At 67.5% G+C, this 110691-nt stretch carries 110 protein-coding genes and 3 pseudogenes (2 of these 113 only partly in view); 54 read left to right on the top strand and 59 right to left on the bottom strand.

Annotation, left to right across the window (positions count from 1 at the left end):
- The 4 genes from disA to ACJH7A_RS06690 all read right to left on the bottom strand — a co-directional run.
- A protein-coding gene (gene disA / locus ACJH7A_RS06705) for a DNA integrity scanning diadenylate cyclase DisA (protein ID WP_406801639.1) crosses the window boundary here: on the bottom strand, positions 1 to 793 show its 5' portion. The gene continues 287 nt to the left of window position 1, outside the view; the window shows 793 of its 1080 coding nt (coding positions 1-793); its start codon is at positions 791 to 793; its stop codon lies off the left edge, out of view.
- A 75-nt stretch (positions 794 to 868) separates the two neighbouring features.
- Positions 869 to 2263, bottom strand: coding sequence for a DNA repair protein RadA (gene radA / locus ACJH7A_RS06700; protein ID WP_212807275.1), 1395 nt, complete (start codon positions 2261 to 2263; stop codon positions 869 to 871).
- Positions 2264 to 2298: 35 nt separating this feature from the next.
- Complete coding sequence (locus ACJH7A_RS06695; RefSeq protein ID WP_212807273.1) at positions 2299 to 2877, bottom strand: DUF4241 domain-containing protein; 579 nt, start codon at positions 2875 to 2877, stop codon at positions 2299 to 2301.
- Positions 2878 to 2944: 67 nt separating this feature from the next.
- Positions 2945 to 3544, bottom strand: a complete 600-nt coding sequence (locus ACJH7A_RS06690) for a hypothetical protein (protein WP_371825686.1) — start codon at positions 3542 to 3544, stop codon at positions 2945 to 2947.
- A gap of 349 nt (positions 3545 to 3893) precedes the next feature.
- Here ACJH7A_RS06690 and carD point away from each other — a divergent pair, with 349 nt between their 5' ends.
- From carD to rlmB, 4 genes are read left to right on the top strand one after another with little or no spacing between them, the layout of a single operon-like run.
- The gene (gene carD, locus ACJH7A_RS06685) at positions 3894 to 4382 is read left to right on the top strand and encodes an RNA polymerase-binding transcription factor CarD (RefSeq protein WP_020100886.1); all 489 of its coding nucleotides are present in this window, start codon (positions 3894 to 3896) and stop codon (positions 4380 to 4382) included.
- A gap of 20 nt (positions 4383 to 4402) precedes the next feature.
- Entirely contained in the window at positions 4403 to 4876 is a 474-nt protein-coding gene (gene ispF / locus ACJH7A_RS06680) for a 2-C-methyl-D-erythritol 2,4-cyclodiphosphate synthase (protein WP_020100885.1), read from the top strand.
- Between the two features lie 19 nt (positions 4877 to 4895).
- Complete coding sequence (gene cysS / locus ACJH7A_RS06675; protein ID WP_256445373.1) at positions 4896 to 6335, top strand: cysteine--tRNA ligase; 1440 nt, start codon at positions 4896 to 4898, stop codon at positions 6333 to 6335.
- Between the two features lie 3 nt (positions 6336 to 6338).
- A complete protein-coding gene (gene rlmB / locus ACJH7A_RS06670) occupies positions 6339 to 7277 on the top strand; it encodes a 23S rRNA (guanosine(2251)-2'-O)-methyltransferase RlmB (protein ID WP_064984810.1) in 939 nt (312 codons plus the stop codon).
- 1 nt (position 7278) lies between these two features.
- On the opposite strand, the gene ACJH7A_RS06665 is transcribed toward rlmB, so the two are convergent.
- From ACJH7A_RS06665 to ACJH7A_RS06645, 5 genes and pseudogenes are all read right to left on the bottom strand, one after another.
- Positions 7279 to 8835: a metallophosphoesterase family protein gene (locus ACJH7A_RS06665; protein WP_212807271.1), complete on the bottom strand. Its 1557-nt coding sequence runs from the start codon at positions 8833 to 8835 to the stop codon at positions 7279 to 7281.
- Between the two features lie 90 nt (positions 8836 to 8925).
- A complete protein-coding gene (locus tag ACJH7A_RS06660) occupies positions 8926 to 9333 on the bottom strand; it encodes a nitroreductase/quinone reductase family protein (protein WP_212807270.1) in 408 nt (135 codons plus the stop codon).
- A gap of 13 nt (positions 9334 to 9346) precedes the next feature.
- Positions 9347 to 10516 (bottom strand): annotated as a pseudogene (locus ACJH7A_RS06655) (SLC13 family permease); the annotation flags it as partial.
- Positions 10468 to 11388, bottom strand: a complete 921-nt coding sequence (locus tag ACJH7A_RS06650; protein ID WP_318985410.1) for an MBL fold metallo-hydrolase — start codon at positions 11386 to 11388, stop codon at positions 10468 to 10470. The gene ACJH7A_RS06650 and the pseudogene ACJH7A_RS06655, both read right to left, overlap by 49 nt.
- Positions 11388 to 12146, bottom strand: a complete 759-nt coding sequence (locus tag ACJH7A_RS06645; RefSeq protein WP_318985411.1) for a 5-oxoprolinase subunit PxpA — start codon at positions 12144 to 12146, stop codon at positions 11388 to 11390. The genes ACJH7A_RS06650 and ACJH7A_RS06645 overlap by 1 nt, the downstream gene beginning before the upstream one ends.
- Before the next feature lie 24 nt (positions 12147 to 12170).
- On the opposite strand from ACJH7A_RS06645, the gene ACJH7A_RS06640 reads away from it, so the two are divergent.
- Positions 12171 to 12974: a sulfurtransferase gene (locus tag ACJH7A_RS06640; RefSeq protein WP_406784036.1), complete on the top strand. Its 804-nt coding sequence runs from the start codon at positions 12171 to 12173 to the stop codon at positions 12972 to 12974.
- Between the two features lie 19 nt (positions 12975 to 12993).
- Here ACJH7A_RS06640 and ACJH7A_RS06635 read toward each other — a convergent pair whose 3' ends face one another.
- The 3 genes from ACJH7A_RS06635 to ACJH7A_RS06625 are packed head-to-tail and all read right to left on the bottom strand — an operon-like array spanning position 12994 to position 15544.
- On the bottom strand, positions 12994 to 13842 hold the full coding sequence (locus ACJH7A_RS06635) for a metal ABC transporter permease (RefSeq protein ID WP_406784037.1): 849 nt from the start codon (positions 13840 to 13842) through the stop codon (positions 12994 to 12996).
- Positions 13817 to 14614 (bottom strand): metal ABC transporter ATP-binding protein, encoded by a 798-nt coding sequence (locus tag ACJH7A_RS06630; protein ID WP_346416110.1) that lies wholly within the window; start codon positions 14612 to 14614, stop codon positions 13817 to 13819. Before ACJH7A_RS06630 ends, ACJH7A_RS06635 begins: the two co-directional genes overlap by 26 nt.
- A gap of 9 nt (positions 14615 to 14623) precedes the next feature.
- Positions 14624 to 15544: a metal ABC transporter solute-binding protein, Zn/Mn family gene (locus ACJH7A_RS06625; protein ID WP_406784038.1), complete on the bottom strand. Its 921-nt coding sequence runs from the start codon at positions 15542 to 15544 to the stop codon at positions 14624 to 14626.
- A gap of 97 nt (positions 15545 to 15641) precedes the next feature.
- Here ACJH7A_RS06625 and ACJH7A_RS06620 point away from each other — a divergent pair, with 97 nt between their 5' ends.
- Positions 15642 to 16742: a LacI family DNA-binding transcriptional regulator gene (locus ACJH7A_RS06620; RefSeq protein ID WP_064984829.1), complete on the top strand. Its 1101-nt coding sequence runs from the start codon at positions 15642 to 15644 to the stop codon at positions 16740 to 16742.
- On the opposite strand, the gene otsB is transcribed toward ACJH7A_RS06620, so the two are convergent.
- Both otsB and kstR read right to left on the bottom strand, forming a co-directional pair.
- A complete protein-coding gene (otsB, locus tag ACJH7A_RS06615) occupies positions 16739 to 17482 on the bottom strand; it encodes a trehalose-phosphatase (protein ID WP_226519844.1) in 744 nt (247 codons plus the stop codon). The genes ACJH7A_RS06620 and otsB overlap by 4 nt on opposite strands.
- A gap of 3 nt (positions 17483 to 17485) precedes the next feature.
- Positions 17486 to 18091, bottom strand: coding sequence for a cholesterol catabolism transcriptional regulator KstR (gene kstR / locus ACJH7A_RS06610; RefSeq protein ID WP_346416108.1), 606 nt, complete (start codon positions 18089 to 18091; stop codon positions 17486 to 17488).
- Positions 18092 to 18346: 255 nt separating this feature from the next.
- On the opposite strand from kstR, the gene ACJH7A_RS06605 reads away from it, so the two are divergent.
- Positions 18347 to 20455 (top strand): acyl-CoA dehydrogenase, encoded by a 2109-nt coding sequence (locus tag ACJH7A_RS06605; protein WP_318985415.1) that lies wholly within the window; start codon positions 18347 to 18349, stop codon positions 20453 to 20455.
- On the opposite strand, the gene ACJH7A_RS06600 is transcribed toward ACJH7A_RS06605, so the two are convergent.
- Positions 20452 to 21339, bottom strand: coding sequence for an AraC family transcriptional regulator (locus tag ACJH7A_RS06600; RefSeq protein ID WP_318985416.1), 888 nt, complete (start codon positions 21337 to 21339; stop codon positions 20452 to 20454). The genes ACJH7A_RS06605 and ACJH7A_RS06600 overlap by 4 nt on opposite strands.
- A gap of 188 nt (positions 21340 to 21527) precedes the next feature.
- Here ACJH7A_RS06600 and ACJH7A_RS06595 point away from each other — a divergent pair, with 188 nt between their 5' ends.
- Complete coding sequence (locus tag ACJH7A_RS06595) at positions 21528 to 22877, top strand: hypothetical protein (protein WP_406801626.1); 1350 nt, start codon at positions 21528 to 21530, stop codon at positions 22875 to 22877.
- An 89-nt stretch (positions 22878 to 22966) separates the two neighbouring features.
- Here the strand turns inward: ACJH7A_RS06595 and ACJH7A_RS06590 are convergent, their stop codons facing one another.
- The 3 genes from ACJH7A_RS06590 to ACJH7A_RS06580 form a co-directional block, all read right to left on the bottom strand.
- The gene (locus ACJH7A_RS06590; protein WP_318985418.1) at positions 22967 to 23479 is read right to left on the bottom strand and encodes a DUF6130 family protein; all 513 of its coding nucleotides are present in this window, start codon (positions 23477 to 23479) and stop codon (positions 22967 to 22969) included.
- A complete protein-coding gene (locus tag ACJH7A_RS06585; RefSeq protein ID WP_318985419.1) occupies positions 23476 to 23982 on the bottom strand; it encodes a DUF1097 domain-containing protein in 507 nt (168 codons plus the stop codon). The genes ACJH7A_RS06590 and ACJH7A_RS06585 overlap by 4 nt, the downstream gene beginning before the upstream one ends.
- 73 nt (positions 23983 to 24055) lie before the next feature.
- A complete protein-coding gene (locus tag ACJH7A_RS06580; protein WP_318985420.1) occupies positions 24056 to 24478 on the bottom strand; it encodes an organic hydroperoxide resistance protein in 423 nt (140 codons plus the stop codon).
- Positions 24479 to 24635: 157 nt separating this feature from the next.
- Between ACJH7A_RS06580 and ACJH7A_RS06575 the strand changes: the two genes are divergently transcribed.
- Positions 24636 to 25100: a MarR family winged helix-turn-helix transcriptional regulator gene (locus ACJH7A_RS06575; protein WP_406801638.1), complete on the top strand. Its 465-nt coding sequence runs from the start codon at positions 24636 to 24638 to the stop codon at positions 25098 to 25100.
- A 4-nt stretch (positions 25101 to 25104) separates the two neighbouring features.
- On the opposite strand, the gene ACJH7A_RS06570 is transcribed toward ACJH7A_RS06575, so the two are convergent.
- Entirely contained in the window at positions 25105 to 25959 is an 855-nt protein-coding gene (locus tag ACJH7A_RS06570) for a LysR family transcriptional regulator (RefSeq protein WP_406801625.1), read from the bottom strand.
- A 71-nt stretch (positions 25960 to 26030) separates the two neighbouring features.
- Here ACJH7A_RS06570 and ACJH7A_RS06565 point away from each other — a divergent pair, with 71 nt between their 5' ends.
- Complete coding sequence (locus ACJH7A_RS06565) at positions 26031 to 27035, top strand: bile acid:sodium symporter family protein (RefSeq protein WP_406801624.1); 1005 nt, start codon at positions 26031 to 26033, stop codon at positions 27033 to 27035.
- Positions 27036 to 27217: 182 nt separating this feature from the next.
- Here the strand turns inward: ACJH7A_RS06565 and ACJH7A_RS06560 are convergent, their stop codons facing one another.
- Positions 27218 to 28030: an amidohydrolase family protein gene (locus ACJH7A_RS06560; RefSeq protein ID WP_406801623.1), complete on the bottom strand. Its 813-nt coding sequence runs from the start codon at positions 28028 to 28030 to the stop codon at positions 27218 to 27220.
- Between the two features lie 37 nt (positions 28031 to 28067).
- Between ACJH7A_RS06560 and ACJH7A_RS06555 the strand changes: the two genes are divergently transcribed.
- Complete coding sequence (locus tag ACJH7A_RS06555; RefSeq protein ID WP_406801622.1) at positions 28068 to 28526, top strand: MarR family winged helix-turn-helix transcriptional regulator; 459 nt, start codon at positions 28068 to 28070, stop codon at positions 28524 to 28526.
- Here ACJH7A_RS06555 and ACJH7A_RS06550 read toward each other — a convergent pair.
- Both ACJH7A_RS06550 and ACJH7A_RS06545 read right to left on the bottom strand, forming a co-directional pair.
- Positions 28517 to 29092: a hypothetical protein gene (locus ACJH7A_RS06550; RefSeq protein WP_133426406.1), complete on the bottom strand. Its 576-nt coding sequence runs from the start codon at positions 29090 to 29092 to the stop codon at positions 28517 to 28519. The two genes, ACJH7A_RS06555 and ACJH7A_RS06550, sit on opposite strands and share 10 nt — an antisense overlap.
- Before the next feature lie 22 nt (positions 29093 to 29114).
- Entirely contained in the window at positions 29115 to 30176 is a 1062-nt protein-coding gene (locus tag ACJH7A_RS06545) for a ferredoxin--NADP reductase (protein ID WP_133426475.1), read from the bottom strand.
- A 155-nt stretch (positions 30177 to 30331) separates the two neighbouring features.
- Between ACJH7A_RS06545 and hsaA the strand changes: the two genes are divergently transcribed.
- From hsaA to ACJH7A_RS06520, 5 genes are read left to right on the top strand one after another with little or no spacing between them, the layout of a single operon-like run.
- Positions 30332 to 31522, top strand: a complete 1191-nt coding sequence (hsaA, locus tag ACJH7A_RS06540) for a 3-hydroxy-9,10-secoandrosta-1,3,5(10)-triene-9,17-dione monooxygenase oxygenase subunit (protein ID WP_406801621.1) — start codon at positions 30332 to 30334, stop codon at positions 31520 to 31522.
- A complete protein-coding gene (hsaD, locus tag ACJH7A_RS06535; RefSeq protein WP_133426407.1) occupies positions 31522 to 32388 on the top strand; it encodes a 4,5:9,10-diseco-3-hydroxy-5,9,17-trioxoandrosta-1(10),2-diene-4-oate hydrolase in 867 nt (288 codons plus the stop codon). Before hsaA ends, hsaD begins: the two co-directional genes overlap by 1 nt.
- A 12-nt stretch (positions 32389 to 32400) precedes the next feature.
- A complete protein-coding gene (gene hsaC / locus ACJH7A_RS06530) occupies positions 32401 to 33303 on the top strand; it encodes an iron-dependent extradiol dioxygenase HsaC (protein WP_064984852.1) in 903 nt (300 codons plus the stop codon).
- An 11-nt stretch (positions 33304 to 33314) separates the two neighbouring features.
- On the top strand, positions 33315 to 33884 hold the full coding sequence (gene hsaB / locus ACJH7A_RS06525; protein WP_133426408.1) for a 3-hydroxy-9,10-secoandrosta-1,3,5(10)-triene-9,17-dione monooxygenase reductase subunit: 570 nt from the start codon (positions 33315 to 33317) through the stop codon (positions 33882 to 33884).
- A gap of 7 nt (positions 33885 to 33891) precedes the next feature.
- On the top strand, positions 33892 to 35238 hold the full coding sequence (locus ACJH7A_RS06520) for an MFS transporter (protein ID WP_406801620.1): 1347 nt from the start codon (positions 33892 to 33894) through the stop codon (positions 35236 to 35238).
- Between the two features lie 280 nt (positions 35239 to 35518).
- Here the strand turns inward: ACJH7A_RS06520 and ACJH7A_RS06515 are convergent, their stop codons facing one another.
- From ACJH7A_RS06515 to ACJH7A_RS06490, 6 genes and pseudogenes are all read right to left on the bottom strand, one after another.
- On the bottom strand, positions 35519 to 36325 hold the full coding sequence (locus tag ACJH7A_RS06515) for an Abi-alpha family protein (RefSeq protein ID WP_406801619.1): 807 nt from the start codon (positions 36323 to 36325) through the stop codon (positions 35519 to 35521).
- A gap of 60 nt (positions 36326 to 36385) precedes the next feature.
- The gene (locus tag ACJH7A_RS06510; protein WP_406801618.1) at positions 36386 to 37561 is read right to left on the bottom strand and encodes a pyridoxal phosphate-dependent aminotransferase; all 1176 of its coding nucleotides are present in this window, start codon (positions 37559 to 37561) and stop codon (positions 36386 to 36388) included.
- Between the two features lie 9 nt (positions 37562 to 37570).
- A complete protein-coding gene (locus tag ACJH7A_RS06505; RefSeq protein WP_406774109.1) occupies positions 37571 to 38509 on the bottom strand; it encodes an acyl-CoA dehydrogenase family protein in 939 nt (312 codons plus the stop codon).
- Positions 38510 to 38511: 2 nt separating this feature from the next.
- Positions 38512 to 39477, bottom strand: coding sequence for an acyl-CoA dehydrogenase family protein (locus ACJH7A_RS06500; RefSeq protein WP_406774110.1), 966 nt, complete (start codon positions 39475 to 39477; stop codon positions 38512 to 38514).
- Between the two features lie 14 nt (positions 39478 to 39491).
- Positions 39492 to 40616: an acyl-CoA dehydrogenase family protein gene (locus tag ACJH7A_RS06495; protein ID WP_406774111.1), complete on the bottom strand. Its 1125-nt coding sequence runs from the start codon at positions 40614 to 40616 to the stop codon at positions 39492 to 39494.
- A pseudogene (locus tag ACJH7A_RS06490) lies at positions 40617 to 40736 on the bottom strand (hypothetical protein); the annotation flags it as partial.
- A gap of 102 nt (positions 40737 to 40838) precedes the next feature.
- Between ACJH7A_RS06490 and ipdE1 the strand changes: the two are divergent.
- Both ipdE1 and ipdF read left to right on the top strand, forming a co-directional pair.
- On the top strand, positions 40839 to 41987 hold the full coding sequence (gene ipdE1, locus ACJH7A_RS06485; protein ID WP_133426415.1) for an acyl-CoA dehydrogenase IpdE1: 1149 nt from the start codon (positions 40839 to 40841) through the stop codon (positions 41985 to 41987).
- A complete protein-coding gene (gene ipdF, locus ACJH7A_RS06480) occupies positions 41987 to 42775 on the top strand; it encodes a (5R,7aS)-5-hydroxy-7a-methyl-1-oxo-2,3,5,6,7,7a-hexahydro-1H-indene-carboxyl-CoA reductase (protein ID WP_318985431.1) in 789 nt (262 codons plus the stop codon). The genes ipdE1 and ipdF overlap by 1 nt, the downstream gene beginning before the upstream one ends.
- A gap of 135 nt (positions 42776 to 42910) precedes the next feature.
- Here ipdF and ACJH7A_RS06475 read toward each other — a convergent pair whose 3' ends face one another.
- Positions 42911 to 44152, bottom strand: coding sequence for a CaiB/BaiF CoA-transferase family protein (locus ACJH7A_RS06475; protein WP_212807243.1), 1242 nt, complete (start codon positions 44150 to 44152; stop codon positions 42911 to 42913).
- A 253-nt stretch (positions 44153 to 44405) separates the two neighbouring features.
- Between ACJH7A_RS06475 and ACJH7A_RS06470 the strand changes: the two are divergent.
- A pseudogene (locus tag ACJH7A_RS06470) lies at positions 44406 to 44575 on the top strand (helix-turn-helix domain-containing protein); the annotation flags it as partial.
- A gap of 58 nt (positions 44576 to 44633) precedes the next feature.
- Here the strand turns inward: ACJH7A_RS06470 and ACJH7A_RS06465 are convergent.
- Positions 44634 to 45248 (bottom strand): hypothetical protein, encoded by a 615-nt coding sequence (locus tag ACJH7A_RS06465; protein ID WP_406801617.1) that lies wholly within the window; start codon positions 45246 to 45248, stop codon positions 44634 to 44636.
- Between the two features lie 163 nt (positions 45249 to 45411).
- On the opposite strand from ACJH7A_RS06465, the gene ACJH7A_RS06460 reads away from it, so the two are divergent.
- Both ACJH7A_RS06460 and ACJH7A_RS06455 read left to right on the top strand, forming a co-directional pair.
- On the top strand, positions 45412 to 46014 hold the full coding sequence (locus ACJH7A_RS06460) for a TetR/AcrR family transcriptional regulator (protein ID WP_212807241.1): 603 nt from the start codon (positions 45412 to 45414) through the stop codon (positions 46012 to 46014).
- Between the two features lie 44 nt (positions 46015 to 46058).
- Complete coding sequence (locus ACJH7A_RS06455; protein ID WP_226519812.1) at positions 46059 to 47213, top strand: acetyl-CoA C-acetyltransferase; 1155 nt, start codon at positions 46059 to 46061, stop codon at positions 47211 to 47213.
- On the opposite strand, the gene ACJH7A_RS06450 is transcribed toward ACJH7A_RS06455, so the two are convergent.
- Both ACJH7A_RS06450 and ACJH7A_RS06445 read right to left on the bottom strand, forming a co-directional pair.
- Complete coding sequence (locus ACJH7A_RS06450; protein ID WP_406801616.1) at positions 47147 to 47584, bottom strand: hypothetical protein; 438 nt, start codon at positions 47582 to 47584, stop codon at positions 47147 to 47149. The genes ACJH7A_RS06455 and ACJH7A_RS06450 overlap by 67 nt on opposite strands.
- 20 nt (positions 47585 to 47604) lie before the next feature.
- The gene (locus ACJH7A_RS06445; RefSeq protein WP_406774115.1) at positions 47605 to 48180 is read right to left on the bottom strand and encodes a QsdR family transcriptional regulator; all 576 of its coding nucleotides are present in this window, start codon (positions 48178 to 48180) and stop codon (positions 47605 to 47607) included.
- 136 nt (positions 48181 to 48316) lie between these two features.
- Here ACJH7A_RS06445 and ACJH7A_RS06440 point away from each other — a divergent pair, with 136 nt between their 5' ends.
- Genes ACJH7A_RS06440 through ACJH7A_RS06430 form a run of 3 tightly spaced genes read left to right on the top strand, consistent with a single transcriptional unit; the run spans position 48317 to position 51645 of the window.
- Positions 48317 to 49099 carry an SDR family NAD(P)-dependent oxidoreductase gene (locus ACJH7A_RS06440; RefSeq protein WP_406774116.1) on the top strand — a complete coding sequence of 261 codons (783 nt, stop codon included), beginning with the start codon at positions 48317 to 48319 and terminating at the stop codon, positions 49097 to 49099.
- Between the two features lie 30 nt (positions 49100 to 49129).
- On the top strand, positions 49130 to 50662 hold the full coding sequence (locus ACJH7A_RS06435) for a wax ester/triacylglycerol synthase family O-acyltransferase (protein WP_318985436.1): 1533 nt from the start codon (positions 49130 to 49132) through the stop codon (positions 50660 to 50662).
- 20 nt (positions 50663 to 50682) lie between these two features.
- Positions 50683 to 51645 (top strand): cation diffusion facilitator family transporter, encoded by a 963-nt coding sequence (locus tag ACJH7A_RS06430; protein ID WP_406801615.1) that lies wholly within the window; start codon positions 50683 to 50685, stop codon positions 51643 to 51645.
- Here the strand turns inward: ACJH7A_RS06430 and ACJH7A_RS06425 are convergent.
- Positions 51642 to 52538 (bottom strand): LysR family transcriptional regulator, encoded by an 897-nt coding sequence (locus tag ACJH7A_RS06425; RefSeq protein WP_212807234.1) that lies wholly within the window; start codon positions 52536 to 52538, stop codon positions 51642 to 51644. The genes ACJH7A_RS06430 and ACJH7A_RS06425 overlap by 4 nt on opposite strands.
- Before the next feature lie 92 nt (positions 52539 to 52630).
- On the opposite strand from ACJH7A_RS06425, the gene ACJH7A_RS06420 reads away from it, so the two are divergent.
- Positions 52631 to 54928, top strand: a complete 2298-nt coding sequence (locus ACJH7A_RS06420; protein WP_406801614.1) for an FdhF/YdeP family oxidoreductase — start codon at positions 52631 to 52633, stop codon at positions 54926 to 54928.
- 60 nt (positions 54929 to 54988) lie between these two features.
- Here ACJH7A_RS06420 and ACJH7A_RS06415 read toward each other — a convergent pair whose 3' ends face one another.
- The 6 genes from ACJH7A_RS06415 to echA20 form a co-directional block, all read right to left on the bottom strand.
- Positions 54989 to 55981, bottom strand: coding sequence for an FUSC family protein (locus ACJH7A_RS06415; RefSeq protein WP_406801613.1), 993 nt, complete (start codon positions 55979 to 55981; stop codon positions 54989 to 54991).
- Positions 55982 to 56104: 123 nt separating this feature from the next.
- A complete protein-coding gene (locus tag ACJH7A_RS06410) occupies positions 56105 to 56932 on the bottom strand; it encodes a lysophospholipid acyltransferase family protein (protein ID WP_406801612.1) in 828 nt (275 codons plus the stop codon).
- Between the two features lie 576 nt (positions 56933 to 57508).
- The gene (ipdC, locus tag ACJH7A_RS06405; protein ID WP_064859678.1) at positions 57509 to 58579 is read right to left on the bottom strand and encodes a (3aS,4S,5R,7aS)-5-hydroxy-7a-methyl-1-oxo-octahydro-1H-indene-4-carboxyl-CoA dehydrogenase; all 1071 of its coding nucleotides are present in this window, start codon (positions 58577 to 58579) and stop codon (positions 57509 to 57511) included.
- Positions 58576 to 59325: a cholesterol ring-cleaving hydrolase subunit IpdB gene (gene ipdB / locus ACJH7A_RS06400; RefSeq protein ID WP_135356011.1), complete on the bottom strand. Its 750-nt coding sequence runs from the start codon at positions 59323 to 59325 to the stop codon at positions 58576 to 58578. Before ipdB ends, ipdC begins: the two co-directional genes overlap by 4 nt.
- A complete protein-coding gene (locus tag ACJH7A_RS06395; RefSeq protein ID WP_135356012.1) occupies positions 59322 to 60221 on the bottom strand; it encodes a CoA transferase subunit A in 900 nt (299 codons plus the stop codon). The genes ipdB and ACJH7A_RS06395 overlap by 4 nt, the downstream gene beginning before the upstream one ends.
- 1 nt (position 60222) lies before the next feature.
- Positions 60223 to 60978: a (7aS)-7a-methyl-1,5-dioxo-2,3,5,6,7,7a-hexahydro-1H-indene-carboxyl-CoA hydrolase gene (gene echA20, locus ACJH7A_RS06390; protein WP_135356013.1), complete on the bottom strand. Its 756-nt coding sequence runs from the start codon at positions 60976 to 60978 to the stop codon at positions 60223 to 60225.
- A gap of 57 nt (positions 60979 to 61035) precedes the next feature.
- On the opposite strand from echA20, the gene ACJH7A_RS06385 reads away from it, so the two are divergent.
- Positions 61036 to 61800, top strand: coding sequence for an SDR family oxidoreductase (locus ACJH7A_RS06385; protein WP_226519803.1), 765 nt, complete (start codon positions 61036 to 61038; stop codon positions 61798 to 61800).
- 13 nt (positions 61801 to 61813) lie between these two features.
- Positions 61814 to 62719, top strand: a complete 906-nt coding sequence (locus ACJH7A_RS06380) for an SDR family oxidoreductase (protein WP_212807226.1) — start codon at positions 61814 to 61816, stop codon at positions 62717 to 62719.
- 64 nt (positions 62720 to 62783) lie between these two features.
- Here ACJH7A_RS06380 and ACJH7A_RS06375 read toward each other — a convergent pair whose 3' ends face one another.
- The 4 genes from ACJH7A_RS06375 to ACJH7A_RS06360 form a co-directional block, all read right to left on the bottom strand.
- The gene (locus ACJH7A_RS06375) at positions 62784 to 63701 is read right to left on the bottom strand and encodes an LLM class F420-dependent oxidoreductase (RefSeq protein ID WP_406801611.1); all 918 of its coding nucleotides are present in this window, start codon (positions 63699 to 63701) and stop codon (positions 62784 to 62786) included.
- 97 nt (positions 63702 to 63798) lie between these two features.
- On the bottom strand, positions 63799 to 65202 hold the full coding sequence (locus tag ACJH7A_RS06370; protein WP_406801610.1) for a histidine phosphatase family protein: 1404 nt from the start codon (positions 65200 to 65202) through the stop codon (positions 63799 to 63801).
- Positions 65203 to 65390: 188 nt separating this feature from the next.
- On the bottom strand, positions 65391 to 65885 hold the full coding sequence (locus ACJH7A_RS06365; protein ID WP_305798793.1) for a nitroreductase family deazaflavin-dependent oxidoreductase: 495 nt from the start codon (positions 65883 to 65885) through the stop codon (positions 65391 to 65393).
- Positions 65886 to 65907: 22 nt separating this feature from the next.
- The gene (locus tag ACJH7A_RS06360; RefSeq protein ID WP_212807224.1) at positions 65908 to 67059 is read right to left on the bottom strand and encodes a steroid 3-ketoacyl-CoA thiolase; all 1152 of its coding nucleotides are present in this window, start codon (positions 67057 to 67059) and stop codon (positions 65908 to 65910) included.
- Positions 67060 to 67216: 157 nt separating this feature from the next.
- Between ACJH7A_RS06360 and ACJH7A_RS06355 the strand changes: the two genes are divergently transcribed.
- From ACJH7A_RS06355 to ACJH7A_RS06315, 9 genes are all read left to right on the top strand, one after another.
- A complete protein-coding gene (locus ACJH7A_RS06355; RefSeq protein WP_318985444.1) occupies positions 67217 to 68464 on the top strand; it encodes a cytochrome P450 in 1248 nt (415 codons plus the stop codon).
- Positions 68465 to 68512: 48 nt separating this feature from the next.
- Positions 68513 to 69517 carry an acyl-CoA dehydrogenase family protein gene (locus ACJH7A_RS06350; RefSeq protein ID WP_406801609.1) on the top strand — a complete coding sequence of 335 codons (1005 nt, stop codon included), beginning with the start codon at positions 68513 to 68515 and terminating at the stop codon, positions 69515 to 69517.
- Entirely contained in the window at positions 69517 to 70680 is a 1164-nt protein-coding gene (fadE29, locus tag ACJH7A_RS06345; protein ID WP_406801608.1) for an acyl-CoA dehydrogenase FadE29, read from the top strand. Before ACJH7A_RS06350 ends, fadE29 begins: the two co-directional genes overlap by 1 nt.
- 11 nt (positions 70681 to 70691) lie before the next feature.
- Complete coding sequence (locus ACJH7A_RS06340) at positions 70692 to 71657, top strand: bifunctional MaoC family dehydratase N-terminal/OB-fold nucleic acid binding domain-containing protein (RefSeq protein ID WP_064985698.1); 966 nt, start codon at positions 70692 to 70694, stop codon at positions 71655 to 71657.
- Between the two features lie 11 nt (positions 71658 to 71668).
- Positions 71669 to 72064 (top strand): MaoC family dehydratase, encoded by a 396-nt coding sequence (locus ACJH7A_RS06335; RefSeq protein WP_406784577.1) that lies wholly within the window; start codon positions 71669 to 71671, stop codon positions 72062 to 72064.
- 2 nt (positions 72065 to 72066) lie between these two features.
- On the top strand, positions 72067 to 73221 hold the full coding sequence (locus ACJH7A_RS06330; protein ID WP_406801637.1) for a lipid-transfer protein: 1155 nt from the start codon (positions 72067 to 72069) through the stop codon (positions 73219 to 73221).
- A 110-nt stretch (positions 73222 to 73331) separates the two neighbouring features.
- Positions 73332 to 75110, top strand: a complete 1779-nt coding sequence (locus tag ACJH7A_RS06325) for a DUF2339 domain-containing protein (RefSeq protein ID WP_406801607.1) — start codon at positions 73332 to 73334, stop codon at positions 75108 to 75110.
- Between the two features lie 57 nt (positions 75111 to 75167).
- Complete coding sequence (locus ACJH7A_RS06320; RefSeq protein WP_064861048.1) at positions 75168 to 76289, top strand: hypothetical protein; 1122 nt, start codon at positions 75168 to 75170, stop codon at positions 76287 to 76289.
- A 16-nt stretch (positions 76290 to 76305) separates the two neighbouring features.
- Positions 76306 to 77067, top strand: a complete 762-nt coding sequence (locus ACJH7A_RS06315; RefSeq protein WP_406801606.1) for a hypothetical protein — start codon at positions 76306 to 76308, stop codon at positions 77065 to 77067.
- A gap of 79 nt (positions 77068 to 77146) precedes the next feature.
- On the opposite strand, the gene ACJH7A_RS06310 is transcribed toward ACJH7A_RS06315, so the two are convergent.
- The 3 genes from ACJH7A_RS06310 to kstD all read right to left on the bottom strand — a co-directional run bounded on the left by ACJH7A_RS06310 (position 77147) and on the right by kstD (position 81065).
- On the bottom strand, positions 77147 to 78304 hold the full coding sequence (locus ACJH7A_RS06310; RefSeq protein WP_406801605.1) for a DUF1942 domain-containing protein: 1158 nt from the start codon (positions 78302 to 78304) through the stop codon (positions 77147 to 77149).
- 216 nt (positions 78305 to 78520) lie between these two features.
- Complete coding sequence (locus ACJH7A_RS06305) at positions 78521 to 79381, bottom strand: MaoC family dehydratase (protein WP_020100792.1); 861 nt, start codon at positions 79379 to 79381, stop codon at positions 78521 to 78523.
- Position 79382: 1 nt separating this feature from the next.
- Positions 79383 to 81065 (bottom strand): 3-oxosteroid 1-dehydrogenase, encoded by a 1683-nt coding sequence (gene kstD, locus ACJH7A_RS06300; RefSeq protein ID WP_133426438.1) that lies wholly within the window; start codon positions 81063 to 81065, stop codon positions 79383 to 79385.
- 71 nt (positions 81066 to 81136) lie between these two features.
- Here kstD and ACJH7A_RS06295 point away from each other — a divergent pair, with 71 nt between their 5' ends.
- The 3 genes from ACJH7A_RS06295 to dmpG are packed head-to-tail and all read left to right on the top strand — an operon-like array spanning position 81137 to position 83929.
- Positions 81137 to 81922 carry a 2-keto-4-pentenoate hydratase gene (locus ACJH7A_RS06295; RefSeq protein ID WP_020100790.1) on the top strand — a complete coding sequence of 262 codons (786 nt, stop codon included), beginning with the start codon at positions 81137 to 81139 and terminating at the stop codon, positions 81920 to 81922.
- A gap of 28 nt (positions 81923 to 81950) precedes the next feature.
- The gene (locus tag ACJH7A_RS06290) at positions 81951 to 82868 is read left to right on the top strand and encodes an acetaldehyde dehydrogenase (acetylating) (RefSeq protein WP_406801604.1); all 918 of its coding nucleotides are present in this window, start codon (positions 81951 to 81953) and stop codon (positions 82866 to 82868) included.
- Positions 82865 to 83929, top strand: a complete 1065-nt coding sequence (dmpG, locus tag ACJH7A_RS06285; RefSeq protein ID WP_064861053.1) for a 4-hydroxy-2-oxovalerate aldolase — start codon at positions 82865 to 82867, stop codon at positions 83927 to 83929. The genes ACJH7A_RS06290 and dmpG overlap by 4 nt, the downstream gene beginning before the upstream one ends.
- A gap of 61 nt (positions 83930 to 83990) precedes the next feature.
- On the opposite strand, the gene ACJH7A_RS06280 is transcribed toward dmpG, so the two are convergent.
- Positions 83991 to 85400: a wax ester/triacylglycerol synthase family O-acyltransferase gene (locus tag ACJH7A_RS06280; protein ID WP_406801603.1), complete on the bottom strand. Its 1410-nt coding sequence runs from the start codon at positions 85398 to 85400 to the stop codon at positions 83991 to 83993.
- Positions 85401 to 85576: 176 nt separating this feature from the next.
- Here ACJH7A_RS06280 and ACJH7A_RS06275 point away from each other — a divergent pair, with 176 nt between their 5' ends.
- From ACJH7A_RS06275 to ACJH7A_RS06255, 5 genes are read left to right on the top strand one after another with little or no spacing between them, the layout of a single operon-like run.
- Positions 85577 to 86374 carry an SDR family NAD(P)-dependent oxidoreductase gene (locus ACJH7A_RS06275; protein WP_318985455.1) on the top strand — a complete coding sequence of 266 codons (798 nt, stop codon included), beginning with the start codon at positions 85577 to 85579 and terminating at the stop codon, positions 86372 to 86374.
- Between the two features lie 2 nt (positions 86375 to 86376).
- Entirely contained in the window at positions 86377 to 87147 is a 771-nt protein-coding gene (locus ACJH7A_RS06270; RefSeq protein WP_406801602.1) for a glucose 1-dehydrogenase, read from the top strand.
- A 37-nt stretch (positions 87148 to 87184) separates the two neighbouring features.
- A complete protein-coding gene (locus ACJH7A_RS06265; RefSeq protein ID WP_406801601.1) occupies positions 87185 to 88186 on the top strand; it encodes a permease in 1002 nt (333 codons plus the stop codon).
- The gene (locus ACJH7A_RS06260) at positions 88183 to 88848 is read left to right on the top strand and encodes a TIGR03943 family putative permease subunit (RefSeq protein ID WP_406801600.1); all 666 of its coding nucleotides are present in this window, start codon (positions 88183 to 88185) and stop codon (positions 88846 to 88848) included. Before ACJH7A_RS06265 ends, ACJH7A_RS06260 begins: the two co-directional genes overlap by 4 nt.
- A complete protein-coding gene (locus tag ACJH7A_RS06255) occupies positions 88805 to 90904 on the top strand; it encodes a RecQ family ATP-dependent DNA helicase (protein ID WP_406801599.1) in 2100 nt (699 codons plus the stop codon). Before ACJH7A_RS06260 ends, ACJH7A_RS06255 begins: the two co-directional genes overlap by 44 nt.
- Here the strand turns inward: ACJH7A_RS06255 and ACJH7A_RS06250 are convergent.
- Entirely contained in the window at positions 90897 to 91298 is a 402-nt protein-coding gene (locus ACJH7A_RS06250) for a hypothetical protein (RefSeq protein WP_406801598.1), read from the bottom strand. The two genes, ACJH7A_RS06255 and ACJH7A_RS06250, sit on opposite strands and share 8 nt — an antisense overlap.
- Before the next feature lie 60 nt (positions 91299 to 91358).
- Positions 91359 to 92009: a GNAT family N-acetyltransferase gene (locus ACJH7A_RS06245; RefSeq protein ID WP_406801597.1), complete on the bottom strand. Its 651-nt coding sequence runs from the start codon at positions 92007 to 92009 to the stop codon at positions 91359 to 91361.
- Positions 92010 to 92174: 165 nt separating this feature from the next.
- Here ACJH7A_RS06245 and ACJH7A_RS06240 point away from each other — a divergent pair, with 165 nt between their 5' ends.
- Positions 92175 to 92705, top strand: coding sequence for a hemophore-related protein (locus ACJH7A_RS06240; RefSeq protein ID WP_141772274.1), 531 nt, complete (start codon positions 92175 to 92177; stop codon positions 92703 to 92705).
- A 16-nt stretch (positions 92706 to 92721) separates the two neighbouring features.
- Here the strand turns inward: ACJH7A_RS06240 and ACJH7A_RS06235 are convergent, their stop codons facing one another.
- A complete protein-coding gene (locus ACJH7A_RS06235) occupies positions 92722 to 93630 on the bottom strand; it encodes an IclR family transcriptional regulator (RefSeq protein ID WP_138250801.1) in 909 nt (302 codons plus the stop codon).
- A 197-nt stretch (positions 93631 to 93827) separates the two neighbouring features.
- Between ACJH7A_RS06235 and ACJH7A_RS06230 the strand changes: the two genes are divergently transcribed.
- From ACJH7A_RS06230 to ACJH7A_RS06220, 3 genes are read left to right on the top strand one after another with little or no spacing between them, the layout of a single operon-like run.
- Entirely contained in the window at positions 93828 to 94955 is a 1128-nt protein-coding gene (locus ACJH7A_RS06230; protein ID WP_318985463.1) for a hypothetical protein, read from the top strand.
- A gap of 2 nt (positions 94956 to 94957) precedes the next feature.
- Complete coding sequence (locus ACJH7A_RS06225; RefSeq protein ID WP_318985464.1) at positions 94958 to 95740, top strand: SDR family oxidoreductase; 783 nt, start codon at positions 94958 to 94960, stop codon at positions 95738 to 95740.
- Positions 95737 to 96885: a sulfotransferase family protein gene (locus ACJH7A_RS06220; RefSeq protein WP_406801596.1), complete on the top strand. Its 1149-nt coding sequence runs from the start codon at positions 95737 to 95739 to the stop codon at positions 96883 to 96885. The genes ACJH7A_RS06225 and ACJH7A_RS06220 overlap by 4 nt, the downstream gene beginning before the upstream one ends.
- A 72-nt stretch (positions 96886 to 96957) precedes the next feature.
- On the opposite strand, the gene ACJH7A_RS06215 is transcribed toward ACJH7A_RS06220, so the two are convergent.
- Together ACJH7A_RS06215 and ACJH7A_RS06210 are read right to left on the bottom strand one after the other, a co-directional pair.
- Positions 96958 to 97458 carry a hypothetical protein gene (locus ACJH7A_RS06215; RefSeq protein WP_318985466.1) on the bottom strand — a complete coding sequence of 167 codons (501 nt, stop codon included), beginning with the start codon at positions 97456 to 97458 and terminating at the stop codon, positions 96958 to 96960.
- Positions 97458 to 98612 (bottom strand): Rieske 2Fe-2S domain-containing protein, encoded by a 1155-nt coding sequence (locus ACJH7A_RS06210; protein WP_318985467.1) that lies wholly within the window; start codon positions 98610 to 98612, stop codon positions 97458 to 97460. Before ACJH7A_RS06210 ends, ACJH7A_RS06215 begins: the two co-directional genes overlap by 1 nt.
- Before the next feature lie 127 nt (positions 98613 to 98739).
- Here ACJH7A_RS06210 and ACJH7A_RS06205 point away from each other — a divergent pair, with 127 nt between their 5' ends.
- Together ACJH7A_RS06205 and ACJH7A_RS06200 are read left to right on the top strand one after the other, a co-directional pair.
- Positions 98740 to 99264, top strand: a complete 525-nt coding sequence (locus ACJH7A_RS06205) for a gamma carbonic anhydrase family protein (RefSeq protein ID WP_318985468.1) — start codon at positions 98740 to 98742, stop codon at positions 99262 to 99264.
- A 57-nt stretch (positions 99265 to 99321) separates the two neighbouring features.
- A complete protein-coding gene (locus ACJH7A_RS06200; protein ID WP_318985469.1) occupies positions 99322 to 99846 on the top strand; it encodes a hypothetical protein in 525 nt (174 codons plus the stop codon).
- Positions 99847 to 99898: 52 nt separating this feature from the next.
- Here ACJH7A_RS06200 and ACJH7A_RS06195 read toward each other — a convergent pair whose 3' ends face one another.
- The 4 genes from ACJH7A_RS06195 to ACJH7A_RS06180 are packed head-to-tail and all read right to left on the bottom strand — an operon-like array spanning position 99899 to position 103561.
- Positions 99899 to 100300 (bottom strand): nuclear transport factor 2 family protein, encoded by a 402-nt coding sequence (locus tag ACJH7A_RS06195; protein WP_020100770.1) that lies wholly within the window; start codon positions 100298 to 100300, stop codon positions 99899 to 99901.
- Position 100301: 1 nt separating this feature from the next.
- Entirely contained in the window at positions 100302 to 101477 is a 1176-nt protein-coding gene (locus ACJH7A_RS06190) for a thiolase domain-containing protein (protein ID WP_406784561.1), read from the bottom strand.
- Positions 101477 to 102541, bottom strand: a complete 1065-nt coding sequence (locus tag ACJH7A_RS06185; RefSeq protein WP_406784562.1) for a thiolase domain-containing protein — start codon at positions 102539 to 102541, stop codon at positions 101477 to 101479. Before ACJH7A_RS06185 ends, ACJH7A_RS06190 begins: the two co-directional genes overlap by 1 nt.
- Before the next feature lie 9 nt (positions 102542 to 102550).
- On the bottom strand, positions 102551 to 103561 hold the full coding sequence (locus ACJH7A_RS06180) for a Zn-ribbon domain-containing OB-fold protein (RefSeq protein ID WP_406801595.1): 1011 nt from the start codon (positions 103559 to 103561) through the stop codon (positions 102551 to 102553).
- A gap of 58 nt (positions 103562 to 103619) precedes the next feature.
- On the opposite strand from ACJH7A_RS06180, the gene ACJH7A_RS06175 reads away from it, so the two are divergent.
- From ACJH7A_RS06175 to ACJH7A_RS06165, 3 genes are all read left to right on the top strand, one after another.
- A complete protein-coding gene (locus ACJH7A_RS06175) occupies positions 103620 to 104651 on the top strand; it encodes an LLM class F420-dependent oxidoreductase (RefSeq protein WP_406801594.1) in 1032 nt (343 codons plus the stop codon).
- Positions 104652 to 104835: 184 nt separating this feature from the next.
- Positions 104836 to 105510: an acetoacetate decarboxylase family protein gene (locus tag ACJH7A_RS06170; RefSeq protein WP_406801636.1), complete on the top strand. Its 675-nt coding sequence runs from the start codon at positions 104836 to 104838 to the stop codon at positions 105508 to 105510.
- Positions 105507 to 106712, top strand: coding sequence for a cytochrome P450 (locus ACJH7A_RS06165; RefSeq protein WP_406801593.1), 1206 nt, complete (start codon positions 105507 to 105509; stop codon positions 106710 to 106712). Before ACJH7A_RS06170 ends, ACJH7A_RS06165 begins: the two co-directional genes overlap by 4 nt.
- A 1-nt stretch (position 106713) precedes the next feature.
- On the opposite strand, the gene ACJH7A_RS06160 is transcribed toward ACJH7A_RS06165, so the two are convergent.
- The 3 genes from ACJH7A_RS06160 to ACJH7A_RS06150 all read right to left on the bottom strand — a co-directional run bounded on the left by ACJH7A_RS06160 (position 106714) and on the right by ACJH7A_RS06150 (position 109762).
- A complete protein-coding gene (locus tag ACJH7A_RS06160) occupies positions 106714 to 107925 on the bottom strand; it encodes a sensor histidine kinase (protein ID WP_406801592.1) in 1212 nt (403 codons plus the stop codon).
- A gap of 68 nt (positions 107926 to 107993) precedes the next feature.
- Positions 107994 to 108962, bottom strand: coding sequence for an NAD-dependent epimerase/dehydratase family protein (locus ACJH7A_RS06155; protein ID WP_406801591.1), 969 nt, complete (start codon positions 108960 to 108962; stop codon positions 107994 to 107996).
- Positions 108962 to 109762, bottom strand: a complete 801-nt coding sequence (locus ACJH7A_RS06150; RefSeq protein WP_406801590.1) for a crotonase/enoyl-CoA hydratase family protein — start codon at positions 109760 to 109762, stop codon at positions 108962 to 108964. Before ACJH7A_RS06150 ends, ACJH7A_RS06155 begins: the two co-directional genes overlap by 1 nt.
- Positions 109763 to 109832: 70 nt before the next feature.
- On the opposite strand from ACJH7A_RS06150, the gene ACJH7A_RS06145 reads away from it, so the two are divergent.
- Positions 109833 to 110691 carry the 5' portion of an acyl-CoA synthetase gene (locus tag ACJH7A_RS06145; RefSeq protein ID WP_406801589.1) on the top strand. The gene runs 794 nt beyond the window's last position, so 859 of the gene's 1653 nt are visible here — the first part of the coding sequence; its start codon is at positions 109833 to 109835; its stop codon lies off the right edge, out of view.

The following is a 110691-nucleotide window of genomic DNA, read 5'->3' as shown; positions in this document are numbered from 1 at the left end:
GTTCGTTGTCGCTGAGCGCGTCGAGCTCCTCGAGTGTCGCGGTCACCTGGTCGGCGGTCGGCGGGTCGGGGTTGGCGTGGTAGTCGCGCACGATCAGTTCGCGGGCCGCGTCGTTGTCGCCGACCAGTTCGTCGAGCTGCAGCTTGAGCTGACGCCCATCGGTACCGAGCTCTACGACGTCGGCGTCGATCTCCAGGCTGATCCGGCGGACCATCTCCATGCGTTGCACGACGGTCATGACATCGCGCAGCGTCACGAAGTCCTCGATCTCGGCCATCGACAGCTGCTTGCTGACCTCGTCGAGCCGGAATTTGTAGCGCTCCAGCGTGGCGACGGTCTGGTTGGCGCGCGACAAGATGGTCGGAGTTTCCGGTACGACGTGCCGCTCGCCGGCCACGTACACCGTCACGATGCTCATCGAGTGGCTGACGGACACCACCGGGAAACCGGTCTGGATGGCGGCGCGCTCGGCCGAGCGGTGCCGGGTGCCGGATTCGTCGGTCGGGATCGACGGGTCGGGGACCAGCTGCACGTTGGCCCGCAAGATGCGGGTGAGGTCGCTGGAGAGCACCACGGCGCCGTCCATCTTCGACAGCTCCCGCAGCCGGGTGGGTGCGAACCGGACGTCCAGCGGGAAGCCACCGTCGCAGATGGCCTCGACGCTGTCGTCGTAGCCCAGCACGATCAGCCCGCCGGTACGGCCGCGCAGGATGCGCTCGAGACCGTCCCGCAGCGGGGTACCGGGCGCCAGCTTGCCCAACGTCTCGCGCAGTGTCGGTCGGGCCAGATGCACGACGTTGCCGCGCCCGGCCCGGGTTCCCGCTTTCACCGACATCGGTGCACTCCTCGGTGGTTTTCCGGCCGGGCTCTACCCGGTCCGGTCCACATTCTCTGTGATCTTGCGTAACACCCGCAACGCCGCGGTGATGTTCTCGGCCGGCAGCACCCGAAGGCCGCGTGGTGGCGACTCGATTCCGGTGGGCACGACGGCCGTGGTGAAGCCGAGCCGGGCGGCCTCGGCGAGCCTGCGATCCATGCCGGTGACCCGGCGCAGATCACCCGCCAGGCCCACCTCGCCGATGGCGATCGCGGTGGCCGGCAGCGGCAGATCGGTGTACGCCGATGCGATGGCCAGCGCGACTGCCAGGTCCGAGGACGGATCGGTCAGTCGCATGCCGCCCACCGTGGACAGATAGATGTCGTTGGTGCCGACGGGCAGGCGCGCCCGCTTCTCGAGCACGGCGGTGATCATGGCCGCGCGCGCCGAGTCGATACCGCTGACGGCGCGGCGCGGCGATCCTGCCGAGGGCGAGCCGATCAGGGCCTGTACCTCGCCGATGAGCGGCCGTTTGCCGTCGAGGCTGACGGTCACCGCGGTGCCCGAAACCGGCGCCGGCCGCTGATCGAGGAAGAGCCCCGAAGGGTCGGCAACGCACTCGATCCCGTTGTCGTGCAACATGAAACAGCCGACTTCATCGGCCGCGCCGAAGCGGTTCTTCACGCCGCGGACCATGCGTAGCGCCGACGCGCGGTCGCCCTCGAAGTGCAGCACCACGTCCACCAGGTGCTCCAGTGAGCGCGGCCCGGCGATGGCGCCGTCCTTGGTGACGTGGCCGACCAGGACCATCGCGATGCCGGTCGTCTTGGCCGCCATGGTGAGGGCGGTGGTGACGGCCCGGACCTGCGTCACGCCGCCCGTGACGCCGTCGGCTTCGGCGGTCGACATGGTCTGCACCGAGTCCACCACGACCAGCGTGGGCTGAACTGCCTCGATATGGCCGAGCGCCGTCTGCAGGTCGGACTCGGCGGCCAGGTAGACGTCGTCGTGCGTGCAGCCGGTGCGCTCGGCGCGCAGCCGGATCTGCCCGGCGGACTCCTCGCCCGACAGATAGAGCGCACGCCGCCCGGACATGGCCCAGCGGTGCGCGACCTCGAGCAGCAGTGTCGACTTGCCGACGCCGGGATCACCGGCCAGCAGCGTCACCGAACCCGGTACGACACCACCGCCCAGCACGCGGTCCAGTTCGCTGATCCCGGTGTGGAAATGCCTGGTCGTGCCCGGATCGATCGAGCTGATCGGTACTGCGGGCGACGCCGGCGCGACGGCGCGATGCGTCGCGGGCGTCAGCGTGCTCAGTACGGCGACTTCGTTGACCGTGCCCCAGGTGCCGCAGTCCGGGCAGCGGCCCACCCATTTCGCCGTGGTGTGCTGGCACTCCGAGCAGCGGAACTGCGAACGTACTTTCGAACCGGTTCTGGCCATGCCGCGAACTTAGTCGCTGGTACCGACAGATTGCGTCAGGCTCGGCGTCCGAATCCGAGTCGCCTGGCCAGTTTTCGCATCAAGCCGGGTTGATCATCCGGGTGGTCCCCGATGACACCGAAATCCACGTGTACGGCGACGGGCCTGTCGTCGCGGTCGTACGTCGCAAGGACCGGGAAACCGCCGTCGCCCCAACCGGATCCGCTGACGACGACATTGGCACCGGAGGCCGGGTCGAGTGACACATTGGCGTAGCCCGGGCCGATATCCGGTGCCCACAGGCCGCGGTCGATGGCCTCGGCGCGATCTGCCAGCACTGAATCCTCGACCGCCGCATCGTGAACCGCGAGCAGCCCGTGGTCGGTGCCGGTGAACGCGCCGAAGCTGGGGACGGGCGGCACGAGTAATTCGTCGGCGGAACCGAGCAGGGCCGGTTGGCCGTCGCCGATCGCCACGCTCAAATATGCCTGGCGGGGCTCAGGAGTGCCGTCGTCGCTCACATCGACCACCGTTGCCCAAACCCGGTACGAGCCATTCGGGACGGCGAGTATGCAACCGCCGCTTCTCGGGCCGAACGGATCCCGCGCGATCAATGCGCCGGTACTGACCTGCACCGTTCCGAGTTCGACGACGGTGCATCCCGCAGCGCGACCGGTGGTGGCTGCGAGGAACGAAGCGAGGCTAGTGATGTCCCTCGCCGCCGCCGGCAGGTGCCGGAGCGGCGTCGCCGGCCTCGCGGCGCGGGGCCTCGCCGGCGGAGATCGGGACCGCGATGGTCTTCTCGCCGGCGTTCTGGAACTTGAACGTGAAGTTGTAGTTCAGGCCGTTGCTGATGGGCTTGGTCAGCGCCACCATCGCGATGGAGGTCGTGGCGTCCTCGGACCGCGGCAGGGTCTGCTTCTGGCCGTCCGGGGTGCCGACCAGCAGCACGCCGCCCGCGGGCACCGTGGTGCCGCCGTTGACCAGCACCTCGCCGGTGTCGGAGGTGATGCCGATCAGCTTGTCGGGGTTGTCGGGCGACTTGTTGGTCGCGACGAACAGCAGCTCGACCATGGTGCCGGGCTTGACGAAGTCGCGGGTCTGCGGGGCGCGCAGGTAGACGTTGCGCAGATCCACACCGGCCTTCTCGTTGCCGATGGTGGTGGCGGTGCCGTTGACCGCAGGCAGCTGGTTCGCGCTCTGTGAGACCTGGCCGCTGCTGCAGCCGGTGAGCGTCACCGCGGTGGCCAGCCCGAAGGCGGCCAGCGTGACGGCAGAAGTGCGCGATTTCATGCGGTTCACTCAAGCCTCCTGCTTGGGCGCCAGCGGCGATGCGCGTGACGGCCTTGGGTATGTCCTGCTGTGTCCCCGGACTGGTCCGGCGTTCGACTATGCAGAGTAGTAGGTGGCGGTTGGCGGCGGTAGCGGAGGCCCGCCATCTGCCTGGTTCGGGCGTCTTTCCGGCCGGGAATGACCGGTGAATGGGACGTGAATCCGGGGGAATTCGGCCGGATTGTGGCCCCCGCCACTGCACGTAAACGCCGCGCTGTCAACCCCTTTCACGCATCTGTATGGCCCCTGACCTGCATTGTTGATCCGCGGGTGTCTGACGCCCGTGCTAACATTGCTATGTGAAAGGGGCCCGAATCTGATGATTTTCAAGGTCGGAGACACCGTCGTTTACCCACACCACGGTGCAGCATTGATCGAGGCGATTGAAACCCGGACCATCAAAGGCGAGCAGAAGGAATATCTCGTCCTCAAGGTTGCGCAGGGCGATCTGACCGTTCGAGTACCCGCAGAAAACGCTGAATACGTCGGTGTTCGCGACGTGGTGGGTCAGGAAGGCCTCGACAAGGTGTTCCAGGTGCTGCGCGCCCCGCACACCGAGGAGCCGACCAACTGGTCCCGTCGTTACAAGGCGAACCTGGAGAAGCTGGCTTCCGGTGATGTGAACAAGGTCGCCGAGGTCGTTCGTGACCTGTGGCGTCGTGACCAGGAGCGCGGGCTGTCCGCCGGCGAGAAGCGCATGCTGGCCAAGGCTCGTCAGATCCTTGTCGGTGAGCTGGCCCTGGCCGAGAACACCGATGACGCGAAGGCCGCCACCATCCTGGACGAGGTTCTCGCCGCGGCGTCCTGAACGCCATCTCCAACGGAGCAGTGAACTTCCGTATCGGTCTCGGTACCGACGTACATCCCATCGAGGCAGGGCGGCCGTGTTGGCTGCTCTGCCTGTCCTTTGACGATGCTGACGGCTGTGCCGGGCATTCCGACGGCGACGTCGCCGCGCATGCACTCTGTGATGCCTTGCTGAGTGCTGCCGGCCTCGGTGACCTGGGCAGTGTCTTCGGTACCGATCGTCCCGAGTGGCGCGGCGTCACCGGCACCGACATGCTCAAACATGTCGCCACGCTGCTGACGGCTGCCGGTTTTCGGGTCGGCAATGCGGCGGTCCAGGTGATCGGCAACCGCCCGAAAATCGCGCCCCGCAGGGAAGAGGCCCAGCAGGTGCTGTCGGCGCTTCTGGATGCTCCTGTCTCCGTCTCGGCGACCACCACCGATGGTCTCGGGCTCACCGGTCGGGGCGAGGGTCTGGCGGCGATTGCGACGGCGCTGGTGGTCTCGCTCGATTAGGCCGGTAAGCTGGCCCGTCGTGACCGAAAACCGTCTCGAGGGCCTGAGGCTCTACGACACCATGACCGGTGCCGTGCGGGACTTCACCCCGGTGCGGCCCGGACACGCATCCATCTACCTGTGTGGCGCAACCGTGCAGGGCCTGCCCCACATCGGCCATGTCCGCAGCGGCGTCGCTTTCGACGTGCTGCGACGCTGGCTGACGGCCAAGGGCTACGACGTTGCGTTCATCCGGAACGTCACCGACATCGACGACAAGATTCTCAACAAGGCCGCCGAAGCCGGCCGGCCCTGGTGGGAGTGGGCCGCCACCTTCGAGCGGGCCTTCACTGCCGCCTACGACGCGCTGGGCGTGCTGCCGCCGTCGGCCGAGCCCCGGGCCACCGGGCACATCACCCAGATGGTCGAGGTCATCGAGAAGCTGATCGAGCGCGGGCACGCCTACGCGGCCGACGGCGACGTGTATTTCGACGTGCTGAGCCTGCCCGACTACGGCAAGCTCTCGGGTCACCGCATCGACGATGTGCACCAGGGCGAGGGCGTGGCGACCGGCAAGCGTGATCCGCGGGACTTCACCCTGTGGAAGGGCGCCAAGCCCGGTGAGCCGTCCTGGCCGACGCCGTGGGGCCGGGGCCGCCCCGGCTGGCACACCGAGTGCGTCGCGATGTGCCAGGAGTACCTGGGCTCGGTGTTCGACATCCACGCCGGCGGTATGGACCTGATCTTCCCGCACCACGAGAACGAGACGGCGCAGGCCAACGCCTGCGGCGACGAGTTCGCGCGGTTCTGGCTGCACAACGGCTGGGTCACCATGGGTGGCGAGAAGATGAGCAAGTCGTTGGGCAACGTGCTGGCGATTCCGGCTGTGCTGCAACGGGTTCGGGCCGCCGAGCTGCGTTACTACCTGGGCAGTGCGCACTACCGGTCCATGCTCGAGTTCTCCGAGAACTCGCTGCAGGACGCGGCCAAGGCCTACACCGGCATCGAGGAGTTCCTGCACCGGGTCCGCACCCGGGTGGGTGCCGTCGAGGTCGGTACCTGGACCGAGAAGTTCGCGGCCGCACTCGATGACGACCTGGCGGTGCCGGCGGCCCTGGCCGAGGTGCACGCCGCCCGCGCCGACGGCAACCGCGCGCTGGATGCCGGTGACCACGCCGGCGCGATGGCCGCGGCGACGTCGATCCGGGCCATGATGGGCATCCTCGGTTGCGACCCGCTCGACGAGCGCTGGGAAACCCGCGACGAGACGTCGGCAGCGCTGAACGCCGTCGACGCTCTGGTGCAGTGGGCGCTCAAGAGCCGCGCCGAGGCCCGGGAGAACCGGGACTGGGCTGCCGCCGACGCGATCCGCGACCAGCTGAAGCTGGCCGGCATCGAGGTCACCGATACCGCTGACGGCCCGCAGTGGGCCCTGACTGATGGGGTTCCTGGGGCGAGCGAAGCGACGGGGAAGAGGTAGGACATGGCCGGAAACTCCCAGCGCCGCGGCGCGATTCGTAAAGCGGGCACCAAGAAGGGCCCGACCGTCGGCTCCGGTGGCCAGCGCCGGCGTGGGCTGGAGGGCAAGGGCGCGACGCCGCGCGCCGAACAGCGCCCCAACCACAAGGCGTACAAGATCGCGCAGAAGGCCGCCCGGTCGAATCAGGGACGGCACAAGAAGACCGATGACGTCGAGGTCGTGGTCGGCCGCAACCCGGTCGTGGAATGCCTCCGCGCCGGCGTCCCGGCCACCGCGCTCTATGTCGTGCTGGGCACCGAGGCCGACGAGCGGCTGACCGAGTCGGTCACGCGCGCGGCCGATGCCGGTATCGCCATCATGGAGGTGCAGCGCCACGATCTGGACCGCATCACCAGCAACGGCATGCACCAGGGCATCGCGCTGCAGGTGCCGCCGTACCAGTACGCGCACCCGGACGATCTGCTGAAGTCGGCGACCTCCGACTCGAGCCCGGCCCTGCTCGTCGCGCTCGACAACATCTCCGACCCGCGCAACCTGGGCGCCATCGTGCGGTCCGTGGCGGCGTTCGGCGGGCATGGCGTGGTGATCCCGCAGCGGCGTTCGGCGTCGGTCAGCGCGGTGGCCTGGCGCACCAGCGCCGGAGCGGCCGCCCGGCTGCCGGTGTCTCGGGCGACGAATCTCAACCGAACGCTCAAGGATTGGGCCGACGCCGGCCTGACCATCGTCGGACTGGACGCCGGCGGCGACACCACCCTGGACGAGCTGGACGCCTCGGGGCCGATGGTCGTCGTGGTGGGCTCGGAGGGCAAGGGTCTGTCGCGACTGGTGCGGGAGAACTGCGACCACATCGTCTCGATCCCGATGGCGGGCCCCACCGAGTCGCTCAACGCGTCGGTGGCCGCCGGCGTGGTGCTGGCCGAGATCGCCCGGCAGCGCCGCTGATTCAGCGGTCGGTGCGGGGCCGCGTCAACTTGAAGCTGTCGACCGCCCGCACCTCGCCGAACGGACCGCTCACCGCGTAGTAGGTGGCGTCCATCGAGGTATTGCCACCCGGTTGGCCTGGGTCGACATCGAAAGCCACGAATCCGCACGGGTTTTCCCGATCGCGGAAGACGGACCAGGGCGCGGCTTCCTCGATGTAGTTCGGTGTCTTCCTTCCGGTGCCGGGATTCACCTCGCCGACGGACATGAGGACGCGGCAGCGCGGTTCGGGGAACAGCATCGTGTTCGACGGGATCGACGTGCCGCCCCCGCCGATGACCAGGTGCACGGTGCCCTTGCTGGTGTCGATCGAGTCCGATTGTGCGGCAACCGGATTCGGTGTCAGGGTGTCGGTCGGCAGGGTGCCGCGGAGCGCATGGCTGCGTTCGTAGTGGTGCTCGTGCCCGCACACCACGAGGTCGACGTTGAACCGGTCGAACAGGGGCAGCCAGTTCTCGCGGATGCCGAGGTCGGCGCCGTTGGTCTTGTTGCCCGTGGAGACCGCCGTCTGGTGCATGCACACCACCACCCAGTCGATGTCCTTGTTGCTGCGGGTTCGTTCGAGTTCTTTTTCCAGCCAACGTTTTTGGGCGCCACCGGAGTAGCCGCGCACGTATGAGTTGCCGCCGTCCTGGTAGCAGACGTCGTCGTTGGCGAGGATGATCACGCGGACCGAGCCGGCGGTGAAGGCGTACCAGAGGCCACGCAGTTCGGGGTCGGAACCGGAGTCCGGCAGCCCGAAGTAGGCCTGGTAGGCGCCGTAGCCGATGGGGCCGTTGCCCAGTTCGTTCTCGTGATTGCCCGGCGCCGGCATCCACGGCCGGTGCCGCGCGGAACGGGTGTTGTTCTCGAACCATTCCGACCAGGTGCGGACCCGGTCGTGCGCGAGGTTGGCGTAGCAGAGGTCGCCGTTGACGAGGTGAAACAGCGGGGCCAGCCGTTCGACCGCGGTGGTGATGTCGCCGGCGGCCGGCGATCCGACGTGATCGCTGCCGAACGATGCCGCGACCTTGGCGTCGAGCATGGGCGTCGACTGGTCGCCGAAGCTGGTGAACCGGATGGGTGCGCGGCCCCGGGGTGCGGTACGCACCGAGCCCAGTTCGGGACTCGCGCCGTCATGCACGGCGGCGTAGATGTAGTCGGTGTCGGGCGCGAGGCCGGTCAACCGGGCATGGTGGACGCGAATCTCACTGCGTGACGCCGCGTCGCGGTAGGTGACGGTCTCGGCCGCGACGGCGGTGCCGACACCGTCGTCCGGGGTGCCCAGCATGACGTGGGGATTCTGCACTGCGGACGCGGTGTGCCAGGACACCACGACCTCGGTGGCCGCGTCGGAGCCGAACTGGGTGTGCAGCCCGGTGACCGGTGGGGCGCCGCCGCGGTCGGCCCGCTGCCACAGCATCGGACCGCTGCGCGTGGTCGTGACGTATCCGGTGGCGCCGGCTCCGAGGCCCGCGCCGACGAGAGCCGACGTGCCTCCCACGATCAGCGATCTGCGGCTCACGTCCACGACAGCCATCTTGCCTGCGATGCGGACCGCCGGCCCGGCGGCAGCGCCGCCCGACAACGAATCGACGTGTGCTGTTCTCGCCGCGGTAACCGCGCTGGCTCAGCGGCGCTGCAGCTCGACGACCGGGATGACGCGGTCGGTCTTCTTCTCGTAGTCGGCGAAACCGGGTGCGCGCTCGACGATGCGGGCGTAGGCGGCGTCCCGTTCGGCACGGGGCAGTTCGCGCGCCACGACGTCGTATTCCTCGGTGCCGATTTCGATGTGGGCGTTGGGATTTGCCCGCAGGTTGTGTACCCAGGCCGGGTCGGCGTCGGCGCCGCCGGCGGATCCGACGATCAGTCGCTTGCCGTCGATGACGAACGTGGCCGCCGGGTTCACCCGCGGCTCACCGCTCTTGGCGCCGGTGGTGTGCAGCAGGAGCAGCGTCAGGTTCTCGAACGGTCCGCCGACCTTGCCGCCGTTGGCCCGGAATTCGGCCATGATCTGTTCGTTCCAGCTGTCGGCCATTCGTCTTCCCCGCTCATCGCAGTCCCAACATCGAACAGGTCAACCATAATCCGGTCACGGCCAGAATCAGGGTGACCGGCGCCGTCACCAGCCCGACGGTCGTGAACTCCCGGGCCCGCGCGGGCATCTCGCCGCGGACCACGTTGCGCCACAAGAGGTTCGACAGCGACCCGGGGTAGGTCAGGTTGGGGCCGATGTTCACCCCGATGAGGACCGCCAGCACCGCGACCGGCCCACCGGCCGCGACCAGCGGCAGCAGCACCAGCACGGCGGGCAGGTTGTTGATCAGATTCGAGAGCAGCGCCGCGATGGCCGCGATGCCGAGCAGTGCCGGCAGCGTGGCGCCGTGTGGCAGCAGCTGAGAAAGGACCCGGCCCAAACCGAGATCCAGTACCGCGCTCACCAATACACCCAGCGCCAGCACGGCGACGAGGAACGGCACGTTGGCCGCCCGCACGATGCCCATGGGCGTCTCGTGACCGCGCACGACGGCCCGCACCGCCAGCACCGCGGCGCCGGCGAACGCGGCCCACGCCGGCTCCAGCCCGAGCAGTGAAGTGGCGCCGAAGCCGATGAGCGTCAGGATCAGCACGGTCAGGACGAAATACGGGATCTCGGGTGGGGGTGGGGCCGGTCGGTCCACGGCGCCGGCCTGCAGTTCGCGCCGGAAGTACCACCGCAGCAACACATATTCGGCAGCGACGGCGAACAGCCAGGGCAGGGACATCGCCGCGGTGAATCTGGTGAAGCTCAGGCCTGCGGTCGTGAAGGCCAGCAGATTCGTCAGGTTCGATACCGGCAGCAGCAGCGACGCGGTGTTGGCCAGGTGCGCCGCGGCATAGCCGTGCGGCCGCGCCGGCACGCCGAGCGTGCGTGCGGTCGACAGCACGACGGGCGTCAGCAGCACGACGGTGGCATCGAGGCTCAGCACGGCGGTCGTCCCGGCCGCGATGATGAAGACGATGACCAAGAGGCGGCGCGCCGCGGACTGTCCGGCGCCCCAACTGTGCCGGGCCATGTAGACGCCGGCGGCGTGGAAGAGCCCTTCGTCGTCGCAGAGTTTGGCCAGCACCAGGACCGCGGCGAGAAACCCGACGACCGGCAGCAATCGGCCGATCTCGTGGAGTGCGGTGTTCACAGCCAGGGATCGGCGGGTTGCCAGAGCGTCGGCAGATGCAGCGGCAGGCCGTCGTCGGCGGCCAGCCGGCTCAGGACGCGCATCGAGACGTCGAGGTCGTCACCGGCGTACGGCAGGGCGCGCAGCGGCTCGTGCAGGGGCCGGAAGAAGTCGTCCCAGTGCGTCAGCACCACCCGGCGCGCCCCGACGGTCCGAACCGTCTCGTTCCAGTAGTCGACGAGGTACTGCTCGGGCTGCAGACCGAGCTGCCCGATCCCGAGATACACGACCTCGGCGCGTTGCCCGGCGAGGGCGCCCGGCACGAATCCGGCGCTGCCGACGGCGAGCAGACGACGGCCGCTGCTGCGGTGGTGGATGTGCGTCGACCACGCCTCGCCGCACTTGTATGCCGATGCTCGTACCGGCGGCACCACGGGTGCGGTGATGGTGCCGGGAAAACGGTCGGGTGGGCAGTGGTGTCCGGTGAACAGCGTTACGTCGAAGGCGCCCAACGTGATCGGCTCGCCGGGAGTGGCCACCGTCAACTGCGCGTCGGGAAGCCCGCCGCCGCGGCCGATGTTCGCGGCCGACGTCCCGCCCACCAGCTGTGCGCCGGTGCGCGCGGCGACGACAGCGGAGTCCATGGCGTGGTCGAAGTGCGTGTGGACCGGCAGCACCGCATCGAGCCGGTCGATGCCGAGCCGGTGCAGGCAGCCATCAATGCGCGGTAGTGCGGGGTTCAGCCGGCCCAGCCCGACGGCCAAGAGACTCGGCCGGGAGAAGAAGCCGTCGGTCAACAGCGCCGACGAACCGTCGGACACCAGCATGGTGGTGACGCCGGCCCAGGTGACGGTCAGCGGCGAGTCGGAACCGGCCGCGGGCTGGTCGAAGTAGCGGGTGTATGCGGCCAGGTCGGGCCGGCCCAGTTTCGGTCGCATCAGCAGAAGGCCTCGATCTGTACGTTCTCGGTGGTGAGCCGGTCGAGGACGGCCCGCGCGATGTCGACGGCGCCGGGCGAATCACCGTGCACACAAATTGATTTCACGGTGATCTTGATGGTTGAGCCGTCGACGGCACCGACGCGGCCGGCGGTCACCATGGAGGCCACCCGATCGGCGATGGTGGAAACGTTGTGCAGCACCGCATTGCGCTGCGTGCGCGGCACCAGTTGTCCGTCGGGGCGGTAGGAGCGGTCGGCGAAAGCCTCGGGCACGGTGCGAAGTCCGATTTCTTCGGCGGCGGCGAAGAACGCCGAACCGGCCAGTCCCAGCACCGGGAGCGATGGGTCGACGGCGTGCACCGCCGCGGCCACGGCCCGCGCCTGCACATGATCGGTGACGATCGTGTTGTACAGGGCGCCATGGGGTTTGACGTAGCTGACAGTTGATCCGGCGACCTGCGCCAGCGCCTGCAGCGCGCCGATCTGGTAGATCACGTCGGCGGTCAGGTCCTCGGAGCTGACGTCGATGTAGCGGCGCCCGAAGCCCGCCAGATCGCGGTAGCCCACCTGTGCGCCGATCCGCACGCCGCGTTCGGCGGCCGCCCGGCAGACCCGCAGCAGCCCGGCCGGATCACCGGCATGGAAGCCGCAGGCGATGTTGGCGCTGGTGACCAGATCGAGCATCGCGTCGTCGTCACCGAGGCGCCACACCCCGAAGCCCTCGCCGAGATCGGCATTGAGATCCACCACCGCCATGGCAGCCAGCCTAGGCTCGACGCCATGTCCACTCGTGACGACATTCTGATCACCGCCTTCGGTCTCGCCCAGCTGATCGCCGCGGGCGACGTGACGCTGCTCGATGTGCGCTGGCAGCTGGCCAAGCCCGACGGCCGCGACGACTACCTGGACGGGCACATCCCCGACGCGGTCTACGTCTCGCTGGAGGACGAGCTGTCCGATCACACCGTCACGGGCCGTGGCCGTCATCCACTGCCGTCGGGCGCCGCGGTGCAGGAGGCGGCGCGCCGGTGGGGCGTGCGGGATGGCGTGCCGACCGTCATCTATGACGACTGGAACCGCGCGGGCTCGGCGCGCGCCTGGTGGGTGCTGCGCGCCGCGGGCGTCGAGAACGTCCGCATCCTGGACGGCGGGCTGGCCGCCTGGACCACCTCGGGTGGTCCGCTGGACCGCGGTGACGTCGAACCGGCACCGGGCGACGTCACCGTCACGCACCAGGACCTGTATGCCGGCGCCATGCCGACGCTGACCGCCGACGAGGCCGCCGCGCTGGGCCCGCGCCTGGGTGACGTCCGCGCGCCGGAACGGTTCCGTGGCGACGTCGAACCCATCGACCCCATCGCCGGGCACATTCCGGGGGCGATCAACCTGCCGAGCGTGCTGGCGGCCGACGGCACCCTGCGCACCGATGGAGGCGCAGACGTGGACGGTGTCTACTGCGGTTCGGGCGTCACCGCGGCGGTGGCGGTGGCCGCGCTGGCGGCCGCGGGTCGGGACGTCGCGCTGTTCCCCGGTTCGTGGTCGCAGTGGAGCAACGAGCCGGGGCGAGCGGTCGGGCGAGCGTAGCGACGGGTGGTCGATCCCGCTACCGGCGACTGACCCGTCCGACGCCCCAGCACAGCAGGAAGATGCCGAACGAGATCGACGTGACGAACACCGAGACCGGCACACCCGGCGCCAGCGACAGCACGATGCCGCCGACCGCGGCGATCTCGGCGAACACCACCGACGCCACGATGGTGGTGACGGGGGAACTGAAGACCCGGCCCGCCGCGGCGGCCGGGGTGATCAACAGCGACATCACCAGCAGGGCCCCGACGATCTGCACGCCCTGGGCGGCCGCGACACCGACCAGCGCGGCGAACACGATGCCCAGCGCTCGCACCGGAACCCCGCGGGCGGCAGCCACTTCCGGGTCGGCGGTGGCGAACAGCAGCGGCCGGTAGCAGGCTGCCAGGATCGCGACCACCAGCACGGTGACGACTGCCAGCAGCGTCAGTCCCGAATAGCCGACGCCGACGATCTGCCCGGTGAGCAACGCGAAACTGGTGCCGGTGCGACCGGGGTACAGGTGGATGAACAGCACGGCCAGACCCAGCCCGAAGGCCAGTACGACGCCGATGGCCGAGTCGCGCTCGCGTGAGCGTTGCCCCAGGATGCCGAAAAGGATTGCTGCCAGGGCACTTCCGACGAGGGCGCCGAGGCCGACGTTGAGCCCGGTCAGCAGTGCGAAGGCCGCACCGGTGAGGGAGAGCTCGCTGGAGCCGTGCACTGCGAACGACATCTGCCGCATCACGATGAACGGTCCGATCAGGCCACCGAGCAGCGCCAGTAGCGCCGCGGCGAGCACGGCCTGCTGGACGAAGTCGCGGCCGAGCAGGTCCGCGGTCAGCGCCGTGTTGAAGAAGTTATTCACAGCAGTGTCCGCTCGCATGCTCGGAGTTGTCCACGCCGGCACCGTCCTGGCCGACGACGACGTACTGGCCACCGATCCGGGCGACCTGGATGTCGGCGCGGTACAGCGCGGACAGCGTTTCGGACGTCATGACCTCCTCGACGGTGCCGATCCGGAAGCGGCCGTCGACCAGGTACAGCACGCGGTCGACGTACGGCAGTACGGGATTGACCTCGTGGGTGACGAACAGGACCGCGGTACCGGCGTCCTTGCGGCGCTGGTCGATGAGGGCCGACACCAGTTTCGCGTTGGCCGGGTCGAGGTTGAGCAGCGGTTCGTCGCACAGCAGCAGCGCGGGGTCGGACGCCAGGGCCTGCGCGATGCGGACCCGCTGCAGTTCGCCGCCGGACATCACCGAGACGGGGACGTCGGCCAGCCGCGCGCCGTCGACCTGGCCGAGTGCCTGGGTCACCACGGCGCGGCGCTGCGCGCGCTTTCGCGGACCGGCGAAACCCCACTTGTGCCCGTCGCAGCCGAGGCCGACGAGGTCGCGGCCGCGCAGCGTCAGCCCGGTGTCCAGTGAGCGGTGCTGCGGCACGTAGCCGATGGCGCCGGTGGTGGTCATCCGCCCGGCCGTCAGCAGCTGTTGGCGCAGCAGCACTTTGAGCAGCGAGGTCTTGCCGGTGCCGTTCGGGCCGAGCACCGCGATGAACTCGCCGCGGCGCACCGTCAGGTCCAGCCGGTCCCACAGGACGCGGTCGCCGAACGACAGTCGTGCGCCGGTGAGTTCGGCGACCGCTTCAGAAGGCACGGTTACTGATTATCGACCCGGCGCCGCGGCGATATCGAGCTGGTGGGCCAATGCCTCCGCGGTCTGCCGCTGCCAGGTCAGGAAGTCCTGTCCGGCGGGCAGCGTCTCGGTGACCTCGACGATGGGCAGCGCGGACTTACGGGCGGCGTCCTGGAGCTGCTTGGTGACGGCGGTCTCGGTCTGCTTGTTCACCACCAGGGCGTCGACCTTGTGGCCGTTGATGAGGTCGAGCACCGCGGCCACGTCGGCCGGGGCGGGGTCGTGGCCTTCTTCGGCGGCGGCGGCGAAGCCGTGCGGGGTGCTGTCGACGACGCCCGCGGCGGCGAGCAGGTAGTGCGCGACGGGTTCGGTGGAGACCACCGCGGCGCCCGGGTGCTTCTGTCCGATGGCGTGCTCGGTGGCGGCGATCGCGTCGGTCTTCTTGCCGAACTCCGCGGCGTTGGCGCGGTAGGCGTCGGCGTTCGCGGAATCGGACTTGGCCAGGTCGTCGGCGATCTTGGCGGCGACGGCCTTGGCGACGGCCATGTTGTAGAAGACGTGCTCGTTGGCCTCGCCGGGCGCGCTGTGCGGCAGCAGCGAGTAGGCGTCCACGGTGGTGACGTTCTTGTGGTTCTTCAGCACATCGTCGGCCCAGTGGTCGTAGCCGCCGCCGTTGATGACGACGAGGGAGGCGTCGGCGATGGCGGCCGCGTCGGCCGGGGTGGCCTCGTAGGAGTGCGGGTCGTCGACGTCGCTGGTGAGGAGGGACTTGACGTCGGCGTGTCCGCCGGCGACGGCGGTGGCGACGCTGCCCCAGACGTTGGTGGTGGTGACGACCTTGGCGGCGCCGTTGGCGTGGCCGGAGTCGTCCTGCGACCCGCAGGCGGCCAACCCGGTGACCGAGGCCAGCGCGGTGAGGGCGGACAGTGCGATGAGCCTGGTCCGGGTCATGTGTGCTCCTGTGGGCTAGTGTTAATGAAAACCGTTTGCAATAAATCTAGTGCACCGTTGCCGTGCAGCGCGAATCGGATGCGCTAGCGTCACAAATATGCCGAGGAGCCCCAACCCGAGGCGTCGGGCCACGCTGGCCTCGCTCGCTGCCGAGTTGAAGGTCTCGCGCACCACGATCTCGAATGCCTACAACCGGCCGGACCAGCTCTCGCCGGAGTTGCGTGAGCGGGTGCTCGCCGCCGCCAAGGAGATGGGCTACCCGGGGCCGGACCCGGTGGCGCGTTCGCTGCGCACCCGGAAGGCCGGTGCCGTCGGACTGATCATCACCGAGCCGCTCAACTACTCGTTCCGTGATCCGGCGGCGCTGGATTTCGTTGCCGGACTTGCCGAATCATGCGAGGAGGCCGGGCAGGGCCTGCTGCTGGTGGCGGCCGGGCCCAATCGGTCGGTCGAGGACGGCACCGCCGCGGTGCTGTCCGCCGGGGTCGACGGGTTCGCGGTGTACGCCGCCTCCGACGACGATCCGTACCTACCGGTCGTGCAGCAGCGCGGCGTCCCGATCGTCGTCGTCGACCAGCCGAAGGACCTGCAGGGCGCATCCCGGGTCTGCATCGACGATCGTGCGGCCATGCGCGGGATCGCGGAATATGTTGTCGGCCTTGGACATCGGGAGATCGGCCTGCTGACCATGCGGCTCGGCCGGGACTGGCCGCACGGTGACGCGCAGTCGGCCGTGGTGGACCCGGAACGGCTCACCTCGCAGCATTTCCACGTGCAGTGCGAACGCATCCTCGGGGTCCGCGACGCGATGTCCGATGCGGGCCTGAACCCCGACGGCCTGACTGTGGTGGAGACCTTCGAGCACCTACCGAGCTCCGGTGGCACGGCGGCTGCCGTTGCGCTGCAAGCCAATCCGCGCATCACGGCGCTGATGTGCACCGCCGACGTGCTGGCGCTCTCGGCGATGGACCATCTGCGGTCACGCGGCATCTACGTGCCCGGCCAGATGACCGTCACCGGATTCGACGGCGTCCCCGAGGCGCTGGCGCGCGGGCTCACGACCGTCGCCCAGCCGAGCCTCGAGAAGGGCCGGCGGGCCGGATATCTGTTGAACAATCCGCCGCGGTCCGGCATCCCGGTGATCGAGGTGCTCGACACCGAACTCGTCCGCGGCCGCACGTCGGGCCCGCCTGCCTAACCGGCCCGGCGCGCCGCCAGGTACGCCAGCGCCGCCGCGACGTCCTCGGGGGAGTCGACGCGGTACTGCGCGGCCGACGGCCCCGGGCCGACCTTCACGCCGACGTCACCGTCGCGCAGCCGGGCGAAGGCCTTCTCGTCGGTGACGTCGTCGCCCAGAAAGACCACGGCGGTCGCGTCGTCGCGCTCCCGCAGGGCGTCGATGGCCGAGCCCTTGTTGGTGGTGACCACCGCGAACTCCAGCACCGCCTTGCCCTCGGTGGGCTCGGCGGCCCACTGCGTTCCCGCCTCGCGCGCGGCGGCCAGCGCGGCCTCGCCGTCGGCCGCCGAGGCGTTGCGCACGTGCAGGGCGGCGCTGGCCGGTTTGGTCTCGACCGCTGCACCCGGGTAGCGGTTTGCGATCTCGGTGAGTGAATCCACGATCTCGGCCAGCAGTGCGGTGTCGACGGTCTGCGTGAATCCGGTGTTGAACTCCGCGCCGTGACTGCCCACGAGGTGCACCGAGTCCGGCATGCCGGACAGCTCGCGCAGGACGTCGAGGGCGCGTCCCGACACCAGTGCGACGAAGGTGTCCGGCAGGGCAGCCAGGTCCAGCAGGGCGGCCGACCCGGCGGGCAGGGCCCGCGCGTCGGCAGGGTTGTTCACGATCGGCGACAGCGTGCCGTCGAAATCCGAGGTGACGAGCAGTCGGGGGGTGGCGGCGACGGTGTCGAGCGCCGCGATCAGATCAGCCGGGAGCACCGGTCAGACTTTAGGGTGCTCCCCGTCACCGATCAGCAGCCGGACCGCCAGATCGAGCCGCTTGCTCACGTCGGTGGCCGAGGCACGACGCGTCAGCCAGGCCAGCAGGTTCGACAGCCACACATCGGAGATGACGCGGGCGATGTGGTACTGGTCCTCGGTGGGCTCACCGTCGCTCATGGCACGGGCGAACATCGAGTCCATGAGCTTGCCGACGTGATCAACCTCACCGGCTGCGGACGCGTCGGCGAACACGAAAGCACGCGTCATGGCCTCGGTCAGCAGCGGATTGCGCTGCATCGACCGGTTCAGCTTGCTGACCATCACGTTGAGACGCTGGTACGGCGTACCGCCCGTCAGTGAGGCGCGATCGGTCTTGGCGTCGATGCGCTCGAACTCCCGGCCCAGCGCGGACACCAGCAGGTGCACCTTGGACGGGAAGTAGCGGTACAGGGTGCCGACGGCGACGTCGGCGCGTTCGGCCACCGCACGCATCTGAACTGCCTCGTAGCCGCCCTTGGAGGCGATGGCCAGGGTGGCGTCCAGGATGCGCTTGCGGCGCTCGCGCTGTGCTTCGGAACCGAGCTCGGATTCGGTTAGTACGGCCATGTTCGTCACCTCCCGCGGGCGGACGGCGGAATCGGACTCGGGTGTTGCTGGCGTCGGCATTCGGCGGTCAGTTCCTTCAGGTAGCGCATTGGGTGAAAACGATACGCAAAGTGATCGGTAATTTCCCACCTCCAGGCGCCCCGGGACACCCGAGTGTCCTGCTGTAATGGCGATCGACTTGACGTCTGATTGCTGTCACCATTAGAACACGTTCTAGTGAGAAGCGTGTTCTTCTCGCCCAAACGCTAGGAGCGCATGGTGTCCATCACTTCCACAACTATCGACTCGGAACGGGCCGAGGTCCGCGAAATGGTCCGTAGCTGGGCTGTCGCGTCGGGTTCCATCTCCGCGGTCCGGGCTGCCGAAGGGAATGGCGCCGATGCGTGGCGGGGCCCGTATGAGGGTCTGGTCGAACTAGGGACCTTCGGCGTCGCGGTGCCCGAGGACCTCGGTGGCGCCGGCGGCTCCATCGCCGATCTGTGCGTGATGGTCGACGAAGCCGCCGCCGCGCTGGTGCCCGGCCCCGTCGCCACCACCGCTCTGGCAACTCTCGTGATCACGGACCCCGCTCTGCTGGAGGCATTGGCCTCGGGGCAGCGCACGGCCGGTCTCGCGCTGAAGTCCGACATCGCCTTCGACGGGCAGACCGCGACCGGCACCGCCAAGTTCGTGCTGGGCGCCCTGCCTGACGGCCTGCTGATCCTGCCCGCGGGTGATACGTGGCTCCTGGTCGACGCCACTGCGGCCGGCGTCACCGTCACGCCGCTCGAGGCCACCGACTTCTCGCGGCCGCTGGCCCGGGTCGAGCTCAGTGGCGCCGCGGCGACCGTCCTCGATGCGCCGGTGGCCGACCTGGCCGTGACCGTGCTGGCCGCCGAGGCCGCGGGCCTGGCCCGCTGGCAGCTCGAGACGGCCGCCGAATACGCCAAGGTGCGTGAGCAGTTCGGCAAGCCGATCGGCAGCTTCCAGGCCGTCAAGCACATGTGTGCCGAGATGCTGCTGCGTTCGCAGCAGGTCGCCGTCGCCGCGAGCGACGTCGCCGAGGCCGCCGTCGAGGGCGACGCCACACAACTCTCCATCGCGGCTGCGGTGGCCGCCGCGGCCGCCATCGACGCCGCGAAACACAATGGGCGCGACTGCATTCAGGTCCTGGGTGGCATCGGCTTCACCTGGGAGCACGACGCCCATCTGTACCTGCGGCGCGCGTACGCCACCGCGCAGATCCTGGGTGGCCACGGCACGTGGCTGCGCCGCGTGGCCGCGCTGACCCGCGCGGGGCTGCGCCGTCAGCTGCACGTCGACACCGGTGCGGCCGAGACGATCCGTCCCGAGATCGCCGCCACCGTCGCCCAGATCGCCGCGCTGCCCGTCGAGAAGCATCAGGCCGCGCTGGCCGAGGCCGGGTTGATGGCGCCGCACTGGCCCGCGCCCTACGGCCGCGCCGCGTCGCCGGGCGAGCAGCTCGTGATCGACGACGAGCTCAGCGCCGCAGGCGTTGTGCGCCCGGACATTTCGATCGGCTGGTGGGCCGCGCCGACCATCCTCGGGCACGGCACCCCCGAGCAGATCGACCGCTTCATCCCCGGCACGCTCACCGGGGACGTGTACTGGTGCCAGCTGTTCAGCGAGCCGGGCGCCGGCTCGGACCTGGCGGCACTGCGCACCAAGGCCGTCAAGGTCGACGGTGGCTGGAAGCTGACGGGCCAGAAGGTGTGGACCTCCAACGCGCACCGCGCCAACTGGGGAATCTGCTTGGCGCGCACCAACCCTGACGCACCGAAGCACAAGGGCATCACCTACTTCGTCGTCGACATGAGCTCGCCCGGCATCGACATCCGGCCGCTGCGCGAGATCACCGGCGAGGCGCTGTTCAACGAGGTCTTCCTGGACGACCTGTTCGTGCCGGACGACTGCGTCATCGGCCCCGTCGACGGCGGCTGGGCCCTGGCCCGCACGACGCTCGCCAACGAGCGCGTCGCCATGGCCGCCGGCGGCGCGCTGGACAAGGGCATGGAGCACCTGCTGGACGTGCTCGGTGACCGCGAACTGGACGCCGCCGAAGCGGAACGCCTTGGCGCACTGATCGTTGCGGCCCAGGTGGGTTCGCTGCTGGATCAGCTGACGGCCCAGATGGCCGTCGGTGGCCACGATCCGGGTGCGCCGTCGAGTGTGCGCAAGCTGATCGGCGTGCGCTACCGCCAGACGCTGGCCGAGACCATCATGGACGCCCACGACGGTTCCGGTATCGAGGATTCGCCGGACGTCCGGTACTTCCTCAACACCCGCTGCCTGTCGATCGCCGGTGGTACGGAACAGATTCTGCTCACCGTGGCCGGCGAGCGCCTGTTGGGCCTACCTCGCTAGCGGCCCCTGCGGAAGTCCCGCGGGGTCAGGCCGACGCGCTGCCGGAATGTCGTGGCGAAGTGGTTGGGCGTCGAAAACCCAACTGCCGCGCTGATTTCGGTGATCGACAACCGGGTCGAGGACAGCAGTGTCTTGGCGCGGTCGATACGGCGGTCGAGCAGGAACTGGTACGGCGTGGTGTGGAACGCGCCCCGGAATGCCTTGATGAACGTCGCCACGGACATCTGGGCAAGGTGCGCAAGCGATTCCAGGTTGATGTCGGATTCGAGGCTGGTTTCCAGGAACTCGATGATCGACGCGCGTGCCGACGGCGGCAGGGTGTCACGCTCGGATTCCGTGGCCGGTGGCCTCGTGGTGTAGGTGTCCCGGATCAGTAATCGCAGTGTCTCGCCTGCGGAATCGAGCAGCAGCCGGGCGAGCGCGTCTTCGCGGCTTGCGACGCTGCGAATCTTGGTCACCAGCTGGAGGATCAGCGGATCGTGGTGCTTGCGCCGTGGGATGTGCACGACCTCGCCCAGCGCATTCTCGGGTATCGAGATCTCGCAGAAGCCCGAGATGTCGCCCGTGACGACCGAGGTGCAGCGCACGCCCGCCGGCACCACCCAGGTATCACCGATGCGTGGCAGTGTGCGATCGGTCGGCCCCCAGTCCAGGTTGGTCTCCATGGACCGCAGCGCGCCCATGCGGTGCACATAGATCAGGTGGCGGCTCGAGTCATGGCAGCACCAATCGGTGGTGCGCTCGATCCGCTCGGTGGCGAAGCGCAGCGACATACCGCGACTGTCGACGGACCTCTCGCCGACGACGATGCGGGGCGTCATGGGGCGGTCGTCATTCCATGGCTTGAGTGCCATGCCGAACCTCCGAATGTCCAGCTTGGCCATGATCATGCGCCCTGGTCCAGGGGCTCAGGGGAGATTTCTCCGAAAATCCTGTGAGCAATCAGCGAGAGCGTCAATACCGGACGCCTAGAAATTGGAACTCGTTACAGATTTCGAATGTTTGTTTTCGGCTTGGTCATTACCGTCTGCGCGGCCACAAGTGCTGACACCTCAGAGTCCAAGGAGAACGTATGGCATTCGAGCTGCGCCGATATTCGACTGCGGGAATCGCGATGGCATCCGCCGGCGTCATCGCCCTCAGCCCGCTGACGATTCCGTCGCCAGACCTCCATCTACCGGCGCCGACCACTGCGGTCGCCACCCGCACCGTGGACCTCACGGCATTCGTGAACCCGATCGCAGCCTGGGGAGATGTATTCACGACGACGGTCGCCGACCTCGGAGCACTGGGGCAGAAGTTTGCCGCCGACCCCTTCCCGATCGTGCGTCAAATCATTGCCAACCAGGTCGGTTACGCCCAGGAAGTTATTTCAATCGGCGAGCAGATGGCCAATGGCCTGGCCTACTGGGTGAATCGGGCACCAGGGGAACTGCGAACGGCGCTTCAGCAGTTGGCCTCGGGCCAGTTTGCCGCCGGGGTGGATGGTCTCTACAGCTTGGGACTCAGCGGGGTTTTCGGCGTCTTGTTCCCCCTCCTGCAGTTCGATGTCCCGAAGAAGATCGCGCAGAACGTCACCAACGTCATCGGCAGCATCAGCACAGTCGGCATTCAACTGGCTCTCGGCGGGCTGACAGTCGCGTTCGGGGCAGAGCAGGCGTTTGCGAACACTGGCCAGCAATTCCTCGATGCGGTCAAGGCCGGCGATGCCGCAACAGCCGTCAGCGCGGTGATCAACTTTCCCGCAACGTTGGTCAACGCTGTGCTGAACGGTTACGGCGACAGCAAGGGTTGGGGCGGACTCCTGGGGAGCAACGGGTTCGTCGCGCAGGTTTTCAACGCCCTCAAGACCATCGCAAACGCCATCAAGCCGCCGGCTCCCGAAACTCCGATCGCGGCGAAGGTGGACAGCGCAGCCGTGGCGTCGGCCGCAACTGTTACGGCTACCAAGGCTCTGGCACCGGCCGCCAAGCCGTCGGTTACCGCGGCGGTCAAGGCCGGTGACGCCGAAAAGGTGTCGACCACCGCGGCGAAGTCGAAAGATTCTGTGGCCAAGGAGGATTCGAATGCGGAGGCGCCGTCCGCGACCGAGGCCGAGGCGCCGGCGACGCAGCCGGTGAAGGTCACCGAGCCGACGAAGGCCGACACGTCCACACCCGCGACCGACCCCGTATCGGCCGAACCGGCCAAGGTCGAGACCACGAAGCCGGTTCAGAAAGACACCACCAAGTCCGAGCCGGGGACCAAGGCGACGGGGACAACTTCGTCTGACGCCGATTCCGCCGGCAAGCCGGACAAGTCGGACAAGCCGGCCGAGAAAGCACCGAAGGCCGAGAAGGCGCAGAAGACCCCGAAAGCGCCGAAGGTCGCCAAGCAGCCGAAGAAGGCGTCGGCGACGCAGCAGTCAGCCAACGCGGGTTGATGGGGGACGAGATCGGCGAAATGGTTGCGAAAGCCGTTCGCCAGGCAACCATTTCGCCGATCTCGGCTCGCGTCCGAAGTAGCCCGGGCTCAGGGGACCACGAAGTCGGTGGTGACGCGGTCGAGCGGATGGTGATTGGCATCCGCGAGGATGATCTCGACCTTGTGCGGTCCGTGCGGCAGTCCGACCAGGATCACCGGTTCACCGCTGGCGTCCGCCCAGTGCCACGGGGCGCCGTCGACGACGACGTGGATATGGCCGATGCGCGGAGTCACCTTGAGTGCCTCGGGGCCGAATACCGGTTCGATGCGCAGGTTTTCGGCGCGGTATTGGATGAACACCTGTCCCTTGGCGAGGGCCTCGGGAACTGGTGGATCGACGATCAGTTTGGCCGGCGGCTGCGGCGCGGTCAGCGGCACCACGCCCGGAGGGCCGAGCACGTCCGCGGCGCTGGGTGCTCCGGCGGCGCGCGAAGTCGTAGCGGGAGCAGAACTCTCGTGACTCGAGTGGTCCGAGGTCTCGACGGTCGTGCCACATGATGCGATGAGCCCCGCAGTGGCCGCGATGACCGCACACCCCATGAGGCGCGGCAGCTTCTTCATTCGTTTCCCTTCTGAAAGCGGCTCTGACAGTAGTCGGCAAGCGCTGCGCCGGTAGCTCCGACGGCTCCCGCCGTCCCGAGCGCAATCACCGTTGCGACCGTGGGCGCGTGCCCTGCGTAGAAGAAACTGGTGATGCCGAGAAAATATGCCGGCGGATAGTTGAACACGGGCAGCGCTCGCAGACACATGACGATGGCGACGAGGGCAAATATCGCAATGCCGGTGGCGGCCAGACCGAGTGATGGCTGCAGTCGATTGATCACCAGCGTCGTCACGGCGCCGAAGGCCAGGCCGGCCACGTACGACGCCAGGTTGGCATAGCGGTGACGCACGGTGTCGCCGGTGACGCCGTAGGCGACCCAGCCGAGAAACATCGCAGGCGCAGAGAGCATCGCCCAACCCGTACCGAACGTGACGACGGCCGCGACGCCGGCGACGATCAGCGTGATGGTGTGAAACGGGATCGCGGGCGTTCTGGCCGCGCCGGTTGAGGTGATGCTCACGTGCGTCTCCTGGTGGTTGGTCGGTGCGGCTTCCGTTGGCGGAGTCGACATTTCGCTGTAGTGCCGAGTCCGCTCAGGCCACGCTGAGCACGACGTCGATGTTGCCCCGGGTGGCCTTGGAATACGGGCAGGTCTGATGTGCGGCGTCCACGATGGACAGGGCGGTATCCCGCTCGATGCCCGGCAGGCTGACGTTCAGGCGCGCCTGTAGGAAGTAGGCGCCGTCGATGCTGCAGAGGTCGACCTCGGCGTCGACGGCGGTATCGGCCGGCAGTTTGACGTTCGCCTTACCGGCCGCGATCTGCATGGCTCCGATGAAGCATGCGGACCAGCCTGCAGCGAAGAGCTGCTCGGGATTGGTGCCGGGCCGGTTGCTGCCGGGGGGATCGAGGCGGATGTCGAGCCGGCCGTCGGAGCTTTGCGCGTGTCCGTCACGGCCGCCGGTGGTGCGGGTCTTGCCGGTGTAGAGGACGGCGTCCTGGGTGCTGGTGCTCATGTGTGACTCCTGGGGAAGGGCGGTGCGGATAATCAATCGCATCCGATTGACTCGGATGCGATGAGACTAGCGCACTACTTCGAGATGTCAACCCATCCGATTGAATCGCATCCGATAGAATCGCTTGGGGATGTCACTGAAGCGTCAGGAGTTGTCGATGGCTGTCGAGCGTCCAACCGAGGCTGCCGGTCCCCGGCTTGCCGACTTCATGTGTTTCGCGATCTACTCGGCGAATCTCGCCTACGGCAAGGCGTACAAGCCGATCCTCGACGAGCTCGGTGTCACATATACCCAGTACATCGCGATCGTCGCGCTCTGGGAGAACGATCATCAAACCGTCCGCAGCCTGGGCGAAAACCTCTTCCTGGAGTCGAACACGCTGACCCCGATCCTCAAGAAGCTCGAAGCACAGGGATACGTGCGCCGCCGGCGCGATCCGTCCGACGAGCGTCAGGTCATCGTCAGCCTCACGGATGCGGGCCGGGCGCTGCGTGAGAAGGCCCTGCCGATGAACCTGGTGGCAGCGACCGGCTTGCCGTCTGATGAGTTCGACAAGCTGCAAAAGGCGGTGGTCACCTTGCGCGACAACCTTCGCGAGCACGCGCAGACGCACGCCCGGTGAACTGTCAGTGCCGCATGCGGTGTGCACCGGCGACGATGGCGTCGTGCAGCGCGACCTCGGCTTCCGATGGGGTGCTCCGGCGGTGCAACAGCACGAACTCCAGATGACCCAGGTTCGGTAGCCGGCTGCCGGCGATTGGTTGAAGTCCTTGCGGCAGAACGGATTCGGAATGCGCGATGATCCCGAGCCCGGCGAGTGCCGCAGCCTGCAGACCGAGCAGACTGTCGCTGACGCACGCGATGCGCCAACTGCGGCGCTCACGTTCCAGTTCGCGTAGCGCGATATGGCGGGTCAGGCTCGGTGGTGGGTACGTCACGATCGGCACCGGGTCGGTGATGTCGGTCAGCCCGGGGCGGCCGGCCCACACGAGGCGATCGCGCCACAGCAGCTCGCCGTGTTGTTCGCCGGGTAGTCGTTTGGCCACCATGAGGTCCAATTCGCCTGCGGCCATGCGCGTTTTCAGGTTCTCGCTCAGGCCCACAACCAGTTCCAGGTCGACACCGGGGTAGGACCGCCGAAACTCGACCAGCACGTCCGAGAGCATGCGGCCGACCAGATCGTCGGAGGCGCCCAGCCGGATGAGGCCCGTGGGTTGGGATTCGGAGAAGTAGCGGTCGGCCTTGGCCTGCGCGTCCAGGATGTCGTGCGCAAAGCCCACCATCGCGGCGCCGTCAGCGGTGAGGGCCAGGTTGCGGGTGTCGCGCCGGAACAACTCGCGGCCGACGGCCTGCTCCAGTCGGGCGATGTGGCCGCTCACCGTCGACTGGCGCAGGCCCAGCAGACGTCCGGCCGCAGTGAATCCGCCGGCGCGCTCCACGGCCAGAAAGGTGTGCAGCAAGTCGGGATCGAGCACATTCATCACAATATTCGGTTAGAGATATCGGATCTATCGCCTGGAAACGTGAGTTGAGGCAGCAGTACGTTTGTTCGGTGAATCTGCTCGCCAAGCTCCGCATCGACGGCTTTCTGCTCGGGCTGTTCGCCGCGATGGTCATCGGTGTGCTGCTTCCGGCCCGCGGCGACGCGGGTCAGGCCGTCGAAACCGCCACCAAAGTCGCGATCGCCGTGTTGTTCCTGCTGTACGGCACGCGCCTGGAGCCGCGCGAGGCGCTCGAGGGGCTGAAGCACTGGCGGCTGCACACCACGGTGCTGGCCGCGACCTTTGTGCTGTTCCCACTGCTCGGGCTGGCGATGAAGGTGCTGGTGCCGTCGGTCCTGACCGACGAGCTCTACGTCGGCATGCTGTACCTGTGCCTGCTGCCGTCGACGGTGCAGTCGTCCATCGCGTTCACTTCGATCGCCCGCGGCAACGTCGCGGCGGCCGTCGTCAGCGCCTCGGCGTCGAACCTGTTGGGCATCTTCCTCACCCCGTTGTTGGTGACCCTGCTGATGCAGACCACCGGCGCGGCCACGGTGTCGGCGAATTCGGTCCTGGAGATCGTCGTGCAGCTCTTGCTGCCGTTCCTCGCCGGCCAGTTGTTGCGGTCCAAGCTGCACCGCGTGCTGGCGCACACCACGCTCACCAAGGTTGTCGACCGCGGTTCGGTCTACCTCGTCGTCTATGCGGCGTTCAGTGCCGGCATGGCCGAACACATCTGGGTGGGCATGAAGGTCACCAACGTGCTCGCGGTGATCGCCGTCAGCGTGGTGCTGCTCGCCGTGGTGCTCGGCATCACCGCCGGGGCGGCGCGGCTGCTGAAGTTCGATCGCGCCGACCGCATCGTGATCATCTTCTGCGGATCGAAGAAGAGCCTCGCCACCGGTCTGCCGATGGCCACCGTGCTGTTCGCCGGACATCCGGTCGGCCTGATCGTGTTGCCGCTCATGATCTTCCATCAGATTCAGCTCATCACCTGCGCGGTCCTGGCCGGCCGCTGGGGACGGCAGGCTGACGCCGAGGCGGAGCGGCAAGAACTCGCGGTCGCGCCGAGCTGATACCTGGACCTGCGCGCGGGTGCACCCGCGCCCGTTGGCATCGAACAATCTCGGCATCTTGGCCGCAGACGCGTTGGTGGGCGCCGTCAGGTCACTCGACGCGAAGCCCTGACACGCGCCAATTGATCTGCGGCAGCGGGTGATTCGTTGCCGCAGATCAACTCGCCGTGCAGTACCGGCTGTCAGACCCGGAAAACCCGAGCCGCGTTCCCGCCGAGGTAGAGGTCGCGCGCCTCGGCATCGAGGTCCAGGCTGTCAAGCCGTTCCAGACACCGCTCGGCGGACAGCATGGGCCAGTTGGTGCCGAAAAGCACTCGGGCGCGGCCGGATCCGCGCATGTAGTCCACGAGCGCCGCGGGTAGGCGGTGCACGGCGTAGGCCGAGGTGTCGATGTAGAAGTTCGGAAACTTCTTGGCCAGGAACAGGACCTCGTCGATCCACGGTGCGCCGACATGGCCACCGATGACCACGAGTTCCGGGAACTCGAGCAGAACCGTCTCGAGGTAGGGGATCGGCCGGCCGGGTTCGGACGGGCACAGCGGGCCGGTGTGCCCGATCTGCGTGCAGAACGGGATGCCGAGTTCGACGCAGGCCTGCAGCAGCGGATAGTAGCGGCGGTCATCGGGTGGCAGGTTCCACAGCCATGGGACGACCCGCAGTGCCACCATGCCCAGTTCGGTTACCGCCCTGCGTAATTCGCGGACGGCGTCGACCGGACGGGTGAGGTCCACGGCGGCGACGCCGGCGAACCGATCGGGATGTGCGCGCACGTGCGCCGCCGTCTCGTCGTTGTCGATCAGTGCGCCGTGCGGCCCGACCCAGGCGCACAACAACGACTTCTCGACGCCGGCGTCATCCATCGCCTTCAGGGTGACGTCGATGGGCAGGGCCGGCAGGTCTTCCTGGCGGGTCCAGCGCAGCAGCGGCCGAAGCCAGGGCTGCCGCATGAACAACTCGTTCGGCTGCTGGGACCACGCGTCGATCACTCGTGTCATACTCCAATTACTTCACTAGTGAAGTAATAATGCAAGAGTGGATCCGAAACACAGGTCACCGGCAGGCAGGCGGCGCGCGTACTTCCAGCTGCAGACCGTCGCGCAGCGGCTGCGCACCACCGCCGACCGGCTGTTCACCGAGGAGGCCGGCATCACGACGGCGCAGGCTGCCGCACTGATGCTCATCGCGAACCACGCCGGATGTCGCCAGTCGCTCATCGCGGCACAGCTCGGCCAGCGGGAATCGGCGGTCACGGCGATGGTTGGCCGGCTGGAGACCGCGGGGTTCGTCGAGCGCAGGGCCAGCCAGAGCGACGGCCGCGCCTGGGAGCTGTGGCCGACCGAATCCGGCGCGGACGCGCTCCGGCGACTGGACGCCGCGCTGGCCACCGTCAACGATTACATCGACGAGGCCTTCGGGGTCGACGAGGTCGACGGCGTCGTCGACGCACTGCTGCGGTTGAGCGATCTCCTCGACGGCGCTACTCAGTTGTAGTGCGTCGTCGCGCAGGCGGTCGGCGTCGTGAGGTTCACGCCGGGGTAGGTGACCTGAATGTCGGCGCAGGCAATGAAATTAGCCTCGGTGTTGGGCCTGCCGGTCCGCACATCGAGCGTCAGCGACGTGCCGTCGACCGCGAACTCCTCGAACGTGCCGCCACCGTTGAACGTGACCGAGACCAGAGCGCTGTTCTGCGACTTGAGCTGCCGCGAGTTCACCGGGCCGTTCCACGAGCCGCGGTTGATCGGCGGGGCTCCGGTCGGTGCGCTGTACGAGACGTCTTGGTACACATTGCGGTTGGAGCTGCGCAGCGTGATGTTCTCGCGCGCCCAGGTGTTCGGCGGCAGCGGAACCGGATTGCCCCCGACGACCAGGTTGGCGGCGGTGTTGAAGGTGCACGCACCTCCCGAGCACTGTGCCGTCACGTGAATCTGAATCTTCGTGGCGTCGTCGACGGGCACGAAGGCGTCGGCCGAATTGACTGCGGCAGCAGCCGTCGCGGGGGACATCAGAGCCGTCGCGGTCAGCACAGCGGCCGCGGTTGCTGCGGTAAGCCGGTTCACAGTCAAGAAAGTAATCCGTTCGCTACTCGTCGTAGGTGACTTCGACGGAATCCGTCTTGGGCACCGCCTGGCAACCGAGGATGAGGCCCTCTTCGAGGTCGGACGGCTCCAACACGTCGTTGATCGCCATGTCGACGTCGCCCTTCTTCATCAGCACCGCACATGCCCCGCAGTGCCCCTCGCGGCAGGAGAACGGTGCGTCCAGTCCCTTGTCGAGCAGCACGTCGAGCAGCACGGCCTTGCGCGGCCACTGCAACTCGTGCGTCTCACCGTCGAGCGTGACGATTGCGGTGGCCGGGCCCTCATCGCTGTCATCCTCGGCGAGCACGACGGCGGCGAACGGGTCGGAGTCCAGTGACTGGAACACCTCGAGGTGGACATTGCTCTTGTCGGCGCCCGACTTGAGGAGCGCCTCCTCGGCGGCGGCCATGAACGGGGCCGGGCCGCAGATGAACGTCTCGCGTGTGGTGTAGGGCGCCAGCTGCGTGGCCAGGATGGTCGGGTTGGGCAGGCCCTGCACCGACTCGAGCCAGTGCACGACGGACAGCCGGTCGGGGTACAGCGACGTCAGTTCGCGCAGCGCCTTGCCGAAGATCACCGACTTCTCGTCGCGGTTGGCGTAGAACAGCGTCACCTTGCCGGTGCCCTCGGACAGCGCGGACTTGAGGATCGACAGCATCGGCGTGATGCCGCTACCGCCGGCCAGCAGCAGGAAGTCGGTGTCGAGGTTCTTGGGGACGAACGTGCCGGACGGCGCCAGCACGTGCATCCGCATGCCGACATGTGCGTTGTCGCACAGCCAGTTCGACGCGTAGCCGTCCGCGGTGCGCTTGACCGCGACGGTCAGCGCCTCGTCGGCATGCGGCGAGCTGCACAGGGAGTAGCAGCGGGCGACCGATCCGGTGCGGGTGCTCGGGACGCGCAGGGTCAGGAACTGACCGGGGGAGTACTTCAGTCGCTCTGGCGGGATGTCGCTGCCTTCGGGCGTCTTGAACACCAAGACGCGCGCGTCGTTCGTCTCGGCGACGACATCGGCCACCACAAGTTCCAGCACGTGGCTGCCCAGCGGCTCGTCCACAACGATCACCCTTCGTTCGAACCGGCCTGACGGCCAGTAACTAGAACAGGTTACAAAAGTGCAGTTATGCGGGTCTACCTGCTGCAGTACCGCCATGCTCGACACAAATCGTAACGTGTTCTAATCTTCTGTCTAGACGACCACTCCCCGGGAGGCAATCCGTGACGTCAATTGAACAACTCGACGTGCAGGCCGTGCTGGCTGGCATCGACGACCTGCTGCCGGTGCTGCGCGAACGCGCACAGCTGACCGAGGACCTGCGCCAGGTGCCGCAGGAGTCTATCGACAGTCTGAACGAGATCGGCTTCTTCAAACTGCTGCAGCCCGCCCAGTGGGACGGCCTCGAGGCCGACCCCACCGTGTTCTACGAGGCGGTCCGCCGCATCGCCAGCGCCTGCGGTTCCACCGGCTGGGTCGCGTCGATCATCGGCGTGCACAACTGGCACCTGGCGCTGTTCGATCAGCAGGCCCAGGAAGACGTCTGGGGCGAGGACTCGACCGTCCGCATCTCCTCGTCCTACGCCCCGATGGGCGCCGGCGTGGTGACCGAGACCGGCGACGGCTACATCGTCAACGGCGCGTGGAACTGGTCCTCCGGTTCGGAGCACGCCACCTGGGCGTTCCTCGGCGGCCCGGTCATCAAGGACGGCCGCCCGGTCGACTTCGGCAGCTTCCTGATCCCGCGCACCGAATACACCATCGACGACGTGTGGAACGTGGTCGGCCTGCGTGGCACCGGCAGCAACACCATCGTCGTCAAGGACGTCTTCGTGCCGCGGCACCGCTTCCTGTCCTACAAGTCGATGAACGACGGCACCGCCGGCGGCTACCAGACCAACACCGCCCCGGTCTACAAGATGCCGTGGGGCACCGTGCACCCCACCACCATCTCCGCCCCGATCGTCGGCATGGCCTACGGTGCCTACGCCGCGCACGTCGAGCACCAGGGCAAGCGCGTCCGTGCCGCGTTCGCCGGTGAGAAGTCCAAGGACGACCCGTTCGCCAAGGTCCGCATCGCCGAGGCCGCCAGCGACATCGACGCCGCCTGGCGCCAGCTGATCGGCAACGTCGCCGACGAGTACGCCCTGCTGGTCGCCGGCAAGGAGATTCCGTTCGAGCTGCGGGCCCGTGCCCGTCGTGACCAGGTGCGCGCCACCGGCCGCGCCATCGCGTCCGTCGACCGCCTCTTCGAGGCCGCCGGCGCCACCGCCCTGGCCAACGGCACCCCGCTGCAGCGCTTCTGGCGCGACGCCCACGCCGGCCGCGTGCACGCCGCCAACGAGCCCGAGCGCGCCTACCTGATCTTCGGTAACAACGAGTTCGGTCTGCCCCCGGCCGACACCATGGTCTGATGACCGCCGCGGTATCCGAGGTCACTTTCGAGTCCACTTCGCGGTATGCGCAGGTGAGCGATGATTTGCGCCTGCACTACCACGAGGCCGGCGACCCGGCCGCCGAGACGATCGTGCTGCTGCACGGCGGCGGCCCGGGTGCGTCGAGCTGGTCGAACTTCTCGAAGAACATCGCGGTGTTGGCCGAGCGGTTCCACGTGCTGGCCGTCGACCAGCCGGGCTACGGATATTCGGACAAGCCCACCGACCACGTGCAGTACCACCGCCACAGCGCGACGGCGCTGCTGGCGCTGTTCGACCACCTCGGTATCGAACGGGCGGCGCTGGTGGGCAATTCGCTCGGCGGTGGCACGGCGGTCCGGTTCGCGCTGGATCATCCGGAGCGGGCCGGCCGGCTGGTGCTGATGGGCCCCGGCGGGCTGAGCGTCAACCTGTTCGCGCCCGATCCCACCGAGGGCGTGAAGCTGCTCGGCAAGTTCGCCTACGCACCGACGCGCGAGACCCTCGAGGCGTTCGTGCGGATCATGGTCTTCGACCAGAGCCTGGTCACGCCGGAGCTGATCGACGAGCGGTTCGCCATCGCCAGCACGCCCGAGTCGCTCGCCGCACTGCGCGCGATGGTCAAGTCCTTCGCGGGGCCGGACTACGAGCTCGGCATGATGTGGCGCGAAGTGCACAAGCTGCGGCAGCGGGTACTGCTGATCTGGGGCCGTGAGGATCGGGTCAACCCGCTCGACGGCGCGTTGGTGGCGCTCAAGCAGATTCCTCGGGTCCAGCTGCACGTGTTCGGTCAGTGCGGCCACTGGGCACAACTAGAGAAGTTCGACGAGTTCAACAAGCTGACCCTCGATTTTCTGGGCGGCTAGAGGAGACATGGCATGACGACGATCAAGGCCCTCGGCTACATGCGCATCGAGGCCACCGATGTGGCGGCCTGGCGCGAGTTCGGGCTCAAGGTGCTCGGCATGATGGAGGGCGAGGGCACCAATCCCGATGCCCTCTACCTGCGGATGGACGACGTCGCGGCGCGTCTGGTGATCGTGCCCGGCGAGAAGGATCGCCTGTTGGCCTCGGGCTGGGAGGTCGCCGACGCGCCTGCCCTCGAGCAGCTGAAGGAAACCCTCAGCGCCCACGGCGTCCCGTTCAAGGAAGGGACTAAGGAAGAACTGCTCGACCGCAAGGTCGAGGGCATGATCAGCTTCCAGGACCCGGCCGACAACACCCTCGAGGTCTACTACGGCATCCAGTACCTGGGTCGTCGCTTCGTCAGCCCCTACGGCCACAAGTTCGTCACCGCCGAGCAGGGCCTCGGCCACGTCGTGCTCACCTGCAATGACGACGCCGCGGCGCAGGCGTTCTACCAGGACGTGCTGGGCTTCCGGCTGCGCGACTCGATGCGGCTGCCCCCGCAGATCGCGGGCCGCCCGGCCGACGGCGACCCGGTGTGGCTGCGCTTCTACGGCTGCAACCCGCGCCACCACGCGCTGGCGTTCATGCCCATGCCCAACCCGACGGGCATCGTGCACCTGATGGTCGAGGTGGAGAACTCCGACGACGTCGGCCTGTGCCTGGACCGCGCCAACCGTAAGAAGGTCAAGATGTCGGCCACGCTGGGCCGGCACATCAACGACAAGATGCTGTCCTTCTACATGAAGACGCCGGGTGGCTTCGACATGGAATTCGGTTGCGAGGGCCTCGAAGTCGAGGACGAGAGCTGGATCGCGCGCGAGAGCGTCGGCATCAGCCTCTGGGGTCACGACTTCAGCGTCGGGTTCAAGTAGGCTCGCGCGGCATGACTTCGACCCCGCAGATCGACCCCCGCACATTCCGTAATGTGCTCGGGCAGTTCTGTACCGGCATCACCGTCATCACCACCGTGAATGACGGTGTGCCGGTCGGTTTCGCCTGCCAGTCGTTCGCTGCCCTGTCACTGGACCCGCCGCTGGTCCTGTTCTGCCCGACAAAGCAGTCCCGGGCCTGGAAGGCCATCGAGGCCAGTGGCAAGTTCTGCGTCAACATGCTGCACGAGAACCAGCAGCACGTCTCGGCGCAGTTCGGCTCCAGGGCCGAGGACAAGTTCGCCGGGATCGATTGGAGCCCTTCGGGATTGGGCTCCCCGGTGCTCGACGGCACGCTCGCCCACATCGACTGCACGGTGCACTCGGTCCACGACGGCGGCGACCACTTCGTGGTGTTCGGCGCGGTGCAGTCCATGTCCGAGCCGCAGGCCATCAAGCCGCGTCCGCTGCTGTTCTACCGCGGCGAGTACACCGGCATCGAGCCGGACAAGAACACCCCGGCGCAATGGCGCGACGATCTGGATGCGTTTCTCACCACGACGACCGAGGACACCTGGCTATAGTCGCGCAATGAGCGCGCCGATCCGGTCCGGATTGCGTCGGGTCGTCCTGGCTTCCATGGCCGGCACCGTCGTGGAGTGGTACGAGTTCTTCCTGTACGGCACCGCAGCCACCCTGGTGTTCAGCAAGGTGTTCTTCGGGCAGAGCGGCAGCGATCTCGATGCCATCTTCGCGGCCTTCGTCACCTACGCGGTTGGCTTCGTCGCCCGGCCGCTGGGTGGCGTGGTGTTCGGTCACTTCGGCGACAAGTTCGGCCGCAAGACTCTGCTGCAGTTCTCGTTGCTGCTGGTCGGTTCGGCCACGTTCCTCATGGGCTGCCTGCCGACCTATGGACAGATCGGCTACTGGGCGCCGGCGCTCCTGGTGGTGCTGCGGTTCATCCAGGGCTTCGCGGTCGGCGGCGAGTGGGGCGGCGCGGTGCTCCTGGTCGCCGAGCACAGTCCCGCCCAGAGCCGCGGATTCTGGTCCAGTTGGCCACAGGCCGGGGTGCCGGTCGGCAACATCCTGGCGACCGTCGTGCTACTGACGCTGACGAAGACGTTGTCCGAGCCGGAGTTCCTGTCGTGGGGCTGGCGGGTCGCGTTCTGGCTGTCGGCGGTCGTGGTGCTGGTTGGTTACTACATCCGTACCAAGGTCACCGATGCGCCGATTTTCGTTGCGGCACAAGAAGAAGCCGAGCGCGTCAAGGCATCGTCGATGAGCGTCGTCGAGGTGCTCCGGTACTACCCGGGCAAGGTGCTGACCGCCATGGGGCTGCGGTTCGCCGAGAACATCATGTACTACCTGGTGGTCACGTTCTCGATCACGTATCTGAAAGTGCATGCGGGCGTGAGCACTTCGCTGATCCTGTGGTACCTGCTGGTGGCCCACGCGGTGCACCTGGTGGCAATCCCGTTGGTGGGCAGGCTCTCCGACCGCATCGGCCGTCGCCCCGTCTACCTCATCGGGACGCTGCTGACCGCCGCCTGGGGCTTCGTCGCGTTCCCGATGATGGACAGCAAGCACTACTTCGTCATCATGACGGCGATCACCGCGGGCCTGGTCGCGCATGCGTTCATGTACGCGCCGCAACCGGCGCTGATGTCGGAGATGTTCCCGACCCGGATGCGCTATTCCGGTGTTTCCCTTGGCTATCAGGTGACGGCGATCTTCGCCGGGTCACTCGCACCGATCATCGCGGTGCGGTTGCTGAAGGACTACCACTCGTCGGTGCCGATCGCGATCTACCTGGCCGGGGCCTGCGTGGTGACGCTCGTGGCGCTGGCGTTCGCGCACGAGACCAAGGGCATCGACCTGGCGGATGTGGATCGGGCCGACAATGAGCGCGTTGTTGCCGCCGGCGTGCCCCGTCCGTGACGGTTCGCGCGCCGAGTGTGCGTACAGATCGTCATATCCGTGGCTGAGACGCGCTGTACGCACACTCGCGCTGAACCCTGATTCAGCGACTTCGCGAGTGTGCGTACAGATCGTCGGATCCGCGGTTGCGCCGCTCTGACTGCACATTCGTGTGCGTGAATGTGCTGGGCACTTGACAAGCAAATGCCTTGTGGGCGTTGACCGTGCGCGGGCGCATGCAAAGTGCGAGAAGCGAAGACCCAGGGCGCACGATCAACATGTGGCCGACGGGAAAGGTCGACTACGACTCGTCCTGCATCGCGGCTTCCCACAGCCCGCGGCCCAGCTCCGACAGCCGCAGCGCAAGCTTCTCGACGCGCGCGGGGAAGGGGCCCCGCGAGGCGTCCTTGATGGCCTTCAACACCATCGACTCCGCGCTGAGAATCTCGTAGTCGGCCTTCAGCTCGGGGTCCTCGGGAACGGTCTCGACCAGCCCGAGCGCCAGCAGGTGGCTGACGTACTGCGGCACCATCTGCGGCAGCGCGACGTTGGCGGTGCGGCCGATCAGGCACGCGTTCTCCAGCGTCGCGACGCTGCGGTTCCGCGGGTAGATGTTCACCAGCGGCGACGACTCGTTGTCGGACAGCGCGCCGATGATGCGGGCCTCGTCGGCAACCAGCTGATCGAGCAGCCGGTGATAGAGCTCGGTCTTCCCGTCGGCAGTGCTCTGGTCGATGGCGCGGTCCAGCAGGCCGCCGAGCTTGCCGTGCAGGGACTCCTTGGCGGGCTGTTTCTGCGGGGCGGGTGCCGGCGTGCGTTCGGGGGCCATCTCGATGGCCTCGACGGTGGTCTTGGTCGCGATCGCAATCTGCTCGCCACCCCAGGCGGCAAGCTTGAAACCGAACTTCGCGACGCCGAGGGCGCGGTTGGCCAGGCCGAGCGGATCGAATCGCTTCGGGATCGCCAAACCACCGCGCGGCGTCGAGATCGCGATGGCGATCTCACCGATGGGCGTGGACAGCTTGATGCCGTGCCGTTCGAGGCCCTCGCGGTTCACCGGTAAGTCGTCGGTAACTTCCGGTTCTGGGTTGTCGGTTTCCTGGGACATTGCGGACCGATGGTACCGGCCTGCCGATTGTTCTCGCCCCTTGTGTGGCAAACGCGACAGCTACCCCTGCCGGTATGCGGCAAGCCAGGGACCCAGCCGGCGCAGCGCTTCTTCGATGTCGGACTTCGGCCCGGCGAACGACAACCGAACGAACGATCCGCCGTGCTGAGTGTCGAAATCCACGCCCGGCGCGATCGCCAGGCCGGTGTCGGCCAGCAGCTTCTCGCAGAAGGTCAGGGAGTCCGTCGAGTACGCCGAAATATCGGCGTAGACGTAGAACGCGCCGTCGGCGGGTGCCAACTTGTCGAGCCCCACGTCGGCCAGCCCGGCGAGTAGCAGCGCGCGGTTCTCGGCGTAGTGGTGGACGAGGGAGTCGGCTTCGGCGATCGCCTCCGGCGTGAACGCCGCGACGGCCGCGTACTGGGGGAGTGTGGGAGGGCAGATGGAGAAGTTGCCGGTCAGGCAGTCGACGGCCCGGCGCAGCGGCTCAGGCACCAGCAGCCAGCCCAACCGCCAGCCGGTCATGGCGAAGTACTTCGAAAAGCTGTTCACCACAATGGCGTTGCGCGAGGTCTCCCAGGCGCAGCTGGTCGCGGGCGCGTCGTCGTAGATGAGCCCGTGGTACAGCTCGTCGCTGATGAGCTGCACGGAGTTGTCGTCGCACCAGGTGGCGATGGCGGCCAGATCCTCGGCAGGTAGCACCGTCCCCGTCGGGTTGTTGGGACTGGCGATGATCAGCCCCTTCACCGGCGGGTCGAGCTGCTCCAACATGGAAATGGTTGGGTGGAAACGGGTTTCGGGGCCGCATGGCACCTCGACGACCTCACAGCCCAGGGCCGACAGGATGTTGCGATAGCAGGGATAACCCGGGCTGGCGACCGCGACGCGGTCGCCGATGTCGAAGCACGACAGGAACGCGAGTAGGAATCCACCGGTGGACCCAGTGGTGATGACGACGGCGTCCGGCTCCACCTCGACGCCGTACCGGTCGAGATACGACTTGGCGATGGCCTCCCGCAGCTCGGGAATGCCCAGCGCGACGGTGTATCCGAGGTTGTCATTGGCCAGCGCCTCGGCGGCGGCGGCCCGGATGGGCGCCGGTGCCTGTGCGGCGGGTTGTCCCGCCGACAGGTTCACCAGGTCGCCGTGGCTGCGCTGGCGCTCGGCCGCGGCCAGCCACACGTCCATCACATAGAACGGTGGGATGCCTGCGCGCAGCGCTACCGGATTGGTCATACCTCGACGTTAGGCCAGAACTTCGGCTTCGAGGCGACGCAGGTGCTCCCGCGACGACCCGAGCAGCTGCGCACTGCCGTGCGCGCGCTTGAAGTAGAACTGGATGTCGCTCTCCCAGGTGATCGCGATGCCGCCGTGCATCTGGATCGCTTCGCCGGCAACGGCATTGAACGCCTCGGTGGCCATGTAGCGGGCCAGCGACGCATTCGTGGGGGTCGGGTCGGCGAGGGCGTCGTTGACGATCGAGCGGGCGGCCGAAACCTTGACGTACAGGTCCGACATGCGGTGCTTGAGCGCCTGGAAGCTGCCGATGGGCCGGCCGAACTGCACGCGGTCCTTCGAGTAGGCGACGGTCAGGTCCAGGCAGCGGCTGGCTGCGGCGACCTGCTCGACGGCCATCAGGATGGCCGCGGTGTCCGCCAGGCCGGGGTCGGCACCGAGGGTGGTGGTGCTGCCCGGGCTGACGGCCGCGAGGCGACGCGTCGGGTCCATGGTGGTGGCCGGGGCGACGGTGTTGTCGGTCCAGCGGGTCAGCTGACCGTCCTGCGCGGCGATCACCACATCGGCGACGTCGCCGTTGATGACATAGCCGGCATCGAAAACGACGGTGCCGATGGACGTGCCCTCGGCCAGGCCCTCCAGCGGCTCTTCCGCACCGACGGCGAGCAGCGCCAGTTCGGCCAGCGTGGTGCCGAGCAGCGGCGTCGGGACCAGCCCCTTGGCCAGTTCCTCGAGAACGACTGCGGCGTCACCCAATTCGCCGCCGGCGCCGCCAAGCTCCTCGGGCACGACCAGCGCCGCGGCGCCGACCTGCTCGCACAGCATCTGCCAGAGCTTCTCGTCGTAGCCCTTTTCGGACTCGATGGCGGCGCGCACGGCCTCAGGGCCTGCGTGCTTCTCGACCAGCGCTGCGACGGTGGCGCGCAGCATCTCCCGTTCTTCGCTCATGCTCACAGCCCTTCCAGTACGCGGGTCCGGTGCCACGTCGAGTCGCCCCACGCCGAGCGCAGTGCTTGCGTTCGCAGCAGCAACAGGGACAGGTCGTGTTCCTGCGTGAAACCGATGGCGCCGTGCGTCTGCAGCGACGACCGGGCGGCCAGCAGCGCGGCTTCGTTGGCGGCCACCTTGGCGGCGCTGACGTCGCGGGCCAGCGTGGGCGACCCGTCGGCCAGGGCCAGGGCCGCGCCGTAGACCAGCGGACGGGCCAGCTCGACGGCGATGTGCACGTCGGCCAGCTTGTGCTTGATGGCCTGGTACGAGCCGATCACGGTGCCGAACTGCGTGCGCTGCTTGGCGTACGCGACAGCCATGTCGAGCATCGCCTGGCCGGCGCCGACCAGCTGCGCTGCGGTGGCCAGCGCACCGAACTCGAAAGCCTTTGCCGTATCGGCCGATTGGGCCTCGCCGGTGGCGGTCACGTCGAACAGGTGACGGGCCGGGTCGACGGACTGGTGGTCGGCGCCGATGGTGGCGTCCTGCACCTGACCATCCCCGGCCAGCAGGATCAGACCGGCGGTGTCGGCGTCGACGGCCCGCGGGGCCAGCGGCGGCAGGGCGACGGTGGCGATGAGCTCGCCGGAGGCCAGGCCTTCCGATCGCTTATCTGATGCCAGCAGCACCGGAGCCACGGCAATGGATTCGGTGACCGGACCCGGCACGGCCCAGTAGCCCAGACGCTCGAGGGCGACAACCAGATCCACCGGATGCGCGCCGATGCCGTCGAGCTCTTCCGGCACGTTCAGTGCGGTGACACCCAGGTCGGCCAGGGTTGACCACACCTTGCGGCCGGGTGCGGCGTCGGCCGCCTTCTCGACCCCGCCCCACGCCCGAACGGCGGCGGGCACGTCTGCCGCACCCAGCGCGGCGTCGATGCTCGCAGCGAAATCGCGCTGCGATTCGTCCAATTCAAAGAACACGTGAACAATTCCTCTTATTTGCGGGGCAGGCCCAGCAGGCGCTCGGCGATGATGTTGCGCTGAATTTCGTTGGTACCGGCGTAGATCGGGCCGCCCAGGGCGAACAGCAATCCTTCGGTCCAGTGGTCGTACAGCTCGGCGTCGGGGCCGCGCAGGTCGAGTGCGGTCTGGTGCAGGGCGACGTCGAGGTCGGACCAGAACACCTTGGTCACCGAGGACTCGGCGCCCAGCTCGCCGCCGTTGGCCAACCGGGTGACGGTGCCGAAGGTGTGGAGGCGGTAGGCCTGGGCCTTGATCCAGGCGTCGGCGACGCGCTCGGCGTAGGCCGGGTTCTTGTCGGTCTTCCATTGCGCGACAAGGTGTTCGGCCGGGGCGACGAAGCGGGCCGGGCTGCGCAGCGACATGCCGCGCTCGTTGCTCGACGTGCTCATGGCGGCGGTCCAGCCGCCATGCACCTGACCGATGACGTCCTCGTCGGGCACGAACACGTCGTCGAGGAAGATCTCGCCGAAGCCGGTCTCACCACCCAGCTGGGCGATGGGCCGGACGGTGATGCCCTCGGCCTTGAGGTCGAACATGAAGTACGTCAGACCCTTGTGGCGCTGCGCTTCCGGGTCGGAGCGGAACAGGCCGAAACCGCGCTCGCCGAACGGGGCGCGCGAGCTCCAGATCTTCTGGCCGTTGAGCTTCCAGCCGCCGTCGACCTTGGTCGCGGTCGAGCGCAGGGACGCCAGGTCGCTACCCGACTCGGGCTCGGACCAGGCCTGGGCCCAGATCTCTTCGCCGGAAGCCATTTTCGGCAGTACGCGCTGCAGCTGCTCCTTGGTGCCGTGCGCGAACAGCGTCGGCGCCAGCATCGCGGTGCCGTTGGCCGAAGCCCGGCCGGGGGCGCCGGACTTGAAGTACTCCTCCTCGTACACCACCCACTGCAGCATGGTGGCGTCGCGGCCGCCGTACTCCTTGGGCCACGCGATGACCGACAGGCCGGCGTCGAAAAGCACCTTGTCCCAGGCACGGTGCTGCTCGAAGCCCTCGAGGGTGTCGTAGGACTTGGTGGGGAACTTGTCCCTGTTGGCCGCCAGGAAGTCGCGGACCTCGGCCCGGAACTCCTCGGTTTCGTCGTCGAATGTCAGATCCATTTACCGATTCATCTCTCGCAGTTGTGGTTTGACCACTTTGCCCCCAGGGTTGCGTGGCAGCGTCTCGAGGAACGCCACCGAACGCGGCGTCTTGAAGTTAGCCAAATGTTCTTTGGTGTAGGTCTGCGGTGGGGTCTGCCGACCGGGCTGCTGGGTGCCGTCGGACCCACTCATTGGAACTCCCTCTAACAAAGCAAGTGCTTGGTAGGTTAGCCTATAAGGGTGATAGAGGTCCAGACGTTCCGGGCGGAGGTCCGGCAATGGCTCGCAGACAATCTCGTCGGTGAATTCGCAGCTCTCAAAGGTCTTGGTGGCCCCGGCCGTGAGCACGAGGCATACGAAGAACGACGCGCGTGGAACCAGCACCTTGCCGCGGCAGGCCTGACCTGCCTGGGCTGGCCTGAGGAGCACGGTGGCCGCGGGTTGTCGGTCGCGCACCGCGTCGCCTTCTACGAGGAGTACGCCAAGGCGGACGCCCCGGACAAGGTCAACCACCTCGGTGAGGAACTGCTCGGCCCGACGCTCATCGCGTACGGCACCGAAGAGCAGAAGAAGCGTTTCCTGCCGAACATCCTCAACGTCACCGAGCTGTGGGCCCAGGGTTACTCCGAGCCCGGCGCCGGCAGCGACCTGGCCAACGTCTCGACGTCGGCCGAACTCGTCGGCGACGAGTGGGTCATCAACGGTCAGAAGGTCTGGACCTCGCTGGCGCACTGGGCGCAGTGGTGCTTCGTGGTGGCCCGCACCGAGAAGGGCTCGAAGCGTCACCATGGCCTCTCCTACCTGTTGGTGCCGCTGGACCAGCCGGGCGTCGAGATCCGCCCGATCGTCCAGCTGACCGGCGACTCCGAATTCAACGAGGTGTTTTTCGACGACGCCCGCACCGAGGCGTCGCTCGTCGTCGGTGAGCCAGGGCAGGGCTGGGGCGTCGCGATGGCGACGCTCACGTTCGAGCGCGGCGTTTCCACACTGGGCCAGCAGATCCGTTACAAGCGCGAGCTCGAAGGCCTGATCGGTGTCGCCAAGACCACCGGCGCCATCGACGATCCGCTGATCCGGCACAAGCTGACCGAGTCGTGGACCGGCCTGCAAGCCATGCGGTCCTACGCCATGGCGACCATGGACGTCGAGCAGCCCGGTCAGGACAACGTGTCAAAGCTGTTGTGGGCCAACTGGCATCGCGAGCTCGGTGAGATCGCCATGGACGTGCAGGGCATGGCCGGGCTGACGCTGCCCGGCGGCGAGTTCGACGAGTGGCAGCGCCTCTACCTGTTCTCGCGTTCGGACACCATCTACGGCGGGTCCAACGAAATTCAGCGCAACATCATCGCCGAGCGCGTGCTCGGCCTACCCCGAGAGGCCAAGGGCTGATGGATCTTTCAGTTGCTCCTACCGAGGTTGAGGGCCACGGCCTGCTGAAGGGCAAGGTCGTCCTCGTCACGGCCGCCGCCGGCACGGGCATCGGCTCGTCCACCGCCCGTCGCGCACTGCTGGAGGGCGCCGACGTCGTGGTGTCCGACTACCACGAGCGTCGCCTGGGCGAAACGCGTGACCAGCTGGCCGCTCTCGGCCTGGGCAAGGTCGAGGCCGTCGTCTGCGACGTCACCTCGACCGAGGCTGTCGACGCCTTGATCACCGCGGCCGTCGAGAAGATGGGCCGGCTGGACGTCCTGGTCAACAACGCCGGCCTCGGCGGGGAGACCCCGCTGGTCGACATGACCGACGACGAGTGGGACCGCGTCCTCAACGTCACTCTGAACTCGGTGATGCGCGCGACCCGCGCCGCGCTGCGGTACTTCCGCGGCGTCGAGCACGGCGGTGTGATCGTCAATAACGCCAGCGTGCTGGGCTGGCGCGCGCAGCACTCGCAGTCGCACTACGCCGCAGCCAAGGCCGGCGTCATGGCCCTGACTCGTTGCAGCGCAATCGAAGCCGTCGAGTACGGCGTCCGCATCAACGCGGTGTCGCCGAGCATCGCGCGGCACAAGTTCTTGGAGAAGTCGGCGTCCGCGGATCTGCTGGACCGGCTGTCCTCGGACGAGGCCTTCGGCCGCGCCGCCGAGCCGTGGGAGATCGCGTCGACCATCGCCTTCCTGGCCAGCGACTACTCCAGCTACCTGACCGGCGAGATCATTTCGGTGTCGAGCCAGCGGGCGTAGTTTTCATCCGGCCGCGAGGTTCGGATATGTGCACTGCCCGCCTGATTGCGACAACGTTGTCGCAATCAGGCGGGCATTTTCATGTGTGGCTGGCTCGCGATCTCGCAAGCCTGACCTGGTGGCGGACCCTCTCGATCAGATGATCGCCTGCTCCTGCAATTCCGCGATCTGCGCCGCGTCGTAGCCCAGTTCTTCGAGTATCTCCGCGTTGTGCTCGCCGATCACTGGCGGGGCGAGGCGGATCGTCGCTGGCGTGGCACCCATACCCGCCAGCGGGCTGCCGATCAGATCGACCGATCCGGCGGCGGCCCATGCATGCGGCGTCGTCGCGCGCAGGCCCCGGTGCTGCACCTGCGGATCTTCCCAGACCTCCGCCAGATCGTTATAGCGCGCGGCCGGGATGCCCACGCTGTCGAACTTTGCCTGGAGCTCCTCCGTCGTGAACTGCCGGCTCCACTCGTTGATGATGTCGATCAACTCCGCGCGATTGATCTTGGCCCGCTTGGCGTTGGTGTCGAAGCGCGGGTCGTCGTAGAGCTCGGGCTGGCCCATCAACTCCGACATGCGCCGCCAGTGAGCGTCGCTGCCGGCCGTGATGTACGTCATGCCGTCGCGCGCATGGATGAGGTCTGCGGGGCCGCCGCCGTTGCCACCATTGCCCAGACGCTCCGCCTGGACGCCGCTGATCAGATAGTCCTGCATGATGTGGCAGACCATCGCCACGGAACTGTCGAGCAGCGCCATGTCGATGTATTGGCCCTCGCCGGTGTTGTTGCGATGGTTCAGCGCGGCGAGGATCGCGATGGCGCTGTTGTGGCCGGTCACGAAATCGACCAGGCTGGGACCGGCTTTCACTGGCCCCGCGCCGGGCTGGCCTTCGGGGATGCCGGTCACGGCCATCATGCCGCCGCTCGCCTGGAACAACCCGTCGTAGCCCGCGCGCGCCGCCATTGGCCCGGTCTGGCCAAAGCCGGTGATCGAGCAGTAGATGAGGCGGGGATTGATCGCCTTCAGGCTCTCGTAGTCCAGCCCGAACCGCTTGAGGTCGCCGACCTTGTAATTCTCGACCAGGATGTCCGCGGTCTTGACCAGGGCACGCAGGATGTCTTGCCCCTCCGGCTTGGAGTGGTTGACCGTGATCGACCGCTTGTTGCGGTTCGACGCGGTGAAGAAGCCGGACTGGCGAAGGTCCTTGCCGTCCTTGCCCTCGACCGAGGCAAGACCGTAACCGCGCCCTTCGTCACCGCTGCCCGGTCGCTCCACCTTGATGACGTCAGCGCCGAGGTCGCCCAGTATCTGCGCGCTGATCGGGCCGGCGAAGACGCGGGTCATGTCGATGACCCGGATACCCTCCAGGGCACGCTGTGTCGTGCTCATGATCTCCTGCTACTCATCCATTTCAAGTCGTGCTGCGCGCAAGCATAGGGCTCGAAATCGAAGCGCCCGACGCTTTACGCACCCCATCTATCGGTCGCGGTCGAGGACCGCGCTTGTGACCTCGCCCGCTCTCAGAGCCGCGATCGCCTCAACGCGCGCGACCCCTGTGAGCACTCGTTCTTTGTGTACGTAGTGGCCAAGTCAACACCGGCCCGACCTACCCTAGCAAGCGCTTGGTTTCCAAGCTGTTGCGATGGCGTCTGAATCGCCCAGTCAACCCGCGAACAGGCGCGACGAGCTTCTTGACTCGCCGCGGCGATGTTCGCTGAGCGTGGGCTGAAGGCAACCACTGTCCGGGACATCGCAGACTCGGCCGGCATCCTGCCAGGCAGTCGCTACCAGCACTTCAAATCGAAGGAACAGTTTCCCGCGCCGAACGTGAGCTTGTGTGCGAAAAATTTGCGATTCTTCGCACACAAGCTCACGTTCGACGACGCGCTTGTCGTTCGTACGCGGCAGTTTTCGTGATCCAATGCCGTCCGCCGTAGTACATCGCCAGGTACCCCAGTGGGAAGAGCGCGATCGTCAGAATCGAGACGAGCCCGAACTGGATGTATTGGCCGGCCGTAATCGGGTGGCCGAGGAGTCGGTCGAGGTAGCCGAACCGCATGCCGACGAGGACCGTGCCTGCGACATAGGCGACCAATTTCCAATCGCGCACACCGTCGTCGACGAAGGCGAGCACCGGGTACATGAAAACTATCGCCACGACCACGAGCAGCCACCACGTCTTCGGCGTGCTGAGGTTCATGCCGTAGGGCTCGGGCTCGGCGCTGAATAGCGTTCGGGTCTTCCCTCCGACCTTGAGATACGGCGTCCGGACGTACGTGCACAACAGGATCAAGCACACGGAGAGGAGAAGCCCCTCGAGCGCTCCTGACCAGCCGCGCGGGATGCCGATGAGGGTTGCCGCCGCCGTGGTGATGGCCGCACCGGTCCAATAGATGCGGGCGGCCGTGGCCGGATCGTCTCGGAACGCGGCGACGGCCATGACGACAAGCCCGACCACGAACGCCCCGACAGCGATGTCCCCCACCTCCACAGACTATTGCGCCGCCACCTCGTCGAACGTGAGGAAGATGGCGATATTCAGGCGATTTCTCGCCATCAAGCTCAGTTTCGGCGGGGAAATGGCTAGTGGCGACAGTCACCAGCCTCCACAATCGACCTAACAAGCGCTTGGTTGCTATGCTGTGTCGATGGCGTCTCCATCGCCCAGTCAACCGGCGACCAGGCGCGACGAGCTTCTTCAGCTCGCCGCGGCGATGTTCGCTGAGCGTGGGCTGAAGGCAACCACTGTCCGGGACATCGCAGACTCGGCAGGAATCCTGTCAGGCAGTCTCTACCATCACTTCAAATCGAAGGAACAGATGGTCGAAGAGGTCATGCGTGACTTCCTCGATTGGCTGTTCACCCGGTACGAGCACATCATCGCCACCGAGCCCGATCCGCTGGCGCGTTTCAAGGGTTTGTTCATGGCGTCGTTCGATGCCATCGAGCACCGGCACGCGCAGGTCGTCATCTATCAGGACGAGGCCAAGCGGCTCGGGGTCCTGCCGCAGTTCGCCTTCGTCGACGAACGCAACCGCCAGCAGCGCAAGATGTGGGTCGACGTTCTGAAGCAGGGCATGGCCGAAGGCGTCTTCCGGTCCGACCTCAACGTCGATCTGGTCTACCGCTTCATCCGTGACACCACCTGGGTCTCGGTGCGCTGGTACCAGCCGGGCGGCAAGTTGACCGCGGAAGACGTCGGGCAGCACTACCTGACCATCGTGCTCGGCGGCGTCGCGGTAGCCCCGTAACGCCTTGCCGCCAAATGAGTTTCACCCAAAGAAGGAGATGAGAAATGGCCGCATCTGAGGCGTACGTCATCGACGCTGTGCGCACCGCCGTCGGCAAGAAGGGTGGTGGCCTCTCCGGTTACCACCCGATCGATCTCGGTGTGGAGGTGTACCGCGGGATCTTCGCGCGCAACGACGTCGACCCCGCCGCGTTCGACGACGTCATCGTCGGCTGCGTCGACGCCATCGGTGGGCAGGCCGGCAACATCGGCCGCCTGACCTGGCTCGCCGCCGGCTACGACGAGGGCGTGCCCGGCACCACCGTCGACCGGCAGTGTGGTTCCTCGCAGCAGGCCATTTCCTTTGGCGCGCAGGCCATCATGTCCGGCACCGCCGACCTGATCCTGGCCGCCGGCATCCAGAACATGAGCCAGATTCCGATCAGCTCGGCGATGATCGTCGGTGAGCAGTTCGGCTTCACCTCGCCGACCAACGAGTCGAAGCGCTGGGTGGAACGCTATGGCGACCAGGAGATTTCGCAGTTCCGTGGCGCCGAGATGATCGCCGAGCAGTGGGACATCTCCCGCGAAGACATGGAAGAGTTCGCATTCAACAGCCACCAGCGGGCGTTCACCGCGATCCGTGAGGGCCGCTTCGACAACGAGATCATCCCGGTCGACGGCTTCAAGGTCGACGAGGGCCCGCGCGAGAGCACCCGCGAGAAGCTGGCCTCGCTGAAGGTCCTGGTCGAGGGCGGCCGGCTGACCGCCGCGCTGGCCAGCCAGATTTCGGATGGCGCGTCGGCAACGCTGCTGGCCTCCGAGGCAGCGGTCAAGGCGCACGGCCTCAAGCCGCGGGCCCGCATCCACCACATCAGCTGCCGCGGCGACGACCCGGTGAAGATGCTGACCGGCCCGATCCCCGCGACCAAGTACGCGCTGGAGAAGACCGGCCTGACCATGGACGACATCGACGTCGTCGAGATCAACGAGGCGTTCGCATCCGTCGTACTGGCGTGGGCCAAGGAGCTCGACGTCGACCTGGCGAAGGTGAACCCCAACGGCGGCGGCATCGCGCTGGGCCACCCGCTCGGCGCCACCGGCGCCAAGCTGTTCGCCACCATGCTCAACGAACTGGAGCGCACGGGCGGCCGCTACGGCCTGCAGACGATGTGCGAGGGCGGCGGCACCGCCAACGTCACCATCATCGAGCGCCTCTGATATCTCGCACGACGAAACTGCCCCTTTCCTCCGGGAGAGGGGCAGTTTTGTGTCTGTCCGGGTTTACCGGTTCGAATGAACGGGCATTCGGCAATCATGTTGAGGTCCATCGTCTTCGTGTCCGTGGCAGCAGCAGCTGCTCTCGGTGCAAGCGCCTGTTCGGACGAGTCGCCACCGCCGTCGAATCCCACCTCCAGCACGAGCACGACGGTGACTTCGACGGAGATCATCCCGGGAGTTCCGGTCGGTCCGTCGACGCCGCCGACGACCCCGTCGACGAGGGCCAGCACCAGCACCGTCACCGTCACGGTGCCGCCGCCCAGCGTGACGATTCCCAATCCACCGCCGGTGCCGGCTGTGCCCGGACCCATGGGCCCCGGGCGGTAGGGAATTACGTGGGTCGGTGGCCCAGCAGCGCGCCGATGGCCTGCTCGGCCTTGCCGACCTCCAGCGGTTCGCCGGTGATGATGTCGGCGTAGAGGAACGACTCCACGATGCGGACGATGAGGAACGCGAGGTCGCGCGGGGGCAGCGGCGGGTCTAGTTGACCCGCGGCGATCTCGTCGTTGAGTAGCTCTTCGATCGCGCCGACGAGGCGGCCCTGCAACGTCCCGGCACGGGTGGCCAGAATCCGTAGGGCGCGTTCGGGTTCGCGCCGCAGGAACGCCTGGAAGAAGCCGGCTTCATCGATCACGGTGGCGAAGTGGCCGACGGCCCGCGCGATGTGCGCGGCGCCGTGCCCGGGTGCCGCGTCGATAGAGGCCTGGAGTGTCGGCTCGGCCAGCGACCACAGGATTTCCGCGATCAGTTCGTCACGCCCGCCGACCCAGCGGAACAGCGTGGCCCGGTTGATGCCGAGTTCGGTTGCCAGTTCCTGCATTTCGATGCGGCGACCCTCGATGAACCAGCGGCGCGCGATGCGGAACGCCTCGAGTGGATCGGGGCGCCGGTCTGTCGACGCGAGCATGCGACCCAACGGTGTCTCGCTGATGGCGCACCTCCTGTTCATCTCGCAGTCTCCGCATCATGGTAGCGGCTGATGTCTGAGTGAGATATATCTCGATCAGTCTCGTCTGTGCAACGTATCTGGATATGATGCACGAGTGACCCAGAGCGACGCAGCTTCGATCCTTGATCTCTTCCGTCTCGATGGCCGCGTCGCGGTAGTCGCCGGCGCCTCGAGCGGCCTCGGCGTCGGATTCGCGCAGGCATTGGCGCAGGCCGGCGCCGACGTCGTGCTCGGTGCGCGTCGAGAAGACCGGCTGGCCGAGACCAAGGCGTTGGTGGAAGCCGCCGGTCGCCGGGCCGTCGCCGTGCGCACCGACGTCACCAATCCGGACGACTGCAAGGCCCTCGTACAAGCTGCGGTCGATTCCTTCGGACGGGTCGACATTCTGGTGAACAATGCGGGAGTGGGCACGGCCGTCCCGGCGACGCGCGAAACGCCCGAGCAGTTCCGGTCCGTCATCGACCTGAACCTGAACGGGTGTTACTGGATGGCGCAAGCGTGTGCCACCCACATGCAGCCCGGCAGCTCGATCATCAACGTCAGCAGCATTCTCGGCCTGACCACCGCGGGCCTCCCGCAGGCGGCCTACGCGTCATCGAAGGCGGGCCTGATCGGCCTGACGCGCGACCTCGCCCAGCAGTGGACGGGACGCAAGGGCATCCGCGTCAATGCCCTGGCGCCGGGATTCTTCGCCTCCGAGATGACCGATCAGTATGCGGACGGCTACTTCGAAACCACCGTCCTGCCCCGGACCCTGGCCGGAAGGCTCGGGCGCACAGAGGAACTCAGCGCCGCACTGATCTTCCTGGCCAGCGACGCCAGCAGCTACGTCACCGGAATCACCCTGCCCGTCGAGGGTGGCTTGCTCACCAGCTGAGCTGGAAACCCAACAAGGAGAAGAACACTCGTGAAGCAGCTCAGCGGCATGGACGCCACCTTCCTCTACCTGGAGACGCCGACGACGTTCGGTCACGTCACCGGGCTGATGATCTTCGAGCGGCCCAGCGAGGAGTTCGACCCCTACGCGGCCGTGCACGCCAAGTACGCGTCGCTCATCGGTGAGCTCGAACCACTGCGGCGGCGACTGGTCGAGGTGCCGCTGGGTCTCGACCATCCCTACTGGGTGGACGACCCGAACTTCGATCTGGACTTCCACATCCGCGAAATCCATTTGGCCCGACCGGGAATGGTCGATCAGCTGGCAGACCAGGTGTCGCGCATCGTCGGCCGCCCGATGGACCGGAGCCGGCCGCTGTGGGAGGTCTACGTCATCGATGGCCTGGACGACGGGAACTGGGCGATGCTGACGAAGTATCACCACGCCACCATCGACGGCGCCGCCGGGCAGTTGATGCTCAACATCCTGACCGACACCGATCCGAACGCCACGCCGCCCGCTCCCGGCCGGGCGTGGGAAGCCGAGCCGCTACCCAGCGATATCGATCTGCTCCGCCGCGCCGTCATCAACCTGGCGGGCCATCCGGTCAAGGCATTGCGGTTCCAGACCCGGCTGGTCGGCCAGCTCGCCGACGCGGCCGGCATCGACAGCATCGGCAGCGCCGCCAGCAAGGCCGGTTCGGCCATCAAAGCCATTGCGCGCCTTGGCAAAGAAGACGGCCCGAAGATTCCGCTGCCCACCTCGGCGGCGCCGCCGACGCCGTGGAACAAGCCCATCACCGGGCATCGCCGGTTCGCCATGCGCACCGCGTCGCTGGAAAACGTCAAGCAACTCAAGACCGCAACCGGCGGCACGGTCAACGACATCGTCATGGCGATCTGCGCCGGCGGCCTGCGCAGCTACCTGCTCGCCCACGACGCGCTGCCCGACGGTCCGCTGCGCGCCATGGTGCCGGTGTCGATCCGTACCGGCGACGAGGAGGACCCGTGGACCAACCGGGTGTCCGCGATCTTCCCCGAACTGCCGACCGACTGCGCGGACCCGCTCGAGCGCGTGGCCCGCTGCCGCGAGGCCATGCTCGACGCCAAGCGTCTGCTGGACCTGGTGCCCGCCAGCCAACTCGGCGACATGGCGCAGGTCTCGGCACCGGTGCTGTCGACGTCCGCCATGCGGCTGGCGTCCCGCTTCGGGCTGGCGCACCGGATCGCGGCCACGCCGTTCAACCTGGTGATCTCGAACGTGCCCGGTCCGCGCAAGCCGCTGTACTTCGCAGGCGCGCAGCTGGTCCATCAGTTCCCGGTGTCGATCGTCACCGAAGGACAGGGACTGAACATCACCGTGGTGAGCTATCTGGACCGGCTGGACTTCGGCTTCATCGTCGACCGCGAGCTGGTGCCCGACGTGTGGGACCTGGCCGACATGCACATCGATGAGATCGGCCGGCTGATGGCGGCCAGTGGCGCCGAATGGGTGCAGGAGCCGCAACCCCCGGCGCCGCGGCGTGGACCGGTCCGCATCGTGCAACCCGGCGACGCCTACTGACGGGCTCTAGTGTTCAGGGCATGAGTGGATCGGACGACAACAGCTTCCTCACGGTGGTCGTCGCACTCGGTGCCAACGCCCTGATCGCGGTGGCCAAGACCGTCGCCGCCGTCGTCACGGGCAGCGCGTCGATGCTCGCCGAGTCCGCGCATTCCTGGGCGGACACCGGTAATGAGGTGTTCCTGCTCATCGGCACCCGCCAGTCGGACAAGCCGGCCGATGCCCAACATCGGCTGGGTTACGGCCGCGCGGGCTACATCTGGTCGATGTTCGCGGCTTTCGGCCTGTTCACCGTCGGCGCCGTGGTGTCGATCTGGCACGGCATCCAGTCCCTCAAAGGCGAAGCCGAGGCGACGTCCTACGGCTGGGCCTATGCGGTGCTCGCGGTTTCGTTCGTGTTGGAGGGATCGTCTTTCCTGCAAGCGTTTTCGCAGACGAAGTCCGGCGCTCTCGAACGGCGGATCCATCCGTTGCGCTATATCCGCGTCACGTCGAACCCCATGCTGCGGGCCGTCTTCGCCGAGGACCTCTCGGCCCTCATCGGCATCGTGCTCGCGACGTGCGGCATCTTGGCGCACCAGCTCACCGGCAACGCGGTCTGGGACGCCATCGGCTCGATCCTGGTCGGTCTGCTGCTCGGGGGCGTGGCGCTGTTCCTCATCGAGCGCAACATGGATTTCCTGACGGGGGAGACGGTCACGCCGCTTGCGCGCAACAACGCGCTGCTGGCCCTGCTGGACCATCACGACATCGAGCGGGTCAGCTATCTGCACATGGAATGGGTTGGGGCGAACCGGATCTACCTCGTCGCCGCCGTCGACCTCGTCGGTGACGCGGCCGAATCGAACGTCGCCGCACGGCTCAACGCCATCGCCGACGCGTTGGCCGCGCGCCCCGAGATCGTGCGGGCCGTGCTGACCCTGACCCGGCCGGGGGACACCACCGATCTGCGTCCCACCGAGTTGCCCGGTTGGTACCGCTAGTCGGGCTTCATCGGCGCGCGGTGCGCCGTCGCGACCAATGCGCGCGCCAGCACCGAACCGGGTTCGGCAGCGCTGGTGACCAGCGCGACCGTCGCCGTCACCTGAGGTTCCTCCAGCGGCACCACCCGCACGCCGTCCGGCGGGCGCAACGTGTGCAGCCAGGTCTGGGGGACGATGCTCGCCCAGCGGCCACCGCTGACGTGCGCAAGCAGGGACACCACCGAGTCGGCTTCGAGCCGCGGTGTGGCCGTCAGGCTGTGCGCCGCCAGGACATCGTCGAGCAGCTGCCGGCCCCGCATCCCCGTGTTCAGCAGGCACAGCGGGAGTTCCAGGGCGTCGGACCAGGTCAGCGGATTCGGCTGGCTGGCAAGCAGTTCGGCGCCCGCGATCAGCACCTGCCGTTCTTCGTAGAGCGGTGTGACCGTCAGGCCTGTGGTGTCGACGCCGTCGGGGTAGATGATGCCCGCGTCGAGTTCGAAGCGGCGGATGCGCTCGACGATGCCCGCCGAGCGCAGGCTGCTCTCCAATTGCACTCGTACCAAGGGGTGTTCGAGGCAGAACGGATCGGTCAGCAGGGCCACCGTGCCCGACGCGGCCGGGATGACGCCGAGCCGCAGCTCGCCCGTCAGACCCGTCTGTAACGCGGTGACCTCGTGGATGAGGGCATCGTGATCGGCCAGAATCCGGCGCGCCCACAACACCAGCCGTTCACCTTCGGGCGTGAGGCCCTCGAAGCTCTGCCCGCGCCGCACCAGTGGGACCTTGAGTTCGTTCTCGAGCTTGCGGATGGCCTCGGACAACGCCGGCTGCGAGACGTAGCAGGCGGCAGCGGCGCGCGCGAAGTGCTTCTCGCGGGCGAGCGCCACGAAGTATTCGAGCTGGCGAAACAGCATGGACTATTCGACCACGGTCGATAGGCGATGCCTATCAGGCTCACGGAAATTGCCCTTGGACTCAGGCGTCGGTTTCCGAGCAGACTTATCGCATGACCGACCGGAGCATTGAGCAGCGAGTCGATACCGAGGGACACGGCGAGCCCGAGTTCCATCCCTACCACCATCCCGCGGCCGGCTGGGGCGCGGCGATCAGCGTCACGAAGTTCCTGGCGCGCGAGCGCGAACCCATCAGCGGACCGCACGCGATCATGAAGATGAACCACGAGGACGGTGGCTTCGACTGCCCGGGCTGCGCCTGGCCCGACGACATGAAGGGCCTCAAGCTCGACATCTGCGAGAACGGCATCAAGCACGTCACGTGGGAGATGACGCACAAGCGCTGCGGGCCGGAGTTCTTTGCCCAGCACACGGTTTCGGAACTCGCGGAGTGGAGTGACTTCGCGCTCGAAGACACCGGCCGGCTCACCGAACCGATGGTGTACGACGCCGAGACCGACCGCTACAAGCCCATCAGCTGGCGCGACGCCTTCGACCTCGTCGGCCGGGCGCTGGCGGAACTCGACGACCCGAACCAGGCGTCGTACTACACGTCGGGCCGGCTCGGTAACGAGGCGACGTTCCTCTATCAACTGATGGCCCGCGAGCTGGGCACCAACAATCTGCCCGACTGCTCCAACATGTGCCACGAGGCCAGTGGCCGTGCCATGCAGGCGGCCCTCGGCACCGGCAAGGGCACCGTCGACCTCGAGGATTGGGAGACCGCCGACGCGCTGTTCGTCATCGGCGTCAACGCCGCCTCGAATGCGCCCCGTATGCTCACCGCGCTGTCGGAGGCCTATCGCCGCGGCGCGCAGATCGTGCACATCAACCCACTGGTCGAGGCCGGCGCCACCAAGACCATCATCCCGCATGACTTCCTGCGGATGGCGACCTTCAAGTCCACCAAAACCAGCACGCTGAACCTGCAGCCCCGGATCGGCGGTGACATGGCCCTGATCCGTGGTATCGCCAAAGCTGTTCTGGAACAAGCAGAAACGGATCCGAAGGCGCTCGACATCGAGTTCATCGAGCGGTACACCACCGGGTTCGAGGCCTATCGGGCCGCGGTCGAGGCGACGTCGTGGGACGAGATCGTCTACAAGTCCGGGGTGTCGCAGCGCGATATCCGCAGGGCCGCCAAGATTTACCGCGACGCGGACCGCAGCATCATCAGCTGGTGCCTCGGTGTCACCCAGCACGAACACGGTGTCGACAGCGTCCGGGAAATCGTGAATCTGCTTCTGCTGCGCGGCAATTTGGGCCGTGAGGGCGCCGGACCGTCGCCCGTGCGCGGGCACAGCAACGTGCAGGGCAACCGCACGTGCGGTATCGACCACCGGCCGACCGAGGAGTTCCTGGACCGGCTGGCCGAGGTCTGCGGCATCGACCCGCCCCGCGCGCACGGGCTCGACACCGTCCACACCATCGAGGGCATGCACAGCGGTGACGTCAAGGTGTTCATCGGGATGGGCGGCAATTTCGCCAGTGCCGCACCGGATACCGCGTACACCTTCGAGGGCCTGCAGAAGTGCGACCTCACCGTCCAGGTCAGCACCAAACTCAACCGCAGCCACGTGATTCACGGCCGGCAGGCCCTGATCCTGCCGTGCCTGGGCCGCACCGAGAAGGACCATCAGAAGGAGGGCATCCAGTCCACGTCGGTCGAGGACTCGATGAGCATGGTGCACCTGTCGGTCGGCATGAAGAAGCCGGCCTCGCCGCACCTGCTGTCCGAGCCGGCGATCATCGCCGGTATCGCCGCGGCCGCGCTGCCGAACAGCCAGACGCCGTGGCACTGGTACGTCGAGGACTACGACCGCATCCGCGACACGATGGCCAAGGTGCTCAACGGTTTCGAGGACTTCAACCGCCGGGTCCGGTTGCCGCTCGGCTTCCGGATCAAGCAGCCCGCACGGGAACTGATCTTCCTGACCCCGTCGGGCCGCGCGGAGTTCTCGGCCGTCGAGCTGCCCGACGACACTGTCAGCGAAGGCACGCTCATCCTGGCGACGCTGCGCTCGCACGACCAGTGGAACACCACCGTGTACTCCGACAACGACCGGTACCGTGGCATCAAGAACCTGCGCACGCTCATCTTCATGAACGAGCGCGACATGGCCGACCGCGGCATCAAGGAGTTCGACGACGTCGACATCGTCGCCACCGCGCGCGACGGCAGCGTCCGCTCACTGCGCCGCTACAAGGCCGTGCCCTACGGCATCCCGCGCGGCAACGCGGCCGGCTACATGCCGGAGATGAATGTGCTCTGTGCCATCGGCGATTTCAGCTCGCAGAGCGACCAGCCCATCATGAAGAACGTCAAGGTGACCTTGACGAAGTCTGCCTAGTCGAACCTGAGCTTGTGTGCCAGATTCCTCGCGCGACTGGCGCACAAGCTCAGGTTCGCGCTACTCGCGGGCACCCGGTAACAGCATCGCCACCGCGATCGCCGCGGTGACGCCGATGATCGTGTCGACACCACGGGCGGTCAGCAGCACCAGCGGTTCGGTGGGCGCGGCGAGGTCGGTCATCAGCATGATCAACGGGGTGAAGAAGCCCAGCGCGACCGCGTGGTGGTGGGCCATGAACAGTTCGGTTGGGAACAACAGGACCATGACGCAGATCGCCAGCACATACTCGCTGGGCCCCGGCACGAGCAGTGCGGCTGCCACGGCCAGGCCGATGAAAGTGCCACCCAGGCGGTGGATTCCGCGCCTGATGCGACCACTGGCGTCGGCGGCCGCCAACGGTCCGGCCGCGGCCGCGATGGCCCAGTTGGCGTGGTCGACGCCCAGCGCCAGGCCGGCGGTGCCGGCGGCGGTGATGGCCAGCGCGTAGCGGCCTGCGTGGATCAGCACATCGCGCCGGTTCGGCAGGGAAAGCCGGGCGGGTGGCGTCACGGCTCGCGGCGCGTCGAGCACACCCAGCAGGACGCACAACAAAGCTGTTGCGGCGCAGAGCAATATCGCCGATGAAGGCGTGACGCGGCCGGCGGGCACCGTGGCAATGGCACCCAGCGCGAAGACACCGTAGAACGGTCCCTCTGGCTTGAGCGCGAGGTAGTCGGTCACCACCGAGCCGATGGATGCGAATGCCACGGCGGCGATGACCAGGACCGCCGGTGGCACATGGGAATTGGCGAGTGCCACGCCGATGGCCACGCCGAGGACCAGGATCACGCCGCCCTGGGTCTGATGCGCGAACCGCCGGCCGCGCGTTTCCGTGCGGCCGTACATGCCGGTGATCGCACCGAACACCGCGTAGATGATCAGGTCGGGGCGTCCCGCGGCCAGCAGCGCGACACCCGGGATGGCCAACCCGAGCGCGACCCGTAACGCGGGCCGGTGGTCTTCCGTCGGTGGGGTCATGGCCCGGCGCACGCGCAGGTAGACGGTGCGCATGGGCCCACTCCGATCGATGACGATGTCAGCCCCACCAAGGTTTCCGCAGCGGGGAACGGCCGTCAAAGTGGAAGTTCCGAGCACGTGATCGGCGGCGCCTATCGAGGACGCCGCCGCACTGCGTCAGCCCAGCACAGGGAAGCTGCGGCGCTTGGCCAGCCGGTCCATGCCGGACTGGATGGCGAACTGCACCTCGTCGTACACCTTGTCGACGTAGGCGGCATCGTTCGCGCGCTCCGGGTCGGTATCGACGTAGATGGGGTCGAGCAGCTCGGTGCGGATTTTCGCGGGCAGCGGCAGGTGCATCGGCAGTACCTCGACGGCCAGCGGGAACGGGAAGCCGGCGATGATCGGCATGTTGGCGCCGCGCAACCGCTTTCCGAGGCCGCTCCACTTGGCCAGGAACTTGCCCTCGTTGAGCACGAAGACGGTGTCGTGCCCACCGACCGTCGCCACCGGGACGATCGGCACACCGGACCGGATCGCCTGCTTCACAAAGCCTTTGCGGCCGGCGAGGATCGCCTTGTCACGGTCGCGCCAGGTGCGCATGGCGTCGAGCTCACCGCCCGGCCACACCACGACGTCGCGGCCGGCGGCAAGCGCATTCGTCACCCCGTCGCGTGACGCGGGGATGACGCCGACGGCGCGGAAGTAGTCACCGAGACCGGGGGCACTCATCAGCACGTCGTGTGCGGTGCCGTGCAGAATGCGCTGCCCGTCGAAATGCCGGTACCAGGAGTGCACCAGGGTCCAGGCGTCCATCGTCAGGGAGCCGCCGGAGTGGATGCCGATCAGCAGCGACGGTTCGTCGGGCACCTTGTGCCAGCCGTCGATCTCGAGCCGGAAGTAGTGATCGCACAGGAAGTTCCAGATCGGGTTCTGGACGTACCGCATGAAGGTCGGGTTTGGGATGCCCGGAGCAGGGGCCGGGGCGGCGGTCAGCGTGGTCATGAGTCCTCGTTTGCGGGGTCTGGCCGTCCGCGGCGCCTACCGATCGCGCGAACTATGGCGTTGATCGCGGCAAGGGTCAGAACGGGGAGCAAGGTGACGACGATGTAGGCCACACCACCGATGACAGTCATTCGACCGGTTACCTCTCTGGTGCGGTTTGTCGAGCCTGTTGTAGCAGGTAGGAACCTTGCCGCTGGGGTCGATGACCACGCTACGGAGAGCGCGGGCGTGCCGCGACATCCTCGGGGGCCGAAGATCCGGCGTGATTTCGCGGATATGTTGTCGCGAGAAGCCAACGTCATCTGCTGGAGTTGACAGTCCGGGTGAATGTTGCTGGGGAATCTCGGCTCCCCGTTGATCCTGCGTCTAGGGTCTCCGCTACTCGGGCTTTTGCGCCGTGGTCGCGGAATCAATACCGGTCTCACGTTGATCGTGCGCCCAGGATCCTCGCTACTCGACCTTTGTCTGCGTCAGCGCACAGTCAACGCCCACAAGGCATTTGCTTGTCGAGTGCCCAGCACGCGAAAGCCCCCAAATCCAGAAGATTTGGGGGCTTTGCGCCGGCTGGGGCGGGAACTAGACGATGTAGCTCGTCGCCGCCTGCAGATGTGCGATGGCCTCGTCGGCGATCCGCGGCACCAGTTCGGCGCACGACGGCAGGCTGTCGATAATGCCGGCCACCTGGCCCGACGCCAGCACGCCCGCCTCGGTGTTGCCTTCCACCAGACCGGCTTTCAGCAGCATCGGGGTGTTGGCGGCCATGACGACCTGCGACCAGGTCAGGTCCTTGCCGTGGCGCATGGCCAGGCCGTCCTTGACCATCGACCGCCACGTCATGCCCGACATCTTCTTGAACTTCTGGGCATTGCCGACCGCGGCGACGAAACCGCGTACCGGCGAACCGCTTTCGAGCTTCTCCACCAACCCGGTCCGCAGCACGCGGTGCGGCATGCCGTCGACGCGGGTCGACACCACAGTGCCGTCGAGGGCGGCTTCCAGGTAACGCTGCTTGACGGCATCGGGGACGGTCGAGTCCGACGTCAGCAGGAACCGCGTGCCCATCGCGACGCCGGCGGCGCCGTAGGACAGCGCGGCCGCCAGGCCACGGCCGTCGAAGAAACCACCCGCGGCGATCACCGGCATGCCGGTGTCCTTCACGGCGTCCAGCACCGACGGCAGCAGCAGCGTGGTGGCGATCGGGCCGGTGTGGCCACCGCCCTCGCCGCCCTGCACGATCACTGCGTCGGCGCCCCAGCTCGCCACCTTCTTGGCGTGCTTGGCCAGGCCGACCGACGGGATCACCACGACCCCGGCAGCTTTCAGCTTGGCGATCAGCTCGGGCTTGGGAGCCAGGGCGAAGGAGGCGACTTTGACTCCTTCGCGGATCAGGAGGTCGCAGCGGGCGTCCGCGTCACCGGCGTCGGCACGCATGTTGATGCCGAACGGCTTGTCGGTGGCCGCCTTGACCTTGGTGACGGCGGTCTGTAGCTCGTCCAGCGTCATCGTCGCCGACGCCAGGATGCCGAGACCACCGGCGTTGGAGGTGGCCGCGACCAGTCGCGCGCCGGCCACCCAGCCCATGCCGGTCTGCACGACCGGATACTCGATGCCGACCAGTTCGGTCAGCGGCGTCTTGAGCTTGCTCACGCCTTGACTTCCTTGTCGCGGAACGACTTCGGGTCGATCACCTCGCGCAGCAGCTGCAGTTCGTCGGCGGTCGGCAGGCGGGTCTCACCGACGGCGTCCAGGCCGTGCACCTCGAACGAGGTGTTGTCGGCGACCTCGTCGGCCGTCACACCCGGGTGCAGCGACACCGCGCGCATCTGGTGCTCGGGGCCGTTGAAGTCGAACACACCCAGGTTGGAGACCACCTGGTAGACGTTCAGGAAGCGGTACGCGGGGTTGGCCGGATCGACCTTGTCCCAACCGATTCCGGAGACGATGTCGACCGACTCGGCGAACACGCGCTTGGTGTGGTTGCCCACGAAGTAGCTCGTCGCGTGGTTGATGCTGTTGCCGGGCGCGCCGCGGACACCGAACATCTGGCGGGTCGGCTGCTGGATGGGGCCGAAGGCCGACAGGTTCTGGTTGCCGTAGCGGTCGATCTGGTTGGCACCCATCACCACATGGCGACGGCCCCAGGCCAGCGTCTCGAAGACGCGGTTGAACGGCATCCAGCCTTCGACGGCGAACGGGGCGCCGATCGCCGGGGTGTCGGCCAGCATGCGGGCCTCACCGTCGGTGATGACGATGTCGGGGGAGAAGGTCAGCCGGGCGAGGCGGGCCCCGATCTGCACGACGGTCGTCATGGGGCTGGCCATGATTTCCCCTGCGTCACGGAACAATTCGGCGCAGGCGACGGCGCAGACCTCGGCGCGAGTTGCGTCACTCATTTGGCGGCCTCCTTCTGGGCTGCTTGGGCCTCGGCGAACTTACGGACGGCGGCCTGGTAGTCGGCCTCGGTTCCGGACAGGTAGGTCTTGACGAACTCGGCCCACGTTTCGTCCGAGCCGGCGGCTTCGGCGTAGTGGCGCTGGAACTTCTCGTCGCGCCGGTAGTCGGGCTCGTTGGTGGTGAAGTGGGCGCCGTTCGGGGCCTCGACCACGGTGTCGACCATCATGCGGTTGATGATCTGCTGCTGCGGCACAACCGACTTCACCAGTTCCTCGGTGGAGACGATCTTCTCGACCGACAGGTGGCGGCGCTTGGCCGACATCAGGAACAGGTCGTCGAAGTAGGGGTCGATGCCGGTGTAGGCGGCGTTGCCCTTCACGTCACCGAGGTTCATGTGCACGAACGCGGCGTCGAGGTTCAGCGCCGGCATCGCGACGAGTTCCTCATGCGCACCGTCGGTCTCGTACGGCGAGATGACGGTCTTGAGCTCGTCGCCCCAGAAGGCGCGGACGTCACTGCCGAGGCCGGCGCGGATCGGCAGGAACGGAAGGCGTTGCGCGGCAGCCTGCAGACCGCAGCGCAGCATGCCTTCGTCCATCTCGCGGGCCTCGATGGCGCCTTCGGTGCGACGGCGTGCGAACCACGGGTCGTAGAACGGCGGCGAGTCCAGCGACACGAAGCCGTAGTAGACGCGCTTGACCTTGCCTGCGGCACAGAGCAATCCGAGGTCCGGTCCGCCGTAGGTGACGACGGTCAGGTCGGTGACGTCGGTGCGCAGCAGCGCGCGGATGAACGCCATCGGCTTGCGGCGCGAACCCCAGCCACCGATGCCGATGGTCATGCCGCTCTCGATCTCGGCGACCGCGGCTTCGAGAGTTGTTGTCTTGTCTGCCATATTATTTCGACCCCTTGTTGGTCCCCGCGAACTCGTCGCGGTGCTCGTCGGACACGCCGGACAGATTCAGTTCGAAGGTGAAGCCCTGCTCCATGCGGTAGCGCGCGTTGACGGGCTGCACGTCGATGAAGTTCAGCGCCTCCTTGGCGGCGCGGATCACGCGGGTGTCCTTCGACGCGATGTCGCGGGCGACGCGCAGCGCGGCCTCGTCGAGCTCCTCGCGCGGCACGACCTCGTGCACGGAACCGAAGTGCTGCAACGTCGTCGCGGGCACGGTCGCCGCGGTGAAGAACATCCGGCGCATCATGTGCTGCGGCACGAGGCGCGACAGGTGGGTGGCGGCACCCAGGGCGCCGCGCTCGACCTCGGGCAGGCCGAACTTCGCGTCGTCGGAGGCGACGATGACGTCGGCGTTGCCGACCAGGCCGATGCCACCACCGACGCAGAAGCCGTTGACCGCCGCGATGACCGGGACCTGGCATTCGTACACCGCACGGAACGCCTCGTAGCAGCCGCGGTTGGCGTCGATCAGCGCGCCGAAGCCCTCGGTGTTCTGCATTTCCTTGATGTCGACGCCGGCGTTGAAGCCGCGTCCCTCGGCCCGCAGGATCACGACGTGAGTGCTCTTGTCGCGGCCGGCGGCGGTGATCTGGTCAGCCAGTTCGAACCAACCTGCCGACGGGATGGCGTTGACCGGCGGGTAGTTCACGGTGACCGAGACGATGCCCGGTTCGACTGTCTTGGTGGTGATGGTCATCAGTCACTTCCTGGGGGACGGGTACCTAAGCAAGCACTTGCTTGGTACGCTAGCACAGTGACTGCTGGAATCAATCTGCAATTGGCCGGTCGCGTGGTGCTGGTCACCGGCGGTGTACGCGGCGTCGGCGCCGGCATCAGCGCGGTGTTCGCCGAGCAGGGCGCCACTGTGATCACCTGCGCGCGGCGCGAGGTCGAGGGGTTGCCCTACGAGTTCCACGCCTGCGACGTACGTGACGACGCCGCCGTCAAGGCCATGATCGACGCCATCGTCGCCAAGCACGGCCGGCTGGACGTCGTCGTCAACAACGCCGGTGGCTCGCCGTTCGCGCTGGCCGCCGACGCGTCGGCCAAGTTCAGCACCAAGATCATCGAGCTCAACCTGATTGCGCCGCTGCTGGTTTCGACGCACGCCAACGCGGTGATGCAGCAGCAGGACGCCGGCGGCGTGATCGTCAACATCTCCAGCGTCAGCGCCCACCGACCAACTCCGGGCACCGGTGCGTACGGTGCCGCCAAGGCCGGCATCGACAGCCTGACCACGACGCTCGCCGTCGAATGGTCGCCCAAGGTCCGGGTGAATTCCGTCATCGTCGGCATGGTCGAGACCGAGCAGTCCGAGCTGTTCTACGGCGACGCCGAGTCGGTCGCCGCCGTGGCCGCGACGGTGCCGCTGAAGCGGCTGGCCAAGCCCACCGACATCGGCTGGGCCGCAGCATTTTTGGCCTCCGAGGCCGCGTCGTACGTCAGCGGCGCGTCCCTGCAGGTCCACGGCGGCGGCGAGCCGCCGCACTACCTCGAAGCGTCAAGCGCCAACAAGTAAAGGGAGAGATCAAATGGGATTGCTCGACGGCCGCGTGGTCATCGTGACGGGTGCCGGTGGCGGAATCGGGCGTGAGCACGCGCTCGCGTTCGCCGCGGAAGGTGCCCGCGTCGTGGTCAACGACATCGGTGTCGGCCTGGACGGTTCGCCCGCCGGTGGCGGCAGCGCCGCGCAGAACGTGGTCGACGAGATCGTCGCCGCCGGCGGCGAGGCCGTCGCCAACGGCTCGAACGTCGCGAACTGGGCGGAGGCCGAGGCCCTGATCCAGCAGGCCGTCGACACGTACGGCACCCTCGATGTGTTGGTGAACAACGCCGGCATCGTCCGCGACCGCATGTTCGCCAACGCCACCGAAGACGAATTCGACGCCGTCACCGCGGTGCACCTCAAGGGGCATTTCGCCACCATGAAGCACGCCGCCGCGTACTGGCGGGCCAAGTCCAAGGCCGGCGAGACCGTCGATGCCCGGATCATCAACACCAGCTCGGGCGCCGGCCTGCAGGGCAGCGTCGGCCAGGCCACCTACAGCGCCTCCAAGGCCGGCATCGCGGCACTCACGCTGGTCGCCGCGACCGAGATGGGTCGCTACGGCGTCACCGCCAACGCCATCGCGCCGTCGGCCCGGACCCGCATGACCGAGACGGTCTTCGCCGACATGATGGCCACTCAGGACCAGGCCTTCGATGCCATGGCGCCCGAAAACATCTCGCCCCTGGTGGTGTGGCTGGGCAGTGTCGAGTCGCGTGACGTCACGGGCAAGGTGTTCGAGCTCGAAGGCGGCAAGATTCGCATCGCCGAGGGCTGGGCGCACGGCCCCGAGATCGACAAGGGTGCCAAGTGGGACCCGGCCGAGCTGGGCCCCGTCGTCGCGGATCTGCTGGCCAAGGCACGTCCCGCGGTGCCGGTCTACGGCTCGTAACCGCCACGATTGCTGAAGCGTCCCCGCAACCAATCATGTTGCGGGGACGCTTTTTTGGTCTGCTTCACAGCGCGGCGGCGACATCCCAGATCGGTTCGAGCGCTGCGATGCCCGTGCGGACGAGGGGACTGAGCACGACATCGGTCGCCCCTGCCGCGAAGTAGCGGCGGAGTTGAGTCGACACCTGCGCGGCAGTACCGACGGCCGCGAGATCGATGACCGAGTCGACGCCTTCGCGTTCGATCACCTTCGCGTACGACGGGATGGTCGCGTAGAACTCGAGGGCCTCCGCGGCGGTGGTCCGGCCTTCGTCGACGTCGTCGGTCACCAGGACGGGTACCGCGGCAATCACTTTGGGCGCGGGCCTGCCGGCTGCGCTGGCTGCCGCGGTGATGGTCGGCACGATGAAATCCTCGACGGTGCGCGGCCCGGCCAGATAGGGCAGCGTGCCGTCCGCCAATTCTCCTGTCACGCGTAATGCCTTGGGTCCCATGGCCGCGACGTAGACCTGTAGGGGAGTCCCGCCGGCGATCGTCACCGGGAACTGCGGGGCCGCGGTGAACTCGTCGCCGTGGAAGTCGACGGTGCCGGTGTCCAGGATCGACCGGAGCACCTGCAGGTGTTCGCGCAGTCGGCCGATGGTGTTGGGCCATGCGGTGCCGAAAGCCACCTGTTCGGGACCATGCGCCCCCAGACCGAGGCCGAGGCTGAAGTTGCCGCCGGTGGCCGCTTGGGCGGTCAGTGCCTGGGAGGCGAGCGTCAGCGGATGGCGCGGGTTGACCGGTACGACGAACGTGCCGACGCCGAGCCCCGGCACGGCGGCACCGACGTAACCGGCCAGCGAGATGGCGTCGTGGTCGAACTGCTGGGCTATCCACACTTGTTCCACGCCGGCGTTGTAGGCGCGGCGGGCCTGGTCGATCGCGGCAGCGACATGATTGGGGGAACTACGGTCGGGGTCCAGCACAACTCCGGTTGGCATATCAACGACAACGACCGCGGCCGAGGCACTCATTCCGTCTCGGAAAGAAAAACTCCCCCAGAACGAAACTCGTTCTGGGGGAGCCTCTTTGCTGTTGTTACTTGGCGGCCTCGGCCTTGGCGGCCTTGTCCTTCTTCTGCTTCTTCGGCTTTTCGACCTTCGGCTTTTCAGCCTTCGGCTTGTCGGCCTTGTCGGACTTGTCCTTCTTCGACTTGTCCTTCTTGACCTTGGTGCCCTGACCTTCGGTGCCCTTGTCGTCGGCTTTGGTGCCGCCCGCGGTCGCGTCGTCGGCCTTGGTGTCGCCGGCCTTGACGTCGTCAGCCTTGGTGGTGTCGGCCGGGGTGTCGTCGACCTTGGTGGTCTTGACGGTCTTGTCCTTGGCGCCAGTGGTGGCCGGCTTCAGGGCGGAGACCTGCTTGGCGAGCGTCGGCGTCACCGCAGGCTTGTCGGTGCTGTCGGATTCCTTGGCCGCGGCCGCATTCGGGGTGACGGCCTGCACCGACGAAGGCGGCGGTGCCGCCTTGAAGACGGTGCCGGTCTGGACGGACTTCACGACGCTCTTGACCATGTTGACGGGGAGGTTCACGACGGCCTTGACGGTATCGAACACGCCGTCGCGAATGGCGTTGGCGATGTTGGAGATGTTGCCGGTCCGCAGCGCCTTCGCCACGTTGTAGAGCGCCATCTGCGGCACCTTGACGGCGTCGCGGACGTTGACGAACAGCTTGGTGGGCAGCGCCGGGTTCTGCGTGACGGCGATACCGCCCCAGTTCTCCAGGGTCCAGCCGTCTTCGGGGTTGCCGGTCACGGTGACGATCTCGGTGTTGCCCAGCGGGTGCTTCAGCATCAGCGTGAGGTCGGGGTTCTCGACGTTCATCAGCGTCCACGCCATGATCGACATGCCGTGCGCGAAGGCCACCGGGTTCTGTGCGCCGCTGTTGTAGATGTCGTCGACCGCGCCGTTGAATCGGTCCTGGAAGACCATGCCGTTGGCGTCGGGCGAACCGGGCATCGGCATCAGGAGGTTGCCGGTGGCCCACGACAGCGGGATCAGCGCGTAGAGGATGCGGGCGAAGCCGGAGTCCTGCGACTGGCCTTCGAAGATGCCGGCCTGCACTTCATGGAGACCGCTGAGCACCGTCACCGGCATGCCGGTCGCGGTGGCGTACGGCGCGGCGGTCTGCTGGGTGCGCACCATGTCCGAGGCGAAGATGGCGTCGTGCGCCAGGCCGTCGTTGGCGAGGACGCCGGCGACGGTCTGGGCCTGTGTCTGGCCCGTCGCCGTCAGGTCGGGGCCCGGAATCTTGGTGTCGATGAGGCCCGAGGCGTTGCCCGCCGATTCGCCGTGCCGGACGAACGTGATGGTGATGTTGGTTGCGGCCCAGGCCGAGAAGGCCGAGGTGAGGAACATGAACACGGCCGCGACCAGGACGGCCGCGCCTCGTGCTCCGCGTTTGAATGTCCGGCTGTGCGACAGCCCCCGACGGAACATTGATGACATAGACGGCTCCATAGTGTTGCCCTGGATGTGTGCAGGGCCACACTATGTACACATCTATGAATCTGTCTAGTCCGTTCCGTCAATTAACTGAAGAACTTTGCTGGCGCGATCGCCGGGCCTGATCGGTTCACCGCCCACGAAAAACTCCCCTGGACAACGGGCGTCCAGGGGAGTTCTTCGGTCGGTGCTCAGGCCGGATCGAGCAGGATGATCGGAATCTTCCGGTCGGTGTGCGAGCGGTAGTCGACGAAGTCCGGGTACATGGCGTCGAGCTTGGGCCAGTACTCGTCGCGTTCGGCATCGGTGGCCTCACGGGCGATCCGCTGCAGCTTCTCGCCGCGCACCTGGAACGTCACCTTCGGGTTGGCGACCAGGTTCAGGTACCACATCGGATGGGTGTCGCGACCGCCCTGCGAGGCGACGACGACGATCCGGTCGCCTTCACGCAGGTACAGCAGCGGGCTGTCGCGCGGCTCGCCGGATTTGCGGCCGATCGTGGTCAGGATCCCGACGGGCGGGGGCGTGGCGACGGGCTTGGAGCCCAGCCGCCACTTGGCGCCGATCCGGCCGTCGGTGGCCCGGAATGCCCAGGTGTTGATCCGCGACATCCACTTGAAGCCGACCTGCATTCCCTTGGAATTCAGGATCTTCAGCTGCCTGTCGCTCATTTCCCCGTCGGCCATGGCGGCGACCCTGCTCCTCGCTCTAGATGCGCTCGATGATCGTGCCGGTGGACAGCGCACCGCCGGCGCACATCGTGATCAGCGCCGTCGACTTGCCGGTCCGTTCCAGCTCGTGCAGCGCGGTCGTGATGAGCCGCGAGCCGGTGGAACCGACCGGGTGGCCCAGCGCGATGGCGCCGCCGTTGACGTTGACCCTATCCATGTCGGCTTTGTGCACCTGAGCCCAGGACAGCACGACGGATGCGAACGCCTCGTTGATCTCGACCAGGTCGATGTCGGCCATCGACATGCGCGCCTTCTCGAGCACCTTGGCGGTGGACTGCACCGGGCCGTCCAGGTGGTAGTAGGTCTCGGCGCCGACGTTGGCCTGCGCGATGATCCGGGCGCGGGGCTTGAAGCCGAGGGCCTTGGCCTTGTCCTCGTCCATCCAGAGCACCGCGGCGGCACCGTCGGAAATCTGCGACGAGGTGCCGGCGGTGTGGATGCCGCCTTCGATGACCGGCTTCAGCGCGGCCAGGCCCTCCAGGGTGGTGTCGCGCAGGCCCTGGTCCCGGCTGACCAGGTTCAGCTCGGCGGTCGGCTGCTTGTTCTCGTCGATGACCGGCGCCTCGATGGGCGAAATCTCGCGGTCGAAGCGGCCCTCGGCCCAGGCCTGCTTGGCCTTGGCCTGCGAGGCGAAGCCCAGCGCGTCGATGTCGTCGCGCGTGATGCCCCGGCGCTTGGCGATGCGCTCGGCGGCCTCGAACTGGTTGGGCAGGTCGATGTCCCACGACGCGGCGCGTGCGCCACCGCCGTTGGCGCCCAGGGGCACCCGGCTCATGGCCTCGATGCCGCAGGCGATGCCGATGTCGATGGCGCCGGTGGCGATCAGACCCGCGATGAGGTGGTTGGCCTGCTGGGCACTGCCGCACTGGCAGTCGATGGTGGTGGCGCCGACGTGCTCGGGCAATCCGGCGACCAGCCAGGACTGGCGGGTGATGTTGTTGCCCTGCTCGCCGTACTGCGTGACGCAGCCGCCGATGAGCTGCTCGACGTCGCCGGCATCCAGCCCGGCCTTCTCGACGAGAGCCTTCTGCGTGGCGCCCAGAAGTTCGGTCGCATGCAGGCCGGACAGCCAGCCTCCCCGCTTACCGATGGGGCTGCGAGTGGCTTCAACGATGACAGGATTACCCATGAGCTCAGGCTAGAACACGTTTCATTACTCTGACAAGCAATCATCGGGACGTGCCTTTTATCTGCGGTGAAGGCGTGTTTCAATGGTCGCAACGCCGAACTAGAAGGATTTGTCTCGGAACCCTGTTCTGAGGCGTTGGATTCCCCAAGGAGACACCATGCCCTGCCCCATCCCGTCCGATCTGGACCTGTTGGACGCGAACCTCAACCTGGAGCGGCTGCCTGTCGAGGAACTCGCCGCGCTGCGCAAGTCGGAGCCCATCCACTGGGTGGACGTGCCCGGCGGCACCGGCGGCTTCGGTGACAAGGGCTACTGGATCGTCACCCGCTACGACGACGTCAAAGAGGTGTCGAAGCGCAACGATATCTTCGGCAGCGCACCCGATGGCGCGATTCCGGTGTGGCCGCAGGCCATGACGCGTGAGGCCGTCGACGTGCAGCGCGCGGTGCTGCTGAACATGGACGCCCCGCAGCACACCCGCCTGCGCAAGATCATCTCCCGTGGTTTCACCCCGCGTGCCATCGGCCGGCTGCAGGCCGAGCTGAACGAGCGGGCGCAGAAGATCGCCGAGACCGCCGCCGCGTCGGGCACCGGTGACTTCGTCGAGCAGGTGTCCTGCGAGCTGCCGCTGCAGGCCATCGCCGGACTGCTCGGCGTGCCGCAGGAAGACCGCGACAAGCTCTTCAACTGGTCCAATGAGATGACCGCCGGCGAGGACCCGGAGTACGCCCACATCGACCCGGCCGCATCGTCGTTCGAGCTGATCACCTACGCCATGAACATGGCCGCCGAGCGGGCCAAGAACCCGACCGACGACATCGTCACGCAGCTGATCGAAGCCGACATCGACGGCGAGAAGCTGTCCGACGACGAGTTCGGCTTCTTCGTGGTGATGCTGGCCGTCGCCGGTAACGAGACCACCCGCAACTCGATCACGCACGGCATGATCGCCTTCTCCCAGAACCCCGATCAGTGGGAGCTCTACAAGAAGGAGCGCCCGGAGTCGGCCGCCGACGAGATCGTCCGTTGGGCCACGCCGGTCACCGCGTTCCAGCGCACCGCGCTGGAGGACACCGAGCTCGGTGGCGTGAAGATCAAGAAGGGCGAGCGGGTCGTCATGTCCTACCGTTCGGCCAACTTCGACGAAGAGGTGTTCGAGGACCCGCACACCTTCAACATCATGCGGTCGCCGAACCAGCACGTCGGCTTCGGCGGCACCGGCGCGCACTACTGCATCGGCGCGAACCTGGCGCGCATGACCATCAACCTGATGTTCAACGCCATCGCCGACCACATGCCGGACCTGACCTCGATCGGCGAGCCCGAGCGGCTCATGTCGGGCTGGCTCAACGGCATCAAGCACTGGCAGGTTGACTACACGGGTAAGTGCCCCGTCCAGCACTGACGGCGACTGACTGCAGTAGTCCGGTAACACGAATCAAGGAGGATTCGGGTGGATTTCACACCGAGCCCCGAGCAGCAGGCTGTCGCCGATGTGGTGACATCTGTGCTCGAGCGGGAAAACACTTGGGACGCACTGGTTTCCGGTGGCGTCGTGGCACTTGCGGTGCCGGACCGCTTGGGCGGTGACGGGCTGGGGCTGCCGGAGGCGGCCACCGCGCTGACCGAGATCGGTCGGCGCGGCACCACCGGTCCGGCGCTGGCCACGATCGGGCTCGCCCTGGTTCCGCTGGTCGACCTGGCCACCGAAGCGCAGCAGGACCGGTATCTCGCGGGTGTCGCCTCGGGTGCGGTGCTGTCCGCCGCGCTGAACGAGGCCGGCAACCAGCTGCCGGAGAAGCCGTCGACGAGCTATGCGGGCGGCAAGCTCAACGGCACCAAAATCGGTGTGCCCTATGCCGAGACGGCGCAGTGGCTGCTGGTCACCACCGACAGTGGGGTTGTCGTGGTGTCGCCCACGGCCGCCGGTGTGACGGTCGAGAAGACCCCGACCGCCAACGGGTCCGATGAATACGTCGTCACCTTCACCGACGTGGCAGTGGCCGACGACGAAGTGCTGGCCGGTGCCACGGTCGCGCGGGTGAACGAGCTGGCGCTGGCCATGATCGGCGCATTCGGTGCCGGGCTGGTGGCCGGTGCGCTGCGGCTGACCGCCGACTACACCGCGACGCGCGAACAGTTCGGCCGGCCGCTGTCGACCTTCCAGACCGTGGCAGCGCAGCTGTCCGAGGTCTACATCGCTTCGCGGACAATCGATCTGGTCTCCACCTCGGTGGTGTGGCGGTTGTCGGAGGGACTCGACGCGTCCGAGGACCTGGCCATCCTGGGCTACTGGCTGACCTCGCAGGCCCCGCCGGCCATGCGGCTGTGCCATCACCTGCACGGCGGCATGGGCATGGACATCACCTACCCGATGGACCGCTACTACTCCTCGATCAAGGACCTCAACCGCCTGCTCGGGGGTCCGTCGCACCGTCTCGATCTGGTGGGAGCCTGATGTTTATCGACCTGACCGCGGAACAGCGCAAGCTGCAATCCGAACTGCGCGAGTACTTTTCGACGCTGATCACGCCCGAAGAGGCGGCGGCGATGGAGACCGACCGGCACAACGAGGCCTACCGCGCCGTCATCAAGCGCATGGGCAGCGACGGCAAGCTCGGTGTGGGCTGGCCCAAGGAGTACGGTGGCCTGGGCTTCGGGCCCATCGAGCAGCAGATCTTCATCAACGAGGCCAACCGCGCCGACATCCCGCTGCCGATGGTCACGCTGCAGACCGTGGGACCCACCCTGCAGCTGCTCGGCACCGAGGAACAGAAGAAGAAGTTCCTGCCCGGAATCCTTTCCGGTGAAGTGCATTTCGCGATCGGTTACTCCGAGCCCGAAGCCGGCACCGACCTGGCGTCGCTGCGGACCACCGCAGTCCGGCACGGTGACGAGTACATCGTCAACGGTCAGAAGATGTGGACCACCGGTGCCCACGACGCCGACTACGTGTGGCTGGCCTGTCGCACCGACCCGACCGCGGCGAAGCACAAGGGCATCTCGATCCTGATCGTCGACACCAAAGACCCGGGCTACTCCTGGACCCCGATCATCCTGTCCGACGGTGCGCACCACACCAACACGACGTACTACAACGATGTGCGGGTGCCCGCCGACATGCTGGTCGGCGAGGAGAACGGCGGCTGGAAGCTGATCACCACGCAGCTCAACCATGAGCGCGTCGGCCTCGGCCCGGCCGGTCGCGTGGCCGGCATCTACGAGCAGGTGCACGCGTGGGCTTCCGAAGCGGGCTCCGATGGCGTTGTCCCGCTGGACAATCCGGAGGCCAAGCGGCTGCTGGGCCAGATCAAGTCGATCATGCGGCTCAACGAACTGCTCAACTGGCAGGTCGCGTCGTCCGGCGAGAACATCGCCGTCGCCGACGCGGCCGCGACGAAAGTCTTTTCCACCGAGCGCATCCAGGAAGTGAGCCGGCTGGCCGAAGAGGTCGTCGGGCGCTTCGGCAACCCGGCCGACACGCATACCGCCCAGTTGCTGCAGTGGCTGGACACCATGGCCAAGCGCAACCTGGTCATCACCTTCGGTGGCGGGGTCAACGAGGTCATGCGCGAGATGATCGCCGCATCGGGCCTCAAGGTTCCGCGGGTTTCGCGGTAGGAGGGCGATCGATGACTGATCTTCAGGCCGGTATCGACGAGATCGTCGCATCCGGACGCAGCAAGCCGACCCTGAGCCGGGATCCGGTGAACCAGCCCATGATTCACCACTGGACCGACGCGATCGGCGACAAGAACCCGATCTACGTCGACGAGGAGGCCGCCAAGGCCGCCGGGCACCCCGGCATCGTGGCGCCGCCCGCCATGATCCAGGTGTGGACCATGATGGGCCTGGGCCGCACCCGATCCGACGACGATCCGCTGGCCCGCATCATGAAGCTGTTCGACGAGGCCGGGTACGTCGGCGTCGTCGCCACCAACTGCGACCAGACCTACCACCGCTACCTGCAGCCGGGTGAGCGAGTCAGCATCAGCGCCGAGGTCACCGACGTGGTCGGTCCGAAGCAGACGGCGCTGGGTGAGGGCTACTTCGTCAACCAGAAGATCCGCTGGCATGTCGGTGACGAGGAAGTCGCCGACATGGACTGGCGCATCATGAAGTTCCTGCCGGCCAACAAGCAAGGTAAAGAAGCAGCCGAAACTGGTTCCATCCCAGCCGATCTGGACCCCGACAAGCTGATGCGCCCGTCGTCGTCGCGCGACACCCAGTTCTTCTGGGACGGCGTCAATGCGCACGAACTGCGGATTCAGAAGCGGCCCGACGGCTCGCTGCAGCACCCGCCGGTGCCCGCGATCTGGCAGGACAAGGATGCCCCGATCGACTATGTCGTCTCGTCGGGCCGGGGCACGGTGTTCAGCTACGTCGTGCACCACGCGCCGAAGGTGCCCGGCCGCAGCCTGCCGTTCATCATCGCGCTCGTCGAACTCGAAGAGGGTGTGCGCATGCTCGGTGAGCTGCGCGGCGTCGAGCATGACGACGTGAAGATCGGAATGCCGGTCAGCGCAACGTTCCTCGACTTCCCGGACAGCGATGTCAGTCCGGCCTGGAGTCTGTACGCCTGGGAGGCCGCCAAGTGACCGCCGCCGCTGTGAACACCGCCGTGGGCACCAAGCTGCCCGAACTCTCGATCTACGGTGACCCGACGTTCATCGTCTCGACGGCGATCGCCACGCGGGACTACCAGGACGTGCACCACGACCGGGACAAGGCCCAGGCCAAGGGCTCCAAGGACATCTTCGTCAACATCCTGACCGACACCGGTCTGGTGGGGCGTTACGTCACCGACTGGGCGGGCCCGAACGCCATCATCAAGTCGATCAAGCTGCGCCTCGGGGTGCCGTGGTACGCCTACGACACCATCACCTTCCGTGGTGAGGTGACCGCTGTCGAAGGCGACCTGGTGACGCTGAAAGTGGTGGGCAGCAACAGCCTTGGTGATCACGTCATCGCCACCTCCACGCTGACGATGGGAGCCGCGCAGTGAGCATCTCCGGCAAGGCCGTCATCGCCGGTATCGGCGCGACGGACTTCTCCAAGAACTCCGGCCGCAGTGAACTGCGGCTGGCCGCCGAGGCGGTCACCGACGCACTGAACGATGCGGGCCTGTCGCCCGAGGACGTCGATGGTCTGGTGACCTTCACCATGGACTCCAACCTGGAGACCGCGGTGGCCCGCTCCACCGGCATCGGGGAGCTGAAGTTCTTCAGCCAGATCGGCTACGGCGGCGGCGCCGCGGCCGCGACCGTGCAGCAGGCCGTGCTGGCGGTGGCGTCCGGTATCGCCGAAGTCGTTGTGGCATACCGCGCTTTCAACGAGCGTTCGGAGTTCCGCTTCGGCCAGGTGATGACGGGCCTGACCATCAACGCCGACTCCCGCGGTGTCGAGTACAGCTGGTCCTACCCGCACGGGCTGAGCACGCCGGCCGCCTCGGTGGCCATGGTCGCGCAGCGGTACATGCACGAATACGGCGCCACGAGTGCCGATTTCGGCGCCGTGTCGGTGGCCGACCGCAAGCACGCGGCGACCAATCCCAAGGCGCACTTCTACGGCAAGCCGATCACCATCGAGGACCACCAGAACTCGCGGTGGATCGCCGAGCCGCTGCGCCTGCTGGACTGCTGCCAGGAGACCGACGGTGGTGTCGCGATCGTCGTCACCACGCCCGAGCGCGCCAAGGACCTCAAGCAGCGCCCGGTCGTCGTCGAGGCGGCGGCGCAGGCTGCTGGTGAGGATCAGTTCACCATGTACTCGTACTACCGCGACGAGCTCGGTCTGCCCGAGATGGGCCTGGTCGGCAAGCAATTGTGGGGTCAGAGTGGCTTGACGCCCAATGACATTCAGACCGCGGTGATCTACGACCACTTCACCCCGTACACGCTGATCCAGCTCGAGGAGCTCGGTTTCTGCGGCAAGGGTGAGGCGAAGGACTTCATCGCGAACGGTGCGATCGAGCTCGGTGGCAAGCTGCCGATCAACACGCACGGCGGTCAGCTCGGTGAGGCCTACATCCACGGCATGAACGGCATCGCCGAGGGCGTCCGCCAGCTGCGCGGCACGTCGGTCAACCAGGTGCCCGATGTCGAGCACGTGCTCGTCACCGCCGGCACCGGTGTTCCGACGTCAGGCCTGATCCTGGGCTGAATCACCCCGCTCGCGAACTGCCCCTTTTCGAAAGAAAAGGGGCAGTTCTGCGTCAAAAGGGGTAGTCCTACTCATCCGAACTCGCGTGGCTCGGCGCCATGATGACCTGCATGACCGAACCGCAGCGGGCGATGGTTGCCCGGCTCTCGCAGGATGTCGCAGCGATCTCCCATCACCTGGCATGGGTCTCGGCCTGCCTCACCGAGCTCGATCGGTCGATGGCGTACCAGCAGCCGGCCGCGCAGCCCGTCGGATACGCCGCGCCGCAACAGTATTGGCAGCCGGCACAGGCCGCGCCGCCGCAGCCCCAACAGCAGCCGCCGCGGCCCGAGCGCTCGGACGGCTGGATCGGCAAGGCGCTGGCCGCCGCCGGCGTCGCGGTGACGTTGATCGGCGTCGCCCTGCTGCTGGTGCTCGCCGCGCAGGCCGGGCTGTTGCGGCCCGAGTTCCGGGTCGGCGCAGGGGCGGTCCTGGCGGCCGGTCTGGTGGTCGGGGCGACTCGCCTGAAGACGCGGCCCGGCGGCACGGTGGGCGCGGTCGCCCTGGCCGCCACCGGTATCGCCGCGGCGTACATCGACGTCGTCGCGGTCACCACGATTTACGAATGGCTTTCTGCGCCGGTCGGTTTGGTGCTCGCGGCGGTGATCGGCGGCGGCGGGCTGACCCTGGCGCGGCGCTGGGATTCGCAGCAACTCGCGCTGCTGGTGCTGGTGCCCCTGGCCGTGCTGGCGCCCGTGGTGGCCGACGGCGTCTCGCTGCTGCTGATCGGGTTCATGCTGGCGCTGTCCGCGGCGTCGCTGCCGGTGCAGATCGGCAAGGATTGGGTTGCGATGTTCGTGGCCCGGACCGCCGTCTGCACCTTCCCGTTGTTGGTGGCACTGGCCTCGGCGTCATTCGGCACCCACCGGAATCCGGGTCTCGCCGGTGCCTGCGCGGCGGCAGCCGTGCTGGCCGTCGCGGGCGCGTTGATCCTGTTGCCCAAGACCGCCAACCGCTCGCTGCTGGCCCTGGCCACGGCAGGCGGTGCGGTGCCGGTGCTGTTCGTTTCGGCAGTGGTCCGTCCGCTGATCGCCGCGTCGATCATCGCCGCGGTGGCGGCCCTGTTCCTGGCCGTCGTGCTGGCCGGCAACCGACTGCCCGGCGTCGCTGATGTGGTGCGGCGGATCTGGGCGGCGACATCGGCCGTCTGCGCGCTGGTCGCGGTATTGGTGGCCTTCGACGGTAGGACCGGCGGCGCGGTGCTGCTCGCGATGTCCGTCGTGGTGGCCGTCGCCGGGCGTCGCGACGCGATTGCCCGCTGGGTCGCTGCCGGATTCGGCGCCGTCGGTGGGGCCGTCTACCTCAGCTACTCTCCGCCGGACCTGCTGTTCCGCGCGGTGGAACTGAACACCCACAGTGCGGTGTCCACCGTCATCTCCAGCATCCTTGCGGTGGCCAGCGCGGTGGCCGTCGTGTGGTCGTGGACCGGCAGGCGTGACGACGACGAGGTGCGGCTGATGTGGGCAGGCGCGGTCGTGGTCGCCGCCTACGCGTCCACCATGGCGACCGTCACCGCCGGCGTGCTGATCGGCGGCGTCAAGGGCGGGTTCTTCGCGGGTCACATGGTCGCGACCATCGGCTGGATCGCGGTCGCGGCGGCGTTGTTCGGGTACGCGGCCCGCCGGCCGAAGGCGCAGCGATCACTGCCCATCGGCGGCGGGCTGGCGCTGGTGGCCGCGGCGATGGCCAAGCTGTTCCTGTTCGATCTCGGGACCCTGAACGGCATGTTCCGGGTGGCGGTGTTCATCGTCGTGGGCCTCGTGCTGCTGGCCATGGGGACCGGCTATGCCCGGTTGCTCGCCCGGCAGGATCAGCCGAATCCGGACCGTCAGTTCGCGTCGGGTGGGTAGCCGTCGGGGCGGTAGGCTCGAACCGACGCGGTATGTCTGGGGAAGGGGGCCGTGTCTATGGGGATTCAGCCGGACAGCAGTCCGTTCGGATCGCAGACGGTCACGGGGCCGGGATGGCCCAACGTCAATGAGGAACAGCTCGAAGAAGCGGCCGCCCATTACACGAAGCTGGCCACCAAGATCAGCGGATCGGTGGTGCCGCAGCAGACCAGCCAGCTGATGAATCTGACCGATCAGTGGCAGGGCGCGGCGTCGCTGGCGGCCGCGGGTGAGGCCGGCACCATCATCGGCGGTCATGAGGCCAACGGCGCGCAGGCGGCGGCCATCGCCGCCAAGCTGCAGTCCATGGTGGCCGCGGTCATCAAGACCAAGAACCTGGTCAACGCCACCGCCGAGGAAGTACAGGCGGAGTGCATGGCCCTGTCGGCGGCGCCGTTCCCCAACGTGCAGGAGCTGATCCAGAGCCGCATCAAGATGGGCCTGTCGCAGAACATCGCCGCGGTGACGGCCAGTGCCACCGAGGTGGCCAACTTCGTCGGCGCACCGCCGAGCATCCCGACGGCCGGCGTGCCGCCGCAGGTGGCGCAGACCGCGCAGAAGACCGCGGAGTCGGCGGGCAAGGGCGGCGACCAGATGGGCCAGATGATGGGCCAGATGATGCAGATGGCCGGTCAGCTCCCGCAGATGCTCGGGCAGCTGCCCCAGCAGGCAATGCAACCGCTGCAACAACTTTCGCAGCCACTGCAGCAGTTGACGTCCCTGTTCCAGGGCGGCGGGCAGGGCAAGGCCGGCCTCGGCGCCTCGCCGTTCGGCGCGTTCTCGAACCATCCGCTGGCCGGCGGTTCCGGGGCGGCTCATGGCGCCGGCCTGATGAAGGGCGGCATGCCCGGCGGTGGCGGCGGTGGTGTGGGCGCGGCTTCCGTGCAGACGCCGCTGCTGGCCAAGATGGTCGGCCCCGGCCCGGCTGGGCCCGGCGTGATGCCGGCCAGTGCCGCGGGCGGCATGGGCGCCGGTGGCTTGGCACCGGTCGCCGCCGCCGCAGGTGCCGGTGGCGCGATGGGCGCCATGGGCGGCATGGGGCACCGTGAAGGTGGCGGCGGGGGACGCATCACCCAGCTCGCGGTACCCGAGGCACTGGACCACGGTTCCTATGACGAAGACATCGACGACGACTGGTGAGTAGGGGGGATATCTGATGTCGATGATGCAGACACCGGACAACATCAGCTGGAACACGGCTTCCGTCGAGCTGCCTGACATGCCGATGATCCAGCCCGGTGAGGACGCCATGAGCGCGACCATCGCCGCGATCCTGCCGGCCATGGCAGCCGACATGACCGCCAATGTGGCCTCGTTGCAGGCCAAGGAGGGCATGTTCTCCGGCAAGGTCGGCATGGCCCAGTCGGCTTACGACAACGCCGACAGCAAGGGCGGGGAGGGCGTCGGCCAGATGGGTCAGATGCTCGGCCAGCTCGGTCAGATGGGTCAGCAGGCAGGCCAGATGGCCGGCCAGGGTGGCGGTCTGGGCCAGATGGGCCAGCAGGCGGGTCAGTTCGGTCAGATGATCCAGCAGGCCATGGGCAAGGGCGGCGGCAAGGAAGGCGGCATGCCCGGCGGGGAACCCCCGGAGGGTCAGCCCGGCGGGCCGGCCGGCGGCGGTGCCCCCATGTCGCCCGAGCAGCGTCAGGCGCAGCAGGACGCCCGGGAGAACCAGCAGAACGACCGGCAATCCCAGCAGGACGCGCGCCAGCAACAGCAGGACAACCGGCAGTCCCAGCAGGATCGCCGGGAGGCCCAGCAGGACGCCCGCGACTCCCGTCGGCACACGTCCGCTCCGGCTCCGGCGGCGCCGCCGGTGGCCGGTCCCAGCGCGGGTTCGCACACCGCGGGGCCGGCGCCCGTCGCTCCCGTGGCCCCGCCGCCGCAGCGTGGCGGCGACGTCGGCCGTCAGATGTAGTTGCTGAAATAACAAGCCGGACAACGAAATTGGGGCCAGTCGCGATGATCGCGACTGGCCCCAATTCAATGGTTGACCGTCAGGAGGCCGGTGCCGGTGCCGGGGTCGGGGTGACCGGCGCAGCAGGAGCAGCCGGAGCGGCCTGCTGGTTACCGGCCGGGGTGGCGGTGCCCTGACCCGCGCTGGAGGCGGGCTGGCCGGCGATGGCCTGGCTCGGTGCCGGAGCCGGCGCCGGGGTCAGCGGAGCCTGCGAGACGGCGCCGCCGGCGGTGGCAGCGGTGCCCGGACCGCTTTCGGCGGCGGTGGGAACCGGAGCCGCCTCGGGAGCCGGGCCGGCGGCCGGAGCCGTCGCCGGGGTGCCCGCGGGGGTACCGGCCGGGGTGCCCGCCGGAACCTGGGCACCGGCCGGAGCCGGAGCGTCGGCGCCCGGGGTGCCGGCCGGAGCCGGAGCAACCGCCGGAGTACCAGCCGGAGCCGGGGTGCCGGCCGGGGTGGCGGCAGGCGTCTCACCGTTCGGCGTCGCCGCCGGGACCGCACCGGTGGTGGTGCCGGCCGGGGGCTGCGTGCCGGTGGCGGCCGGAACAGCACCGGCCGGGGTGGCGCCGGGCACGGCGCTGCCGAGACCGGCGGGAGCAGCCGCCGGGGCAGCAGCAGGAGCGGCGGCGGGGGCGGCAGCCGGGGCCGGCGTGGTCACCGGCGCAGTGCCACGAGCGGGGGCGGCGGCCGGCGCGGTACCGGTGGCGGGTTCAGTGCCCTGCCACTTGATCACTTCGCGGTCCCCGTCGGTGTACACGACGCTGGTCGGGGCGGCGCCCGTCACGTCGAAGTAGATCTTGCCCTTGGACTCTTGCCCTTCGGCGAGGCCGGCGGGGTTGAGGCCCTGCGGCGTGGCCGCGCCCCACAGCACGCGGTAGTTCTCACCGTCGGCGGTGCGGGCGTTCAGGTTCGGCACGAACGGCTGGGAGCTACCGCGCTCAGCGGAGTACTCGGCCGTCGCTTCCCAGAGCGTGCCGTTGAGGTGCTGCGACAGCACGTCGGTGCTGGGCTTGAGGTTGCTGATCTGCCATTCCGCGACGGTGTTCCCGTCGACGAGCTTGCCGTCCTTGCCGAACGCAATGGTGGTCGGAGCGGGCGACACACTTGCGGGCTGAGTCGAGTCGGCCACGGCGAACGGCGTCGCGATCAGGCCGAATGCGGCGGCTGCGCCGATGGCGATGGTGATCTTGCGGGTACTCATGGTGATGTGGCTCCTTTGTCTCCAAGTCGTCCGACGGGCGGCTTCCCCCACGGAAGTTGCGTCACGAGTAATTGGACAATTACTGACTACTACGAAAACTAGCAGGTTAAGCGTCAGCTGTGGATACAGGTGGACGCGACAGCGGTGACCCGGCCGCTGCCCCTGGTTTGCCGGAATCGGCCGCCGAACAGGCGCCCGATTCCGTATACGTCCTGGTCAGGACGCCGTGAGCTCGATTCCAGCAAGCACGACGACGTTGTCCCGGCTCGGCGCCGTCAGCACGCCGGTGATTCGTTCACCGTCACGCCAAAGGTTGGCCTGCAAGGTTTCACCCGGGATAACGGTGCCCGCGAAGCGCGCGCCGTAGGACCGGACCCGGCCGGCGTCGCCGTCGAGCACGTTGTCGACGATGGCCTTGCAGCCGATGCCGTAGGTGCACAGACCGTGCAGGATCGGGCGGTCGAAGCCGGCGGCCTTGGCGAACGCCGGATCCGAGTGCAGCGGGTTGCGGTCACCGCAGAGCCGGTACAGCAGGGCCTGCTGCGGCAGCGTGGGCAGCGCGATCTGCAGGTCCGGTGCGCGGTCGGGCTCGGCCGCCGAGGTCGACGGACCCCGGTCGCCGCCGAATCCGCCCTCGCCGCGGGCGAAGATGGACCGCTTCTGCTTCCACAGCGGAGCGCCGTCGAGGGTGGTCACGGTCGTCTCCGACCAGATGACGGCGGCCTTGCCCTTGTCCCAAATCTCGGTGAACTTGGTGACGGCACGGCCCGTGCCCGACGGCGGGATCGGCGCATCGGTGTAGATGGCCTCGCTGGCGTGCAGCACCCGGCTGAGCTCGATGTCGATGCCCGGGAACTTGACCGTCGGCGCCTTGGTCTCGTGGAAGCTCTGCGCCACGTTGCCGAACGTCGGCAGCACCTGCGGCTTGTCGTCGATCAGGTAGCGCAGCTCGCGCTCGCTCATGGGGTCCGCGCCGGCACCCAGGCCCAGGTGGTACAGCTGCACATCGCTGCTGCTCCACGAGAATTCGACGGGTGCGAGTTCGGCTCCGATGGCCTCATCGAGATTGATCGGCATGTCAGCCCTTTCCTGCCACGTGCAGTGCCGCGAGGTATCCGAAGGTCATGGCGGGGCCGATGGTCCCGCCGGGGCCCGGGTAGGTGTGACCCATGACCGGTCCACTGACGTTGCCAGATGCGTACAGGCCCTCGATCACCGAGCCGTCCTCGCGGAGAGCGCGGCCGTGGATGTCGGTGACGATGCCGCCCTTGGTGCCGAGGTCGCCGGGCACCATCTTGGCCGCGTAGAACGGGCCGTGCTTGATCTCGCCCAGGTTCGGGTTCGGCTTGTTGGTCGGGTCGCCGTAGTACCGGTCGTAGGCGCTGTTGCCACGGCCGAAGTCCTCGTCGACACCGCTGCGGGCGAAGCCGTTGAAGCGCTCGATGGTGGCCTTGAGCTCATCGACGGGCAGGTTGGTGAGCTCCGCCAGTTCCTCGATGGTGTCGGCCTTGACGACGACGCCGGCCTCGGTCCACTTCTTCGGGATGCGTTGTCCCGGCTGCAGACCCGCGAAGATGTAGCGGTTGCGGTACTGCTGGTCGAAGAGCAACCACGCCGGCACGTTCTCGCCCGGGCCCTCGCCCTGGCCGTACTGGCCGCCGTACATGTGGTGGCAGGCCTCCACGTACGGCATGGACTCGTTCATGAACCGCTTGCCGTTCATGTTCACGATGATGGAGCCGGGGGAGTTGCGCTCGGACAGGGCGAACCACGGGTTGTCGGGCAGCGGCACCGTCGGCCCCCACCAGGCGTCTTCCATGATTTCCAGTGCGGCGCCGAGCTTTTCGGCGGCCAGGATGCCGTCGCCGGTGTTGGCCTTGGCGCCCACGGTCCAGTCGGTGGTGATCGGCTGGCGCTGGTACTTGGTGCGCATCTCCTGGTTCTTCTCGAAGCCACCGCTGCCCAGGATCACCGCACGACGAGCCCGGATCAGTTGCGGCTCAGCGCTTTCCGGAGCGTTGGTGTCACGGACGTAGATGCCGGCAACCCGGCCGTCCTCGTAGTACAGGTCGGTCAGCGCGGTGTTCAGTTGCACTGGGACGCCGGCCTTCTGCAGGCCGATGCGCAGCGGCGCGATCAGGGCGCGGCCCATACCGACCAGGTTCTTGCCGGTGGCGCCGGCCCAGGTGGCGCGGATGCCGACCTTGAGGCTGCGCAGCACGCCCCGCGGGTGGCGCTTGAGCTGGTTGAGCCGGACGTAATCCTGTTGCATCACAACCATGTTCAGCGGGACCTTGCCGTACGCCGGCTCCAGGCCCTTTTCGTCGACGCCGAGCTTCTTGGCGTTGAACGGCTTGGGCTCGACGGACCGTCCGCCGGCGCGGCCGCCCTCGACCTCCGGGTAGTAGTCGGAGTAGTTCGGCACCCAGCACAGCTTCAGCGGCGAGTTCTTCAGAACGAAGGACAGCATCTCGGGGCCGCGCTGCAGGTAGGTGTCGATCTTCTCTGCGGGCACCACGTCGCCGACGATCTTGTGCAGGTAGGTGCGGGCTGCTTCCGGGGTGTCTTTTACCCCCGCACGCTGCAAAATCTCATTGTTCGGGATCCAGACGCCGCCACCTGACCGCGCAGTGGAACCTCCATAGTGTGGGGCCTTTTCTACGACTACTGTCGAAAGGCCCTGATGGGCTGCGGTGAGGGCGGCGACCATACCGGCTGCACCGCTGCCGACGACGACAACGTCGTACTCCTGTCCAGTCATGTAGAACACGTTATAGAATTGCCCGGCCTGTGGACAACTGCGCCGGTCCATGAAGTTAGGGGAATTCACGAATGCTGTCCGACAACGTGCGTGCCGAGCTCGCCGCCGCGCTGGCCCAAGCTGAGCGCAGCCGGGTCGCGATGTCGCCGATGACCGACACCTACGCCGACATCGACGTCGTCGACGCGTACGAGATCCAGCTGCTCAACATTCGTCAGCGGGTCGCGGAAGGTGCCCGCGTGGTGGGACACAAGGTTGGCCTGTCCAGCGAGGCCATGCAGAAAATGATGAATGTGGATGAACCCGACTACGGGCACCTCCTCGACGACATGCAGGTATTCGAGGACAAGCCCGTGCTGACCTCGAAGTACCTGTTGCCGCGGGTCGAGGTCGAGGTCGGGTTCGTGCTTGCCGATGATCTGCCCGGCGCCGGCTGCACCGAGGACGACGTGCTGGCCGCCACCGCTGCGTTCGCGCCGGCCATCGAGCTGATCGACACCCGCATCACCAACTGGCAGGTCAAGTTGTGCGACACCATCGCCGACAACGCATCCTCGGCCGGCTGGGTGCTGGGCAAGGAGCGGGTGTCCCCGAAGGACATCGACATTCGGAACATCGACGCCGTGCTCAAGTGCAACGGCGAGGTACTGGGCGAGGGCCGCAGTGACGCGGTGCTCGGCAATCCGGTGACGGCGGTGGCCTGGCTGGCGCGCAAGGTCGATCAGTTCGGCGTGCGTCTCAAGGCCGGTGACGTGGTGCTGCCGGGTGCCTGCATGCGGGCGTTCGATGCCAAGCCGGGGGACGACTTCGTCGCCGAATTCGCCGGATTGGGTTCTGTCCACCTGTCTTTCGCGTAATACCCAAAGTTTCTGTAGAGGAGTGAGCATGCCGTCCAAAGCGAGCGTCGCGATCGTCGGCTCGGGAAACATCAGTACTGACCTGCTGTACAAGCTGCTGCGGTCGGACTGGCTCGAGCCGCGCTGGATGATCGGTATCGACCCGGAGAGCGAGGGCCTGGCCCGCGCCCGCAAACTCGGGCTGGAGACCAGCGCCGAAGGAGCGGACTGGCTGCTGGCGCAGAGCGAGAAGCCGGACTTCATCTTCGAGGCCACCAGCGCCTACGTGCACAAGGCGTACGCGCCGCGGTACGAGGAAGCCGGCATCCGGGCCATCGACCTGACGCCGGCCGCCGTCGGCCCGGGCGTGATCCCGCCGGCGAACCTGCGGGCGCACCTGGACTCGATGAACGTCAACATGGTCACCTGCGGTGGCCAGGCCACCATCCCGATGGTCTACGCGGTGAGCCGTGCCGTCGAGGCACAGGGGGGCGTGCCCTACGCCGAGATCGTCGCGTCGGTGTCGTCGGCCTCGGCCGGCCCCGGCACCCGGGCCAACATCGACGAGTTCACCAAGACCACCAGCGCCGGCGTGCGCGACATCGGTGGGGCGCGCGACGGCAAGGCCATCATCATCCTGAACCCGGCCGAACCGCCGATGATCATGCGCGACACCATCTTCTGCGCCATCCCCGAAGATGCCGACCACGCCGCCATCACGCAGTCGGTCAAGGACGTCGTCGCCGATGTACAGACCTACGTGCCCGGCTACCGGCTGCTGAACGATCCGCAGTTCGACGAGCCGTCGGTGGTCAACGGCGGTCAGCACGTCGTCAGCATCTTCGTCGAGGTGGAAGGTGCCGGCGACTACCTGCCGACCTACGCTGGAAACCTGGACATCATGACCGCTGCGGCCACCAAGGTGGGCGAAGAGATCGCCAAGGAAATCGTGGGAGCGAACGCATGAGCACTGCACTTCAGCCCGGAGACATCTTCTTCGACGCCGCCTGGGACGTCCGGATGACGGACACCTCGTTGCGCGACGGTTCGCACCACAAGCGCCACCAGTTCACCGCTGACGAGGTGCGCGCCATCGTCGGCGCCCTCGACAACGCCGGCGTCCCGGTCATCGAGGTGACCCACGGCGACGGACTCGGTGGTTCGAGCTTCAACTACGGGTTCTCCAAGACCCCGGAGCAGGAGCTGATCACCATCGCGGCCGAGACCGCGAAGAACGCCAAGATCGCCTTCCTGATGTTGCCGGGTGTCGGCACCAAGGAAGACATCCGGATCGCGCAGGGCAACGGCGGCTCGATTTGCCGCATCGCCACGCACTGCACCGAGGCCGACGTCTCGATCCAGCACTTCGGCTTCGCCCGCGAACTGGGCCTGGAGACCGTGGGCTTCCTGATGATGAGCCACACCATCTCTCCCGAGAAGCTGGCCGCGCAGGCCCGCATCATGGCCGACGCCGGCTGCCAGTGCATCTACGTGGTGGACTCCGCGGGTGCGTTGGTGCTCGAGGGTGTCGCCGACCGCGTCGGCGCGCTGGTCGCCGAACTCGGCAACGACGCGCAGGTCGGTTTCCACGGTCACGAGAATCTTGGTCTGGGCGTTGCCAATTCGGTCGAGGCCGTGCGCGCGGGTGCCAAGCAGATCGACGGTTCGTGCCGCCGGTTCGGTGCCGGTGCCGGTAATGCGCCGGTCGAGGCGCTGGTCGGCGTGTTCGACAAGATCGGCGTCAAGACCGGCATCGACTTCTTCGACATCGCCGATGCCGCGGAAGAGGTTGTCGCCCCGGCGATGCCGGCCGAGTGCCTGCTGGACCGCAACGCACTGGTGATGGGCTACGCGGGCGTGTACTCGAGCTTCCTCAAGCACGCGGTGCGCCAGGGTGAACGCTACGGCGTGCCCGCCCACGAGCTGCTGCTCCGCGTCGGCCAGCGCAAGCTGATCGGTGGCCAGGAGGACCAGCTGATCGACATCGCTCTCGAGATCCAGCGCGAGCGTGCCGAGGGTAAGGCCTAACTGCCGCAAGCGAAAACGCCGGCCGCCCCGAAAGGGACGGCCGGCGTTTTGCGTAGCCGGGTCAGCTGGTGACGGAATCCGTCGCGGTCTCGCAGCGGGCCACGAGCTCGGCCAGTGCCGCCGGCAGCCGGTCGGCGATGGCCTGCGGATCCTTGACCTGGTCAGTACAGGTGAGCACGCAGATCTGCATGCCGCCTTCGTAGCTCCAGCCGGTGATGTTCATGCCCATCGGGAAGACCAGCGGGCCGGTCGAGATCAGCTTCTCGACCGGGGCGCCGCCGAAGTACAGCGTCTGCTGCGGGCCGCGCATGTTCGAGGCGATCATGCTGAACATCGGGCGCTTCTTGACCTTCGCCCCGATGGTCGGCAGCACCCGCGAGTAGACCTTGAACAGCGGCCAGTACTCCATCCAGTCGTGCTGCAGCCAGGCGTCGCGCTCGCTCTGCACTTCGCGGGCCGTGGCGGTGTTCGCCGAGATGGCTTTCAGCCGCGCCACCGGATCGGCGATGTTGGTCGCGAGTTCGACGTTCCAGCGGGCGACCTTGTTACCCCACCGGTCGCCGTCCTGCGGGCGCATCGACACCGGCACCACGGCGGTCATGGTGTCGTCGCCGACGGGGCCGCGGGACGCCTGGTACTCGCGAAGGACGGTGCTGCACATGGCGAGAAAGACGTCGTTGACGCTCACGCCGAACGTCTTCGACACCCGCTTGATCTGATCCATCTCGACATTGACGAACGCAAAGCCGCGCCGGGCGGTCAGCGGCTCGTTGAACGGCAGGGCCGGCGGGATGAAGGCCTCGGCGTAGCCGGGCTTGCCCGCCTTCTGCCGGTTCTGGATGGTGCGCGTGACCTTCGCCGTGCGCGCCAGGACCTTCGGGAATTTGGCCAGCGACCTGACCTGCTGGCGCGCCACCATCGGCAGCCACTCGGCGGTCGGTGGCCGGTGCTCGTCAGGCGCCGGGCGGGCCGACGGCTCGGGCAGCCGGTCCGTGGGGTCCTGGCTGTAGAACTGCTCGAGCAGGTTCAGCGACGCCATGCCGTCGGCCACCGCGTGGTGGATCTTCAGCACGAGCGCGACGCGGCCGTCCGCCAGACCGTCGATGTACCACATCTGCCAGGCCGGGCGGTCCCGGTCGAGCGGCTCTTCGAAGAGTTTGGCGATCTCCGCGCCGAGCTCGCGATCGGTTCCCGGTGCGGCGGCGGTGGCGCGCTTCATGTGGTAGTTCAAGTCGCCGCGGGCGCGGGTGATCCACCACGGCCGGCCGGCACCGAACCGCGGCGACATCAGCTGCCACTGCAGGGGTTCGACGCGGTCGACGAGACCGGGCAGTGCGGCGCGCACGGCTTCGAAGGTGATGGGCTCGTGGCCCTGGGCCGGATCGAGTACGACGGCCTTGATGGTGTGCTGCGGCTGGACGGCACTCTCCCACGCCAGGAAGCTGTTGTCCTCGCCCGATAAACGTCGCATACATCACTATGAAGCCAAAAATGTGAGCCAGCGGACATGTTGTCTCGTTGATCGGGAACTACCTCTGAATTTCGGCTCACACCCCGTTTAGCGTGCTCACCATGAGCTGACTCGGCGTCGCGACGCGGAGCCCGAGGGCTCCGCCGGGTCGGTATCTGACTGAATGGAGTAGGGATATGCAACTGAGGAACAGCCGGGTTCTGGTGACCGGTGCCAGCCGTGGTCTGGGCAGGAACATCGCGCAGGCGATGGCGCGCCGCGGTGCCGATGTCGCACTCGTCGCGCGCAACGCCGAGCAGCTCGAAGAGCTCGCAAAGGAGTTGGGCGGCAAGGCATATCCCGCTGACCTGATGGATCCGGCGGCGGTCGAGCAGCTGATCGGCCGTGTCGAGGCCGACGGTCCCGTCGACGTCATCATCAACAACGCCGGTGTGGACCGCGTCGGCCGCTTCTATGAGGCGTCGTCGGCGGATGTGCGAGACCTGTTGCAGGTCAACCTGATTGCCCCCATGGAGCTGTGCCGCCAGGCGATGCCGCTGATGATCAAGCGCGGCCGCGGCCACATCGTGAACGTGTCCTCGATGGGCGCCATCTCGACCGGGCCCGGCGTCACCCTGTACGGCGCCTCCAAGGCCGGGCTCAGCCACTTCACCGCCGGTATCCGCTCCGAGCTCCGCAACAAGCCGGTCAACACCACGCTGGTTCAGATCGGTGAGGTCAAGACCGACATGATCGACCACATCCGGTCGTTCGGGCCGGCGCGCCGCACCATCGAACGGTCGCTCAAGTTCCGGATGATCCCGCAGGAGCCGCTGGACGCCGACATGGTCGCCGAGGCCATCGCCGATGCCGTCGAGAAGGAGAAGAAGCACGTCATCCTGCCCAAGCGCATCGCGGCCATGGCGTACCTCACCGAGACCCCGCGCCGGGTCTCCGAACTCATGCTGACCGGCATCGACCAGGACAGCGACTAGTCATGAATCTGGCCGGCAAGGTCGCGATCATCACCGGCGCAGCGCGTGGTCAGGGTGAGGCCGAGGCGCGGCTGTTCGCCGCGCTCGGCGCGCAGGTGGTGCTCACCGACGTCCTGGTCGACGAGGGCGAGGCGGTCGCCGCGTCGATCGGCGCCGCCGCCCGCTTCCAGCGGCACGACGTCGGCAGCGAAAGCGATTGGCGGACAACGGTGGAGCTCGCACTGTCTGAGTTCGGCCGCATCGACGCGCTCGTGAACAACGCGGCGATCTGCACCGTCGAACCGCTCCTGGACCACACCGCCGAATCGTGGGAGCGGCAGCTGCGCGTCAACCTGATCGGTCCGTTCCTGGGCACCAAGGCCGTCGTCGAACCCATGCGGGCCGGCGGCGGCGGCTCGATCATCAATGTGTCCTCACAGGCCGGCCTGCAGGGGCTGGCCGGCTACAGCGCCTACGGCGCGTCCAAGTGGGGTCTGCGCGGATTCTCCAAGGTCGCCGCAATCGAATTGGGCCCCATGGGGATTCGGGTCAACACCGTCTACCCCGGCATGATCGACACCCCGATGGTGGCGCACCTGCCGATCGAACGCGGGCTCGGCGGGCACCCGGGTGCGCCGCTGACCCGCGTCGGTGCGCCGGAGGAAGTCGCCGAAGTGGTGGCGTTCCTGGCGTCGGACGCGTCGTCGTACATGACGGGTGCGGATCTGGCGGTCGACGGCGGCGCGAGCGCGGGCCGGATCCCGGTCGTCCCGACCCAGCCACAAGCGACGTAGCGAGCGACTTGTCAGACTTGCCCGGCAAGATGGGCGCATGGCCGGGGACGAATCCACACTGGCGCCGGAGCGCCGGCGGCGGGCCGGGTCGATGGAACTGTTGCTCATCGCCCTCACCGCACTGGCGCTGTCGGGTTCCTGGGTCAGCGGTGTCCTGACCGACCATGCCCGCCTGGCCGCCGCGGCCACGGTGTTCTGCGGCGTCTTCGTGCAGGCTCTGCCGTTCCTGGTGCTGGGCGTCATCGTCAGTGGCCTCGTGGCCGCATATCTCACCCCGGAGCGGCTGGCCCGCCTGCTGCCGCGCCGGCCGGCGCTCGCGGTGGCGGTGGCGGGCGTCGGCGGTGCCGCGCTGCCCGGTTGCGAATGCGGCTCGGTGCCCGTGGCGCGCCGGTTGTTCAGCGGGGAGACGGCCGGGGCCGCCCTGACCTTCATGCTGTCCGCCCCGGCGATCAACCCGGTGGTGCTGGTGGCGACGGCCGTCGCCTTCCCCGGCCAGCCGCAGATGGTGGTGGCGCGGTGTGTGGCATCACTGCTGACCGCGGTGGTGATGGGGCTGCTGTGGCAGCGCTGGGGCCGCGCCGAATGGGTGACCCGCACGCTGCCCGCCCACCACGACGAGGGCGCATCGCGCTTCACCGTCTTCGCCGAGGCGGCCCGGCACGACTTCCTGCAGTCCGCGGCCTATCTGGTGGTCGGCGCCGGTGCGGCGGCGGTGCTGCGCGCGGCCGTGCCGTCGTGGGTGTTCGAGCAGGTGGCCGGCAACCTGGTGGTCGGCGTGGTGACCATGGCGCTGCTGGCCGTCGTGCTGGCGCTGTGTTCGGAGGCCGACGCGTTCGTCGCGGCCAGCCTGACCATGGTCCCGCTGGTGCCGCGCCTGGTGTTCCTGGTGGTCGGCCCCGCGGTGGACGTCAAGCTGTTCGCCATGCAGGCCGGCGTGTTCGGCCGGCCGTTCGCCGTGCGATTCGCGCCGGTGACGCTGGTGGTCGCCACTGTCTGTGCGACGGCCGTCGGGCTGCTGCTGCTCGGGGGTGCGTCGTGAGCCGGGAAACCCAGAACATCCTGGTGCTGTTGATCGGGCTGAGCACGGGCCTGATCGCGGTGAAGGGCACCTACCTGAATTTCGTGAAACCGGCGCTGTTCCCGTGGCTGGTCGTGGCGGCCGTCCTGTTGGTGGCGCTCGCTGTGGTGTGCCTGGTGCGGGACCTGCGCCACGGGCCGCCGGGTGGTCATCACCATCGCGGACTGCTGGCATGGCTGCTCCTCATCCCGGTGGCGCTGACCGCGTTCGTCAGCGTGCCGCCGATGAGCGCCGTCGGCGCCGAGACCGTCACCGCCGCGGTGGCCCCGCCGAAGCGGGCCTTCCCACCGCTGCCGGCCGACGGCGCGGTGTCGCTGCCGGAGGTCGTGCTGCGGGCGGCCGCGGACTCCACGAAAAGCCTTGAAGGACGGACCATCACCGTCACCGGGTTCACCATGGGCGACGACCTGGCCCGCGTCGTGATCGTGTGTTGCGCCGCCGACGCGCAACTGGCCCGCATCCACCTGACCGGCGACCTCGGATCGCACCCGAAAGACACCTGGCTGAAGGTGCAGGGCAAGGTGGTACCCGGGACATCCAATCCGTCCACGAATTTCGTCCCGACCATGGAAGTGACCAGTGCCGAGCCAATCCCCAAGCCCCGCAACACCTACGCGTACTGACGCGCAGGCCCTGCTCGAACAGCTCGCCGGCCCCGGCGCGGTGCTGCGCGACGACCAGTGGGTGGCCATCGAGGCCCTGGTGGTCCAGGGCCGCCGAGCGCTGGTGGTGCAGCGCACCGGGTGGGGCAAGTCCGCTGTGTACTTCATCGCCGCCAAGCTGCTGCGGGCCGCCGGCCGCGGCCCGACCGTCATCGTCTCGCCGCTGCTCGCTCTGATGCGCAACCAGGTGGCGTCAGCCGAACGTGCGGGCGTCCGCGCCGCCACCATCAACTCCAGCAATGTCACCGAATGGGACGAGGTGCACCAGCGGGTCGCCTCCGGCGACCTCGACGTGCTGCTGGTCAGCCCGGAGCGGTTGAACAACCCCGATTTTCGCGACGCCGTCCTGCCTGCGTTGGCCGCCGATGCCGGCCTGGTCGTCGTCGACGAGGCGCACTGCGTCTCCGACTGGGGCCACGACTTCCGGCCCGACTACCGGCGCATCCGCACCCTGATCGGTGAATTGGGTTCGGGCATACCGGTTCTCGCCACGACCGCGACCGCCAACGACCGCGTGGTGCAGGACGTCGCCGCGCAGCTGGGCGTCGGGGGCGGCGATACCCTGGTGCTGCGCGGTGGCCTGGACCGGGAATCACTGCGCCTGTCCGTGGTGCACGCCGGCGGACCGGCGCAACGGGCGGCCTGGCTTGCGGCGCATCTGGATTCGCTGCCCGGCTCGGGCGTCGTCTACACCCTGACGGTGTCGCAGGCCCACGACATCGCCGCGCTCCTGCGCGAGCAGGGCCACACCGTCGCCTCATACACCGGCTCCACCGAGGCCGCCGAACGCGAACAGCTGGAAGCCGACCTGCTGAACAACCGGGTCAAGGCGCTCATCGCCACCTCGGCGCTGGGCATGGGCTTCGACAAACCCGACCTGGGCTTCGTCGTGCACCTGGGCGCTCCGTCGTCGCCCATCGCGTACTACCAGCAGGTCGGCCGTGCCGGCCGCGCCACGTCCAGCGCCGAGGTGATCCTGTTGCCGGGCAAAGAGGATGCCGACATCTGGCGATACTTCGCGTCGGTCGCCTTCCCGTCGGAAGCCCTGGTCCGCAAGGTGATCGGTGAACTCGAGCCGGACCGCGCACTGTCCACCGCGGCCCTGGAACCGTTGGTCGACCTCAACCGGTCGCGGCTCGAGATGGTGCTCAAGGTGCTGGACGTCGACGGTGCGGTGCGCCGCGTCAAGGGCGGCTGGATCAGCACCGGCGAGCCGTGGTCGTACGACGAGGAGCGCTACCGCAACCTGGACGCCGCGCGGCAGCGCGAGCAGCAGGCCATGCTGGACTACCAATCGACCACCGAGTGCCGAATGGTGTTCCTGCGCAGCCAACTCGACGATCCCGAGCTCGACGGTCGCAGCTGCGGCCGGTGCGACAATTGTGCGGGTGCGCGCTACACCGCCGACGTCGATGCCGAGGCGGCGTCGACGGTGCGCGATCAGCTCATGCGGCCCGGCGTGGAGATCGCCCCGCGCAAACAGTGGCCGACGGGCCTCGGCTCCCTGGGAATCGGGTTGTCCGGCCGCATATCCGGCGGTGCCGAGCCGGGGCGGGTCATCGGGCGGCTGACCGACCTGGGCTGGGGTGCCCGGCTGCGCCAGTTGCTCGACGGGCCCGACGCCGAGGTGCCCGACGCCGTCGTGCAGGCGGCCGTGGCGGTCCTCAAGGCCTGGAACTGGAAGGAACGTCCGGTGGCGGTGATGGGTCTGGACTCCGAACGGCATCCGCAGCTGATCGGCTCGCTGGTCACCCGGCTGGCGGAGCTGGGCCGGCTGCAGAACCTGGGCACGCTGTACTACCGGCCGCAGCGGCGTCCGGTGACGGCGGCGAACTCGGCGTATCGGGTTGCGGCGCTGGTGGATTCGTGGGAGGCGCCCGCGTTGGACGTGAGCGGTCCGGTGCTGCTGGTCGACGATCTCGTCGACACCGGCTGGACCATGACCATGGCGACGCAGGTGTTGCGCACCGCCGGGGCACCCGCAGTGCTGCCGTTCGCCCTGGCGTCTGTCAGCTGACGGCAGACCGCCACTCGGCGTACAGCTCATCGACCATCTGGGCGACGTCGTCGTAGGTTTCCCACGTGTCCGGTTCGCCGTACCTCTCGCCATGACGAGCGACGGCCGGCACATTGCGGTACTGCGAGAGGTAGGTCCGGTAACCCGCCTCGGCGAAAGCGTTTCCGGTGTCGGTCAGCATCGACGGGTCGATCTGATTCACGCAGTACCGGCGCAGGTACTCGCCGGGCGTGATGGTCCGGTTGTGCAATTCGGTTGGATTGCAATCGGACCGGGTGAGGCCGTGCAACGCCAACCACGCCATGAACATCCCGATGTGGGTGCTTGCCGCGCTCACATCGAGGTCGAGTTCCCCCACGCTGTCGTAGTGCCACTCGGCGTCGTCGTATGTCACTCCTCGAGCCTATGAGCCTGGCGCACCGGTTCCGGACGCCAATTTCTGGTGTCCGTCGGTTCAGTTCCGGCGCAGCCCGAGCTGGTCGACCACAGGGTCGACGCCGACCAACTCGATATCGTTGCGGCGCAAGGACTCCCATTGGTCGCGCGTCATGGTGAACTCCAGCATGGTGTCGAAGACCCCGCGCCGTGATTGCCGTGACGAGCCGGTCTGTACGTAGGGCAGCGACCGCGTGACGCCGAGCGACGCCGCGTTGTCGTGCCAGGCCCGGGTGGTCGCGACGTCGGCGTCGAATCCGGCGAAGATCAGCTGCAGTGCGGCCGTGCGCATCTCCCGGCCCAGGCCGCGGCCCTGATAGCGGCGGCCCAGCCACGAGCCGGTGGACACGGTCCGGCGGGCGGGAAAGCCGTCGGCGGTCACCGTGCAGACGCCCACGGCGTCGTCGCCGACGATGACGGCCATCGGCACGTCCCAGTGCTCCGTCGACACCTCGGCGCGGGTCTGCCGGAAGTACTGGACGGTGTTGCGTTCAAGTTCCGGGGAGACCGCGTCGGTCCACGGGACCGAGAACGGCATGGTGGCCGGATCGTGGATGCCCTGGGCGGCCAGCCGGGCGAGTTCGTCGGCCAGTTCGTCGGTCACATGGCAGAGCCGCAGAACCGGAGTGATCACCTCCAGTTCCGCCAGTGGCCAGGGCGAAGCGCGCATGCCCCAATACCAGCACAGCCGAGCTAATTCACGAAAGCGAATATTTGCCGCTTCAAGCCACGCTGACCTGCAACTTTCGTCGCTTGTGTAACAGCTGCACCGGGCCGAGCGAAACACCCCCAGAGGCCGGGGAAGACGGATGCGGCCAGAACAAAGGAGGATTCCATGACTCGTGCCGTGACGTTCGGCCGTTCCACCCTCGGCTTCATCGCCCTGGGCGCCGCCTGTGCCGCCCTTGTCGTGCCGCGGGCATCGGCCGATCCCGTGAGCCCGACCTCGCCGACGACGTCGGCCACCGCGTCGCCGACCACGACCGCGACCACCGCCGCGACGCCGACCACCTCGGCGACGCCCACCACGTCCGCCACGGCGCCGTCGACCACGACGACGACCACCGTCGCCCCGGCCGCCACCGTCGCCGACTGCAGCACCGCGACGCTCGCCAAGACCATCAGCTCGGTCACGCTGCAGCTGTCGGACTACTTCGCCGCGCACCCGGATGCCGACGCCGCGCTGCTCGACGCCACCCGGCAGTCGGCGTTCGCCGCCATGAGCCAGTTCGACAACTACTTCAAGGCCCACCCCGACGAGGCCGACGCGCTGCGCGGCATCCAGGCTCCGCTGGCCGCCTTCAAGGACCGCTGCGGCCTGCAGGTCGCGCCGACCGACGCGCTGGCCGTCCTCAACGGCGTCTAGCCGTCACTGGCCGAACTCACGTCCGGCCGGGCTGGGAGCCGCCGAGTTGCGCCGTCAGCGTCGCGGCGGCGGCCACCAGCCCGCGTGCTCGCTTACTGATCTCCGCGTCGGTCAGGGCATGGCCGATCTGCAGTGACAGCACCATCACCTGACGTTGGTGGTGGTCGAACACGGGCGCTGCGATGACGCTGATGTCGTGCTTGGCGCGCCCGCCCGCCGCCGCGCTCGATTCGCTCGGCAGGTACACGCGCTCGCCGATGTCGGAGACGAGTTCGCCCAGCAGAACCCGTAATTCGTCGGGCAGGTTGCTCGACATGCCGGCCATCATGGCGTACAGCCGCCTGCCGCCCGGTGTCAGCCGCTCCACGAGATAGCCCGATTCGCGGCACTCGGCGATCACCCGTTCCAGTCGCGCGCTGTCGGTGCGCAGCGGGATCGTCGGCTCCTTGGCGAGCCAGTCGCGCACCGCGCGCTCATCCCACAGCACGAACATCAGGCCGACCGGCGGCGCGAACGGGTAGCTCTGCCCGACCTGTACCGGCTCCGGACTGCCGTGCGGGGCAACGAGTTCCAGTAGCGTGATGCGGTCGTCGACGACAGCCGACAGGGCCGCCGTCGCGTTGAAGGCCTCCGACAGCCTGCGCAGTTCCGCCCGCGCGGCCGGACTGATGCGCATGGACTCCTGCGCGGTGTGGCCCAGTGTGATCAACCGCGGGCCCAGCCGGTAGGTCTTCTCGGCCGCGTCACGTACCAGGTAACCGGCGTCGGCGAGCGTGGTGACGATGCCCAGGCAGGTGGGCTTGCTGAGGTCGAGCCGGCGCGCCAACTCGGACAGCCCGAATTGTTCCTGGGGGTGACTGGCCAGGAAATCCAGCACCGCGACGACGCGGGCGGTGGGTGGCGACGCGCGGCCGGTGTCGGTCATGGCTAGGAATGTACGACATCGGTCCAAATATGGACCGTTGTGCCGAGGTGGGAGGTCAGAGGAGGATCGAGGCGAAGCCGCAGGTCGAGCGGCACGACGGTAATGCGCGGCATTGACGACAACTGGAACACGTTCTACCCTTCAGTCGGAATATCTACCGATGCGTTCCAATATTGGAACGGAAGGGTGTTGACCGTATGTTCACGCAGTCGTTCGTCGACGCCGTCGCCGAGGCGGAGCGCCTCGTCGCCGCGGCGCCGTTCATCGAATCCGAGGCCGATCTGCTCGAAGGCCTGCAATACCTCGCCGGTTGTATCGCGTCGTGCACCCACGTTGCGTTCGACTACGACAAGGACCACCCGTTCCTGCACAGCGGCACCGGTCCGTTCGAGAAGATGGGCCTCGACAACCCCGACACCATGTACTTCGGCACCCGCGTGCAGCCGGGTCACGAGTACGTCGTCACCGGCCGTCGCGGCACCACGACCGACGTGAGCTTCCAGCTGCTCGGCGGTGAATACACCGACGCCAACGTGCCGGACAGCGAGACGGCGTTCGACGACCGCAAGCTCGACATCGCCGCCGACGGCACGTTCGAGTGGCGGTTCACCCCGGCCACCCCGGCGCAGCTGGTGATCCGCGAGGTCTACAACGACTGGTCGGCGCAGCGCGGTTCGTTCGCGATCTCCCGCACCGACACTGCGGGCACCGCACCCGAGCCGTTGACCCGTGAACTGATCGAGAAGCGGTACGCCGTCGCCGGCAAGCAGCTGGTGCAGCGCGTCAAGACCTGGCTGCAGTTCCCGAAGTGGTTCTACGACAACCTGCCGGTCAACACCCTCACCGCGCCGCGGCTGACCCCGGGCGGGCTGGCCACGCAGTATTCGTCCGTCGGGCACTACGACATGACGCCCGACCAGGCCATGGTCATCACGCTGCCGGTGACGGACGCGCCCTACCTGGGCTTCCAGCTCGGCAGTCTCTGGTACATCTCGCTGGACTACATCAATCACCAGACGTCGCTGAACGGCACTCAGGCGCAGGCGGATCCGGACGGCAAGATCCGGATCGTGGTGTCGGAGAACAACCCCGGCGTGACCAACTGGTGCGAGACGCTCGGTCACGCCAGGGGCTACCTGCAGTTCCGCTGGCAGCGGGTGTCGCGCGAGCTGACGGCCGAGGACGGCCCGACGTGCGAGGTCGTGGGTCTCGACGAGGTGGCCTCGAAGCTGCCGTTCTACGAGACCAACAAGATTTCCGAAGAAGATTGGCGCGCGCGGATTGCACTGCGCCAGAGGCTTATTGGCGAGAGGATGGTGGGCTGACCGTGAGTGGACTGCTCGATGGAAAGGTCGTGGTGATCAGCGGCGTCGGGCCTGGGCTCGGAACGACGCTGGCGCGCCGATGTGCGGAGAACGGTGCCGACCTGGTGCTGGTGGCCCGCACGGTGGAACGGCTCGAGGTCGTCGCCAAGGAGGTGACGGAGCTGGGCCGGCGCGCGCTGGTGGTGGGCGCCGACATCACCGACGAGGAGCAGGTCGCCAATGTGGTGGCCCGTACCACGGAGGAGTTCGGTAAGGCGGACGTGTTGATCAACAACGCGTTCCGGGTGCCGTCGATGAAGCCCTTCGCGAACACGACCTTCGAGCACATGCGCGATGCGATCGAGCTGACCGTGTTCGGTGCGCTGCGCATGACGCAGGGCTTCACCCCGGCGCTCGAGACGGCCAAAGGCTCTGTGGTGAACGTGAATTCGATGGTCGTGCGGCATTCGCAGGCCAAGTACGGCGCCTACAAGATGGCGAAGTCGGCGCTGCTGGCCATGTCGCAGACCCTCTCGACCGAGCTGGGCGAGAAGGGCATCCGCGTGAACTCCGTGATGCCGGGCTACATCTGGGGCGAAACCCTGGAGGGTTACTTCAGCCATCAGGCGCAGAAGTACGGCACCACCGTCGAGCAGATCTACGCGGCGTCGGCCGCCGGCTCCGACCTGAAGCGCCTGCCGACCGAGGACGAGGTGGCTTCTGCCATCCTGTTCCTGGCCAGCGACCTGGCCAGTGGCATCACCGGTCAGTCGCTCGACGTCAACTGCGGGGAGTACAAGGCATGAGCGCACTTCGGACGAACGTCGGCACTGTCGAGGACCTGCACGCCTCGGCCGTCAAGGCCTGCGGCCTGGACGACTTCGGTGGTGACGACGACAACTATCTGGAAGCCCTTGGCGTGCTGCTGGATTCGTACCAGCGCGAGGCCGACCTGACCGAGCTCGGCAGCAAGATGCAGCGGTTCTTCACCCGCAACGCGCTGGTGGCGCGTCTGGTGTCCAACGCGGCGTTCAAGCAGTACCCGCAGCACGCCGATGTGCCGATCGAGCGGCCGATCTTCGTCACCGGCCTGCCGCGCACCGGCACCACGGTGATCCACCGGCTGCTGACGGCCGACCCGCGACACCAGGGCCTGGAGATGTGGCTGGCCGAGTTCCCGCAGCCGCGGCCGCCGCGCGAAACCTGGCCGGACAACCCGGTATTCAGTGCGCTCGATGCGCGGTTCAAGCAGGCTCACGAGGAGAACCCGGACTACACGGGCCTGCACTTCATGACGGCCGACGAGGTCGAGGAGTGCTGGCAGCTGCTGCGTCAGTCGCTGCACTCGGTGTCCTACGAGACGCTGGCGCACGTCCCGTCGTACGCGCAGTGGCTGGCCCGGCAGGACTGGACGAAGTCCTACCAGCGGCACCGCAAGAACCTGCAGTTGATCGGGCTGAACGAGCCCGAAAAGCGTTGGGTGCTCAAGAATCCCAGCCACCTGTTCGCGCTGGATGCGCTGTTCAAGGTGTACCCGGACGCGCTGGTGGTGCAATGCCACCGACCGGCCGAGACCATCATGGCGTCGATGTGCTCGCTCGCGCAGCACACCACGGAGGGTTGGTCGAACACCTTCACCGGCAAGGTGATCGGTGACGACTCGATGGAGACGTGGTCGCGCGGCCTGGAGCTGTTCAATGCCGAACGGGCCAAGCATGATCCCAAGCAGTTCTGCGATGTCGACTACTTCGAGTTCATCAAGGACCCGGTCGGCGCCGTCGAGGGCATCTACCGCACGTTCGGCATCGAGTTCACCGATGCCGCACGCCAGGCCATCACCGAGAGCCACGCGCAGAGCCAGCAGGGTCCGCGCGCGCCGAAGCACACCTACTCGCTGTCCGACTACGGGCTGACCGAGGAGCAGGTCAAGGAGCGCTTCGCCAACCTGTAGCGGCCGGACGATCGCGAAAACCCCCTGAATCAACTGATTCAGGGGGTTTTCGCGTTTCTGCGCGAGAGAAACTCAGCCGTCGCCGGGGGAGGGAGCGGTGGAGAACTCCTCCAGGCATCCCTCGGCGACCGCGTGCTTGATGCTGTCGGACATCTTGGGGCACGAGCGGCTGCGACTGGGATCGCCGCCTTCGGCGCGGATCTCGCTGAAATATGCGCACCGCTGCGTCGCCTCCGAATTCCACTGCACCGCAGTGTGTTCCGGACCCAACTTCTTCACCGAGACCGTCGAGTGGCAGAACCGGCAGTCGACCGGAACCAGACCCGAGGTCAGGTACCGCTGCCGGTCGGCCGCGGTGGCTTCACGAACCGCGGCCAGGCGCACCGGGTCGCCGGCGAAATCCGGTGCCTTGGACCAGGATCCGTTCGCCGGCGCATCGGATGCGGGATGGGCGTGGTCGTCGTCTTCGCCGTGACCCATCAGCTGCAGCATCGAACGGGCCAGGCTCTCGGCTTCGTCGGCGGTGCCGACGAATGGGCTCCGAGCCTGATCCCGCTCGCTGTGCTGGGGCATCAGCTGGACTGCTCTGCTGATTCCTTGGCCTCGGCCTGCAGGCGCAGGTTCTCGGCCACTTCGCCCTGCCACTTCTCGTTGGCGACCGTGGTGTCGATCTCCAGCTCGAAGCGGTCGGTCATGTCCGGGGTGATGTCGGCGACGTCGACGTAGAACTGCTGGTACCAGCGGCGCATCTGGTAGACGGCGCCGTCTTCTTCGACCAGCAGCGGGTTGTCGATGCGGGTCTTGTGCTTCCAGATTTCGACGTCCTGCAGGAAGCCCTTGCTGACCCCGTCGGTCATGGCGTCGGCGAGCTTCTGGGTGGTCTTTTCGTCCATGCCCTTGGGCTTTTCGACGATGACGCCCCACTGCAGCACGAACGCGTCCTGGCTGACCGGGTAGTGGCAGTTGATCAGGATCGACTCGGCCTTGTAGCCGCTGTAGTTGTTGTGCAGCCAGTTGATCATGAACGACGGCCCGAAGTACGAGGCCTCCGAATCCAGGTGCGCCTCGCCGTACTGGGTGCCCATGCCACCGATGTCCGGCCGGCCCACGTTGTGCAGGTACTGGCTGGCGATGTGACCTTCGAAGACGTTCTTGAAGTACGTCGGCAGGCCGTAGTGAATGTAGAAGAAGTGCGCCATGTCAGTGACGTTGTCGATGATCTCGCGGCAGTTGCTGCCCTCGATCAGCAGCGAGTTCCACTGCCAGTCGGTCCAGTTGTCACTGTGGAATTCGGGGATCTCGGGGATCCGCACCTCTTCCTGAGGCGGGTTGCCCTCGTGGTCGTGCCACACGAAGAGCAGACCGCCACGGACGTCGGTGTGCCAGGCGCGGGTACGGGCCAGGCGCGGCGTGCGCTTGGCGTAGGGCACCAGCTGGCACCTGCCGTCGCCGCCCCAGCGCCAGTCGTGGAACGGGCATGCGACCGCATCCCCCTTGATGGTGCCCTGCGACAGGTCACCGCCCATGTGGCGGCAGTAGCCGTCCAGGATTTTCAGGTCACCCTTCGAGTCCGCGAACACCACCAACTTGGTGCCGAACGCCTCGAACGAATGCGGCTTGCCGTCCAGGAAGTTCTTCACAGGACCCACGCAGTGCCATCCACGGGCAAAGCGGTCCGGCAGCACGCCGGTATCGATCTCGCGAACCCCCGCGGTTTCGGTGCTCACCTTGGCCTCCCAATCTGTGCCTAGTAACTAGAACACGTTACAGTTTTTCCTCGGTGCAGCGCAATGCAAGCGTCCCCACCTGCGGTGTATTGCGAGGGCGAGCGAAGCGACGGGGTAGGTTCTGTCCATGCCGCTTTACTCCTTCGAGGGCCGGAGCCCGGTCGTCGACCCCACGGCGTTCATCGCCCCCACCGCCGTGCTGATCGGCGATGTTCGTGTCGAAGCCGGGGCCTCGGTGTGGTTCAACGCGGTTCTGCGCGCCGATTACGCGCCCGTCGTCATCCGCAACGGTGCAAACGTGCAGGACGGGTCGGTGCTGCACGCCCCTCCCGGCATTCCGGTCGACATCGGGCCCGGCGCGACCATCGCGCACCTGTGCGTCGTGCACGGCGCCCATGTCGGTGCCGAAGCACTCATCGCCAACAACAGCACCATCCTCGACGGCGCGGTGATCGGCCGCCGCAGCCTGGTCGCCGCCCATTCGCTGGTGGTCGCCGGAACCAAGATCCCCGACGAAGTGCTGGTCGTGGGTTCGCCGGCCAAGATTCGCGGCCCGATCTCCGGAACCGGTGCCGAGACGTGGATCAACACCAATCCGCAGGCCTACCGCGAACTGGCAGAGCGCTACCTGACGGGTCTCGAAGAGCTGTAGCGCCCGGATTTCGTGGAAATCTGACATTCGGGCCGACGTTCGGCCAAGACTGGGCGCATGAAGCTGCCGCTCGTCGTCCTGGCCGGTGCCTCCATTGCGCTGACGGCTCCGTCCGCGCACGCCGCGCCGCCGCCCAACTTTCCCGACTTCACGGGCTTCAGCGTCGTCACGTCGACGCATCTGGCGACCTACCAGCGCACCGATCAGCAGGTGGTGAAGTTCTCAACACCCGAGGGCCTGGCATGCCTCATCAGCGCGCTGGGCGGCGTGGCGCCGAGCGTGCGGTGCTACGGCCCGGTGCCGGGGACGACGGGCCTGCCCGTCACCGCCGATCCCAACGCCAAGGCGCCCCGCGATTTCGGGGTGGCGCAGCTGCACGCGGCCAACGAGGGCACGATCAGCAACTACCGCGGTGACTACCCGACCGATCTGGCCGGCGCACCACTACTCGCGCCGGGGGAGAAGGTCACTCTGACGACGATGACGTGCGGCGTGGTGGCCGGTGGCGTCACCGCCTGCATCGACTCCACCGGCGGCGGCCACGGCTTCGTCCTGCAGCCGTCGGGCTCCTGGACTTTCTAACGAGCGATTTGTGCACGATTTTCCGCGGCCAGCGCGGAAAATCGTGCACAAATCACGAGGTACGCGGCGCTTCCCAGAAGGCGCGCAGCGCCAGGAGTTGCCCGGCCTCGTTGGCGCGGTAGGTGAAGACGCCGTGGGTGGTGAAGTCGTGCCCGCCGATGGTGGTCACGATGTTGCCGACGTTGGCTTCCTCGTCACCGCACTGGTAGGTGGTCTCGAAGTTGAACACGAGACTGTCGGTGGGCGCGATCGCCTTGTCCCAGAAGGCCGAGATGGCTTCCTTGCCGCGGTGCCCCTTGCCCTCGGGATCGAGGAACGACGGCCCGATCGGGTCCTGCACGATGGCGTCGTCGGCGAAGTTGGCCAGCCAGGCCTCCTTGTCGCGGGCGGCCACGGCATCGCGGGACCGCTTGCCGGCCAGGTGCGCGGGGTGATTCGGGTCGGAAACCGTCATGTCAGTTCTTTCCGGGCTTGTCGCTCGAGACGACCCACATCGAGTAGTACTGTGCGCCACCGCCGTACGCGTGGCCCAGCGCCTTACGGGCGCCCTCGACCTGGTGGTCGCCGGCCTTGCCCATGACCTGGATGGCCGACTCGGCGAAGCGGATCATGCCGGATGCGCCAATGGGATTCGACGACAGCACACCGCCGGAGGCGTTGAACGGAATCCGACCGCCGATGGCCGTCTCGCCGGCCTCGGTCAGCTTCCAGCCTTCGCCCTCGGGCGCGAAGCCGAGGTTCTCCAGCCACATCGGCTCGTACCAGGAGAACGGCACATAGACCTCGGCGCAGTCGATTTCGTCGATCGGGCTGGTGATCCCGGCGTCGCGCCAGAGGGCAGCGGCCGCGTCGCGGCCGGCCTGCGGGTTCACCTGGTCGCGGCCCGAGTAGGCCAGCGGCTCGGTGCGCAGCGCGGTGGCGTGGATCCAGGCCACCGGGTGCCCCTCGGCGACGCGGGCGTCGGCCACTTCCTCATTGCCGATGACCAGGGCGGCCGCGCCGTCCGACGACGGGCAGGTCTCATCGAAACGGATTGGGTCCCAGAGCATCTGCGATGACATCACCTTCTCGACGGTGATGTCGGGCTGGTGCAGGTGCGCCAGCGGGTTCTTGGCGCCGTTGAGCCGGTCCTTGACCGCCACCATGGCGCCGATGTGCTCGGGCGCGCCCGAGCGGCGGATGTAGGCGCGCACGTGCGGGGCGAAGTAACCGCCCGCGCCGGCACCGACGGGCTTGGTGAACGGCACCGGAATCGACAGTGCCCACATGGCATTCGACTCGGACTGCTTCTCCCACGCCATGGTCAGGACGCGGCGGTACTTGCCGGACTTGACCAGGCTGGCGGCGACGATCGCGGTCGAGCCACCCACCGAACCGGCGGTGTGCACGCGGATGAGCGGCTTGTTGGTGGCGCCGGTGGCGTCGGCCATGAACAGCTCGGGCATCATGACGCCCTCGAAGAAGTCCGGTGCCTTGCCGACGACGACGGCGTCGATGTCGGCCATCGTGCAACCGGAGTCCGCGAGCGCGCGGTCGATGGCCTCGCGCACCAGGCCGTTCATCGAGACGTCGGAACGCTTGGCGACGTACTTGGTCTGTCCCGTACCGAGGACGGCAGCTTTGTTCGCCATCAGTTCTTACCCTCCAGGACGGCAATCAGATTCTGTTGCAGCGCAGGACCACTCGTGGCGTGGGCCAGGACGCGGTTCGCCGAGCCGTTGAAGATGTGCTCGGCGGCGAAGCCGATGCGCTCCAGGCCGGCGGAGAACATCGGGTTGGCGGCCAAGGCGCCACCCGACGGGTTGATCTTGGTCGAGTCCTTCAACCCGATCGCCTCGGTGAGGATCAGCTGCTGGTGGCTGAACGGCGCGTGCAACTCGGCGATGTCGATGGAGCCGGTGTCCCCACCGGTGGCGGCGGCGGCCGAAGCGGCGGTCGACGTCGACACCGTGAGATCACGGGCACCCAGGATCGGCGTCTCGATGCGGTGCTCGAAACCGGTGATCCAGGCGGGGTTTTCGCGCAGCTCGCGCGCCTTGTCGGCCGAGGCCAGCACGATCGCCGACGCGCCGTCGGTGATCGGCGCGATGTCGTGACGGCGCAGCGGGTCGGCGAAGAACGGCCGCGACAGCAGCTCGCTCACGCTGGTCGCGGACTCGAGGCGGTCGACGCGCTCGGCGACGGCGAACGAGTCCAGCGCCACCTGCGCCATCTGCTCGGCGGTCCACTTACCGGCGTCCAGGCCGAACCGGGCCTGCAGGCCGGCCATCGAGACGGCGTCCGGCCACAGCGGCGAGACGGTGTACGGGTCGGTCTGCAGGGCCAGCACCCGGCGCAGGGTGCCGGCGCTGCCCTTGCCGAAGCCGTAGACCAGCGCGGTGTCGACCTCGCCCGTCAGGATCTTGATGTAGGCCTCGTACAGCGCCCAAGCGGCGTCCATCTCGACGTGCGACTCGTTGATCGGCGGCACCGCGCCGATCGAGTCGATGGCGGAGATGAACGAAAATGCCCGGCCGGCAAGGTAATCCGAGGAGCCCGAGCACCAGAAACCGATATCGGTCTGCTGCAGGCCCAACTCGGTGAACAGCTTGGCAAAGCACGGCATCAGCATCTCGACGCCGTTCGTGGTGCCGTCGGTGCGGCGCACATGCGGGGCATGCGCGAACCCGACGACCGCTACTTCACTGGAAGTCATTGTGGCCCTTTACAGGTGGTGCTTGTACGAGTCGTAGTCGGCGTCGGGTTCGCCGGATGGTTTGAAGTGCGAGATGTTGTCGATGCCCAGGCCCCACTCCTCGCGGGGCTTCCACACCGCCTGGACCCGCATGCCCATCCGGACATCGGCCGCGTCGATCTCGGTGACCAGGTGCAGGAACGGGATGTCGGCACCGTCGAGCAGCACGTAGGCGGCCACGTACGGCGGCTTGATGCGCTGACCCGGGAACGGGATGTTGATGATCGCGAAGGTGGTGACGGTGCCGCGGTCGGGCAGCTCGATGAACTCGTCGAGAACCATGCCGGTGGCCGGGTCGGCCTCCTTCGGCGGGAACAGCACCGGGCCGGGCTTACCGTCGCGGCCGACCTTGGTGCGGCCACCGAGCAGCTTGCCCTCCTGCAGACCGCGCAGGAAGGTGCTCTCGGGATGCGAAGCGGTGTGCTGGATTTCGATGGACGACGGCACGACCAGCATGGTCACTGGGTCGCGATCGTCGGCGACCGACGAGGACACCGCGGCTTCTTCCTCGGTGCCGGGCACGAAGTACGCGATGTCGGTGATGGCGCCGACCGGCTCGTCGACCCAGTGCGCGCGGACCCGGTCTCCGGACTTCAAGGAGCCCTCCGCGACGTCGACCGCATGGAGCAGCGGGGTGTCGGCGCCGTCGAGCTTGATCAGCGCCCAGGCGAACGGGCGTTGCAGGGGCTGTCCCTCCAGCGGCTCGGGCTGCCAGGTCCACGACACCACGGTGCCGACACTGGAAACCGGAACCACCTCGGTCAGGGCCTCGTACGTGACAGGGTCATACTCGGCGGGAGGTACGTGTACCCGGCCGTCCGAACCGCGGGTGCCGACGATGCGTCGCTCCCGCAGTGCGGTGAAGAACTGACTCAGGATCGGACCAACTGAACGGGTGTAGTCGAATGACAGTCTCAGCGGAGCCGAAAGGGGCGGCTCATGGCCTGCCATCTGGGCTGGGCTGCTTTGGCTAGCGCTCACGTCATCGAGTAGAACAGGTTCTAACAATCGTGGCAAGCAGGTGCGGGAAGGCAACGCTATGAAACTCGGTTTGCAGCTCGGATACTGGGGCGCGAAGGCGCCCGGCGATCATGCGACGCTCGTCGCGGCCGCGGAGGAAGCGGGGTTCGACACCGTCTTCACCGCGGAGGCCTGGGGCTCGGACGCGTACACGCCGCTGGCCTGGTGGGGGCGAGAGACCACGCGGATGCGCCTGGGTACCTCCGTGATTCAGATGTCGGCCCGCACGCCCACGGCATGTGCCATGGCGGCGTTGACGCTCGACCATCTGTCCGGCGGCCGGCACATCCTGGGCCTGGGCGTCTCGGGGCCGCAGGTCGTCGAGGGCTGGTACGGACAGAAGTTCCCGAAGCCGTTGGCGCGCACCCGCGAATACGTCGACATCCTGCGTCAGGTCTGGGCTCGGGAGGCCCCCGTCACCAGTGCCGGCCCGCACTACCCGCTGCCGCTCTCGGGTGAGGGCACGACGGGGCTGGGTAAGCCGCTCAAGCCCATCACCCACCCGCTGCGCGCCGACATCCCGGTGATGCTGGGCGCCGAGGGCCCCAAGAACGTCGCGCTGGCCGCCGAGATCGCCGACGGCTGGCTGCCGATCTTCTACTCGCCGCGGATCTCCGGCATGTACAACGAGTGGCTCGACGAGGGCTTCGCCCGCGCGGGTGCCCGGCGCACCCGCGAGACGTTCGAAATCTGTGCCACCGCACAGATTGTCGTCACCGAGGACCGGCCCATGGTGATGGAGATGATGAAGCCGCACCTTGCCCTCTACATGGGTGGCATGGGGTCGGAGGACACCAACTTCCACGCCGAGGTGTACCGCCGCATGGGCTACTCCGAGGTCGTCGACGACGTCACTCGCCTGTTCCGTACCGCTCGTAAGGACGAGGCGGCCAAGGTGATTCCGGACGAGTTGGTCGACGATTCCGCGATCGTCGGGAACCTCGACTACGTCAAGGAACAGATCAAGGCCTGGGAGGCCTCCGGCGTCACCATGATGGTGGTCGGGGCCAAGTCGGTCGAGCAGATCAAGCAGCTGGCCGAACTGGTCTAGTTTTCCCGGCGAGCAGACGCAAAACTGTCTTTTTGGCCTGCCGAAGTGCAGTTTTGCGTGTGCTCGCCAAGTCGTCAGTAGACACTTATTGCGAAGTGTCTAGAACCTGTTTTAGATTTGTGCTGTGACAGACGCCACCGGGTCCGCGCCCTCGCAGCACACCATCGCGGGCACCGTGCTGACCATGCCCGTGCGCATCCGCCGGGCGACGCAGCACATGGCGATGTTCTCGGTCGACGCCGATGCTGCGCAACGCATGATCGACTACAGCGGCCTGCGGGTGTGCCGGTACCGCCCACGCCGCGCGGTGGCCGTGCTGATGCTGATGCACTACATCGACGGTGACCTCGGGGAGTACTACGAGTACGGCACCAACATCATGGTGAACCCGCCCGGCTCGGACGCCTCGGGTCTGCGCGCCCTGCAGTCGGCCGGCGCCTTCATCCATCACCTGCCCGTCGACCAGCCCTTCACTCTCGAGGCCGGCCGGTCCATCTGGGGCTACCCGAAAGTGATGGCGGACTTCGCCCTTCGCGACGGCAAGAACTTCTCTTTCGACGTCACCATCGACGGCCAGTTCGCCGTCGGGATGGACTTCCGACCCGGTTTCCCGGTGCCCGCGCCGTCCAAACCGCAAGCGCCCCCGACCTATTCGCACCTCGACGGCGTCACCAGGGAGACCGTCGGCGTGATGCGGCCCTCCGGGGTGCGCTATCGCCCCGGGGGCGTGACGGTGCGCCTGGGGGACCACCCGTATGCCCGGGAACTGGCAGCGCTCGGATTGCCGAAACGCGCCATGCTGTCCGGTTCCGCTGACAACGTAGACATGACCTTCGCCGATGCTCAGGAGATCAAGTGACAAGTGTTATCACCCGGCCCGACGTTGACCTGACCGACGGCCGGTTCTACGCCGACCGGGCGGCCGCGCACGAGGCCTACCGCTGGATGCGAGACAACGAGCCGGTGTTCCGGGACCGCACCGGGCAGGCCGCGGTGACGACATACCAGTCCGTGCTCGACGCCGAGCGCAACGCCGAGCTGTTCTCCAACGCCGGCGGCATCCGCCCCGACCAGCCGGGCATGCCGTACATGATCGACATGGACGATCCCGCGCACCTGGTGCGCCGCAAGCTCGTCAACGCCGGCTTCACCCGCAAGCGCGTCATGGACAAGGTGCCGTCCATCGGCCGGCTGTGCGACGCGCTCATCGACAACGTCTGTGAAAAGGGTGAGGCCGACTTCGTCCGTGACCTGGCGGCCCCGCTGCCCATGGCCGTCATCGGCGACATGCTCGGTGTGGTGCCCGAAGAGCGCGAGATGCTGCTCAACTGGTCCGACGAGCTGGTGTCGGGACTGTCCTCGCACCTGGACGAGTCGTCGATCCAGAAACTGATGGAAACCTTTGCGGCATATACCGCATTCACCATGGACGTCATCAAGGACCGGCGCGCCAACCCCACCGACGACCTGTTCTCCGTGCTGATCAACTCCGAGGTCGAGGGACAGCGGATGGAAGACGCCGAGATCGTCATGGAGACGCTGCTGATCCTGATCGGCGGCGATGAAACCACCCGGCACACGCTGTCCGGAGGCACCGAACAGCTGATGCGGCACCGCGATCAGTGGGACCGCCTGGTGGCCGATCCGGCGCTCATGCCCGGCGCGATCGAGGAGATGCTGCGCTGGACCTCGCCCATCAAGAACATGTGCCGCATCCTGACCGCGGACACCGTCTTCTACGGCACCGAGCTGAAGAAGGACGAGAAGGTCATGCTGATGTTCGAGTCGGCGAACTTCGACGGCGACCAGTTCGAGAACCCGAACGAGTTCCACATCGACCGGACCCCCAACAGCCACTTGGCTTTCGGTTTCGGCACGCATTTCTGCATGGGCAACCAGCTGGCGCGCCTGGAGCTGCGCCTGATGACCGAGCGGTTGATGCAGCGCCTGCCCGACCTTCGCCTGGCCGAGGGTGCCGAGATTCCGCTGCGCGCCGCCAACTTCGTCAGCGGTCCCGAGGCCATGCCGGTGGTGTTCACTCCGACTGCGCGGGTGCTCTGAACTAGCCGCTCTCGGTGCTCGTCGCGGGCACCGAGAGCGAGATGACGGTGCCGGGTGCGCCCGTGACAGTGAATTCGCCGCCGGTGGCAAGCACTTTCGTGCAGATCGACGCGAACCCGATGTGCCCGTCCTCGACGCTCTGGGAGAGCCGGTCGGGCGGGATCCCGACGCCGTCGTCGGCGATGCACAGCTCGGCACGGTTTCCCTTGTGCGCCAGCGTGAATCGCAGATTGTCGGCGTGCGCGTGCTTGATCGCGTTGGTCGAGAACTCCCGGGCCGCGCTGTAGAGCAGATGGTCGGCGTCGGTGCGCAGGCTGTCGGGCCAGTCGTCGGCGTCCAGATGAACCGTGATGCTGGTCCGTGCGCCGATGCCGTCGGCCAGCGCGGTGATCGCGGCCTTGAGGCCGGAGCGGGCCAGCACCTCGGGATGTAGTTCGCGCACCACGTCGCGCAGCAGCCGGGAAGATTCCGCGAGCGCGAAGTCGACGCGGTCCATGCCCTCGACCGACCCGTCACGGACGTCCTCCATGTCGTGCCGCGCCACCAGGACGTACTGCAGCGCACCGTCGTGCAGGCGCTCCGAGAGGGATTGACGTTCGCGCTTCTCCAGGCTGATCACCTCTTCGAGCAGACGGGTCCGCTCCTGGGCCAGCCCGGCGATGGTCCTGGTCTTGGACTGCTGCACCCACGACAGCGCGACCGAACCGGCGGCCAGGCCGAACACGATGGCGGTCCGCAGCAGGATCGAGCCCCAGGGTTCGTCGCCGTTGGCCTCCCGGTCGATCCAGTTGACGACGAAGAACGTGGCGACGGTGGGAATCGCGATCATGGCGCTGACTGCGGGATCGAGCTGAGCCGCCGCGATCAGCGGGATCAGGAACAGCCCGTGCTGCAGGACGTCGGACGTCCAGGTTTCCGGGGAGCTGAGCCCGCTGTCCACTGAAATGACTGCCACCACAGTCAGATCCGCGCACAGCATGAGCAGTGCCACCACGCGCTGGGTGCGCCGGTCGGACTGGTCGGCCGAGCGCCGTCCCCACCAACCCCATGCCGCGACCATCGCGACGTAACAGGCGAAGACGCCCCAGTGCAGCGGCAGGTTGGCGTTCGGGGGCTCCAGCAACAGGCCGAACCCGACGAACACCACCAACAGCGCCCGCAGCGCGAACTGCAGCAGCAGACCACGCACCAGCGAGGTGTCGGTGGTTGGCATCCTGGTCCCCCCGGCGTTCGTGATTTGTGCACGATTTTCCGCGATGGCCGCGGAAAATCGTGCACAAATCACGCAAAAGATTCGACGATCGACTCTCGGGGATCGCGCCAGGTTAGGTTCAGGTCGGACAAGGTCAGGCTGTCGTCGGTGGGTACGGCGGCCGTCAGCAGCAGGGCGGCTTCGTAGCTGAGCCCCTCCGCCAGCGGCAGCCAGCGCCCGGCGAAGTCCGACACCCGGCCGACGCCGCGAAACAGGCCGGGCGACAGGGGAATCCGCCGGATCGGCCGGCCGAGTGCCGACTGCAGCGCGTCGACCATCTGATCGAACGTCAGCAGGACGCCGCCGCAGACATAGCGCTTCGGGCCGCGGCCGGGCTGCATCAGGGCCGTGTGGACCCGCGCCACGTCACCGACATCGATCATCTGCATGCCGCCGCGCAGCCGCGGGGCGACGCGGTACCGCACGATCGGGTCCCAACCACGTTGTGTCACACCGACTGCCGTGTGGAATGCCGGGCCGACGACCGACGACGGGTACGTCACGACGACGGGCGCGCCCGCGGCCTGCAGCCGCCGCGCCGCGTTGTCGGCATAGGCCTTGGTGCGGGCGTAGTCGCTGCGGCCGGGTGCCGGGGGAGTGTCGGGGCCGATGACGCCGTCGGTCGGCGGGAACAGCGAGCTGTAGGACGACACCGACACGATCGGGTCGAGCCCCAACTCGGCGGCCCGCGTCAGCAGGGCCTCGGTCGCATAGGCGTTGATGTCCCACATCAGCTGTGTGCGGCGGCTGTCGGTGCCGACGACACCGGCGGCGTGCAGGGCGGCGTCGCAGTCGGTCAGCAGCTCGGAAACTGTTGCGGGATCACGAATGTCGCCGGTCAGGACCTCGAGCGGACCCAGCCGGCCCAGCGCGTCGAGTGCGACGTCGTCGCTGCCGCCGGGAACCACCAGCAGCCGGACCGTGTGCCCGGCCGCCAGCAACGCGCGGACGGTGTGGGCACCGACGTAGCCGGTGCCGCCCGTCACTGCGATGTGCATCAGCGCATCTTGAACTGCGGCGCGCGCTTCTCCTTGAACGCCAGCGGGCCTTCTTTGGCGTCCTCGGACAGGAACACCGGGATGCCGTTGGCGGTGTCGGGCTTGAAGGCGTCCAGCTCGTGCATGCCCTCGGTCTCGCGGATGGTCTTCAGGATGGCCTGCACGGCCAGCGGGCCGTTGTTGTTGATCACCTCGGCGATCTCGAGCGCCTTCTCCAGCGCGGTGCCGTCGGGCACCACGTAGCCGATCAGCCCGTAGTCCAGCGCCTGCTGCGCGGTGATGTGGCGGCCGGTCAGCAGCATGTCGCACGCGATGGTGTACGGAATCTGGCGCACCAGCCGCACCGCCGAACCGCCCATCGGGTACAGGCTCCACTTGGCCTCGGAGATGCCGAACTTGGCGCTCTCGCCGGCGACGCGGATGTCGGTGCCCTGCAGGATCTCGGTACCGCCGGCGATGGCCGGGCCCTCGACCGCGGCGATCAGCGGCTTGGTCAGACGACGACCCTTCAGCAGACCGTCGATGCGCGACGGGTCGTAGCTGCCGTCCTTGAACGAATCGCCCGGCGGCTTCTTGGCAGCGCCCTTGAGGTCCATGCCGGCGCAGAAGTAGCCGCCGGCGCCGGTCAGGATGCAGGTCCGGATCTCCGGATCGTTGTCCACGCGGTCCCAGGCCTCGACCATTATCGAGAGCATCTCGGAGGAAAGGGCGTTGCGTGCCTCAGGTCGGTTCAGGGTGACGATCAGGGTGTGTCCGCGCTGCTCAATGAGGGCGTCGGGGCCTTTTTCTTGCTCGCTCACGGGTGCCTTCCTCGGGGCTCAAGAACGTTAGACTTGTCACAAAATGTAACACGTTCTAGTTTAGGTAACCGTGGCTCTTAACATCGCCGATCTCGCCGAGCATGCCATCGATGCTGTGCCGGACCGTGTCGCCCTCATTTGCGGCGACGAACAGCTGACCTACGCCCAGTTGGAGGAGAAGGCCAACCGCCTGGCTCACTACCTCCAGTCCCAGGGCGTGAAGAAAGACGACAAGGTTGGGCTGTACTGCCGCAACCGCATCGAAATCGTCATCGGCATGCTCGGCATCGTCAAAGCCGGCGCCATCCTGGTGAACGTCAACTTCCGCTACGTCGAGGGCGAGCTCAAGTACCTGTTCGACAACTCGGACATGGTGGCGCTGATCCATGAGCGTCAGTACTCCGACCGGGTCGCGAACGTGCTGCCCGACCTGCCGTTCCTCAAGACGATCTTGGTCGTCGAGGACGGCAGCGACAACGACTTCAGTCGCTACGGTGGCGTCGAGTTCTACTCCGCCATCGCCGACAGCTCGCCCGAGCGTGACTTCGGTCCGCGCAGCGAGGACGACATCTACCTGCTGTACACGGGTGGCACCACCGGATTCCCGAAGGGCGTCATGTGGCGGCACGAGGACATCTACCGAGTTCTGTTCGGCGGCACCGACTTTGCCACCGGTGAACCGGTCGCCGACGAGTACGACCTGTCCAAGCAGGCCGCCGCGAACCCGCCGATGATCCGGCTCCCCATCCCGCCGATGATCCACGGCGCGACTCAGTCGGCCACCTGGATGGCGATGTTCACCGGCCACACCGTGGTGTTGATGCCGGAGTTCGACGCCGATGCGGCATGGCGAATGATCCACGAGCACAAGGTGAATCTGCTGTTCTTCACCGGCGACGCGATGGCCCGCCCGCTGCTCGACGCGCTGC

Origin of the sequence: Mycobacterium sp. SMC-17 (assembly GCF_045310915.1) — a bacterium.
In the GTDB taxonomy this organism is placed as follows: Bacteria; Actinomycetota; Actinomycetes; order Mycobacteriales; family Mycobacteriaceae; genus Mycobacterium.
The sequence above is the reverse complement of the archived record's forward strand: the minus strand, read 5'-3'. Positions and strand labels throughout refer to the sequence as shown.

Bases quoted from the DNA above. Each gene is read 5' to 3' on its own strand.
- ACJH7A_RS06305 (WP_020100792.1), bottom strand. From the start codon at position 79,381: ATGCCGATCAATCTCGATGAGGCCATCGGAGCCGAACTCGCACCCGTC.
- rlmB (WP_064984810.1), top strand. From the start codon at position 6,339: ATGGCCGGAAACTCCCAGCGCCGCGGCGCGATTCGTAAAGCGGGCACC.
- ACJH7A_RS06175 (WP_406801594.1), top strand. From the start codon at position 103,620: ATGAAACTCGGTTTGCAGCTCGGATACTGGGGCGCGAAGGCGCCCGGC.
- ACJH7A_RS06375 (WP_406801611.1), bottom strand. From the start codon at position 63,701: ATGCCAACCGGAGTTGTGCTGGACCCCGACCGTAGTTCCCCCAATCAT.
- ACJH7A_RS06325 (WP_406801607.1), top strand. From the start codon at position 73,332: ATGACCGAACCGCAGCGGGCGATGGTTGCCCGGCTCTCGCAGGATGTC.
- ACJH7A_RS06240 (WP_141772274.1), top strand. From the start codon at position 92,175: ATGACTCGTGCCGTGACGTTCGGCCGTTCCACCCTCGGCTTCATCGCC.
- ACJH7A_RS06365 (WP_305798793.1), bottom strand. From the start codon at position 65,885: ATGGCCGACGGGGAAATGAGCGACAGGCAGCTGAAGATCCTGAATTCC.
- ACJH7A_RS06590 (WP_318985418.1), bottom strand. From the start codon at position 23,479: ATGAAGAAGCTGCCGCGCCTCATGGGGTGTGCGGTCATCGCGGCCACT.
- ACJH7A_RS06275 (WP_318985455.1), top strand. From the start codon at position 85,577: ATGCAACTGAGGAACAGCCGGGTTCTGGTGACCGGTGCCAGCCGTGGT.
- dmpG (WP_064861053.1), top strand. From the start codon at position 82,865: ATGAGCACTGCACTTCAGCCCGGAGACATCTTCTTCGACGCCGCCTGG.
- ACJH7A_RS06190 (WP_406784561.1), bottom strand. From the start codon at position 101,477: ATGGCGAACAAAGCTGCCGTCCTCGGTACGGGACAGACCAAGTACGTC.
- ACJH7A_RS06310 (WP_406801605.1), bottom strand. From the start codon at position 78,304: ATGAGTACCCGCAAGATCACCATCGCCATCGGCGCAGCCGCCGCATTC.
- ACJH7A_RS06455 (WP_226519812.1), top strand. From the start codon at position 46,059: ATGGCCGCATCTGAGGCGTACGTCATCGACGCTGTGCGCACCGCCGTC.
- ACJH7A_RS06600 (WP_318985416.1), bottom strand. From the start codon at position 21,339: ATGGCCAAGCTGGACATTCGGAGGTTCGGCATGGCACTCAAGCCATGG.
- ACJH7A_RS06505 (WP_406774109.1), bottom strand. From the start codon at position 38,509: ATGAGCGAAGAACGGGAGATGCTGCGCGCCACCGTCGCAGCGCTGGTC.
- ACJH7A_RS06605 (WP_318985415.1), top strand. From the start codon at position 18,347: ATGGTGTCCATCACTTCCACAACTATCGACTCGGAACGGGCCGAGGTC.
- ACJH7A_RS06360 (WP_212807224.1), bottom strand. From the start codon at position 67,059: ATGGGTAATCCTGTCATCGTTGAAGCCACTCGCAGCCCCATCGGTAAG.
- hsaC (WP_064984852.1), top strand. From the start codon at position 32,401: ATGACGACGATCAAGGCCCTCGGCTACATGCGCATCGAGGCCACCGAT.
- ACJH7A_RS06315 (WP_406801606.1), top strand. From the start codon at position 76,306: ATGTCGATGATGCAGACACCGGACAACATCAGCTGGAACACGGCTTCC.
- hsaD (WP_133426407.1), top strand. From the start codon at position 31,522: ATGACCGCCGCGGTATCCGAGGTCACTTTCGAGTCCACTTCGCGGTAT.
- ACJH7A_RS06575 (WP_406801638.1), top strand. From the start codon at position 24,636: ATGGCTGTCGAGCGTCCAACCGAGGCTGCCGGTCCCCGGCTTGCCGAC.
- ipdF (WP_318985431.1), top strand. From the start codon at position 41,987: ATGGATCTTTCAGTTGCTCCTACCGAGGTTGAGGGCCACGGCCTGCTG.
- ACJH7A_RS06635 (WP_406784037.1), bottom strand. From the start codon at position 13,842: ATGCGAGCGGACACTGCTGTGAATAACTTCTTCAACACGGCGCTGACC.
- ACJH7A_RS06340 (WP_064985698.1), top strand. From the start codon at position 70,692: ATGACTGATCTTCAGGCCGGTATCGACGAGATCGTCGCATCCGGACGC.
- ACJH7A_RS06570 (WP_406801625.1), bottom strand. From the start codon at position 25,959: ATGAATGTGCTCGATCCCGACTTGCTGCACACCTTTCTGGCCGTGGAG.
- ACJH7A_RS06155 (WP_406801591.1), bottom strand. From the start codon at position 108,962: ATGCACATCGCAGTGACGGGCGGCACCGGCTACGTCGGTGCCCACACC.
- ACJH7A_RS06650 (WP_318985410.1), bottom strand. From the start codon at position 11,388: ATGCGACCGAAACTGGGCCGGCCCGACCTGGCCGCATACACCCGCTAC.
- ACJH7A_RS06160 (WP_406801592.1), bottom strand. From the start codon at position 107,925: ATGCCAACCACCGACACCTCGCTGGTGCGTGGTCTGCTGCTGCAGTTC.
- ACJH7A_RS06220 (WP_406801596.1), top strand. From the start codon at position 95,737: ATGAGCGCACTTCGGACGAACGTCGGCACTGTCGAGGACCTGCACGCC.
- ACJH7A_RS06665 (WP_212807271.1), bottom strand. From the start codon at position 8,835: ATGGCTGTCGTGGACGTGAGCCGCAGATCGCTGATCGTGGGAGGCACG.
- ACJH7A_RS06205 (WP_318985468.1), top strand. From the start codon at position 98,740: ATGCCGCTTTACTCCTTCGAGGGCCGGAGCCCGGTCGTCGACCCCACG.
- ACJH7A_RS06520 (WP_406801620.1), top strand. From the start codon at position 33,892: ATGAGCGCGCCGATCCGGTCCGGATTGCGTCGGGTCGTCCTGGCTTCC.
- ACJH7A_RS06625 (WP_406784038.1), bottom strand. From the start codon at position 15,544: ATGACCCGGACCAGGCTCATCGCACTGTCCGCCCTCACCGCGCTGGCC.
- ACJH7A_RS06245 (WP_406801597.1), bottom strand. From the start codon at position 92,009: ATGCGCGCTTCGCCCTGGCCACTGGCGGAACTGGAGGTGATCACTCCG.
- hsaB (WP_133426408.1), top strand. From the start codon at position 33,315: ATGACTTCGACCCCGCAGATCGACCCCCGCACATTCCGTAATGTGCTC.
- ACJH7A_RS06290 (WP_406801604.1), top strand. From the start codon at position 81,951: ATGCCGTCCAAAGCGAGCGTCGCGATCGTCGGCTCGGGAAACATCAGT.
- ACJH7A_RS06410 (WP_406801612.1), bottom strand. From the start codon at position 56,932: ATGACCACGCTGACCGCCGCCCCGGCCCCTGCTCCGGGCATCCCAAAC.
- ACJH7A_RS06415 (WP_406801613.1), bottom strand. From the start codon at position 55,981: ATGCGCACCGTCTACCTGCGCGTGCGCCGGGCCATGACCCCACCGACG.
- kstD (WP_133426438.1), bottom strand. From the start codon at position 81,065: ATGACTGGACAGGAGTACGACGTTGTCGTCGTCGGCAGCGGTGCAGCC.
- ACJH7A_RS06430 (WP_406801615.1), top strand. From the start codon at position 50,683: ATGAGTGGATCGGACGACAACAGCTTCCTCACGGTGGTCGTCGCACTC.
- ACJH7A_RS06195 (WP_020100770.1), bottom strand. From the start codon at position 100,300: ATGACGGTTTCCGACCCGAATCACCCCGCGCACCTGGCCGGCAAGCGG.
- ACJH7A_RS06280 (WP_406801603.1), bottom strand. From the start codon at position 85,400: ATGCGACGTTTATCGGGCGAGGACAACAGCTTCCTGGCGTGGGAGAGT.
- ACJH7A_RS06230 (WP_318985463.1), top strand. From the start codon at position 93,828: ATGTTCACGCAGTCGTTCGTCGACGCCGTCGCCGAGGCGGAGCGCCTC.
- ACJH7A_RS06475 (WP_212807243.1), bottom strand. From the start codon at position 44,152: ATGAGCACGACACAGCGTGCCCTGGAGGGTATCCGGGTCATCGACATG.
- ACJH7A_RS06620 (WP_064984829.1), top strand. From the start codon at position 15,642: ATGCCGAGGAGCCCCAACCCGAGGCGTCGGGCCACGCTGGCCTCGCTC.
- ACJH7A_RS06595 (WP_406801626.1), top strand. From the start codon at position 21,528: ATGGCATTCGAGCTGCGCCGATATTCGACTGCGGGAATCGCGATGGCA.
- ACJH7A_RS06510 (WP_406801618.1), bottom strand. From the start codon at position 37,561: ATGACCAATCCGGTAGCGCTGCGCGCAGGCATCCCACCGTTCTATGTG.
- kstR (WP_346416108.1), bottom strand. From the start codon at position 18,091: ATGGCCGTACTAACCGAATCCGAGCTCGGTTCCGAAGCACAGCGCGAG.
- radA (WP_212807275.1), bottom strand. From the start codon at position 2,263: ATGGCCAGAACCGGTTCGAAAGTACGTTCGCAGTTCCGCTGCTCGGAG.
- ACJH7A_RS06580 (WP_318985420.1), bottom strand. From the start codon at position 24,478: ATGAGCACCAGCACCCAGGACGCCGTCCTCTACACCGGCAAGACCCGC.
- ACJH7A_RS06425 (WP_212807234.1), bottom strand. From the start codon at position 52,538: ATGCTGTTTCGCCAGCTCGAATACTTCGTGGCGCTCGCCCGCGAGAAG.
- ACJH7A_RS06395 (WP_135356012.1), bottom strand. From the start codon at position 60,221: ATGGCAGACAAGACAACAACTCTCGAAGCCGCGGTCGCCGAGATCGAG.
- ACJH7A_RS06380 (WP_212807226.1), top strand. From the start codon at position 61,814: ATGGGATTGCTCGACGGCCGCGTGGTCATCGTGACGGGTGCCGGTGGC.
- ACJH7A_RS06640 (WP_406784036.1), top strand. From the start codon at position 12,171: ATGTCCACTCGTGACGACATTCTGATCACCGCCTTCGGTCTCGCCCAG.
- ACJH7A_RS06450 (WP_406801616.1), bottom strand. From the start codon at position 47,584: ATGGGTCCGGGCACAGCCGGCACCGGCGGTGGATTGGGAATCGTCACG.
- ACJH7A_RS06185 (WP_406784562.1), bottom strand. From the start codon at position 102,541: ATGACTTCCAGTGAAGTAGCGGTCGTCGGGTTCGCGCATGCCCCGCAT.
- ACJH7A_RS06660 (WP_212807270.1), bottom strand. From the start codon at position 9,333: ATGGCCGACAGCTGGAACGAACAGATCATGGCCGAATTCCGGGCCAAC.
- ACJH7A_RS06265 (WP_406801601.1), top strand. From the start codon at position 87,185: ATGGCCGGGGACGAATCCACACTGGCGCCGGAGCGCCGGCGGCGGGCC.
- echA20 (WP_135356013.1), bottom strand. From the start codon at position 60,978: ATGACCATCACCACCAAGACAGTCGAACCGGGCATCGTCTCGGTCACC.
- ACJH7A_RS06170 (WP_406801636.1), top strand. From the start codon at position 104,836: ATGCCCGTGCGCATCCGCCGGGCGACGCAGCACATGGCGATGTTCTCG.
- carD (WP_020100886.1), top strand. From the start codon at position 3,894: ATGATTTTCAAGGTCGGAGACACCGTCGTTTACCCACACCACGGTGCA.
- ACJH7A_RS06370 (WP_406801610.1), bottom strand. From the start codon at position 65,202: ATGTCATCAATGTTCCGTCGGGGGCTGTCGCACAGCCGGACATTCAAA.
- ACJH7A_RS06560 (WP_406801623.1), bottom strand. From the start codon at position 28,030: ATGACACGAGTGATCGACGCGTGGTCCCAGCAGCCGAACGAGTTGTTC.
- ACJH7A_RS06495 (WP_406774111.1), bottom strand. From the start codon at position 40,616: ATGGATCTGACATTCGACGACGAAACCGAGGAGTTCCGGGCCGAGGTC.
- ACJH7A_RS06445 (WP_406774115.1), bottom strand. From the start codon at position 48,180: ATGCTCGCGTCGACAGACCGGCGCCCCGATCCACTCGAGGCGTTCCGC.
- ACJH7A_RS06355 (WP_318985444.1), top strand. From the start codon at position 67,217: ATGCCCTGCCCCATCCCGTCCGATCTGGACCTGTTGGACGCGAACCTC.
- ACJH7A_RS06420 (WP_406801614.1), top strand. From the start codon at position 52,631: ATGACCGACCGGAGCATTGAGCAGCGAGTCGATACCGAGGGACACGGC.
- ACJH7A_RS06200 (WP_318985469.1), top strand. From the start codon at position 99,322: ATGAAGCTGCCGCTCGTCGTCCTGGCCGGTGCCTCCATTGCGCTGACG.
- ACJH7A_RS06320 (WP_064861048.1), top strand. From the start codon at position 75,168: ATGGGGATTCAGCCGGACAGCAGTCCGTTCGGATCGCAGACGGTCACG.
- ACJH7A_RS06215 (WP_318985466.1), bottom strand. From the start codon at position 97,458: ATGCCCCAGCACAGCGAGCGGGATCAGGCTCGGAGCCCATTCGTCGGC.
- ACJH7A_RS06235 (WP_138250801.1), bottom strand. From the start codon at position 93,630: ATGACCGACACCGGCCGCGCGTCGCCACCCACCGCCCGCGTCGTCGCG.
- ACJH7A_RS06295 (WP_020100790.1), top strand. From the start codon at position 81,137: ATGCTGTCCGACAACGTGCGTGCCGAGCTCGCCGCCGCGCTGGCCCAA.
- ACJH7A_RS06645 (WP_318985411.1), bottom strand. From the start codon at position 12,146: ATGGCGGTGGTGGATCTCAATGCCGATCTCGGCGAGGGCTTCGGGGTG.
- fadE29 (WP_406801608.1), top strand. From the start codon at position 69,517: ATGTTTATCGACCTGACCGCGGAACAGCGCAAGCTGCAATCCGAACTG.
- ipdB (WP_135356011.1), bottom strand. From the start codon at position 59,325: ATGAGTGACGCAACTCGCGCCGAGGTCTGCGCCGTCGCCTGCGCCGAA.
- ACJH7A_RS06515 (WP_406801619.1), bottom strand. From the start codon at position 36,325: ATGTCCCAGGAAACCGACAACCCAGAACCGGAAGTTACCGACGACTTA.
- ACJH7A_RS06460 (WP_212807241.1), top strand. From the start codon at position 45,412: ATGGCGTCTCCATCGCCCAGTCAACCGGCGACCAGGCGCGACGAGCTT.
- ACJH7A_RS06270 (WP_406801602.1), top strand. From the start codon at position 86,377: ATGAATCTGGCCGGCAAGGTCGCGATCATCACCGGCGCAGCGCGTGGT.